Source organism: Curtobacterium sp. MCBD17_008 (genome assembly GCF_003234475.1).
Taxonomy (GTDB): Bacteria; Actinomycetota; Actinomycetes; order Actinomycetales; family Microbacteriaceae; genus Curtobacterium.
In genome coordinates, this window is record NZ_QKTK01000004.1 from 56,401 (window position 1) to 169,115 (window position 112,715).

Here is a 112,715-nt window from a genome sequence, read left to right on the forward strand (position 1 = left end):
AGCGGGAGGTCCAGCGATGCAGACGGGTGCGCATCAGAGACGATATCCAGGTCCTGGTACGCCTGCTCGTCGCCGAAGAACGCGTAGAGGCCCGGTCGCGCTGGCACGTACATCGGCGCATCGGTGATGCTCCAGCGGGTACTGGTGCTGGTCAGCGCTGCAGCGGCATCCGCGGCGAAGCCTGAGAGGCTACCTGCGCTGGTCACTGAACCTACGCAGCCTTCTCGTCGGGCGCTTCAGCCTGGTCGGACTTGTCCTTGAGCACGATCTCCTGCGTCTCGTAGTGTCCGAGGCCGCCGCTCGTGTCGACGGTCACGACGACCTCGACGACGACCTTGGTCCCCGTCTCGTAGTAGTGGTCGTTCACGTTGTCGAGGAGAGCCAGGCCGGGCGCTTCCCCCTCACCGTTCAGAACTGCCCAGGGGAAATCGCTTTTATGTGTGTAGCCCTCGAGGTACAGCTCTGCGTCGGCGCGACCGACGAAGATGCCGTCCCGCGGCGGCTCGGCCCGCTCGAAGACGAACTCCGTCAGCTGGTCGATCACGGTGATCTGGGCGGTTTCCATCCAGGGCAGTTCGAACTCGACGAAGTCCGGCATGCCGTAATCACCGCCAGCAACGACCGTCTCCTCGATCGGGACGTTGACCAGCTCGAAGAGCGAGTCCGTGGCGACACGGACGCGGGCTGCGTGCTCTGCATGGTCGGCGTGCTCGTCTGCGGCCTCACGAGCTGCGAAGGTCGTCTGCGCGATTTCCACCCTGTCTTGCGCGATGCTTCGCGCATCGAGATCGTCGAGAAGGTCCTGATGGAGCGACTTCAGCCCCTCTGCGAGGAAGCCGTGATCGTTCGTGACGAAGATCAGCTTCTCGTCCTCGGGCATGTCCTCGAGCACGGCCAGCGTCGTCTCCCAGATCACGGCGTCTCGGAAACCCGTCGACCAAGAATCGCTGCCCACCTCGAGGAACGGGCGTCGGGCCGCGAGGTCACGCGCGACGAGGCTCTCGGTGACGTCGGAAGGCACAGGCGCGACCTCGACACCGTCGGATGCGACGAGCGCGTCGAAGCTCGCGTCGATCTGACCCTGCATGTCGTTGAGGTTCTTCCCGAGCGCTGTGGCCATAACGTCGACGTCGACCGGATTGCCTCGCATGTCCTCGATCGTGGCATCGAGCTCCTTGCGGTGCTTCTTCAACCACGCAGATTGCTGCCGTCGCAGTTCATCGATGACGACCTTCGGAAACACGACTCTGTATCGGCCCGCTGCAGCGGCGGCGAGGAGATCCGTTCCGGGGTTGTTTCGCATCCAGGGGTCCCGGTGCACCGCGTTGGTATCGATCAGGACGACGGTCATGGGTTCATAATGCCTGATCACGTTCATGCGCCGCACGATTGCCGCAGGGATACGGCACCGGCGACGCTTCAATTGCGATAGTCGGGCCGATCGGTCAGCAGTTGGTCGTGCCGTCCGCACCGTTGCTGGTGCGGCAGCCGCCCCAACCGGAGCCAATCATGCCGCCGCCACCGCCGGGGGTTCCGGTCGAGCCCTTCGCCCCACCGGAGGACGACGAGCCATCGGACGAGTCCGAGCTGTAGCTAAATCCGCAGCTGTGCGACGACGACGAGCCGCTCGCCTACGAGCTGGCACTCTGGCGCGCAGCGGCAGCAGCCTGTGCTGCAGCGGCCTGCCGCGCAGCCTCGGCCGCAGCGGCTACCTCCTCCTCAGCCTTCTTCTTCGCGGCAGCCGCGGCCTCGGCCTTCTTCTGCGCGTCGATGCGGGCGTTCTCTCGCAGTGGCTCCGTCGGTCGACCGAGCCACTCGCAGCTCTGCGGGTACTCCTCTGGATCCGAAAAGCTTGCGGTTACTCTTGCGGTTACTTCACCGAGAGGAACGACGATGCCCTGATGAGAGGTGGTTTCTCACCAGGGCATTTGTCGGGCTGACAGGATTTGAACCTGCGACCCCTTGATTCCGAGGGGTTCGAGCCCCGGTCCTGACCGAGCGCCGTCAAAAGACCCCAGCCTCAAGCCCCCGGTCCCGACCCAGCGCCCCAAATGCCCCAGCCTCGTGTCTGCGAGCGCGCAGCGGCGCTGGCGACCTTCGGTCACATCGCGCAGTACCGGTGCAGTCGAGGAGTGGCGCGCTTCAGAGAATGCACCAGATGTGCACCAGAGCCACTCCCCGGAAAGAAGAAAACCCCCGCGTGAACGGGGGTTTTCTGCGGCGGTACCGGTGGGATTTGAACTCAAAGGTCGCCGTTGATGGCGTCATGACGAATCGGTGACAGCCCGAGTTGCCGGGTCTCACCGGCTTGATCTGATCACGAGCCGCTGTTCCATCGACCCCGCGTTGTGGGCAACGCGTGGGCACCCCCGCCGGTCGTTGCCGTGACGCCGCGACACGCCTACGTCTCAAGGGAACACGACCTCCCCAACTACACCAAGATGAGCGCATGTCGAGCTTCACGTCAACGAGCCTCCCCGAAGCAGTCAGCAAACTGCTTCGCCTCAACCACTACCGGGTTGAAGGGCCAGTGCAGATCCACGGGTCCGAGATCGACCTAGTCGCGACCTCGCTCACCGACCCGTTCGCCGCGAAGCTCTACATCGAGGTCACCGTCGAGTATGTCAACACAGCCAAGCTCGGCAAGGATCTGACAAAACTAGTGATGATTTCTCAGGTCGACCCCACCGCGCGGACACTCATTGTCAGTTCCACCGGCTTCACGGTGAATGTTCGCGAGCGGGCTGAGGCAGCTAACGTGATGACGCGCACGTACGACGAGCTGTTCAAGATGTTTGAAAAATTTGAGCCATACGTTGACCAGTTCCTTGGTGACGGGCACGTCGCCAAGGAACTCCAGGAGCTGAGCGAGCGGTATCAGCCTCCGCACTTGGACGACTCGCACGGGCGTGACGCGGCACTTGGATGGCTAGACGGATGGCTCGATCAAAGTTCCGGCAGCGAGTCGTGGCTCATCATCGTCGGTGAATACGGAACTGGTAAAACCGCGCTCACTCGAATAGTCCAGCAACGATGGCTCGAAGCCTACAAATCGGACCCCGAACGCCCAATCCCACTTCGTATCGAACTTGGCAACTTCACCAGGCAATTCGATGCACAGGGGCTACTCCACCACTTCCTCGACCACAACGGGCTGAGCCACCTTTCCATCGACTTCCTGTGGTCACTAATTCGATCTGGTCGAGTCGTACTAATCCTCGATGGCTACGACGAAATGGCTCAATACCTCAACCAGCGCGAGCGACGCGAGTGCCTGAAGACGCTTGCCGAATTGACATCAGACGGAGCACGAGGCCTACTCACCAGTAGACCCAACTACTTCTCGGAGAACGAAGAATTCGCGTTGTTCGATCACCTCTACCGAGGCCTCGAACTTCGATCGGGCTACCTCGAACAGGAAGCAGAAGACCTTCGGGTCCGGGAAGCGCAAATAGACTCATTCATTGAGCGCAGCCTTCTCGATCGCTACGAACGCAGCCTGCAGGACTTGACACCGACGCAGACTCAGGAACTCGTCCGCGAGATTCTCCGCGATCAACCTCATGTCGCTGACACCGTTCTTTCCATCCTCGACCGCGTGTTCCGGTCCACCGAAGAGGGGGCAAGCCTGGCCCTCTCTGGCAAGCCGGTGATTATTAGCTACCTCGTGGAAGTCGCGACATCTCTGCAGGATGACAACACCAAAGCAACGAAAGACCTCGGGCACATGTCCGAGTGGGAGGTTTACACGCTCGTCCTTGACAAGCTCGCATTGCGCGACTTAGAGCAGGTGGGGCTTGTGAGCGTTCCGGACAGACGTCGGTTCCTGCAGGAGCTGGCCCTGTGGCTCACGCGGACAGGGAGTACCTATTGTGGCGAGGACGAATTTCGCGCGCTCGTCGCTGAAACGTTCTCGCACACTCTTCGGCGTAATCAGTCTGACCAGCGTGCCAGCGAGGCTGAGCAGTTGTTCGAGGACCTGCGAAGGTCTGGAAGCTTGAGCCGTGATACAGCCCGTTCACGAGGTTGGCGCTTCTCGCATAATTCTCTGCGCGAATTCTTGGTGGCAGAACGACTGCTTGATGACCTAAAGAAGAAGCGCCCGTTGGTTGCGACGGTACCAATCTCTGATGCCATGCGGGCGTTTGTAGCATCTCGGAAAGCGGACGAGATCGCCGAGCTTCGAGATGCCCTGACCGATTCCTGGGCAAGCCGACAGGGCGACGAGCAACCCGGCGCATACTTCACCCTTTTGTTTGACGCGCTCAATAAGAATCAGCGTCCATCGAGTGACCCCAGTTGGCATGCACTGAAAGAGATAGCCGGAGACCAGCCTGCCGCCAACTCGACACAGCTTTCATTTGTAGCCCTTTCTACGGAAAGAAACCCCGCGCAGCTCGAAGGCGCGAATTTCTCCTCAGCGGAACTTTCCAGGGTTTCCTTCGATTTTGCAGGCCTTCGCAATGCTACGTTCAACCAAGCCCTACTCGACGGCGTGACTTTCCGCTCTGCCGACCTAGCCGGAGCCTCATTCAAGGAAGCCCTGCTCTTCGAGGTGTCATTCGCCGACACGGACCTCCTCGGCGTAGATTTCCTCGGCGTTGACGATTCGATCTCGCTTCTCGTGGAGGACCCGTCTGAGGATGGTGCGCGGCAGCGCCTTAGCGGCAATCAGGCCCTGGGTTACCTCCGCCACCTAGGAGCGCGTACAGCAGATATTGATCCCATCCTGGTGTGGATCAATCACCCAAAATTCGCGATTGTGGAAAAGATCGCAAGCAAGCTTCTGGAAGATTCCCAACGACAGCGACGTGGGTTGGTACAACGTGGCGTTGCCGCGATCGACACCCGATTCGCACGTCGGTTCGTTGAGTTCCTTGAGCGAGAACAATTTGTCCGCTCACCCGGCGGGAGGAGCGAAATACTCGAGGTAACGCAGGCTGGGCGTAACGCACTCGGCCCGATCGCGACGCGATCCAGCCTGGACCTGCGCTTCGTTGCGTTCCTTGAGGCGGAATTGAGCTAGCCCAATTCAAGCCCGATGCGCCCCTAGTCGAGCGCTACAGGCCGCTGAGAGAGGCCATCGCCGAACTCGATTGGGCGAGCGCGTATGCGCGCCTCGAGGACGCCGACATGAACACCATCCGAGCGGCATCCGACGGCTACATTCGAGGCGATGGGGCTCTGTTCTGATGGCGTCGATCAGCTCCTACAAGTCCGGGAAGGGTGAGCAGCGATACCGGGTTAGGTATCGCAAGCCGGACCACACGCAAACCGACAAGCGGGGCTTCCGGACCCGACGAGAGGCGGAGCGATGGCTTGCCGAGAACGAGGTGGCGAAGGCAAGAGGCGAGTACCTGGATCCTCGCGACTCGCGCGTTACCGTTGCACAGCTCGCAGACGCCTGGCTGGCTAACCAACCGCATCTCAAGCCATCCTCACGCCGTCCGATCGAGATCGCCTGGCGGTTGCACGTCGCGCCCTTCTGGGGAGGAGTATCGCTGACTGCGATTCGCCACAGCGACGTGCAAGCATGGATTACCCGCCTCAGCCTTGGGGAGTCCACCGGGCGGCCGCTCGGTGCCACGTCGGTGATCCGTGCGCACGGCGTCCTCGCCTCCATCCTCGACAGCGCGGTGAAAGATCGGCGTATCCACTCAAACCCCGCCCGCGGGATCCGACTGCCTAGGAAGGTTCCGAAGGCTCGCGCCTATCTCAGCCATCAGCAGGTGGAGGCGCTCGCCGCCGAGAGCGGCGCGCACGATCTGCTCGTGCGGTTCCTCGCCTATACGGGACTGCGCTGGGGCGAGGCGACTGCTCTCCGAGTCCAGGATCTCCACCTCCTGCGTCGTCGCGTCCTGGTGAGGTCCAACGCCGTGAACGTGGGAGGCGTCATCATCCCCGGCACCCCGAAGTCTTGAGACGCGCACGGTTCCGATCGCACGCTTCTTCTGCGAGTCGCTGGCGCGGGCTTGCGGAGGCCGTGCGCGGGACGCCCTCGTCTTCGGTAACGGTCGGGACTACCTGCGCCAGCCGGACTCCCGACGCGGCTGGTTCAAGGCCGCTCGGGCTCGCGTCGTCGCCGTCGATCCCGACTTCCCGTCGCTCACCCTTCATGACCTCCGACACACCGCCGCTTCACTAAGCGTCGCGACCGGGACGAACGTCAAAGTCATCCAGCGGATGCTGGGCCACGCGTCAGCTGCGATGACGCTCGACACCTATGCCGATCTGTTCGACAACGACCTTGACGTTGTCGCCGATGCGCTCGATCAGGCCAGATCCTCGGCGGTTGTGGGCGGAATGTGGGCAGACATGCCAGCCCTATGACGAAGGCCCCGCCCAGATCCGCACGCTGGTGCGGATCTGGCGGAGCCTTCTCGGGCGGTACCGGTGGGATTTGAACCCACGGTGGAGTCGCCCCCACACATGTTTTCGAGACATGCTCCTTAGGCCGCTCGGACACGGTACCGGGAGAGACTTTACACGATCCGGGAGGCCCGTGACGACACCCCACGCGCCTCCCCTCCACACACGCCCAGGTCCGCGGCCTCCTCCCCCAGAGCGCCACGACCGTGATCACGGACCGAGCCTCCGCGCGTACCGTCTCCGCCATGAGAACGCGCACCCTCGTCGCCCTGCTGTCCTCCGTCGTCGGCGCAGCCGTCGTCAGCGGAGCCGCCGGCATCGGCGCACGGGCGGGCATCCGCGGGCAACGGGCAGCGTCCCAGCGGATCGTCGACATGCTCCCCGTGCACGCCGACTGGTGGCGCGAACGCCTGCACCACGACGGCCAGCTCACCTACGTGGCGATCGGTGACTCCGCGGCGCAGGGGGTCGGCGCGACGGCTCCGGGTCGCGGGTACGTCGGCCTGCTCGCTCGTCGCATCCGACACCGTTCGCGGTTGACGGTGCGGGTCGTGAACCTCAGCGTGTCCGGTGCGACGACGTGGGGGGCGAAGCAGCACCAGCTCCCGAAGCTGCACCAGTTCACCCCGGACGTCTGCACGGTGTCCATCGGCGCCAACGACATCGCGGACTTCCACCCGGACAAGTTCGAGCGGAACATCCGGGCGATCTACGGAGCCGTGCCGTCGCACGCGATCGTCGGGGAACTCCCGTGCATGTTCGTGCCGGACCGGGAGCGCAAGGTCGCGGTCGCGAACGAGATCATCCACCGGGTCGCGGGTGAGCTCGGTCTGACCGTGGCACCGCTGCACGCGATCACGAAGCGTGTCGGCATCCGGCGCACCTTCTTCAACACGTACGGCGACCTGTTCCACCCGAACGACCGCGGGTACGAGATCTGGGCGAGCGCCTTCGAACCGGCGGTCGACGCACGGGTGGACACAGTGGCCGCCATCCGTCGGTACCTCTCCGCGCGGGAAGCCGAGGAGCTCGGGAGTCAGGCCGGGGACGTCGCGCACGCCCGTGCCGAGCAGGACACCGACGACGCCGCGGTGCTCGACACGGCGAACCGACCGAATCCACTCGACCGCCTGCGTCAGCGTGTCACCGGCTCGGTCCCGCTGCCGGGTCCGCACGCCAGCGGCGACCGCGATGAGGAGGGCTCCGACGACCGAGCCGACGAACCGACCGATGTCGGCCGAGCCGACCGGACCGATGTCGGCGGAGCCGACCGGACCGATGTCGGCGGAGCCGCCTAACCTCGTCCCATGGCCCGTCCCCAGTCCTCGTTCCGCTGCACGGAGTGCGGGTGGACCAGCATCAAGTGGGTCGGTCGCTGTGGCGAGTGCCAGTCGTGGGGGACGGTCGAGGACGCCTCGGCGGCGACCGCCAGCACCCGTGGGACGGCGTCGATCGCCGTCACCGGCAACCGCATCGCCCGGCCGATCACGGAGGCCCGCGGCGGTGCCGTGCAGCGCTGGCAGACCGGCATCGGCGAGTTCGACCGCGTGCTCGGCGGCGGGATCGTCCCCGGGGCCGCGGTCCTGCTGAGCGGCGAGCCCGGGGTCGGCAAGTCCACGCTCCTGCTCGAGGTCGCGTCCCGTGCGGCCTCGATGGGCAAACGCGTCCTCTACGTCAGTGCGGAGGAGTCCGTCGACCAGGTGCGCCTCCGCGCGGAACGCACCGGCGCCATGCACGACGAACTGTTCCTCGCGAGCGAGGTCGACCTCGGCGTCATCCTCGGCCAGATCGAACAGGTGCAGCCGGACCTGCTCATCGCCGACTCGGTGCAAACGATCTCGTCAGCGTCCGTCGACGGCATCGCCGGTGGGACGTCGCAGGTGCGCGAGGTGGCCTCCACGCTCATCCGGGTGGCGAAGCAGGCGGCGCTCCCGGTCCTCATCGTGGGTCACGTCACGAAGGACGGCACGATCGCCGGACCCCGTCTGCTCGAACACCTCGTCGACGTGGTGTGCCAGTTCGAGGGCGACCGCCAGACCGCACTCCGGTTCGTCCGGGCTTTGAAGAACCGGTTCGGACCGACGGACGAGGTCGGCTGCTTCGACATGGCGGGCGACGGCATCCACGAGGTACCCGACCCGAGCGGCCTCTTCATGTCCCGCAACGGCGCCCCGGTGTCCGGCACGTGCATCACGGTGGCGATGGAGGGACGGCGGGCGCTGCCGGTCGAGATCCAGGCCCTCGTGGTCCCCAGTTCGGCACCGCAGCCGCGTCGCGTGGTGAACGGGGTGGACGCATCGCGCGTGGCCATGCTCCTCGCGGTGCTCGAACGACGAGCCGGCATCAAGCTCTCGGACGCCGACGTCTACGTCTCGACCGTCGGCGGCATGAAGCTCACCGAGCCCGGCGCCGACCTCGCCATCGTGTTGGCGCTCGCGAGTGCGGCCCGTGACCGCCCGTACCCGCACACGCTCGCTGCCGTGGGCGAGATCAGCCTCGCCGGCGAGATCCGGACGGCGACCGGCGCGAAACAGCGCGTGGCGGAGGCGGGACGACTCGGCTTCACGACGGTCCTCGGAGCCGACGCGGAACACCTCCGGGAAGCCCTGCGGGTCGCGTTCTCGATGACGAAGTCCCCGCGGGAACGCGAGCTCGACGCCGCCTTCTGACCGCGCGAGAGGACCGACGCCGTCACGGTCGCTGGTCGCCGACGACCACCTCGCCGGTGTCCGTTCCGGTGTTCACGTCGTCCTCGATCCCGGTGCCCGCGACGGCGGAGGCGAACCCACGCCGGTCCCGCGTCGCCCACACGCCGATGACCGCTGCCACGGCGAGCGCGAACGCGATCAACCCGGAGAACGGCAGCCCGCTGGCGGTGAGCGCCGACCACCCGCCGGAGCCGAGCGCCCACCGCACCAGCCGAGCCGCGCCTCCCGGGACGGGCACCGGCCGGAGCCGCACGACGTGCTCACCGAAGGTCCGCCCCGACACCAGGACGATGACGAGCTGCAGCGCGGGGGCGGTGACGGCGGCGACGATGCCGAGACCGACGGCGAGCGGCCCGCCGTCCGGCACCCCGAGCAGCGCGAGGCCGACCGAGGTGACCGACGTGAGCAGGCCCGTCGTGAACCAGATGGCCAGGACGTCGGCGAGGATGCCGAAGAACCGCCGGCCGGCCGTGACCGGTCGCGGCACCCGGGCCTCCTCCGTCGTCCGCGCCGATCCGGCGAGCAAGCCGACGACCGGTGCGAAGAGCGTGCCGAGCAGGGCCCCCGCGGTGTTCGCGATGAGGTCGTCGACGTCGAACAAACGGTAGGCGCACGGGTACAGGAACCAGTCGCCGGTGAGCTGCGTGAACTCGATGAGCAGCGACAGCACGAAGCCCGCGGCACCGCCGACGAGGAGGCCCGCGACGAGTCGGCGGCGGAGCACCGCGTGCCGGACGAGCGCACCGAGCGGGACGAACAGCAGCACATTGAGGAGCACCTGCGCCACGGCGGGGTTGCCGAGCACCGACCGCGGGCCGGTGATGCCGCCCTCGCGGACGATGTCGCCCACGAAGGTGAACGGCTGCAGCTGCGGCCGGGCAGCGGCACGGCAGACGGCGGCGACGTCGTCGGGCAGCGGGAGGAGTGTGTAGGTCACGAGCGCGAGCGCGTAGACGAGCGTCCCGAACGCGAGCAGGCCGCGTCGGACGCCGAGCTTCCCGTGTCGCCGGTACTCACGCGCGGCCCACGGGACCAACCCGGCGACGGCGAGCACGGCGCCGAGGGCGAAGGCGATGACGCCGGGCACGATCGATCCCATGGACCGACGCTATCCGGAGGGACCCGGTCCGGTACGGGACCGGTCGTTACGCGCGCAGTGCCGCGAGCAGGTCGGCGGGTTCGGCCTGCATGGTGTGCGGACCGGCGATGTCGAAGAACACGCCTTCGAGGGAGTCGAGGTGCGCGGCCAGGAACTCCTCGAGCCGCTCGGCGTCGTAGACCATGACCTGCCGGAGCTTCTCCCCCGGCACCATCGCGGTGTAGGCGTCCGCCGACGAGAACAGCAGCAGGATGCGCTTGTCCGACCCTTCCCGGCCGAACACCCGGACCTGCATGTCCTTCTTCCCGGTGACGAGCCGCGGGACGATCACGATGTCGTTGCGCAGGGCGTACGCCACCGCGGCGACGTCCTGCTTCGCGAGGGCCTCCTCGAGCTGTTCGCTCCGGAAGCGCTGTTCCTTCTGTGCCATCGCCCCTAGTCAAGCAGCCGGACGCTGCACGCGGGGTATCCGCTCAGGAGGCGCGTCCCGCCTGGACGGCATGCGTGCGGCACCGGAGGTCGGCTGTGAAGGCATCGGTCTCGGGGGCGAGCTCGTCGTCCGGCGCGGACTGCACCAGGACGCCGATCGCCGGCGCGAGCACGAAGCTCGACGTGGCCGCCATGCCGTAGTCGTCGACCGACGGCACGTCCACCCGGTCCGCGAGCCCGGACTGGGCGAGCGCCGTCGCGTAGTCGAGCACGGCGTACGCCGCCTCGTCGCTCGTCATGACCGAGGCGACCCCGTAGATGAGGTACTTCATGGCCCAGCCCTTCGTCGATGGCCGTGACGCTACGCGGGGAGTCCGAGGGCCAGCCTGCGATGATCCTGTAGGCGCACTCAGGCCGACCCTCGGAGTGAGAACTCAGCCAACGCCACTACCTTCGGACCAATCGCAATCGCGGGAACTCTCGTTGTACGGCCGAAGGGCTGTTCCTGATGGGGAAGCAGCTTCCATGCCGGCACCATCGCCCACCCTCTACCGACCGACCACCGCCCGGACCCCGGGAGCGCCGACACCGACGTCGACGTACAAGGACCTGCTCGAGCGCGTCCGCACCGAAGGCCTGCTGGAACGCCGTGTCGGCTTCTACTGGGCCGTCTTCAGTGTCCTGACCGTCCTCACCGCCGCGACCTTCGTCGTGTCCGCCATGCTCGGGGCCTCCTGGTTCCAGCTCATCCCGGCCGCGGTGCTCGGTGTCCTCTTCACGCAGTTCGCGTTCCTCTCGCACGAGGCCGCGCACCGACAGATCTTCGCCTCGCGCAAGTGGAACGACCACGCGGGCCGCTGGCTCGGCGTCTTCGTCGTCGGCCTGTCCTACTCGTGGTGGATGAACAAGCACAACCGCCACCACGGCAACCCGAACACCATCGGCAAGGACCCGGACATCGCGCCCGACGGCGTCGTGTTCATCGAGGAGGACGCCGTCGAGCGTCGCGGACTCCTCCGCCGCCTCGCGATGGTCCAGGGCTGGGCGTTCTTCCCGCTCCTGACCCTCGAGGGCGCCAACCTGCACTGGCTCTCGATCCGCGCCGTCGTCACCGGCAAGGCCGCGAAGGGCACCCCGCAGGAGCGCCGGTTCGAGGCCGTCCTGCTCCTCGCGCGCTTCGCCCTGCTGGCCTGGTTCGTGTTCGCCGTGATGCCGCTCGGCATCGGGTTCGCCTTCCTCGGCGTCCAGATGGCGGTCTTCGGCGTGATGATGGGCGGGTCGTTCGCACCCAACCACAAGGGCATGCCGGTCATCGCCGAGGGTGCCAAGATCGATTTCTTCTCGCGCCAGGTCCGGACTTCCCGTAACATCACTGGTGGCGTGTGGGTGGACCACCTGCTCGGTGGCCTCAACCACCAGGCGGAGCACCACCTGTTCCCGAGCATGGCGCGGCCCAACCTGCGTCGTGCGAAGGCCCTCGTGCGTGAGCACTGCGAACAGCACGGGGTCCCGTACACGGAGACCACGATCTTCCGCTCCTACGGGATCGTCGTCCGGTACCTCAACCGGGTCGGTCTCGCAGCGCGCGACCCGTTCACCTGCCCGATGGTCAGTGCCTACCGATTGCACTGAACCTCTGATCTCCGTCGCCCCGCTCGATGCCGGGTGCCGCACACAACTCGATGGCAACGTCGTCGAAACCCGCGGTGGTGGAATTCTCTCGCCGCGCACGTAAGAAAGTAAGGAACGCCGAAATGGCAACTGGAACTGTCAAGTGGTTCAACAACGAAAAGGGCTTCGGCTTCATTGCGCCGGACGACGGCAGCGCTGACGTCTTCGCCCACTTCTCCGCGATCGGTGGCAACGGCTACAAGTCGCTCGAGGAGAACCAGAAGGTCGAATTCGAGATCACCGAAGGCCGCAAGGGCCCGCAGGCGGAGAACATCACCGTCATCGGCTGACCTCGGTCATCGTGAGCGCCGGGTCGGAGGAGCAATCCTCCGGCCCGGCGCTTCGTCGTCCCACCGAAGTCCGGCGCTTCGTCGTCCCACCGACGCCCGGCGCCCATCAGCGGGCGACGACCGGCCGCCTCACTCCAGCACGAACTGCACCGACTCCGCCGACTCGATCTCCCCCACCGCGACCTGCAGGTGGTAGCTGGCCCCGCCCGCCGGCACGGCCGCCCGTGCGGCGTCGCACGTCGTGGCCGACGACCGGGTGCGGTCCCAGGTGATCGCCGGCGTCGTCAGCTCCTGACCCGGCTTGAGCGTGACGTCCTGGTTCGTCCCGCCGGTCTGGCAGTCCTTCGACGTCCAGTACTGCTCGGTGCCGGACGTGATGGTGAGCACCTGCTGCGCCGACCCGAGGTCCATGTGGCAGGAGTTCGACCCGGTGTTCTCGATGGTCATGGCGATCTGCGGGTCGTCGGTGGCCGCGTAGACGCGCTCGTCGACGACGGGCGTCAGCGTGATCTGGTCCTCGGCGCACGCCGCTCCGTCCTTCCGCGCCGGAGCGGACGACGCCGGAGCGGACGACGCCGCTACCGACGACGACGGAGCCGACGACGACGGGGCGGACGACGCTCCAGCGGCTGGCGTCACGCCCGCGCCGGGGGCGGCGGACGACGCGGACGGGGATGCGGTCGGTCCCGCGCCGGGAGCCCCGTTCCCCCGTCCGACGACGATGAGGACGACGACGACCACGACGAGCAGGACCACCCCGAGCACGAGGGCGCGGCGGCGCCAGTAGACCCCGGGGCGCTCGGGACCGACGGGGTGGCGGATCGACGACATGCGCACAGGGTAGACACCTGCACGGCACGTGTCGGGGACCCCCGCCGAGGCAGGGGTGGAGCCGTCAGAGGATCTTCAGCATGCGGGTGTTGCCGAGGGTGTTCGGCTTGACCCGGGCCAGGTCTAGGAACTCCGCGACCCCTTCGTCCGACGAGCGGACGAGTTCGGCGTACACCTCGGGCGGGACGACGGTCTCGCCGATCTCGAGGTACCCGTGCTTCGCGAAGAAGTCGACCTCGAAGGTCAGACAGAAGATCCGCGCGATGCCGAGCTCCCGGGCGTCGTGTTCGAGCGCTTCGAGCATGCGGTGGCCGACCCGCTTGTGGATCCAGTCCTGGTCGAGTGCGAGCGTGCGGACCTCGGCGATGTCGTCCCAGAACACCGCGAGGGCTCCGCAGCCGATCGGCACGCCGTCCGGCCCCTCGGCGATCCGGAACTGCTGGATCGAGCCGTACAGGACGACGTTCTCCTTGCCGAGCAGGATCCGCCGGTCGACGTACGGCGCGATGAGCCGCTGGATGTGCGGGACGTCGGACGCCAACGCGGGGCGCACCAGGATCCCGTGCTCGTCCCGTTCGGAGAACGCATGCCGTCCGTGCTCAGTCATCCGCCACAGCCTACGGCGCGGGCGACGATCGGGCGCGTCATCGGGGGACACACACCGGGACGGCCCACAGGCGCACCGGCCTACCGTCCCAGGTACACCAGTACGACGAGCAGGAGGAGCACCAATGCCCCAGATCATCGAGACCGTCGACGTCAACGTCCCCGTGCGTGCGGCCTACGACCAGTGGACCCGCTTCGAGGAGTTCCCCACGTTCCTGGACGAGGTCGAGAAGATCGTCCAGGTCGACGACACCACCACCGACTGGACCGTCAAGGTCGCCGGCCAGGAGCGTTCGTTCCGCGCCCTCATCACCGAGCAGCACCCGGACGAGCGTGTCGCCTGGACCGTCAAGGACGGCGAGACCGAGCACGCCGGTGTCGTCACCTTCCACAAGCTCTCGGACGCCGAGACCCGCGTCACCGTGCAGATCGACTGGGAGCCCTCGGGCATCCTCGAGAAGCTCGGCTCCGCGGTCGGCGTCGGCGGCCACGCCGTCAAGAAGGACCTGCAGAACTACAAGGAGCGCGTCGAGGCGGCCCCCACGGCCGACGGCTGGCGCGGTGACGTCCAGGCGTAGGACGCACCCGCAGCGCTGACAGGAGGCGCGGTACCGCTCGGTACCGCGCCTCCTGTCATGTCCGCTCTGCTCCCACACGGACGGGAGGCCCGGTACCAGCTGGTACCGGGCCTCCCGTCTGTGGCGTGCCTGGGCTGACTAGCCCTCGACCTCGCCGGTCGGCGCCTCGGGCGCCTTCTCGAGCGAGGGGGCGCCGGCGAGGACCTCTTCGCGACCCGGCTGACGCCCGGTCTCGAACTGGAACGCACCGTCCGCGAAGTCGACCTTCACGTGGTCACCAGCGGTGAGCTCACCCTGCAGGATGTGCTCGGACAGCTGGTCCTCGACCTCGTGCTGCATCGCGCGGCGCAGCGGTCGTGCACCGAGGGCGGGGTCGAACCCGACCTTGATGAGCTGCTCCTTGGCCGGGAGCGTGAGCTCGACGGTCATGTCGCGGTCGAGCAGACGGTCCGACAGGCGCTTCACGAACAGGTCCACGATCTGCAGCAGCTCGGACTGCGAGAGCTGCGGGAACACGATCGTGTCGTCGACGCGGTTCAGGAACTCGGGCTTGAAGTGCTTCTTGAGCTCCTCGTTCACCTTCGAGCGCATGCGGTCGTAGCCGACGGCCGAGTCACCCTCGACCTGGAAGCCCACCGGACCACCGGCGATGCCCTGCGAACCGAGGTTCGTGGTCATGATGATGACGGTGTTCTTGAAGTCGACCACGCGGCCCTGACCGTCGGTCAGACGACCCTCTTCGAGGACCTGCAGCAGCGAGTTGAAGATGTCCGGGTGGGCCTTCTCGATCTCGTCGAACAGGACCACGGAGAACGGCTTGCGGCGAACCTTCTCGGTGAGCTGGCCGCCCTCCTCGAACCCGACGAACCCGGGAGGGGCACCGAACAGGCGCGAGACGGTGTGCTTCTCGCCGAACTCCGACATGTCGAGGGAGATGAGCGCGCCCTCGTCGTCGAACAGGAACTCCGCGAGCGCCTTGGCGAGCTCGGTCTTCCCGACGCCCGTGGGGCCGGCGAAGATGAACGAGCCCGAGGGGCGGTTCGGGTCCTTCAGGCCGGCACGGGTGCGGCGGATGGTCTTGGAGAGTGCCGAGATGGCCTCCTCCTGACCGATGACGCGCTGGTGCAGTGCCTTCTCCATGAAGACGAGACGCGAGGTCTCCTCTTCGGTGAGCTTGAACACCGGGATGCCCGTGGCCTGCGCCAGGACCTCGGCGATGATGCCCTCGTCGACGGTGCCGGACGCGGCGACGTCACCCGCACGCCACTGCTTCTCGAGGCGGAGACGCTCGCCGAGGAGCTTCTTCTCCTCGTCGCGCAGGCTCGCGGCCTTCTCGAAGTCCTGCTCCTCGATGGCGGCTTCCTTCTGGCCGCGGACCGTCGAGATCTTCTCGTCGAACTCGCGGAGCTCCGGCGGTGCCGACAGGATCGACAGGCGCAGGCGGGCGCCGGCCTCGTCGATCAGGTCGATGGCCTTGTCCGGAAGGAAGCGGTCCTGCACGTAGCGGTCCGCCAGGTTCGCCGCGGAGACGATCGCCCCGTCGGTGATGGACACCTTGTGGAACGCCTCGTACTTGTCGCGGAGGCCCTTGAGGATGTTGATCGTGTGCGGCAGCGACGGCTCGTTGACCTGCACCGACTGGAAGCGACGCTCGAGTGCGGCGTCCTTCTCGAAGTGCTTGCGGTACTCGTCGAGCGTGGTGGCACCGATGGTCTGGAGCTCACCGCGGGCGAGGAGCGGCTTGAGGATCGACGCGGCGTCGATCGCGCCCTCGGCGGCACCGGCACCCACGAGGGTGTGGATCTCGTCGATGAAGACGATGATGTCGCCGCGGGTGCGGATCTCCTTCGTGACCTTCTTCAGGCGCTCCTCGAAGTCACCGCGGTAGCGGGACCCGGCGATGAGCGACCCGAGGTCGAGCGAGTAGAGCTGCTTGTCCTTCAGCGTCTCGGGCACGTCGCCCTTGACGATCGCCTGGGCGAGGCCCTCGACGACGGCGGTCTTGCCGACACCCGGCTCGCCGATCAGGACGGGGTTGTTCTTGGAGCGGCGGGAGAGGATCTGCATGACCCGCTCCATCTCCTTCTCGCGCCCGATGACCGGGTCGAGCTTGCCGTCGCGCGCGGCCTGGGTGAGGTTCCGACCGAACTGGTCGAGGACCTGCGAACCCTGCTGCTGGCCGTTCTGCTGCTGCTCGCCGCCGACGGCGACCGCTTCCTTGCCCTGGTAGCCGGACAGGAGCTGGATGACCTGCTGGCGGACCCGGTTCAGGTCGGCGCCGAGCTTGACGAGGACCTGGGCGGCGACACCCTCGCCCTCGCGGATGAGGCCGAGCAGGATGTGCTCGGTCCCGATGTAGTTGTGGCCGAGCTGCAGCGCCTCGCGCAGGGACAGCTCGAGGACCTTCTTGGCGCGCGGCGTGAACGGGATGTGCCCGGTCGGCTGCTGCTGGCCCTGCCCGATGATGTCCTGCACCTGCTCGCGCACGGCGTCGAGCGAGATACCGAGCGACTCCAGCGCCTTGGCGGCGACGCCCTCGCCCTCGTGGATGAGGCCGAGGAGGATGTGCTCCGTACCGATGTAGTTGTGGTTGAGCATCTTCGCTTCTTCTTGAGCGAGGACGACAACACGACGGGCCCGGTCGGTGAATCTCTCGAACATGTGCTCTCCCTTGGCCCCGCTGGGACGGGGGCCGACAGCCGGACTCGTGTGAGTCCGGTCACGTACATCGAGACTAACCAGCGCTCCCCGTCAGGGCTGCCCCTGTTCGCCGTGGGCGTGACCTCGGTGCGTGCGGCGCACCGGCCCTGCCGGGAGGCCCGCCCCGGCTCCCGCGGACGGGTCCCGCAGGCAGGCCCGCCCGACGATTCCGGACCGCCGCCGGGTACGATCCGCACCATGGAGCAGCCCGTCGTCGGCCTCGTCGTCCACCCGTCGAAGAACGTCCAGGAGTCCGTCGACATCCTGGACCGCTGGAACGCGTCCGGCGCGGGCCGGCTCATGGCGCGGAGCATCGACGCCGCTCGGCTCCGGAGCGACATCGACGTCGTGGACGACGACGAGTTCACCGACCGGGTCGACCTCGTCGTCGCGCTCGGTGGGGACGGCACGATGCTCGGCGCGATGCGGCTCGTCGCCCGTCGGCCCGTGCCGGTGCTCGGCGTGAACTACGGCAACGTCGGGTTCCTGGTGGAGATCGAGCCGCCCGAGCTCGAGGCCGCGCTCGAACGGCTCTCGGCCGGGCAGTACCAGCTCGAACCGCACCACGCCCTCGAGGCCCGGCTCTCCTGGGGTGGTGCCCGGACCGACTACCTGGCGTTCAACGACATCACGATCGTCCGCCGCCCCGGTGCCGGCCAGGTGTCGGCGGACCTCAGCGTCGGCGGGCTCATGTACGGGTACTACCGCGCAGACGCCGTCGTCGCGGCGACGCCCGCCGGGTCCACCGCCTACAACTACGCGGCGGGCGGCCCGGTCCTGTCCCCCGCACTGTCGGGCTCCGTCGTCACGCCGGTGGCCCCGATGGCGGGGATCGACCGCTCGGTGGTGCTCGCCGCCCGTGAGCGCTACCGGTTCGACATCGCCGAGGGCACCCGCAGCGCGGCGCTCGAGGTCGACGGGTTGGTCGTCGGCGAGGTCGCGACCGGCGCGCAGCTCGAGGTGCGGCTGCGCAAGGACGCCGGCAGCGTGGTGCGGCTCGACGCGGAACGGCACGGTCGGACCGGACGGCTCAAGCTCGGCCTCCTGGACCTGCCGCTGCGGCCGGACCAGCTCATCGAGCTCATCCCGCACGACCTGCGGCAGAAGCTGCGACGCGAGACCGAGGACTGACGCGGTCCGCGCCTCCCGGCCCGTCCCCGGCGCGTCCCCGTCGCGCGTCCCGGGGACGACGGAAGGCCCGTCCGGTTCGCACCGGACGGGCCTCATCCCATCACCCCACGGATCGTCTTCCCACGGACCGACCCGGATCCCCTGGCCGGCCCGTACGGGCCGACCGGAGTCTGCTGACCTACTCGGTCAGGTACAGCTGCATGTCCTGCGAGACCGCCTTGGCGAACAGGCGCAGCTTGGCGCGCGACTCGACACGGCTCACGGCCTGACGGGTCGTGTGCACGATCTTCGAGATCTCGTCGAGCGTCATCGGCTTGTCGTCGTCCAGGCCGTAGCGCATGCGGATGACGTTGGCCTCGTCGCTCGGCAGCTCGGCGACGATGGAGCGGATGTCGCGGTGCAGGAGCGTCGTCTCGGTGAGCTCGTTCGGGCTCGCGGCGTCCTCGTCCTCGATGAAGTCACCGAGTTCGCTGTCGTCGGAGTCGCCGACGACGGTGTGGATCGAGACCGGCTCGTGCGAGCGGCCCTTGAGGTCGACGAGTTCCTCGACGCTCATGCTCAGTTCGGCGGCGACCTCGTCGGGCATCGGCGCGCGGCCGAGGTCGACGGTCAGGTCGCGCTCGGTGCGCGAGATCTTGTTGATCAGCTCGACCGTGTGCACCGGGATGCGGATCGTGCGTGCCTTGTCGGCGAGACCACGCGAGATCGCCTGGCGGATCCACCAGGTGGCGTAGGTCGAGAACTTGTAGCCCTGCGTGAAGTCGAACTTCTCGACCGCACGGACCAGCCCGAGGTTGCCCTCCTGGATGACGTCCATGAACGGCAGGCCGCGCTGCGAGTAGCGCTTCGCGATGCTCACGACCAGGCGGAGGTTCGAGGTGATCATCCGCTCCTTGGCGCGCTCACCGTCGCGGACGAGCCAGCGCAGCTCACGCTCGAGGGACTTCTCGAGGCCCGGCTCGTTGTGCAGCTTCTCCTCGGCGAACAGGCCGACCTCGATGCGGCGGGCGATGTCCGCCTCTTCCTCGGCGGTGAGGAGGGCGAGCCGGCCGATGTGACGGAGGTAGTCGCCGACCTGGTCGACGGATGCGCCGCGGACGCCGGCGAGCTGCTCGTCGGCCTCGACCTCGGCGACGGTGTCGAGGGTGGTGACCTCGGCGGAGGTGGTCTTGGTCGCTGCCTTCTTGGTGCGGCGCGAGGTGGTGCTGGGTGCGGCCGTTGCGATCGCCATGGTGACTCTCCCTGCCTGTGACGGATGGTCCTTCGTGGGCTGAGACCGAGTTTGGCGGTCAGGGGCTGTACCCCACAAACCCGCTGGATCGATTCCCAGGGATCTCCGTGGTTCACGACCGGGGGACAACCGGGCGGTACTCCGCCCCTGCCCTGCGTGCTCGCCGTCGATCCCCGCCAGGACGCGGATCGGCGCGGAATCACACGGGTGCAACTCCCGCTGAGCGTCGAGGGGGACACCTGTACCCCGGGGTGCAACGCCATCCGGACAACGGGAACGGGGTACGTCGTGCCGGATCGGGGGATCCGGTCGACGTACCCCGAAGAGGATGTCGCGGTGGTGTCACCAGGACGGTTCGAGCCACCCGTCCCTGGCCTTCGAGACCTCGTGGTCGGCGTCGCGGTCGAACTCGTCGTACTCGCTCTCGATGTCGCCGACGAGGCTGCGGGCTGTGGAGGGCTGCAGGATGGACATGCCGACGATGCTCACACGGCACGGCGACGACGGCGTGAACGACGGGTGACCGGCAGGACACCGGACGGTGCCGCGCGGACGGTGCAGCGGGAGAGCGGTCCGGACCCGTCGGCGCCGGCCGGGTCGCCCGGCGCTCGCCCGGCTACTCGGCGCCGGCCCGGGTCGCCCGGCTACTCGCCGCTGGTCGGGGCCGTGGTGGTGCCGCGCTCGCGCTCGAAGCGGGCGCGCTCCTCCGCCTCGATCTTCGCGTAGGCGGTGCGCTCGGTGCGGTCGGCGCGGATGATCGCGCGCATGATGAACCAGAAGATGAGCCCGAGCAGGACGGTCGGGGTCAGGGCGAAGACGATCCCACTCACGAGTCCATTCGGCACGCGTTCATGGTACCCCGCCCGGTCGGGAGGCCCGGCCCGCGTCCGACGCAGACCGGGCCTCCTCCGCGGGGTCGGGCCTACTTCACCAGTGGGAAGAGGATGGTCTCGCGGATGCCGAGGCCGGTGACGGCCATGAGCAGCCGGTCGACGCCCATGCCCATGCCACCCGACGGCGGCATCGCGTGCTCGAGCGCACGGAGGAACTCCTCGTCGACGCGCATCGCCTCCGGGTCACCGCCCGCGGCCAGTCGGGCCTGCTCGACGAAGCGCTCCCGCTGCACGACCGGGTCGACGAGCTCGGAGTAGGCCGTCGCGAGTTCGAACCCGCGGACGTAGAGGTCCCACTTCTCGACGACGCCCGCACGGGTCCGGTGCTGTCGGGTCAGCGGCGAGGTGTCGACCGGGAAGTTCATCACGAAGGTCGGCGCGTACAGCGCGTCCGAGTTGAAGTGCTCCCAGAGCTCCTCGACGTACTTGCCGTGGGTGGCGTGCGCGACCTCGACGCCCTCGGCCTCGGCGAGCGCCTGCAGCTCGGACAGCGGGGTCTCCGGGGTGATCTCCCGACCGGCGGCTTCGGACAGCGAGCCGTACATGTCCATGCGCGCCCACTCGCCACCGAGGTCGTACTCGGTGCCGTCGGGCAGCGTCACGACGAGCGGTCCGCCGGTGACGGCACGAGCGGCGTTCTGCACGAGCTCCTGGGTCAGGTCGGCCATCTGCTCGTAGTCGCCGTACGCCTGGTACGCCTCGACCATCGCGAACTCGGGCGAGTGCGACGAGTCGGCGCCCTCGTTCCGGAAGTTGCGGTTGATCTCGAACACCCGGTCGATGCCGCCGACGACCGCACGCTTGAGGAACAGCTCGGGCGCGATGCGCAGGTACAGCTCGGTGTCGAAGGCGTTCGAGTGCGTGACGAAGGGTCGGGCCGAGGCGCCGCCGTGCTGGGTCTGCAGCATCGGGGTCTCGACCTCGAGGTACTCGTGCGACGTGAAGGTCTGGCGGAGCGACGACATCACGGCGGCGCGGGCCCGCACGGTCTTCCGCGCGTCCTCGCGCACGATGAGGTCGAGGTACCGCTGTCGGACCCGGGTCTCCTCGTTCAGCTCGTTGTGCAGGTTCGGCAGCGGCAGGATCGCCTTCGCCGCGATCGCCCACTCGTCGACCATGATGCTCAGCTCGCCACGACGCGAGGAGATGACGCGGCCGTGCACGAACACGTGGTCCCCGAGGTCGACGAACTCCTTCCAGCGGGCCAGCGACTCGTCGCCGACCTCGGCCAGGGAGACCATCGCCTGGATGCGGGAGCCGTCACCCGCCTGCAGTGTGGCGAAGCAGAGCTTGCCGGTGTTCCGGGAGAACACGACGCGCCCGGCGACGCCGACCACGTCCTGGGTCTCCTCGCCGGTCTCCAGGTGCGCGTACTGCTCGCGGACGGCCGGGATCGTCGTCGTGATCGGCAGCTCGGCCGGGTAGGCGTCGACTCCGGACGCCAGGAGTCGTGCGCGCTTGTCGAGTCGGACCTGACGCTGCTCACTCGTCTCCTGCTCGGCCAGTGCGGCGGCGTCAGCGACCGCGGTGTCGGCCGCGGTGTCGGTGCGTGCGGGGGCGGTCTCGTCGGTCATGCTGGTGCGGCTCCGGAGGTCGTGGGGGATCGCGTCGATGCTACCCGTCCGGCTGCACTCCCCCCGCCGTCCCTCAGAGCGTCGACTGCCCGTCGGCCGCGGTCAGCGCGTTGTCGACGGCCGATCGCACGAGCGCGCCGAGCACCCGCCCGGGGTGCTCCACGCCGATGCCCGCCAGCGCACCGACGGACTGGTCGATGATCGCCGTCGAGAAGCTCACCGCCGCGCGCACCCCGTCGGCGTACGCGGGCCGGTCCCGCTCGGCGACGACGAACGGCTCGGCACCCATCTCCACGACGAGGGCCTGCGCGATGGGGAGCACCGGCGCCGGCGCGGTCACGGCGCAGTACGCGTCCCGGAGCCGGGCGAGGTCCACGCTGGTCCCGGTGAACGCCATCGCGGGGTGGATCGCGAGCGGGATCGCCCCGGCGCGCATCGCCGGGGCGAGGACGTCGACCCCGTGGTCCGGGCTGGTGTGCACCACGAGCTGACCCGGCTGCCAGATGCCCGCGTCCGCCAGGCCCTGCACGAGCGACGGGAGCTGGTCGTCCGGCACGGCGAGGAGCACGAGTTCGCTGCGCTCGACGAGCTCCGGCGTGCCGAGCACCGGCGCCCCGGGGAGCATCGCCTCGGCGCGGTCGCGTCCGGCTTCGGAGACGGCGGTGATGCCGACGACGGCGTGCTCGGCGTTCGCCAGGGCGGCTCCGAGCACGGGGCCGACCCGTCCGGCGCCGATGATGCCGACACCGAGACGCCCGGCCCTCATCGCAGGGCTCCCGGCCACGGGACGGTGTGCCAGCCGGGAGGCCCGTCCTGCGTCAGCCACGCGGGTGCCGGTCGGCCGTCGGCCTGGCCCCCGCCGTCCGGCTCGGTCACGTGCGGCCCGGGCGCGTGCGATGCGGCCACCTGGGGACCGTGCGCCGACGTGTCGGCGGCGGGGTGGGCCTCCTGGCCGTCGCGCCAGCGGTGCGAAGTGTCGGCGGCCGCCGCCTCGACCGCGCGCTCGGTCGTGCCGGACCAGAGCCGCTGCGCGTCACCGGCATCGAGCGCGCCGACGCGGGCGGACACCGGACCGGAGACCGTGTGCACGTGCACCGATGCGACGCGCAGCGCGCGCTCGAGCGGTCCCTGCGTCACCTTGACGCTCTGCACGCGCGGCAGCGGGACCACGACGAGCGAGCGCCAGACGGCACCGAGCCGGAGCAGCACGGCTCCGGGCACGAAGCGGTAGCCGTTGCGCGACGCGGAGAACGGGCGCAGCCACCGGCCGCGACGGGGCGAGTGGACGAAACCGCCCTGGTCGCCCGTCGTCGTGAGGCTGTCGTCGACGACACCCACGGCTTCGGCCGACCCCTCGCGCAACCGCTCCATCGACGCCGCCGGTCCGACGACCGCCGCGCCGACGAGCTCCGGCAGGATGATCTCGAGCACCTGACGGACGTCGGCCGCGGTGCCGACGGGCAGCACGATCGACGAGGCCTGCTGGTTCGTCGTCGCGCCGTTGCCGGCGTTCGTCGCCCGGTTGATGCGGATGTCCCACCAGCCGAAGGGGCGCCAGAGCAGCGGCTGGGCGACGCTCACGGCGTGGATGCGGCCGGGCGGCAGCGTCTCGTTCGAGGTGGAGAACAGCCCGAAGCCGATCCGGATGCCGTCCCGGGTCTCCGCGATCGTGTACCGGAGCGACTTCGAGAACTTGCGGACGTAGTAGCCGCCCGCGCCGATGACCGCCGGGAACAGCGACACGAGCAGGAAGTACTGCCCGGTCAGGCTGATGCTCACGATGATCGCCACGACGAGCAGCAGGATGACGACCGTCGTGCCGGAGAGCAGCATCGACGCGATGAGCCGTCCGGGGTGCACCCGCACGACCCGGGTCGCGTGCACGGCCTCGGGGTCGAGCTCGGGCGCCAGGAACTCCCCCACGCGCCCGTACGCGCCGCCGGCGGCAGCGGCAGCGGCCCGCGGGTCGCGTGCCGGGTCCTTCGCGCCCGAGGCGAGGACGAGGATGCGCTGCCGGAGGTCGTCCGCGGCCTTCGCCCCCAGGTACGCGAGCTGCACGTTGGCGTCGTTGCCGGCCTGCGCGACCTCGAGCTTGGCGGTGCCGAACAGCCGCGGGATGAGCGGCCGCGAGATGTTGATGCCCTGGATGCGGTCGAGCCGGGCCTTGCGGTGCGTGCGGAACACGACGCCCGAGCGAACCTCGACGATCTCGCCCGTGACACGGAACTCGTGCATGCGCCAGGACAGGTGGAACAGCCCGATGAGCACGAGCAACAGGACCGCGATCCCGAGCAGCACCCAGCCGACCACGCCGTGTTCGTAGACGTAGCGGACAGGGTCCCCGTTCTCCTGCGGGCCGCCCTCGCCCGGGATGAACACCTCGACGATCTGGTCGCGCAGGTTGTTGAGGACGTAGCCGAGGATGACGACCAGGAAGATGCCGCCCTTGAGCAGCGGGGTCAGCGGGTGCAGGCGGTGCCACTCGCCGTCGGTGAGGGGGGCAGCCGCTGCCGCGTCGCCCTTGCGGGGCGGCGCGGGCATCGGGGCCTCGGGTCGGAACGTCACGACGGCCTACAGCCCCGCGCGACGGGACTCGGCGAGTTCGACGAGGCGGTCGCGCAGCTCGTCGGCCTGACTCGCGGGGATGCCCGGGATCCGGATGTTCGACGAGGCCGCCGCGGTGACGAACTTCAGCTCGCTCATCCCGAGCGCCCGGTCGAGCGGGCCCCGGTTCACGTCGACGAGCTGCAGCCGACCGTAAGGCACGGCCGTGAAGCGCTGCCACATCAGCCCGCGACGCAGCACCAGGTCGTCCTCGCGCAGCGCGTACCCGATGGACCGGATGCGGCGCGGGGTGAGGACGGCGGTGACGAGCGTGACGACGGCGACGACGGCGCCGAGGACGAACCAGACGAGGCCCGCCGTGCCGCCCGTGCCGCCGCTCGCGACGCCGAGGAGCACGAGCCCCGCCGTGACGACACCGCCGACCAGGACGGTCCCGACGAGGTCGGTCCAGACCAGCTTCGCGGAGACCCGGGTCCACGTGACGTCGTGCAGACCCAGTCCGGTCTCGTCGAGGCGTTCGAGCGGCATCGGGGTCTCCTGGTCTGCGGGGATCGGTCCTCGTCGACCGGCAGCACCGGTCAGGCCGTGGTGGCGCCCCGCCCGTCGTGGTCGTCCTCGTCCGGGGGCGGCGCGATGCACATCCGCTCGGCGACGAGGGCGCACACGGTGAGCACGATCCCGCCGCCGAACGCCACCGCGTTCGGCAGGGTCGAGCCTAGCGAAGGCAGGACCGACCGGGTCAGGAGGTACACGAGCAGTCCGAGGGCGAACGCGCCGAACAGCGCACCGCAGATGCTCGAGGCCTTCGCGAGGAACACCACGCGGGTCGCGTACATCGGGTCGACCCGTCGCTCGGCGCGGCCCCGGGTCTGCCGACGGATCGGCGCGGCCATGAACAGCAGCGCGATGCCGATGAACGCGAGCGTCAGGCCGAGGGGCACCGACATGAGGAGCGTCGGGGACTGCCGTGCGGTCAGGGCGGTGTCGAGGGCGAACCCGGCGACCGCGGCGACGATCGCGACGCTGACCAGCGTCGAGGCCCGCGTCGGCTTCACGAGGCGGCTCCCGCCGCCGGCGCGATCGCGTCGAACAGCCGCGGCTCGTCGACCCGCTCGGTGTCGTCGCCGAGGGCTGCGAGCAGCGCCACGACGGGTCCGCGCCCGGGCAGGACGGCGTCCGGGTCGGCGTCCGCCCACGGCGCGAGGACGAACGCGCGCTCGTGCGCCCGGGGGTGCGGCACGGTGAGCGTCGCGGTGTCGATGTGCCGGTCGTCGACGGCGATGACGTCGAGGTCGAGCGTCCGGTCGCCCCACCGGACCGTGCGCGTCCGGCCGTGCTCGTCCTCGATGCCGTGCAGGGCGTCGAGGAGCTCGTCCGGCTCGAGGTCGGTGTCGACGACCACGACCGCGTTCCGGTAGCGGGGCTTCGCCGCGTCCGGACCGTCGAGGGTCACGGCGACGGACTCGACCTCGGAACTCGACGCGATCGGACGGACCCCGGGCAGCGCGGCGATCGCTCGCGCGGCGGCACGGAGGGTGCTCCCCCGGTCGCCGAGGTTGGCGCCGAGCGCGATGACGACGCGCGTCATTCCTCTTCCTCGGTCCCGTCGGCAGCGCTCGTGCGCTCCCGACGGATCGTAATGGACACGTCCGTGAAGGGCACCGTGATCGGAGCCTGCGGCTTGTGCACGGTGACCTCGGTCGCCAGGGCCGCCCGGTGCGTCAGGACGGCCGCGGCGATGCGCTCGGCCAGGGTCTCGATGAGGTCGACCGGGTCGCGTTCGATCTCGGCGACGACCTGCTCGGCGAGCACCCCGTAGTGCACGGTCTCGGCGAGGTCGTCCGAGTCGGCGGCCGCGGTGGCGTCGACCTCGACCGCGACGTCGACGACGAAGTCCTGCCCGTCGGCGCGTTCGTGCTCGAAGACCCCGTGGTTGCCGCGTGCGCGGACCCCGACGAGGCGGATGGTGTCCCTCATGATCGAGCTGCCCTCCAGGCGTCCCAGACGTCGAGTACGGCGCGGGTCGGCGCCGGGTCGTGCACGCGGACGCCCCATGCGCCGCGTTCGGCCGCGAGCAGGCTGATCGCCGCCGTGGCCAGGTCGCGCTCGGCCGGTGGCGCCCCGGCCGGACTGCCCACGCCGTCGAGGAACCGCTTCCGCGACGCGGCGACGAGCACCGGGAGCCCGATCGAGGCGAAGCGGTCGTAACCCGCCAGGATCTCCCAGTTGTGCCGCCCCTGCTTGGCGAAGCCGAGACCCGGGTCGATGACGACCTGCTCCTGGCGGACGCCGAGGACGATGAGCTCCGCGACGCGCATCTCCACCTCGCGCCGCACCTCCTCGACCGCGTGCGTGTACTCGGCGTTCCGGTGCATCCGGTCGCTGTGGCCGCGCCAGTGCATGACGACGTAGCCGACGCCGGAGTCCGCGACGACGTGGACCATGTCCGGGTCGGCGAGTCCGCCCGAGACGTCGTTGACGATGACGGCACCGAGGTCGACCGCCCGTTCAGCGGTGCTGGCGTTCATGGTGTCGACGCTCACCGCGACGCCCTCGGCGACGAGCTGCTGCACGACCGGCAGTACACGCTGCTGTTCGACCTCGGCAGGGACCCGCTCGGCCCCGGGCCGGGTGGACTCACCGCCGACGTCGACGATGTCGGCACCGGTCGCGACGAGGGTCCGGGCGTGCTCCAGCGCCGCGTCGACGGCCAGGTGCAGGCCGCCGTCGCTGAACGAGTCGGGCGTCACGTTGAGGATGCCCATCACACGGGTGGCGTCCCCGGTGGAGCGGTCGCGGCGACGGCCGGTCACGACCTCCGGCACCGGGGAGGGTGCTCGGAGGTCGATCGCGACCGTCGCCGGTCCTGCTGCTGCTTCGCGCGCTCGACTCACCTCGGCGAGCCGACGCGACCGTCTCGTCGGCAGGTCCGTCATGCCGGCCTACGCGGGGGCGATACCGGGGTTGCCGAACGGGCGGTGGCGACGGGGCTTCGAGGCGTCGATGCCGACGGGCTCCTCGGCCGTCGCGGCGGCCTTGCCCGGGACCTCGATCGCGGGCAGGTCGCTCACCGGGCGCTTGTCGCTCGAGAGCCACTGCGGGCGCTCGGGCAGCTTGCGGACGTCCTTGAAGATCTCCACGAGCTCCGGCGCGTCGAGCGTCTCCTTCTCGAGGAGTTCGCCGGCGAGGCGGTCGAGGATGTCCCGGTTGGCGTTGAGCACCTGGTAGGCCTCGTCGTGCGCGGCCTCGAGCAGGGCGCGGGTCTCCGCGTCGACGGTCTCGGCGATGTTCTCCGAGTAGTCGCGACCGGTGCCACCGCTCATGTCGCGGCCGACGAACGGCTCGGTCGACCCGGCGCCGAGCTTGACGGACCCGACGGCACGGCTCATGCCGTACTCGGTGACCATCTTGCGCGCGGTGCCCGTGGCCTTCTCGATGTCGTTCGACGCGCCCGTGGTCGGGTCGTGGAAGACGATCTCCTCGGCGACGCGACCACCCATGGCGTAGGTGAGCTGGTCGAGCAGTTCGTTGCGCGTGACCGAGTACTTGTCCTCGAGCGGCAGGACCATCGTGTAGCCGAGTGCCCGGCCGCGCGGCAGGATCGTGATCTTCGTGACCGGGTCGGTGTGACGCATCGCGGCGGCCGCGAGGGCGTGTCCACCCTCGTGGTACGCCGTGATGAGGCGCTCCTGGTCGGACATGATGCGCGTGCGGCGCTGCGGCCCGGCCATGACGCGGTCGACGGCCTCGTCGAGGGCGCGGTTGTCGATGAGCTGCGCGTTCGACCGTGCGGTGAGCAGCGCGGCCTCGTTCAGGACGTTCGCCAGGTCGGCGCCGGTGAAGCCCGGCGTCTTGCGGGCGAGCAACTCGAGGTCGACGCTCGCGGCGAGCGGCTTGCCCTTCGCGTGCACCTCGAGGATCTGCTTGCGGCCCTGCAGGCCCGGCGCATCCACGCCGATCTGCCGGTCGAAGCGACCGGGGCGGAGGAGCGCGGGGTCGAGCACGTCGGGGCGGTTCGTCGCCGCGATGAGGATGACGTTCGTCTTGCCGTCGAAGCCGTCCATCTCGACGAGGAGCTGGTTCAGCGTCTGCTCGCGCTCGTCGTTGCCGCCGCCGATGCCGGCGCCGCGGTGACGACCGACGGCGTCGATCTCGTCGATGAAGACGATGGCGGGCGAGTTCTGCTTGGCCTGGTCGAACAGGTCACGGACACGGCTCGCACCGACACCGACGAACATCTCGACGAAGTCCGAACCGGAGATCGAGTAGAACGGCACGCCGGCCTCTCCCGCGACGGCGCGGGCGAGGAGGGTCTTGCCGGTACCGGGAGGGCCGTACAGCAGCACGCCCTTCGGGATCTTCGCGCCGACGGCCTGGAACTTCGCCGGCTCCTTGAGGAACTCCTTGATCTCGTGGAGTTCCTCGATCGCCTCGTCGGAGCCCGCGACGTCGGCGAAGGACACCTGCGGGTTCTCCTTGTTGTTCATCTTGGCCTTGGACTTGCCGAACTGCATGACCTTCGAGCCACCCCCCTGGGCGCTCGAGAGCAGGAACCAGAACAGCGCGCCGATGAGCAGGAACGGCAGCAGCGTCAGCAGGAGCGACACGAGGACGTTCGACTGCTGGACGTGGTCGTTGTAGCCCTTCGGCAGGTCGGCCTGCGAGACCGCCTCGACGACCTCGGGCCCGCGGGGCGTCGAGTAGTAGAACTGCTCGGTGCCGCCCTCGCCGCGGAGGGTCAGGTCGACGCGCTGCTCCGTGGAGTTGATGACGGCCGCCGAGACCTTGCCGTCCGAGAGCTGCTCGAGGCCCTTCTGCGTGGAGATCTCCTGGGTGCCGGACTGGGCGATGAACGTCCATCCGATGAAGATCCCCACGAGCGCGACCAGTATCCAGATGTACGGCCCGCGGAGGATGCGCTTGAAGTCCATGTGATCCGGGCCCGACGGCCCGACACCTTTCTCTGCCTGAAGTGCGTGCGAGTCAGCATACGGCGGTGACTCTGTGGCGAGAATGGGTGTCCTCTGCGGGCGAACTCCCGCTCGCCTGTCAGGAGTAGACGTGCGGCGCGAGGACGCCGATGCCGCGCAGGTTGCGGTAGCGCTCGTCGTAGTCGAGACCGAACCCGACGACGAAGGCGTCCGGGATCTCGAACCCGGCGTACTTCACGTCGACCTCGACCTTGGCGGCCTCGGGCTTGCGGAGCAGCGCGACGATCTCGACGCTCGCGGCCCCGCGGGACTCGAGGTTCTGCTTGAGCCAGGACAGCGTCAGGCCGGAGTCGATGATGTCCTCGACGATGATGACGTCGCGGTCGTGCAGGTCGGTGTCGAGGTCCTTGAGGATCCGCACCACACCGGACGACTTCGTGCCGGAGCCGTAGGAGGACACGGCCATCCAGTCCATCCGCGCCTGCATCTTGAGGTGGCGGGAGAAGTCGGCCATGACCATGACCGCGCCCTTCAGCACGCCGACGAGCAGCGGGTCGCGCCCGGCGTAGTCACGGTCCACCGCTGCGGCGAGCTCGGCGATCTTGTCGTCGATCTGCTCGGGGGTGAAGAGCACTTCGGAGAGGTCTGCCTGCACGTCGGAGAGTTCCACCACACCACCCTAACCGCCCGGATGGGGCTCCCTGGCGGCGAAGGACACCCGCTCACCGGACCGGGTGGCCCGGACGCCGGGGAGGTCGATCGGCCCCTGCCCGCGCCAGTCGGTCACGAGCCGGCACACCTCGAGCGTCTGCGTCCGGGACAGCGTCACCCCGAACTCGCCCTCCACCGCGAGCCGGACCAGCCGCTGCCGGAGCGCCGGGGGGTTCGCGGCCAGCTCGGGGACGGACAGCGAGATCCCCGCCTCGGAGTGCTCGGCGAGGTCCTCGGCCATCTCCTCGGCGAAGTGGTCGAGCGCCGCGGCGTCTTCGCGGAGCTGGTCGGCCGTGCGCGCCAAGGCCTCCGGGACGCCGGCCCCGAGCTCGCGTTCGAGCACGGGCATCAGCGCGGTCCGCACCCGCACGCGGGCGTACGTCGGGTCGGTGTTCTGCGGGTCGTCCCACGGCACCAGGCCGGACGCAGCGCAGGCCTGCCGGGTCACGTGCCGCCGGACCCCGAGGAGCGGACGTCCGTACGTGGGCCCCGCGGCGCGGGCGGTCAACGGCTCCATCCCGGACAGGCTGTCCGGTCCGCTGCCGCGCAGCAGGCCGAGCAGCACCGTCTCGGCCTGGTCGTCGAGCGTGTGCCCGAGGAGCACGAGGGGTGACCCGGTGGCGGCCGCGACCTCGGTGAGGGCCGCGTGGCGGGCCTCGCGGGCGGCGCCCTCCGGACCGCCGTCGGAGCCGACGGTGACCCGGCGGACCGTCACCGGGTCGAGTCCCAGCTCGGCGGCCTGCCGGGAGGCCCGTCCCGCCACCGCCTCGGACCCCGCCTGGAGCGCGTGGTCGACGACGACGGCACCGGCACGGAGGTCCTGCTTCGGCGCCTCGAACGCGGTGGCGGCCGCGAGCGCGAGCGAGTCCGGGCCGCCGCTCAGGGCGACGAGCACGAGGTCGCCCGACGCCACGGTGCCGTCGGCCCGGGCGCGTTCGAGCAGGGACCGGACGGACCGCCGGATCTCGGCGACCGCGGGGTCCAGCCGGGGGCGCGGAGTGTTCACCCGGTAACGTTAGCCGGGCCGTCCCGACGGCCGACAGACCACCACCGGAAGAACCAAGGAGTGCACATGGCCGCGTACGACGTCGTCGTCGAGATCCCCAAGGGCAGCCGCAACAAGTACGAGGTCGACCACGAGACCGGGCGCGTGTACCTGGACCGCGTGCTCTTCACCTCGTTCGTCTACCCGACGGACTACGGCTTCTTCGAGAAGACCCTGGCCGACGACGGCGACCCCGTGGACGCGCTGCTCCTCCTCGAGTTCCCGACCTTCCCCGGTGTGGGCGTCAAGGTCCGCCCGGTCGGCGTCTTCAAGATGAGCGACGAGGCCGGCAAGGACGAGAAGGTCCTCGTCGTCCCCGCGAAGGACCCGCGCTGGGCGCACATCCAGGACATCGCGGACGTCCCGGAGCAGACCAAGGCCGAGATCGCGCACTTCTTCGAGCGCTACAAGGACCTCGAGCCGAACAAGTGGGTCAAGGCCGAGGGCTGGGGCGACGCCGCCGAGGCCGAGGCCATCGTGCAGGCCGGCCAGGCCGCGTACGTGCCGACCGGTCACTGACGCACCGCTGAGGCCGGGCCTCCCCGCCCCGCAACGCACGACGCGCCCCGTTCCGAGAGGGCGCGTCGTCCGTTGTGGGGCGCGTTGCGTGCGCCGTGCGCCGAGGCGGGTCGCGTCAGACAGCGCCGGAGGGCCGGGCCACGTAGGGCAGCAGGTCGCCCGGCAGCCAGATCGGCCGCTCGACCACACCGACCCGGGGGTTCGCGGCCTCGACCATCATGCCGCCGCCCGTGTAGATCGAGTCGTGGTACCCGCCGGAAGCCGTGCCGGTGTGCGAGTAGAACAGGATGTCACCGGGCTGACGCTGCGACAGCGGCACGAGTCGGCCGATCGAGCCGAAGTAGTTGTACTGCCAGACCACGTTGTGGCCACCGGTCGCGATGCCCTGCGAGTTGTAGGCCATCATCACGAGGCCCGAGCAGTCCCACGAGTTCGGCCCGGCGCCGCCGATGAGGTACGGCTTGCCGAGCTGCGCACGGGCGTACGCGATCGCGCCGGCGGCCTTCGACGGGCTGCTCACGGGCTTGGGTGCCGGAGCCGGCGCAGGAGCGGGGGCGGGCTTCGGCGCCGCCGGCTGCGGGGCCGGTGCGACGGGCCTCGGGGCTGCGGGCTTCGGAGCTGCCGGCTTCGGGGCTGCGGGCTTCGGTGCTGCCGGTGCCGGGACGGACGGGTTCGCCGGGTTCCTCGACGGCGTCGACCCCGTGGCGTTCCCCCCACCGGCGGCCGCACCGTCGGCACCGGTGTCCGCCGCGGGACGGGCAGCACCGGACCGGGACGGCCGTGCCGCCGCCCGCTTCGCCTGCGCCGCGAGCTCGATCTCCGCTTGCTCGGCCTGCTTCGCCGACCAGTACGCCTGCTCGGTCGCGACCGTCGTGCCCTTGAGGAAGGCGAGCTGCTCGAGCACCTCGTCCTGTGCCTCCTGGCCAGCCTGCAGCGCCGACTGCGCGTCGGCGGCGACGTCGTTCGCGGCGTCGAAGGCGTCCTTCGTGGCGTCCGTGGCGTCCGTGAGGGCCTTCGTCGCCTGACGCTGCTGCGCCGCGAGGGAGTCGACCGTGCGGCGGTCGGCCTGTGCTCGCTCGAGCACGGTGGCCGATCGCTCCGACAGGTGTGACATCGTGCCGACCTGGTAGAGCAGGTCGTCGACGTCACGCGAGTCGACGAGCATCGAGGTCGACAGGTCACCGCCACCCGACCGGGACAGCTCGACGACGAGCGCCGCGACCTGACCGGCCGACTCGTCCGCCGCGGCCTTCGCCCGCTCCGACTCCGCGGCGAGGCCGTCGAGGGTGTCCTTCGCCTGCTGCTGCCGGGAGGCCGCCAGCGCGTACGTCTGCCCGGCCTCCTGCACGGTCGCACCGGTGCGGTCCACCCGGTCCTGCAGCGTCGCCATCCGGGCGGTGAGCGCGTCGACGGTGCGCTGCTGCTCCGCCTGGTCGTCCTTCGCTGCCTGCACGTCCTTCCACGACGGAGCGGACGGTGCGGCCTGGGCGGGGACGGCGACCGCGACGGACAGCCCGAGGCTGAGCATCGAGACGGTGGCGATCCCGCAGACCAGGGAACGTGCAGGCTTCTTCATCGGGTCAGTGCCTCCTGGCAGTGCTCGTGCTCATACCGAGATCCCCCGCGCTGCCATGAAGGGGACGGGGTCGACGGCTGCGCCGTTCACCCGGGTCTCGAAGTGCAGGTGGCAGCCGGTCGACCAGCCGGTCGAGCCGACCTGGGCGATCTGCTGGCCGGCGGTGACGTGCTGCCCGGAGGAGACCATGATCCCGCCGTCGACGATGTGCCCGTAGGCCGTCGAGATGCCGCCGCCGTTGTCGAGGATGACCTCGTTGCCGTACCCGCCGCCGTTCCCCGCGAAGGTCACCGTGCCGGATGCCGCTGCGTAGATGGGCGAGTAGCAGGCTGGGGCCAGGTCGACGCCCGCGTGCAGTGTGTAGACGTGCGTGTACGGGTCGACGCGCAGGCCGTACGGGCTCGACTGGTAGCCGGCGGCGGGCCGGACCCACCCGGACGAGCCCGCGGGGACGTTCCCGGTCGCGGGTGCGGGCACTCCGGCGGTCGCGGCCGGCGGCAGCGCCTTCGCCGCTTCGGCAGCCGCCGCGGCGCGGGCCGCCGCGAGGCGGGCCTGCCGCGCCTTCTCGGCGCGGACGCCCTTCTCGTACTGGGCCCGCGTCGTCTCGGTCTTCGACGTCAGGGCGGCGAGCTGGGCCTCCAGGCGGTCCTGGTTCGCCTGCTGGGCGGCGACCGCGGCCTGCGCCTGGTCGGCCGCGTCCTGCGCAGCGCGCATCTTCGCCTGGGCCTCGTCGGCGAGGTCACCGAGGGCGTCCTCGGCGACCTTCGACTTGTCGGCCAGTGCCTGCGCGGTGCCGCGGTCCTGGCTCGCCTCGGAGTAGATGCCGTCGGCCTGTTCGGTGAGCTTCGACATGGCGCCGAGTTCGTACAGCAGGTCACCGGAGGCCGAGGGCTTCGTGAGGAGGTCCGTGGTGACGTCCTCGGCGTTCGAGCGGCCGAGCTGCGCGGCGAGCTGTCCCGCCTGCGCCTCGGACGCGGAAGCGACCTTGGCCGCCTCGTCCGCCTGGGCCTGGAGTTTCCGCTGCTCGAGCGCCTTGCGGTCGTACTCCGTCTGGGCGTCCTGGTAGGCCGTCCCGGCAGCAGCGGCGGCCTTCTCCTTGGCGGCGGACGCGGACTCGAGCTGGGCGATGAGGCCCTTGATCTCGGAGACCTTCTCGGACTGTGCGGCCTGCGACTGCTTGGCGGCCTGCACGTCGTCCCAGCTCGGGTAGCTCGCGGCGGAAGCGGCGCCGCTCGGCACGAGTGCCACGAGGGCTCCGGCCGCGAGGACGACGGACACCCCGGCGGCGACGAAGCGGCGGCGGGGGCGAGCGGGCGATGAGGATGTCGTCATGGTCTCGATCTCGTAACGGTGCGGTGCGGCGTGCGTCACACTGTCAACAAACGCAACAGTAACAACACGACCGAGCCCGGGGACACCCCCGTGGAGGGGTGGAGCGGCCGCTGTCGATGGTTCCACCGCGGCGGGCGTCACCGTGGGACACCGCTCGGCTCGCTTGCTGAAGGTCCATCGAGGTGCACGTCCTGAGCGGTGCGGAAGTCAGCACGCTCGGACGTGCGGGAACACCCGCGACACGCCGAAGGACGGCGTCGGACGGGCTCGATTTGGCAAGAGGGCCGACCGTCCGTATGCTTGTCCATCGGTAGCGCGATGCACTGCTTGCGGCCCCATCGTTTAGTGGCCTAGGACACCGCCCTTTCACGGCGGCAGCACGGGTTCGAATCCCGTTGGGGTCACTCCTCATCGGGGGACAGCAAGCAGAACAGAATGAGACCGAGCAAGATCAGCAGCACAAGTAATTCCACATGGCCCTGTAGCGCAGTTGGTTAGCGTGCCGCCCTGTCACGGCGGAGGTCGCGGGTTCAAGTCCCGTCAGGGTCGCCACGGCTGGGTAGCTCAGTTGGTAGAGCGTTCGACTGAAAATCGAAAGGTCCGCGGATCGACGCCGCGTCCAGCCACGGTGGAGAGCCCCTCACGAGAGTGAGGGGCTCTTTTGCGTTGGCGGGCGTCGTCCCGGTTCGCGGTCGCGGTCGCGGTTCGGATCGTCCCCGCACAACAGGACGCGGCTCGAACCGCGGGGATCCACGGTTCGAGCCGCTCTCTGTTGTGCGGCGTCGGCCAGGAGGCTCCTCCCGGCCGGACAGCGCGGCCTACGCCTCGCGGGTCTTCGGGCTGCTGTCGTTCGTCTTCGCCGGGTCGCGCTCGACGACACCACCGAGGGCGTCGTCGATGCGGCTCATCAGCTCGGCCGGGATCTGCACCCCGGCAGCGCCGGCGTTGTCGTGCACCTGCTCCGGTCGCGAAGCGCCGATGATCGCCGACGCCACGTTCTCGTTCTGCAGGACCCACGCCACGGCGAGCTGCGCCATCGAGAGACCCAGTTCGTCGGCGATCGGCTTGAGCTCCTGCACGGCCGAGAGGACCTCGTCGTTCATGAAGCGCTCGATCATCTTCGCGCCGCCCTTGTCGTCGGTGGCGCGCGAGCCCTCGGGCAGCGGCTGCCCGGGCTGGTACTTGCCCGTCAGGACGCCCTGCGCGATCGGCGACCAGACGATCTGCGAGATGCCGAGCTCCTTCGAGGTGGGGACGACCTCCTCCTCGATGACCCGCCACAGCGCGGAGTACTGCGGCTGGTTCGAGATGAGCTGGAACCCGAGGTCCTTCGCCAGTGCGGCACCGGCACGGAGCTGGTCGGCCGTCCACTCGGAGACGCCGACGTACAGGACCTTGCCCTGGCGCACGATGTCGGCGAACGCCTGCATCGTCTCCTCGAGCGGCGTCTCGTGGTCGAAGCGGTGCGCCTGGTACAGGTCGACGTAGTCGGTCTGCAGGCGGCCGAGGGAGCCGTCGATCGACTCGAGGATGTGCTTGCGCGACAGCCCGGTGTCATTGTGGCCCTTGGGACCGGTCGGCCCGAAGACCTTCGTGGCGATCTCGAGCGACTGGCGGCGCTCGCCCTTCAGCGCTTCACCGAGGACGGTCTCGGCCCCGGTGTTCGCGTAGACGTCCGCGGTGTCGAACGTCGAGATGCCGACCTCGAGGGCGGCCTTGACGCAGGCGATCGCCGCGTCGTTCTCGACCTGGGAGGCGTGGGTGAGCCAGTTGCCGTACGTGATCTCGGAGACCTTGAGGCCCGAGTTGCCGAGGTAGCGGTACTCCATGTGCTGTCACTCCTGTCGTGGCCGCGTCGGTGCGGCACGCCCGTGACGGTAGTCCTCGGCCGTACCGGCCACCCCAGCCCGGAACGACGGAACCCCGGCGATGTGGCCGTGGCCAGTGATCGTTCCGGGGTCTTCGATGGGAAGGCTAGCGGCCGTCCGACTCGTCGTTCAAGTCGAGAGCATCGCCATCACAGGGGGACATCGGACGATGCTGGCGGAGGTTGTCGGCGTGCAGCGGGTCCTCGAGGTTCCGAGGCTCTCGGTTCACGCACTCCCACAATCCGTCGATGTGCTCGTGAAGCGACTCTGAGATCCGCGCCCACAGCGGATCGAGGACGAAGTCGATGCCAGCACGACGGGCGTGCTTCGCCGCGGGGACGAAGTCGCTGTCGCCGGCGATCATGATGATCTGGTTCACGTGTCCGTTCGCCGCCAACGTCGCGATGTCGAGACCAAGGCGCATGTCGACGCCCTTCTGCGTGATGTCGAGCGAAAAGTCTTTCTCGTCGAGATCCGCAACCGAGATGGCACCAGAGAGGAGTTTCTTGAGCTTCTCGGCCCGCAGCTGGTACCCGGACTGCGTCTCGAGCAGCTCGCCACGTCGTAGTGCGACCTTGCGCCGCTTGACGAGCGCCTTGTGGAAGTCGACCATCCAATCGTGATCCGGCGTTTTCGCGAGGTTGACGCTCGCACGGGTCAGCGGATGGAACACGACCTTCTCGGACGGCGGGCAGTCGTAGTAGAAGATGCGGTACAGCCGCGACTTCGCCTTGCGCGTGTGCCTGCGGCAGTACTCGAGCAGTTCGTCGGCACGCTGCTCGGGGTCTTTGTGGCCGAACAGCCGAGCTGCCCGACGCCGTAGAAGCCGCCGTCGACCAAGATCGCGGTGACCTGCTCTGCCCGCACCGGGACCGGTACGGAGTCGACGTTCCCCGTCACCGGCGTGAGTGTCTCCTTACGGCCTCGACCGATCGCCATGCTCGTCCCTCCCCACAGAGAAAGACCCTTGTCATCGGCCTGCCCACGATCGGTCGGGCGGTCAACGGCAAGGGTCGTTGAGAACCACGGTACTAGCGCTCGGAGCCCTGCACCACTTGATGCCGGCTCAGGTGCAGGAGGGTCGCCGTGACGCTCCCCGCGGTCCTCGACGCCCGCCCCAGCCCCTGAGGTGCAGGATCACAAGGGACGCGGTGCGCGGATGCACCGCCGGGAGCAAGGGAGCATCCATGACCGGACCCAGCGTGCTGTTCATGGGCGGGAGCGGCGTCATCAGCGCCGCCTGCGTCCGCGAGGCGGTGGACCAGGGCTTCGACGTCAGCGTGCTCAACCGGGGCACGACGGAGAAGCGGGCGCTCCCGGACGCGGTGACGCGCCTCCAGGCCGACGTGTCGGACCGCGACGCCGTCGCGGCGGCGCTCGGCGACCGCACGTTCGACGTCGTGGCGGACTTCGTGGCGTTCACGCCTGACCAGGTGCAGGCCGACATCGACCTGTTCGCCGGGAAGACCAGGCAGTACGTCTTCATCAGCTCGGCCTCGGCGTACCAGACCCCGCCGACGCACCTGCCGGTGACGGAGTCGACGCCGCTGAAGAACCCGTACTGGCAGTACTCGCGGGACAAGATCGCGTGCGAGGACCTGCTCGTCGCGGCCTACCGGCAGGACGACTTCCCGATGACGATCATCCGGCCGTCGCACACCTACGACGAGACGCTGCTGCCGTTCGACGGCGGGTGGACGGTCGTGGACCGGATGCGCCGCGGCAAGCCGGTCATCGTGCCGGGCGACGGGACCTCGCTATGGACGCTCACGCACGTGCGGGACTTCGCGGTCGCGTTCGTCGGGGTGCTCGACCGGGCCGAGGCGATCGGCGAGGCGTTCCACATCACCGGCCAGGAGTCGCCGACGTGGGACCGTATCCACCAGGAGGTCGCAGCCGCGGCGGGAGCGCCCGAGCCGACGATCGTGCACGTCCCCTCGGACGCGATCATGGCCGCCGACTCCGACTGGGGTGCCGGGGTCGTCGGCGACAAGGCGAACAGCATGGTCTTCGACAACAGCAAGGTGCGGACGCTCGTGCCGGGCTGGGCGGCGCGGACGACGTTCCGCGAGGGTGCCCGCGAGCTGGTCGCCTGGTACGACGCCCACCCGGAGGCGCAGGTCGTCGACGAGGAGAAGGACGCACTCATGGACCGCCTGGCCGAGGCGTACGCGCCGGGCCGCGTCTAGCGAGCGCCGTCGGACGGGAGGCGCGGAGCGGACTGGCACCGCGCCTCCCGTCCAGTGCGGAACGGGGCGCGCACTGGCGGGGCGCAACAGGAACCGGCTCGAACCGCGGACGTCCGTGGTTCGAGCCGGTTCCTGTTGTGCGGGTGCGGCTCGCGCCGGCCAGCCGGCCGGCCGCCGCTCAGGCGCCGCGCGGGGCGCGGGCGCGGAGGACCGCGCCGAGGGCCTGCATCGCGGTGCCGATCTCCTCGTCCGTGACGACGAGCGGCGGGGCGAAGCGGATCGTCGAGCCGTGCGTGTCCTTCACGAGCACCCCGCGGTCCGCGAGGTCCGCCGCGACCTCCTTGCCGGTGCCGAGCGCGGGGTCGATGTCGATCCCGGCCCACAGTCCGGCGACCCGGTGTGCGACGACGCCCTCGTCCATGAGCTCGTCGAGGTACCCGCGGAGCACCGGTTCGCCGTCGAGCGCCCGCTGCTGGAAGGTGCCCTCGGCGAGCATCGCCACGACCTCGGTGCCGACGGCCGCGGCGAGCGGGTTGCCACCGAAGGTCGACCCGTGCTCCCCGGGGCGCAGGACCCCGAGCACGTCCGCGCGCCCGACCACGGCCGAGACCGGGACGATCCCCCCACCGAGCGCCTTGCCGAGCGTGACGAGGTCCGGGGTCACGCCGACGCGCTGGACGGCGAGGGTGTGCCCGGTGCGGCCGAGCCCGGACTGGATCTCGTCGGCGACGAACAGCGCACCGAACTCGTCGCAGACCGCGCGGACCGCGGGCAGGTAGTCCGCCGGCGGGATCACCACGCCGCCCTCGCCCTGGATCGGCTCGAGCAGCACGGCCACGACGGTGTCGTCCATCGCGTCCCGGAGCGCCGACGCGTCGCCGTACGGGACGGTCCGGAAGCCCGGCGTGTACGGACCGAAGTCGTCCCGCGCCGAGGGGTCGTCGGAGAACGAGATGATCGTCGTGGTGCGGCCGTGGAAGTTCCCGCTCGCGACGACGACCGTGGCCTGCCCCTGCGGGACGCCCTTGACACGGTAACCCCAGGCTCGAGCGACCTTGACAGCGGACTCCACCGCTTCGGCGCCGGTGTTCATCGGCAGCATCATCTCGGTGCCGGTGAGCGCGGTGAGCCCCTCGGCGAAGGGTCCGAGCCGGTCGGTGACGAACGCGCGGCTGGTCAGGGTCACGCGGTCGAGCTGGTCGCGTGCGGCGGTCAGGAGGCGCGGGTTCCCGTGCCCGAAGTTCACCGCCGAGTACGCCGCGAGCCCGTCGAGGTACGTCCGGCCGTCGACGTCGGTGACGGTCGCCCCGGAAGCGGACGCGATGACGACCGGCAGCGGACTGTAGTTGTGGGCGAGGGTGCGGTCCTCCACGGCGAGCGCGGCGGCCGTGTTCGCCCCGAGCGCGCCGGCCATCAGGACCGCGCCACCGAGGTGCCGGTGCCGACGGGGTGCAGGTCGAGCGTGCAGCACTTCACGCCGCCGCCACCGAGGAGCAGCTCGGACAGGTCGACGCCGATCGGGTTGTAGCCCTTCTCACGGAGCTGCGAGGCGAACGTGGTGGCCCGGGAGGCGATCACGACGTTGTACCCGTCGGAGTACGAGTTGAGGCCGAGGATCGCGGCGTCTTCCTCGGTGGCGATGATCGCGTCCGGGAAGCGCTCGCGCAGGATGGCGAGGGACGGCTCGTCGAAGGCGCTCTCGAGGTACGCGATGTTCGACTTCCCCTCGGCGTCGGGCACCGGGTCGAGCGCCGCGATGGCGGTGTCCAGGTGGTAGAAGCTCGGGTTGATGAGCGTCAGGGTGACGACCTCGCGGCCGTACACCCGCGCGAGCTCCTCGTGGGAGGTGCTGTCCGAACGGAACCCGGTGCCGGCGTAGATGGTGTCGCCGATGAGGAGGAAGTCGCCCTCGCCCTCGTTCGTCTCCTCGGGCTCGGCGACGGTCAGGCCCGCCTGGCGGAACCAGTCCATGTACGCCGGGCCCTCGGGCTGGCGCTCCGGGTACTGGAACTTCGCGCCGTACGCGACACCGTCGAGCACGAAGCCGCCGTTGGCCGCGTAGACCATGTCCGGCAGGCCCTCGACGGGCTCGATCTGGTGGATCTCGAAGCCGAGCTGCTCGTAGACGTCGACGAGGGACTGCCACTGCTCGACGGCCTTCGAGGTGTCGGTCGGCTCCTCCGGGTGCATCCAGGGGTTGATCCGGTAGCTGACCGTGTAGTGGGTCGGCTTGCACATGAGGATGGTGCGCTTGGTGGCCGTGCGCTGCGGAACGGCGGTGGGCTGGGGTGCGGTGTTCGACACGAGGTCCTCCAGGACCGGGGCCCGAGCCTGCCAGGAACCACCACGGTGAGAGCTCCGACGAGACGCAGGCTCACTCGCCGGAGGCGGACCAGGTCGACGCCTGCCCTGAGTCTGGCACAGGAGGGAGGTCCGGCACAGCACCGACGCCGCGCTCGGGGCGCACGATTCCTGCGTCGGACGTGCTGGTCTCGCAAGGAGCCCGCGTAGGATCGGGACAATGGATTCGCTCGACCACCGCATCCTCGACCAGCTCCGGGAGAACGCCCGCGCGGGCTACGGCGAGATCGGTTCGGTCGTCGGGCTCTCCGCCTCCGCCGTGAAGCGTCGCGTCGACCGACTCGTGGCAGACGGGGTCATCCAGGGCTTCACGATCAAGGTCGACCCCGCGGTGGACGACCGCGGCACCGAGGCCTGGGTCGAGCTGTACTGCCGCGGCACGGTCTCGCCCGACGAACTCCGCACGCTGCTCGACGCCGTGCCCGAGGTCGTCGACGCCGGCACCGTCACCGGCAGCGCCGACGCCGTGGTGCACATGCGGTCGCGGGATCTCCCGGCGCTCGAGGAAGCCCTCGACCGGGTCCGCCTCGCGCCCCAGGTCGACCACACCCGTTCGGCGATCGTGCTGTCGAAGCTCGTCAGCCGCGGCTCCGACTGACCCCGGTGCGGAGCTTCGCGACCATGGGACGGACGACGACAGCCGGGAGGCACGGCACGCCTCCCGGCTCGACCACCGCCCGGCGGATGGTCACCGCTGCGGCCGCCGCGTACGTGGTCAACTGCCTGTGGGGCACCGCCGTGGCGGTGCGCCTCATCCGCACCCGGAAGCTGCGGGTCGTCCACCACGGCCTGTTCGTCGTCACCGCGGCGCTGACCGGTGCCGCCGCGACGACGCCGGTGTGGACGCGGTCGCGGGCCGGCCTGTTCCTGCTGCCCGCGCTCGTGCCGCTGGCGCTCGCTCCACGGACCGACCCCCGCAGCGGAGCACACTGGAAGACCGCGGTCGCCGCGGCACCGTCCTACCTGGGGGCGGTCCTCCTGCGGCGCTGACCGCCCCAGCCGACCCAGTCCGAAGGACAGCAGTGGAACTCATCGAGGCCATCCGGCGCCGTCGCACCACCAACGGGGCGTTCCTGCCCGACCCGGTGTCCGAGGAGCACCAGCGACTGCTGGTCGAACTCGCAGGTCGCGCGCCCTCGCAGCTGAACAGCCAGCCGTGGCGGTTCGTCCTGGTCGAGGAGCGCGAGACGATCGACCGGATCGCCGACATCAGCGGCCGGACGATGACGAAGACCATGTCCGAGGGGACGTTCTTCGAGCGGTACAAGCCGTACTTCCGGTTCTCGCAGGCGGAGATGGACGAGCGCCGCTCCGGCATGCTCTTCGACAAGCTCCCCGCGCCGCTGCGCCCGTTCACGAGCCAGGTGTTCACCAAGCGCGGGCAGTTCCTCATGAACGCGCTCCGGGTGCCGCAGACCCTCGGCGAGGAGAACCGGAAGCTCGTGGCCGGCTCGCCGCTGCTCCTCGGGGTGATGCTCGACCGGGACGAGTACCGGAAGGAGGCCCGCAACGCCTTCTACTCGGTGTTCAGCATGGGCGCTGCGATGGAGAACATCTGGCTCGCCACGACCGAGCTCGGTCTCGGCATCCAGTTCGTCTCGTTCCCGATGGAGATCGAGGAGTCGTGGAACGAGGTGGAGCAGCTGCTCGAGGTGCCACCGGAGCTCGAACTGATGGCCGTCTACCGGATCGGGTACACCCCGCCGGAGCGTCGCCGGCCGGCGATCGACTGGGTGTCGAACGAGCGGAAGCGGCCCTCGCAGTACGTGTTCCGCGGCACGTGTGCGACGCCGCAGGAGGGCTGGGACGACGTCTCGGCCGTCGGACACCTCGACCCCGAGGCGACGGACGGGGGCACGCGGTGACGGCGACCGTGCCTGCCGGTGGTGGTCCGGTCCTCCCGGGCGGGCCCGTCGAGCCGGTCTCGGCGACCGCGCCCGCGCTGCCGGGGCGCCCGTGGATCGAGCAGGCCTGGCGCGACGTCGTCTTCGTGCACTGGCGGGTGAACGTGTCCGCGGTCGCACCGCTCCTGCCGGCCGGGACCCGACCGGACACCATGGCTCCCGACGGCTCCGACGACGGGGCGACGACGTGGGTGGGGCTCATCGCGTTCAGCTTCGAGGACACCCGGTTCCCGCCGCTCGGACCGCTCGGCCGGACCGGCGGCCTCGGCGACTTCCTCGAGGTCAACGTCCGCGTCTACACAAGGGACGACACCGGACGGCGCGGCGTCGTGTTCCTGTCGCTCGACGCGGGGAAGCTGCTGCCCGCTGCCGCCGCCCGGGTCGTCACGGGGACGCCGTACCACTGGGCGCGGACCGGCCGACGGCAGGACGGCGACCGGACGGCGTACGCGGTGCACCGCCACGGGACGCACCTGCGGTCCCGTCTGGAGGTCGAGGTCGGCGATCCGATCGCCGAGCCGACCCCGCTCGAGTCGTTCCTCACCGCACGGTGGGGCATGCACGTCGGGCGGGCCGGTCGGACCGCGTGGTGGCCGAACGAGCACGACGCGTGGGTGCTGCACCGGGCGACGCTCCGCGGGCTGCGCGACGACCTGGTCCGCGCCGCCGGCCTGCCCGCCGCGCTCACCGAGCTCGAGCCGGACTCGGTGCTGTACTCCCCCGGCGTCGTGACGCGGTTCGCGGGGCCGCGCGCCTGACCGATCGCGAGCGCGTCGGCGGGCCGGGGATCGGGGGACACCGGCTGACACACGGGTCGCAGCGTCCGGTAGAAGGGACGCATGACACGAGTGGCTGTGGTGACCGGTGGATCGGCTGGACTGGGACGGGCCACGGTCCGGGAGCTCGCGGCACGCGGCTGGGACGTCGCCGTGCTCGCCCGTGGTGAGGACGGCGTGCGCGCGGCCGTCGCGGAGGTCGAGGCGGCCGGGCGGCGTGGACTCGCGCTCGTGGCCGACGTCGCCGACCGCCAGGCCGTCGAGGACGCCGCCGACCGCGTCGAGGCGGAGCTCGGTCCGATCGACCTCTGGGTGAACGGCGTCATGGTCGGGGTGTTCGGCAGGTTCCTCGACACCGCGCCGGAGGACTTCGAGCGCGCGACGCAGGTCGACTACCTCGGGTTCGTGAACGGCACGCGTGCGGCACTGACGCGCATGGTGCCGCGCGACTCCGGGCACGTCATCCAGGTCGGTTCGGCCCTGGGCTCGCGGGGCATCCCCCTGCAGGGCGCCTACTGCGGGTCGAAGCACGCGATCGTCGGGTTCACCGAGTCGGTCGTCTCCGAGCTGATCGAGCAGGGCAGCAAGGTGCAGATCAGCCGGGTGGACATGCCGGCCCTCAACACGATCCAGTTCGGGTGGGTGCAGTCCTCGCTCCCGCATCACGCACAGCCGGTCGCACCGATCTACCAGCCCGAGGTCGGTGCCCGCGCCATCGCGGTCACCGCCGAACGCCCCCGTCGTCGCACCTGGGTCGGGGAGTCCACGGTCTACACGATCCTGGCCAACCGGATCAGCGGACGCTTCGCGGACTGGTACGCGGCGAAGACGCTCGTCAGCGGGCAGCAGATCCCGGACAAGGACGGCGAGGAGATCGGCGTCAACCTGTACGAGCCGGTACCCGGTGACCACGGGGCGCACGGGGCCTTCGACGAGCAGTCGCACGACTGGTCACCGCAGACCTGGTGGGTCGAGCACCGCCGACTCGGCAACGGGATCCTCGGAGCGGCGCTCGGCGTCGCCGGGGTTGCCCTCGCCACCGCGGCAGGACGCCGCCGATGAGCCGCCGGACCAGCACCACCGGGGTGGACCGCGCCGCCGTCGTCGAGGTCCTCCGCGCCGGCATCGGTGTCGCGCACCTGCTCGGGGCACGGCGGGCGCTCGGACGCCCCGCGGTCCTCGGACGGGTCCTCGGCGTCCGGCAGCTCTCACAGTCGACGATCACGGGACGTGCCGGGACTCCGGAGGCCCACACGCTCGGCGCCGTCGTGGACGCCGTGCACGGGCTCACGATGGTCCCGCTCGCGCTGTTCGACCGGCAGTCCCGACGCTTCGCGGTCCGGCAGGTGTGGATCGCCACGCTGCTGACGGTGCTGGAGGTCGCCCTCGTGGGGACCGGGCGCCGCCGCTGATCGTCGGTACGTCGGCGCGACTGGTATACATCACACCCATGTGATGTTCATGGCCGCACGTCATCATCCAGGAGTCCGTACACCACTCCAGGAAGGTGCACCATGAACATCCGCCCAGTCCTCGTCGGCTCGGCTGCCGTGCTCGGCACGTGTCTGCTCGCCCCCGCGGTCCTCGCCGCCCCGGCGAACGCCGCTCCGCTCGCGCCGACCGTGCGCACCGCCGCTGCGGCCGCCGCGTCCTCCGTCGTCACCGAGGTCGTCCAGGAGCAGCACGCCTCCGGCGCGAAGCGATGGGTGCGCCTCGCCGTCAGCGTCTCCGCGCGGGCCACAGTCCTGCTCCGCGACGCCTCTGGCGATGCCCTCCAGGCCGAGTCGGCGACGCCGCAGCACGACGCCGTCTTCCGGCTCGAACCCACGGGAGCGGACACGGCCCGGTACACGATCGTCGCGAACGGCACGGAACGGCCCGTCGACGTGGACTTCCACGGTCTCGGTCTGAGTGCACCCGTCGACCAGACCGACGAGCGCGGCCTCGAGCGCCTCCGCCGGGCGATCGTCGCTGGCGACACCGAGCACGGGATCCGGTACCGCGCGGTGCCGGGAGCGGAGGTCGAGGTCTCCGCGAACGGTCGGACCGAGACCGCCGTGGCCGGCGCCGACGGCATCGCCACCGTCCACGTCCACTTCGTCCGCGGTGAGAACGAGGTCTCGGTGCGTCAGACCCTCGGGAACGCGTCCTCGGACGTGGACGTGGACCACTACCGCTTCGACGGCGACGAGGCCGGCGGTGGTGACGGCGGCGGCCACCCGGGACCCGGCGAGGGCTCCGGCGACGGCGGCGGGCACCCCGGCCCCGGTGAGGGCGACGGCGGCGGGCACCCCGGCCCCGGTGAGGGCGACGGCGGCGGGCACCCCGGCCCCGGTGAGGGCGACGGCGGCGACGACGGGTCGACCGTCCCGTCCGACGACGCGTTCTCCGTCGACGTCGACCGTGCCCACCCCCTGCAGCCCGTCGACGGGAAGGTGACCGTCAGTGGGACCGCCACCCGTGGTGAGGTGACCGTGACGGACACCGAGGGCGTGCCGCTGGGGACCGCGCCGGTGCAGGACGGGCGGTGGCGCGTCGACGTGCCCGCGACGGAGTCCGGCGTGCTCGTCCTGCGCTTCGACCTGCGACCGGAGCGCGGCGGCCCGGTCAGCGACAGTGTGCGGCAGGCCTTCGTCGTCGCGCCACAGCCGAGCACCCCCTTCACCTTCGAGCAGGCGGCGGAGTACCAGCGCCACGACGGGCTGGTGCACTTCGAGGGCACCGCGCCGGAGGGCCGCCTGGTCGCCTTCCGTCTGCGCGAGAAGATCGGTGAGACCCGCGCGTCCGGCGGTCGCTGGTCGGTCGACGTCCCGCTCGCTGCGGGGCACCACGGTGTGCGGTTCCTGTTCGTCCCGGACGGCTCCGGGTCCACGGAGGAGAAGACCGCGCTCGTGCACGTCGTCGACTGAGGACGGGGACGCCGACGCGACGGAGCCCCGCCGGCCAGGTGGTCGGCGGGGCTCCGTCGTGCGCGGGGGCCGGGGCTACTCGACCTCGGACGCCGGGTCCTCGGCCTCGACACCGGTCTCGTCGAGACGGTCACGGAGGTGGTCGGCCATCACGCCGGCGCCCTCGTCGCCGTGGTCGTGCTGGACCTGCTCCACGAGGCCGTGCAGCTTGTCGTCGTTCGTCGCGTCGTTCGCACCGTCCATGATCGGCTCGGTCTGGACGCCGTTGTCACGCTCTCCTGCAGTCATGGTCGCGACGTTACGCCGCTCCGGCAGTGCCCTCACGGGGATGCCCCAGGTCCACGCGGTCAGAGCCGGAGGCGGGCGAACTCCGGGTCGACGTCGCCGTGACGGTGGGCCGTGACGATGACCGTCTGCTCGCGGAGGTAGTGCGCCATCTCGACGACACCGGCCTCGACGACGGGCGCGTCGTGGATGGCGGTGTCGATGCCGGCGCCGAGCGCTTCCTCGACCGCGAGGGGGTCCCCGCCGAGCAGCCGGATCCGGGAGCCCGGCCCGGCGAACGCGGTGTGCGGCCGGGGTTCGAAGCCCTGGGACAGCACGATGTCGATCGCGTCCTGCGGTTCGTCGGTGCCACCTGACCAGTCCTCGCGGAAGAGGGCACCGGACGCCGCCCGGGCGAGGAACTCCTCGTTCGTCTCCACCAGGTGGTCGACCACGTCGAGCGGCGACCGACGTCCGACGAACAGCTGGGTCAGCGGGCCGGGCAGCGCGCGGGCGGTGCTGAGCAGGACGTGCGCACGGGCGGCGGTCGCGGCGGCGAGGGTCCGGACGAGTTCACCCGTCCCGACGCCCTCGGACTGCCGGACGACCACGGACTGCGGGCGGTACCGGAGCACGTTCCGCTCGACGCGGAGGTCGGCGGTGTCGCGGGACCGGCCGAACCGTGTCTGCCGGGCCTCCGCGTCGCTCGTCGCACCGGCTCGGACCAGGTCGAACTCCTCGAACGACAGCCCGCTGCGGGCGGCCTCGATGAGCGCGGTGACCCGCGGCGGCAGGCCGTGCAGCTGGATGCTCTTGTGGACCGTGCGCGGGACGGGTGCCCAGTGACCGAGCACGGCGACGGACTCCGGTCCCCCGCGTGCGGCACCCGCACCGACCGCGGCACGCCCCCATCCCCCGGCCGGCTGTCGTCCGACGACCGGGTCCGTGGTCGGCCGGTTCACCACGAGGGAACCAGCGGCCACGCGGTCCGTCCACGCCGCGACCTCGTCGACGTCGAGCGTGTGCAGGGCCTCCACCAGGCCGTGTTCGGCGCCGTTCTGGATCGCGATCGCCTCGTCGAGGGTCTCGACGTGCACCACACCGAGCACGGGGACGGCCGCGGCGGTCTGCGCGAAAGCGCTGCCGGGACGGACGCCGACGCGGACGCCCGGCGACCAGAGCCGACCGGACTCGTCGAGGACGGTGGGCTCGACGAGCCACGACTCCCCCGGCGCGAGTTCGGTCAGCGCGGCGCGGGCGGCGCCGGTCGGTTCGACGAGGAGCGGTCCCACCTGTGCGGCGGGGTCCGTCGGCCAGGCGACCCGGAGCGCGCGGGTGGCGTCGGCGAGCTGACGACGGAAACGGTCGTCCTCGCCGACGGACCCGACCAGGACGACGAGCGACACCGCGCGGGCCGCCTGGCCGGACTGACCGAACGCCGAGGCGACCACGTCGCGCACCGCCTGGTCGACGTCCGCCGCCGGGGTCACCACGGCCGCGTTGACCGCTCCGGTGTCCGCGATCAGCGGGAGGCCCGCCCGCCACCAGCGGAAGGACCGGGCGGTGTCGGAGGAGCCGGTGAGCAGCACCCGGTCGACCGCGGGGTGGGCGACGAGGTCACGGCCGAGTTCGTCGACGTCGAGGTCGACGAGCTGCAGGAGCGAGTGCGGGACCCCGGCGTCCCAGAGCACGTCGGCGAGCACGGCGCCGGACCGCTTGGCGAGGGGGGACGGCTTCAGCACGACACCGCTGCCGGCCGCGAGCGCCGAGAGCACCCCGTCGGCGGGCGTCGCGACCGGGGAGTTCCACGGCGGGACGACCACGGTCAGACGCGGTGGGACGAAGACGGCGCCGGCGACGTCGGTCAGGTGCCGGGCACGGTCGGCGGCGTGGTGCGCGGCGTCGACCGCTGCGCTGACCTGCCGGTCGGCGTCGGTGAGGGTCATCGCGGTCTCGGCGACCACGACCTCGACCAGGGCTGCGCGACGGACCTCGAGCTGGTGGGCGACGAGGTCGAGCAGCTCGGCACGGTCCTGGGGATCCTGCCGCCCCCAGTTCACGCCCGCCTGGGCGGTCCGGGCGATGGTCCGTTCGAGTCGCTGACGGTCGGTGACCCGGGCACCGCGGATCGTCGCGGTGCCGAGCTGCGACCGGGGCACCCGACGGAGCAGGTCGGCCGCCCACTCCCGGTTCGCGGCGACGGTGGGGTCGGTGTCCGCTGCGGGTGGGTGCACGACGGTGATCGCGGGAGGACCGAGGGGCGCACGGCGGTCCTGCATGCGGAGGGTCGTCGGCGCCGGGTCGTCGAGCGCGGCGACGGCGGTGGTGAAGCGCTCGCGTTCCCGTGCGGCCACGGCGTCATCCGTGCCGATCGAGAACGCCGTCGAGGTCGCACCCTCGCGGAGCCGTCGGGCGAGGTACGGGATCGCGGCGTCGAACTCGTCGGGCTGCACGACCGGGGTGCTGACGATGACGGTCCCGAGGTCGGCCCGGACGGCGTCGAGGGCGGTGCCCGCCGTCCCGAGGAGCACCTCGACCTCGAGTGCGTCGCCCACCCCGCGGCGGTCGGCGAGCACCCGCGCGGCGGCGATCGCGAACAGGTCGTGTCCGGCGAGCGTCACCCGGACCGCGTCGGTGTGCTCGGGCGTCAGCGCCGCGTCGAGCAGGCGGAGGAGGGCGGTGTCCGTCGCCTGGCGCGTCGCGTACGTGGCCAGGGGACGGTCGTGGACGAGCGCGTCGGCCAGGCCGGACGCACCGCGTGCACCGGCGACGAGCCGGACCCGGACCGGTGCCCCACCACGGTGGCGCCGCGCCGTCGCCCACTCGGTCAACGAGGCGAGCACCCCGGCGCTGTCGGGGAGGTCGGCCGGCAGGGTGATCCCGGCGGTGGTGTGGGCGAACTCGTCCATGTCGAGCAGCTCGCGGAAGACCGCCGCGGTCAGGTCGAGGTCGCGCGGGTCACCGGTCCGGAACGTGATCATGCTGTCGCCCGCGACGGCGGCGCGGACCACCGGGACGAGCCGTTCGACGGCCTGCTCGGTGGCGGTGTCGAGCGCCCACGGCGACGACGGCGGCAGGACCTCGGACACCGCGAAGGACACGGCCGGCACGTCGGGACGACCGAGCAGGTCGGTGATCCAGCGGAGGCGGCGAGCACTCTCGTCCGGGCCGAGCACGGCCGGGCCGAGCGGGACGACGTCGAGGCGGCTGCCGGTCCCGGCGACCTTGGCGAGCGCCGACCCGAGCCGCGCGGGTGGCGCGTCGACCACCAGGTGCCCGGCGAGTCGTCGCAGCACACGTCGCGCGGACGGGATGACGGCCCACGGTGCCATGGTCGCGAACCCGCCGCCGACCGTGACCGCTCCGCGGAGGTACCAGGCGAGGAAGTCGGGGACGTCCCGGCTGGCCTTCTCGAGGTTCCGCGCCGCGACCTTCGGGTCGTCAGGGCGGATCACCTTGTCGATGAACCCGCGGGCGAAGTCGAGACCGCGGTCGTCGCGCAGGACCTCGGCGAGTCGGGCCGCCCCGGCGTCGGGCCTCGCGCCCCGGGAGGCGTCCAGCCACCGCCCGACGAGGGCGAGCGCGTCGTCGGTGCAGTCCTGGAGGCGTGCGGGCGGCATGCTCTCGATCGTAGGCCGCTCCCCCGACGTCTCCTCGGAGGCCGCCGTGTGCCGCCCAGGAGTCAGCCGGACGGATGATCCTCGGCCCCGACCGCCGCCGCCGTGGATACGCTGGCCGGATGGTGGAGCACGGCGTCGACGGCCACGACTGGGCCACGTGGGACGCGTTCCACGACGTCTGGCGCGGGCTCGACCGGGCGCTGGACCTGGCCGTGCAGCGCGGTGCGGGCATCTCCGTGCCCGAGTTCGAGATCCTCATCGGGCTGCACCGCGACCCCGAGCACCGACTGCGGGTCCGCGACGTGGCCGCCGGCATCGGGTGGGAGAAGTCGCGCGTCAGCCACCAGGTCACGCGCATGGTCGCCAGGGGACTCGTCGAGCGCGCCGACTGCCCGTCGGACGGCCGCGGCAGCTGGGTGGTCATGACCCCGGACGGCCGCCGGGCCGTCCTCGCCGGCATCCGCGCACACACCGCCGCCCTCGAGCAGCTGTTCTGGAGGCCCGTGGCGGCGGATGCGGAGACCCTCCGGTCGGTCTCGCACCGCGTCCTCGACGCGCTCGGTCCGGTCGACACCGACACCGACACCGAGCGCGGCTCGGACCCGGGAGACACCTGACCGTGCCCGGGACGGGCGTGGGAGGATGCCTCCGATCGACCTCGTGGGGGAGCAGATGGACACCGACGGTTCGCCGTCCGCGCGCGCGGCACTCGTGGCGGCGTTGGACATCGTCGACGCGGCCCCGACCGAGCGCCTCGAACGCATCGTCCGCATCGCGCGCGACCTCTTCGCCGTGCCGATGTCGTACGTGAACCTGCTCGACGACGCGCTCCTGCACACGCTGACGCCGAACGTCCCGGGCGAGGCCACGACCGTGCCGCTCGAGTGGTCGTTCTGCCAGGTCACCGTGCAGCGGGCCGGGCCGACCGTCGTGCCCGACACCGCCGCCGACCCACGCACCGCCGACCTGCCGGGCGTCACGAGCCGGGGCATCCGCTTCTACGCCGGTGTCCCCCTCACCATGCCGGGCGACGTCGCCATCGGGACCCTGTGCTTGATGGACGTCGAGCCGCGGGAGTTCAGCCCCCAGGACGAAGCGGCCCTCATCGACCTCGGCCACTGGACCGAGCGAGCCCTGGCCATGGGCCTCCAGCACGATCGACTGCTCGAAGTCGTCGAAGCCCTCGCTCCGCAGCCCCTGGACGTGCCGGGCTACCGTCTCGCCGGCATCAGCGTGCCGTACGGCGACCTCAGCGGGGACGTACACGACTGGACCGCGGGCGACGACGCCGTGACGTTCACCCTCGCCGACATCATGGGCAAGGAGCAGCCCGCGGCACTGCTCGCCGCCGGGCTCCGCGCAGCACTCCGGCAGCACGAGGACCTCTTGCCCGTCGCAGCCGTCGCCGCGATCGAGCCGCGGATCAGCGAGGACCTCAGCCGCGCCTCGGCCTTCGCGACGCTGTTCCACGCGCGCCTGACGCCGAGCACCGGCCGTCTGGACTTCGTCGACGCCGGACACGGCCTCGTGCTGCACCTGCGATCCGACGGCACGTCGGAGATCCGCCGGTCGCGGGACCTCCCGCTCGGCCTGCACCCGGGCGGCATCCCCTTCCGGGCCGGAGCGCTCGTCCTCGAGCCCGGGGACACGCTCGTCGTCACGAGTGACGGTGCGCTCGACCTGGGCGACGGGACCATCGACACGCTGACCGACATCGGACGGACCCTGCGGCGCGCGCCGGACACCGCCGCGTTCCTCCAGACCGTGCGCCTCCGCGCCGCGGAGCACGCCGAGGACGACGTGACCGTGGCGGTGCTGGCGCGCGACGCCGACGGCTGAGCGCGAGCAGGGCGACGCGGACGGAAGGCGGTGTCGGTACCTGCCCACAGGTACCGACACCGTTGGCTCGTGCGCCTGACCCGAACAGGAACATCGAACTGCGGACGAGCCTGCCGGGTACCACCGACATCGGTGGTGTGCCGACGCGTCAGCGGGCTCCGCCTGCGAGCAGCACCGCGACCGACGCCGCCACCGCGTCGGCACCGGCGTGGTCGTCCGCCGTGATCGTCACGACCGCGCCCGCGGCCTCGTCGAACAGCTGCAGCTGCCCGTTCGCCCCGTGCATCCGCCACAGCCGGCCCGGGCCGTCCCACCCGGCGAGCGCGTACCGCTCGTACGCCGGGCTCCGACCGGCGGCGACCCAGTCACCGTGCATCGCCGCGACCCACTCCGGCGCGACGAGCTGCCGGTCCGCGACCCTGCCGCGGTCCCGGACGAGCCGGCCCAGGCGTGCGACCTCCGCCGTCCGGAGCAGGAGCCCGCCTCCGCCCGCGATGTGGCCGTTCGGGCAGCGCTCCCACTCCGCCTCGTCGATGCCGAGCGGGGTGAGCAGCCGGTCCTGCACGAAGCGGCCGACGTCGCCGACCCGGGCCTCGAGGACCCGCATGGCCGTGTAGGTGCTGGCGTTCGAGTACTGGAACACCCGCCCGCGGGAGGGTCGGCCGAGGAACTCGCGGGCCAGGTCCGGCCAGTCGGTCAGCAGCGTCGGCGACCACGGCAGGTCGACGCCGCTCGTCATGGTCAGCAGGTGGCGCAGGGTGACCGCGTCGGTACCCGCTCCGAAGTCCACGTCGGTTAGGGACGCCGACACCGGCGCGTCCGGGTCGATCGCCCCGTCAGCGACGGCGATGCCGGTCGCGAGGACGCAGACGCCCTTGGCGATGGACTGCACGTCCTCCCGCACGTCGGGCGTCCAGCGGTGTTCGGCGGCGTCGTCGCCCACGAGCACGTGCAGACCGTGCGCTCGGAAGCCGGTCCGGGCGACCTCGGCCACGACGGCGTCGCGAACGGTCTCGGCGCGTGTCATCCGGCCATCCTCGCGCCTCGGCGGCCGGGAGACGAGTTCGCGGGCAGCCGCCAGTAGTCTGTGCGCTCGGACAGTGTTCGGGAAGCGACGAGGAGACCACCACATGTCAGTCGGACTGCTCGCCGTCGTGGACGACATCCTCAGCGCGGCCCTCAAGGCCAGCGCGAAGACCGCGGGTGTCGTGATCGACGACGCCGCCGTCACCCCGCAGTACGTGCAGGGCCTCCAGCCGGCCCGGGAACTCCCGGTGGTCGGACGGATCGCCCTCGGCAGCCTGTTCAACAAGTTCGTCATCATCATCCCGCTGGCGCTCCTGCTGTCGGCGTTCGCGCCGTGGGTGCTGCCGTGGCTGCTCGTCATCGGCGGCACGTACCTGTGCTTCGAGGGCGCCGAGAAGGTCACCGAGTGGTTCGGCGTCCACCACGAGGCCAGCAGCGACACCACGGTCTCCGAACCGAAGCTCGTGTTCGGGGCCATCCGCACCGACCTCATCCTGAGCACCGAGATCATGCTCATCGGCCTGGCGAGCCTGGACCCGGACCTCGGCTTCTGGCCGACGCTCGGCGCCCTGGCGGTCATCGGTCTCGGCATGACCCTGATCGTCTACGGCGCCGTCGCGCTCCTGGTCAAGGTCGACGACATCGGCCTGCAGATGATGAAGAACCCGTCTCGCGGCACCCGGCGCACGGGCGCCCGCATCGTCAGCGCGATGCCCGCGGTCTTCCGGTTCATCAGCATCGTCGGGACCGTGGCGATGCTCTGGGTCGGTGGGCACCTGGTCATCGCCAACATGGCGGAGACGTTCTGGGCGGGGCCGTACGAGCTGCTGCACCACGTCGAGCACGCGGTCGAAGGCGCCGGACCCGTCATCACGTGGATCGTCGACACCGCGATCTCGGCCGTCGCGGGCCTCGTGCTCGGCATGGTCGTCGTCGGGATCGTGCTCGGGATCGGCCGGCTGCGGGGGCGCACGCACTGACGCTGCGCCGTCCGGATGCCGACGGATCATCCACGCAACGAGCCCGCACAGCGGTGGACGTGGGTGCCACGTCCGGACGGCGTTACGCTTCCGCCACCCCAACCCGCGTGGCCCCGTCTCCGCCCGGGTGACAGCGACGTCACCCGGATGTCGACGGGTGCTGCACATCTGCAAGGAAGCAGGTCCCGGTGAACCCCTTCGCCCCAGCGCCCCTCGGACGGGCCCGAACCAGCAGACGCGCCATCGGCGCGACGGTGGCCGTGAGCGCAGCGGTGCTCGGCGTCGTCGCCACGACGCAGACGGCCGTCGCCGCACCGCACAGCCACGCTCCGGCAGGCGACCTCGGCCCGAACGTGCTCGTCTTCTCCCCGGACATGCCGCAGGCGGACATCCAGGCGAAGGTCGACGCCGTCTACGACCAGCAGGTCGACAACGAGATGGGGACGTCCCGGTACGCGCTGCTGTTCGAGCCCGGCACCTACGGCTCGGCCATGAACCCGCTCGACATCCGCGTCGGGTACTACACGGAGGTCGACGGCCTCGGGCAGGACCCGAGCGGCGTCACCATCAACGGCGGGGTCACCGCGACGGGCCGCAACGGCAGCGGCTCACTCGACACGTTCTGGCGGTCGGTGTCGAACCTGACCGTCCACGTCGTGCCGACCGCTGACGCATGCCACACGGGGAGCGAGATGTGGGCGGTGTCGCAGGCCGCGCCGATGCGCCGGGTGGACGTGAAGGACCACACGACGTTCATGCCGTACTGCGAGGACCCGAACTACGCCAGCGGCGGGTTCGTCGCCGACTCGAAGCTCGAGGGCGGCGCGCTCAACGGGTCGCAGCAGCAGTTCTACGTGCGCAACACCGACCTCGGTGCCGGATGGTCGAACGGGGTCTGGAACCAGGTGTTCTCCGGCGACCTCAACGCCCCGGCACAGTCCTTCCCGGTGCCGCCGTACACGACACTGACGGCGACGCCGGTCTCCCGCGAGAAGCCGTACCTGTACGTCGACGGCCGCGGCGCCTACCGCGTGTTCGTGCCGCGCGCCGTGACCGACTCGGTCGGCCCGAGCTGGGCGAACGGGCACACGCCCGGCCGGTCGTTGCCCCTCAGCGACTTCTTCGTCGCACACCCCTCGGACTCGGTCGCGAAGATCAACGCCGCCCTCGCGAAGGGGAAGAACCTGCTCGTCACGCCGGGCGTCTACGACGTCGCGAAGAGCATCTCCGTGAAACGCGCCGACACCGTCGTGCTCGGACTCGGCCTGGCCACCCTCACCGCGCAGCACGGCGCGGTCCCGATGGTCGTCGGCGACGTGCGGGGCGTCGACATCGCCGGGCTCACCTTCGACGCCGGCACCGTCAACTCGCCGACGCTGCTCAGGATCGGCAGCGGCCACCACAAGGGCGACCGGCACCGGTCCACCGCCGGCAGCGCAGCCGACCCGACCGCCCTGCAGGACGTCTTCTTCCGCATCGGCGGCCCGCACGTCGGCAAGGCGACGACGAGCCTCGAGGTCAACAGCGACCACACGATCCTCGACGACATCTGGGCATGGCGGGCCGACCACGGGGTCGCCGGCTCGGTCGGCTGGACCGTCAACACCGCGGACACCGGGGTCGTCGTGAACGGCGACGACGTGACCGCGACCGGCCTCTTCGTCGAGCACTACCAGAAGTACAACGTGATCTGGAACGGGGAGCGCGGTCGCACCGTCTTCTTCCAGAACGAGCTGCCCTACGACGCACCGGACCAGGCGTCGTGGCGACACCAGAAGACCGATGGATGGGCGGCGTACAAGGTGTCCGACCACGTCCGGACGCACGAAGCATGGGGCCTCGGGAGCTACATCTTCACGAACGTGGACCCGACGCTCCACGCGACGCAGTCCTTCGAGGTCCCGGACCGACCGGGCGTGGTCATGCACGACCTCACGACGGTCGCGCTCAACGCGGATGCGGGGACGATCGACCACGTCATCAACGGCCGGGGTTCCGCCGCGACGGGAGCCGTGTCCGGGCAGCCACAGACCGTGACGCGCTACTCGAACGGGGCCGTCGAGTAGGGGCCGCACTGTCCGCCCCGGCGCCTCAGGGCGGAGCGGCGACCGTGCGGTCGCACGGACGGAACAGGCCGTCCCGCTGGGATGCGGGACGGCCTGTTTCGATCCGGTGCACCATCTCCGGAGTCGCACGTGTGACGTGCTGGTGCGCGCACCCGGCCGGAGCCGGGGCGCGGTGTCGCTCGACTAGTTCGAGCGGCCGTTGCCGTCGCGGCGGTCGTCGTCGTCGTGCTCCGGCTTGCGGACGCCGGCCTTCGCGATGCCACGGCTGAGGATGTATGCCATCGTCACGAGCGCGACGTAGAGCCAGGCCTGGTCGGCGCCGAAGCCGGTGTGGCCCTCGTCCGCGTTGTCGACGACGGCGGACGCGATGAGGATCGCGAGCGAGACGACGATCCACGCGTAGAACTCCGTGGTCTTCAGGGCGGACTTGGTCTCGTTCCAGGTGCGGCGCACGACGTTGTCGTGGCGCGCGGTGTTCCCTGTCGTGTTCGACATGGTGTCTCCTTCGTGTTCAGTGCCACCGGGCGTCCGGTGGCCGCGTGATCTCGACACTCCTCCAACCGCGCTGATTACTCACCCAGTTTCGTACTTCGCAGAATACGCACTCTGCTTGCTTCCGCCGCTGAGGAGGAGCAGCATCATCGAGAGCCGAAGGACGAGGTCCGATCTGATGCCGAACGAGGACACCGCACGCAACGCCCACCGTTCCGGAGCAGAGGAGCCCCGCAGCGCGGCGGGAGCGGCCGCCATCGAAGCCCTGCAGGCACTGAGTGACAGCGTGCACGACGCCGACGAGCAGGCCCTGCGGGCGTTGCAGATGCGTCCCGTCGACGCGGTGGCCCTGCTGCACCTGGTGGAGGCCGGGCGCACGGAGCGATTCCTCAGCCCTACGGAACTGGCGGCGAAACTCCGCCTGACCACGGCCGGCGTCACGAAGCTGGTGGACCGGTTGAGCGGCGCTGACCGGGTCGAGCGACGACCGAACCCGCGCGACCGTCGCAGTGTCGTGCTGGTGCCGACCGAGAGCGCGACCGCCGACCTCACCCGGGCGTACGGGCACATCCACACGCCGTTGATCACCGTCATCGACGAGCTCTCCGACGACGAGGCCGCCGTGGTCACCCGGTTCGCCTCCCGCTTCGCGGACGCGATCCGCCGGGCCGGCGAGCGCGACGACGCGAGATCCGACGGCTGAACCGCTCCGCCGGGTGTCGACTCGTGGGCGCCGCCCGCTGACGGCGCTGACCGACGCGGTCGGGGCCATCCCAGGAGTCGCGGGGACGCGGTCGGGCTGCTGCAGGCGTCGCGGAGACGCACTGCAGCAGCCCGGACCTCACCGTGTCACGCGTCGCCGCACAGCGGGAGGCCGACGAGTGGCCTCCCGCTGCTGGTCACGAGGAGTGACGACGGCGGCGGAGCGCGATCGTGGCCACTCCCGCCGTCAGCAGGAGCGCCGCTGCGATCAGCGCCGACCGGACGGACGCACCCGTGAAGGCCAGGGCCTGCCCGCCGGTCCCGCCGGTCCCGCTGGTCCCGCTGGTTCCGCTGGTACCGGCCGGGCTGGACCCGTCGGGCGAGAGCGCGCCGGGCGCTGCCTCGTTGCCGCCGCCCTGCCCGGGCGCGCCGTCGTCCTGACCGGCGTCCCCGCCTCCCGGAGCCCCGCCGCCGACCGGCGGATCGACCCGCTCGGTGGTGACGACGGCTGCCGAGACGTCGGCACCGAGTCCGGAACGGTCCGTGAAGTGGACGGCCGTGACGGACCGGTCGGCACCCGTGGTGCGCTGCTCGTTGAGGACGAGCGTGCCCGCGCCTCCCGGCACCGCGATCCGGGTGTCCGCTGCGACCGGACCGGCCGGGATCGTCGTGCCGGCGATCCGACCGCCGCCGGTGGTCACCGTGGTGGCCGTCCCGCTGACCGTGACCTGCACGTCGCGCAGCTCACCCGCAAGGCGGGTGCCGGGGAAGAGCACGACCCGGTCGAGTCGCACCGCACCGCGGTCCTGTGCGGACCGCACGGAGGCCCCGGTCACCCGGAGCTGCCCGGCACCACCGTCGCCCACCACGTCCGCGCGGGCCGTGACCGGACCACCGGAGGCAGCCGGTGCCGCGAGGGGTTGCGCGCCGACGTCACTGGCTCCCGTGCTCCGGAGCCCGTAGGCGTACCAACGTCCGGGTGCCGGGTCGTCGGTGCCGGGAGCCGGTGCGGGCGCCCCGTCGCCGTTGCCGTCGCCGTCGCCGGGGTCACCTCCGGCCGTCGGGGCGATGGTGACCTGGCCGAGTCGGACCTCCGGGTACGTGCCGGTCAGGTCCTCGTAGTGCAGGGCGGTGAGCGTGACGGTGCCGTCGGCGTTCTCGACCCGCTCCCCGACGTGCACGCGGACCCGCTCGTCCCCGTCCCCGTCGAGGCCGGTGTACAGATCGGTGGCGGTGTTGATCCAGACGCCGTTGACGAACACGGCGTTCGCCTCGTCGTCGAACGTGACGTCCATCGTGCCGTCCGCCGTGACCTCGGCGTGCAGCCCGTTCACCTTGAGGGCGGGCCACCGGTACTCGGCGACGGGGTCGTCGCCCTCGCCCGGGACCTGTTCGTAGTGTCCGACCGAGAGGGTGGCGGTGTCGCCCCCCGCCCCGATCGCCGCCGTCACGTCCGTGGCCCGGGCGGGGTAGCCGTCCACGGCTCCGATCCGCTCAGCCGACCGTCGGTCGCCGGCTGCGGTCACCCGCGGTTGCGGGCTGACCAGGGTGCTGCCGTCCGCGGCCGTGACACCGACGCCCCACGCCTCGGTGACCCGCGGGTCGGGAGCGGGACTCGCGGCGGGTGCCGGGAGGGTGACGATCCCGAGTGCGACCTCCGGGTGGGTGCCGGTGAGGTCCGTGTAGCGCAGGGCGGTGAGGGTCGTGCTGCCGTCGGGGTCGACGACGCGCTCCCCGAAGCGCACCTGCACCCGCTCCTCCCCCTCGGCGTCGACCCCGGTGTACAGGTCGGTGGCGGTGTTGATCCAGACGCCGTTGACGAAGACCGCGCTCGACTCGTCGTCGAACCCGACCGTCATCGTGCCCTCGGGCGTGACGTGTGCGTGCAGGCCGTACACGCGCAGCGCCGGCCAGCGGTACGCGGCGACGGGGTCGGTCGCGGCGTCGGGGACCTGCTCGAACGAGTCGATGCCGATGTCCGAGGTGCCCTCGGCCGTCGTCGTGACGGTGACACCGCGGCCTGTGGACGGGGATCCGTCGGCCGCTGCGACCCGCTCCGCGGTGCGGGTACCGGTCCCGGTCAGTGCCGGCTGGCCGTCGACGAGGACGGTGCCGTCCGCGGCGGTGACGCTGACCCCGGAGACAGACCGGGCACGTGCCGCGTCGTCCGGGTCAGCGGCCGGCGGAGCGCTCGGTTCCGGTGACGGGGCGGGTGTCGGAGCAGGCGCCGGTTCCGGTGACGGGGCAGGTGTCGGCGTCGGCGTCGGCGTCGGCCAGCTGGTCGCCGGTGCGCAGGACACGAAGCCGGCCCGGACGCGCGAGATCTCGGAGGCACCCGAGTCGCCGTCGATCCGCAGACCGACGGTCGTCGCCGTCCCGTCCGCGCTGGTCGTGGTCGTCCCCACCAGGACCCGCGTCGGGCCGTACCGGGAGTCCGGCAGGTCGGTGCTCCACCCGGGTCGGGCGGTCGCCTCCGCGGTGACGTCGGTGCCACCGATCGACAGGCTGCCGAGGGTGACGACCGGATCGGCACCCGGGGTGCAGGCGACCCGGAGGTCCCGGAAGGTCACCGCCGGGCGGTCACGGAGCGTGAACGTCCCCGACTCGATCGTCGACACGGCGCCGTCCGGTCCTGCCGTCGTCCGCAGCCCGGTCGTCTGGGTCGTGTTGAGCTTCAGGACGTCCGTCGTCCCGTCGGCACGGGCCTCCACGGCTTCGCCGGAACGCCACTCGACGGCGGGCGTCGGACGGGTGAGCGTGCCGCCGTCGATGTCGACGACCTCGACACCGGACGCCTTCGCGAACGGTGCCCCGTCGGCGGCGAGCGCCGGGGCGGCGAGCGCCGGGGTGGCGATCCCGAGTCCGAGGAGCATCGTCGCGGCGAGCGCGACGGCGGCCTTCGTGCTGGTCCTGCTGCTGGTGCTGGTGCGTGCGGTCATCGGTCACTCTCCTTGCCGAAGCCCTCGATGAAGGCGCGTCCGTCGGGCACACCGACGCCGGTCACGTCGTCCCAGCCGGGGGCGGACTGCAGGCTCTGCGGCTTCGTGTCCCAGACGAAGACGGTCTCCGGCCAGAGGGCTCCGGCGTCGGGGCCCTTCGGTGACCAGGTGGCCGCCGACGCGGGCGTGACGTCACGGATCGCGTCGGTGCCGAGCAGGTCGTACAGCGCCGGGGTGGCGAGCCCGACCTCGACTCCGGTCGCGGCCTTCGCGAGCGCGACCATCGAGGCGACCATCGGCGTCGCGAGGCTCGTCCCGCCGTGTGTGGCGTACTCGACGCGGCCGTTGTGCGGGCCGTGGACGACGAACCCGGTGTTCGGGTCGCCGATCGAGGCGACGTCCGGGACGAGGCGCCCCGTCCCCGGCTCGTCGAGCAGCTGACGCTGCCACGTCGGACGGTCGTACACGTCGGACTCCCCACCGCCGGCGCCGTACGCGAAGCCGGGCGGGATCAGGGCACCGTTGCGGGCGAACCGGGTCTCGGTCTCCCACCCGGCCTCGACCGCGACGGACCCGTCGGCGGCCAGACCGGTGCTCGTCGCGCCGACGGCGGTGATGTACGGGCTCGAGGCCGGGGACGTCACGTCGGCACCTTCGTCGTGGTCGCCGAAGTCGCTGTGGTCGCCGTCGTTGCCCGAGGACGCGAAGACGGAGATGCCCCGTGACGCCGCCTCGACGAGCACCCGGTTCAGGAGCGCACGGTCGTCCGCGGTGTCGAGGTCCTCGGTCGACCCGAAGGACAGGCTGATGACGTCGGCCTGGTCGTCCTCGACGACGTCGAGGATCCGTGTGAACAGCGCTGTGGTGCTGCAGTCGTCGGCACCCCAGTAGGCGACGGAGGCATCGGGCGCCATCGCGTGGACCGCCTGCACGTCCAGGTGCTGCTCCTCGGTCCAGCTCTGCGGGCCGCCGCACCGGTCGACGTCGGGCGAGGCCGGTGCGTGGTGCTGGTACTGCCCGGTGCGGAACGGCTGGGCGCCGGCCGCGCGGAAGTACGTGTTCGTGTTCGCTTCCACGTCCGGGTCGTCGTACGCGGCGACGATCGCGATCCGTGCACCCTCGCCGGTGTACTCCGCCGGGACGTGGTGGATCGCGCGGAGCTGCTGCGGCTGGTACCCGCACAGGGCGTTCGAGCGGTGGGTGACGTCCACCGAGGCGGGCCACGCATCGGTCACCCGCTCACTCCAGTAGGCGGCGCACTGGCCGTCGTCCGCCAGGACCGGAGGCCGGGCGTCCGTCTCGCCCGGACCGGGAGTCGGATCGTCGGTCGGACCGGCGACGGTCGGTCGCATCCCGTCGGCGTCGACGACACCGGCCACGCCGACGACGGCGTCGAGCGCACGCGGCACCGAGAGGGCACGGTCCGGTGCGACCGCGGTCGCGCCGGCGGTGGTCCACGAGGCGAAGGACGTCCCGAACGCGTCGCCGACGCGGTCGGCCGGACCGGAGACCGGCAGGACCGCGACCGACTCGCGCAGGTCGTCGACCTGGAGGCCCGCCCCGCGCAGCCACGCGGCCACGTCCGGCGCGGCGTCGGTGCGCGCGGGATCGAGGAGGACTGAGAAGTCCAGGGTGTCGGTGGTCACCGGGGCACCACGCTCGGCGTGGGCGACCCAGGTCGGGACGGAGTCGGAGAGGGTGCGCGTGTCCGCGGCTGGTGGTGCGGGGCGCGCGAGGAGCGCGCCGGGGACGAGCACGGCGAGCGCGAGCGCACCGATGACGAGACGGGTCTGCATGGGGGTCCTGGTCAGGTGGGAGACGGGAGCGCAGCGCGGCGCGCTGCTCCCGGAACCTTACAGGCAAATGAGAATCGTTATCGCTACTGCGAGAGCTCGCGGTCCAGGCGGTCGAGGAGCGCTTCGAGCGAGACTTCGAACTCCTCGTCGCCGCGGTCCTCGCTGAGCAGGGCACGCAGCCGCTGCACCTCCGGGGCGATGTCGAGGGACAGGTTCCCGTCGCCCTCCGGGACGGCGGCGCCGCCCTCGTCGAGCGGCTCCTCGGCGGGTCCTGCCTCGGCTCCCCTGACCACGGACTGCAGGAGGAGCTGGCCGAGCAGGAAACTGCTGAACGCGCGGTAGGCGTTGACGGCCTGCGCGTCGGAGAACCCGTTCCCCGTGAGGGCCCGGAGGAACGTGTCGACGACCTCGATGCTCCGGAGCGGCGGACGCAGCCAGGGTGCGGCGGGATGGCGGGTGGCGACGAGGGGGAACGCCTTGGGGTGGTCCGTCGCGATCCGGCGGACCGCGTGCGCGACCGTCTGGAGGAACGCCTGCCAGTGCGTGCCCTCGGCCTCCTCGAGGTGGGAGACGAGGTCGCTCATCAGGGAGGCGACGATGCCCTCGAGCAGGTCCTCCTTCCCGTGCACGTACCGGTAGAGGGACATGGCCTCGACGCCGAGCTCCTGCGCGAGGGAGCGCATCGACAACCCCTGCGTGCCCGACCGGTCGATCTGCCCGAGCGCGGTCGCGACGATGAGGTCCCGGCTCAGCCCGGGTGCGGTCGTCCTGTCGCGTGCCGCCATGGCGGATCTCCCTCGCTGTGGGTGGCGTCCGGCCCCGACTGCGTCCTCGTGATGCGACGCCGCCGTACCTGAGACCATACGCGCGCTTACGTCGTAAGCTCCGACGCGGGCTTACGCCGTAAGTCCGCCGAGGTGATCCCGCACCTCCATCTCGGACGCACTCCTCATCGGATCCGGTGACCACGCCGGGGAACAGGAGCACCACCATGATCGACAGCAACAGCATCAACGACCTCATCGGCGCCGACGTCTACGGCAGCGGCGAGGCGAAGATCGGCACCGTCGGACAGGTCTACGTCGACAACGACACGCAGGCCCCGACCTGGGTGACGATCCGCACGGGGCTCTTCGGCTCGTCCGAGACCTTCGCCCCGCTGACGGACGCCAACTTCGACGCCGGCATCGTCCGCGTCGCGTACGAGAAGGCGTTCGTCAAGGACGCACCGCGCGTCGAGGCGGATGGTGCCCTCAGCGACGAGGAGGAGCAGGCGCTCTACTCGTACTACGGCATGACCGACACCACCGTGGCGGACGAGCAGCCCCTGTACGACCAGGATGCCGACCGTGGTGTGAACACCCACGGCACCCAGGGCCACGACACGTCCGGCCCGACGACCGACGACGCCATGACCCGCTCCGAGGAGCGTCTGCGCGTCGGTACCGAGCAGGTCCAGGCCGGCCGTGCTCGTCTGCGCAAGCACGTCGTCACCGAGCAGGTCACCAAGACCGTCCCGGTCAGCCACGAGGAGGTCACCCTCTCCCGCGAGCCGATCACCGACGCGAACGCCGCCGACGCCCTCGCCGGCCCGGAGCTCAGCGAGGAGGAGCACGAGGTCGTCCTCTCCGAGGAGCGCGTCGTGACCGCCAAGGAGACCGTCCCCGTCGAACGCGTCCGCCTCGGCACGGAGACCGTCACCGAGCAGCAGACCGTCGACGAGGAGGTCGCCCACGAGGAGATCGAACTCGACGACAGCGAGGTCCGCAGCGCCACCGGGACCACCGACCGCGACCTCCGCTCCTGAGCACCACCGGCGGCGGCCCCTCCGTCGCCGGGACTGAGCCCGCTCACACCTGTCGGCCCCGATCATGACGAGCGGGGCCGACAGGCGTACCCGCCCCTCCCGTTCCCTCACCGGAGCACCGCACGGCCCAACGGAGCAGAGCATGAACCGAGACCAGCAGCACGTGTCCGACGCCGACGACCACGTCGAGGTGGTCCGCAGTGAGGAGCGCCTCGCCGTCACCACCGAGCGTCACGCCACGGAACGCGTCCGACTCGAGCGGTACATCGTCACCGAGCAGCGCACCGTCACGGTCGACGTCAGCCGTGAGGAGATCCGTCTGACCCGCGAGCCGATCACCGGCGGGACGCGCCTGCCGGCCGGCGCCGGCGACACCGTCCGCGAACCGATCGTGGTCGTCCTGCACGAGGAGCAGCTCGTCGTGACCAAGACCGTCGTGCCGGTCGAGCGCGTCACACTCACCACGCACACCGTCACGCAGGACGTGGTCGTCGACGAGACCCTCCGGCACGAGGTCGTCGACGTCGACGAGGTGCGCGAGTCGATGGCCTGAGCAGCCGACCCGAGTGCACCGGGCCTCCTGGCCGTCATCGCGACGGACGGGAGGCTCGTCTCGTTCCCGGCAGGACCGCGTGCTCCACAGGGGTCGGTTGCGCGTTCTGCACAGAACGCGCAAACAGTTGCGCGTTGTGTGCAATCCTGGAGACACCGAGCACGTCAGCGCCCGGGAACGAAACGATGGAGTTGCGTATGTCCGTTCCGATCAAGGCCGGGATCGAAAAGGTCCCCGGCGGCATGATGCTCGTCCCGCTCCTCGTGGGTGCCGTCCTCGCGACGGTCGCCCCGGGCACCGCGGACTTCTTCGGGTCCTTCACCGGGGGACTCCTCACCGGGAGCACGCCGATCCTGGCCGTCTTCTACGTCTGCATGGGCGCGAGCATCGACCTGCGCGCGACGCCGTACATCCTCAAGAAGGGCGGGGCGCTCTTCGGCTCGAAGGTGCTGCTCGCCGTCGTCATCGGCGTGGTCGCCGGGCAGTTCATGTCCGAGCTGCCCATCCAGGGCGGCTTCCTCACCGGCCTGTCCGTCCTGGCCCTCGTCGCCGCGTTCAGCGACACGAACGGCGGCCTCTACATGGCGCTCATGGGCCAGTACGGCAAGCCGAAGGACGTCGCCGCGTACTCGATCATGACGATCGAGTCCGGCCCCTTCCTCACGATGCTCATCCTCGGGGTCGCCGGACTGTCCGCGTTCCCGTGGCAGGCCCTCGTCGGTGCACTCATCCCCCTGGTGCTCGGCATGGTCCTCGGCTCGCTCGACCCGGCGATGCGGAAGTTCCTCTCCTCCGCGGCACCGGTCCTCATCTTCTTCTTCGGCCTGGCGCTCGGCTTCGGCATCAGCCTGCAGACCGTCCTCAGCGCGGGACTGCTCGGTGTCCTGCTCGGCCTGGTCGTGCTCTTCCTCGGCGGCAGCGTCCTGTTCCTCGCCGACCGCCTCACCGGTGGCACCGGCCTCGGCGGCCTCGCCGCGTCCTCCACCGCGGGCAACGCCGCCGCGGTGCCGATGCTCGTCGCCGCCGCCAACCCGGCCTACAAGGAGGCAGCGGGTCCCGCCACCGTGCTGGTGTCCGCCGCCATCGTGGTGACCTCGATCGGGACCCCGCTCGTCGTCGCCTGGTACGCACGGCGGATCGCGGCGAAGAAGGGCGGCACGGACACGACGCCCGCGAACGCCGCTCCCGTGGAGAGCGCGGGGAACGGAGCCGCCACGTGAGCGGGACGCACGCGACCCTGACGATCGTCGCCGACGACCTGACCGGGGCTGCCGACGCCGCCGGCGGCTACGGATCGGCGCGCACCAGCGCCGTCGTCCTCGGCCCCGACGTGCCGTGGCCCGCCGCGGACGTCCTCGCCGTGGACACCGAGAGCCGGTACCTGCCCGAGCAGGAGGCCGCGGATCTGGTCGGGTCGGTCGTCCGCCGCTCGGTCGCCCTCGGCCGACCGGTCTTCAAGAAGATCGACTCGCTCCTCCGCGGGAACGTCGGCGCCGAACTCGCCGCAGCCCTCACCGCGATCTCCGGCACTGAACGCGGCCTGGCCGTCGTCGCCCCCGCCTTCCCCGGCACCGGCCGCACGACCGTCGGCGGGGTCGTCCACGTGGACGGCGTCCCGAACACGGACGGCGACCACGCCGGCGACGTCGTCGCCTCGCTCGCCGCCGCGGGCCTCCAGGCCGGGAGGCTCACCCCCGGTCCGGCGGACAGCCCCGCGGTCCTCGCCGGTCGCCTCGACCGTCTCCGCGCCGACGGCGCCGACGCGGTGGTCGTCGACGCGGTCACCGACGCCGATCTCGAGCAGATCGCCCGGGCCTCCCGGCTGGTCGCGGGTCCGGTCCTGGCGACCGGGTCCGGCGGACTCGCCGCGCACATGGTGCCGACCGACGGCGCGACCGCGATGTCGGCTCCCCCGCTGCCGGCCGTCGACCGCGTGCTCGTCGTCGTCGGGAGCTACTCCGGCCCCGCCCGGTCCCAGATCGACGAACTCGTGCGCCGCGGCGCCGAGCACGTCGAGTTGCGGCACCGCGACGACGGCGAGCAGGCTGCGACGGACCAGATCTCCAGCGCTCCCGGCGACGTCATCCTGACGCCCGACCTGGGCATCCCGGTCGACAAGGGGAACGCCCTCGACGTCGCCGCGGCACTCGCGACGACCGTCACGCGGAGTGCGCACCGCTTCGACGCCCTCGTCCTGACCGGCGGGGAGACCGCGCGGGCCGTCCTCGACGCGCTCGGCATCGACAGCGTCCGCGTGCACGGGACCGTCGAACCCGGCGTCGTCCTGAGCAGCCACCCCGACCACCGCCCGATCCTCGTGACGAAGGCGGGTGCGTTCGGCGACGCCGGCACCCTCGCCCGCACGGTCCGGGCCCTCCGACAGCTGAACACCGAAGAGTGAGGAACACAATGAAGCCGATCATCGCGATCACGATGGGTGACGCCGCCGGCGTCGGACCCGAGATCATCGCCAAGGCGATGGCCGACCAGGCGACCCGGTCGCTGGCGACGATGTTCGTCATCGGCGACCTCCGCCGTCTGCAGCTCGCCATGGACGTCGTCTCGAGCACGCTGACCCTCAACCGGATCGGTGACCCGTCCGAGGTGACCGAGGACCCGACCACCATCGACGTCCTCGACATCCCGTGCATCCCCGAGGACCTGGCCTGGGGCGAACTCTCCGCCGAGGCCGGACACGGCGCCTTCCTGTTCATCGAGAAGGCCGTCGAGCTCGCGATGGCCGGCACGATCGACGCCATCTGCACCGGTCCGCTCAACAAGGCCGCGCTGCACATGGGCGGGCACCAGTACCCCGGCCACACCGAGATGCTCGCCGAACTCGCGGGGATCGACGAGGTCTCGATGATGCTCACCGCGCCGAACATGCGCGTCATCCACGTCACCACGCACCTGGGCCTCGTCGACGCCGTCGCCGCCATCGACGGCGACCGGGTCTACCGCACCATCGCGCGCGGCAACGACCTGCTCGTCCGCTCCGGCAACGAGCGTCCGCGCATCGCCGTCGCCGCGATCAACCCGCACGGTGGCGAGAACGGCCTGTTCGGCAACGACGAGGAGGCCCAGAAGATCCAGCCCGGCGTCGACCGAGCACGTGCCGAGGGCCTCGACGTCATCGGTCCGCTGCCCGCCGACACCCTCTTCATGCTCGCCAGTCGCGGCGACTACGACCTGGTCGTCGCCCAGTACCATGACCAGGGCCACATCCCGGTGAAGGTGCTCGGGCTGAAGAACGGTGTGAACGTCACCGTCGGCCTGCCGTTCGTCCGGACCTCGGTCGACCACGGAACGGCGTTCGACATCGCCGGGAAGGACATCGTGGACCACGAACCGCTGCTCGAAGCGCTCCGTCAGGCCGCCGACCTGTCCCCGGAGCGCGAAGGCTGACGTGAACGCCCGCGACCGTCGGCGCGAGATCAGCCGCCTGCTGCAGGAGAAGCCCGTCACCGTCGACGAGCTCGCAGCGGTGTTCTCGGTCTCCGCGTCGACGATCCGGCGGGACCTCGACACGATGACGCGGGACGGCACCATCGTCCGGACGTACGGCGGTGCGCAGACCATCGGCGGGGCGGAGCGGAGTCTGCGGGAGCGTGAGGCGATCGCCGTCGAGCAGAAGGCAGCGATCGGCCGGCTCGCGAGCACGTTCGTGGAGGACGGGGCCGTCGCCGTGCTCGACGCCGGGACCACCGTGGGGGCGCTCGCGCGGAACCTCGTCCACCGCGAGGGCATCACCGTCGTGACGACCGGACTGACGACCACCAACGCACTCGAGCACAGCACGGGAGTCGAGCTCATCGTCGTGGGCGGGCGGCTGCGGCACATCAGCTCGGGGTTCGTCGGGCCCTTCGCCGAGCGGGTGATGGCGGATGTGTCGGCCGACGTCGCGTTCCTCGGGGCCGACGGGGTCTCCGCGGAGTTCGGGCTCGGCGAGGAGACGCCGGAGCAGGCGTCGTTGAAGCGCGTGATGGTCGAGCGGGCGCGCGAGCTGTACGTGCTGGCGGACTCGACGAAGCTCGGGGTGGCCTCGGCCCACTGGTGGACGCGGATCGAGCGGCCGTGGGTGCTCGTCACGGACGACGGGGCGACGGAGGAGCAACTGGCGGCGTTCCGGGGGGCGGAGTCGGTGACGCTGCACGTGGCGGCGACCGGTCACCTCGCCTGAGGACGGGCGCTCATCGCACCGGTTCGCCTGCGCACCGCCGGACACCGGCGCACCTTCCGTGGAAGGGTCGAGCCATGCTGCACCACCAGACCGTCGTCATCGCCGGCTGCGGCGACCTCGGCACCGAGGCCGCCCTCCGCTTCGCCGACCTCGGGTACCGCGTCGTCGGACTCCGTCGTCGCGCGGAGCTCCTGCCCGCACCGATCGAGGGCCGGAGCACCGACCTGCGCCAGGACGTGCCCGAGATCGACGCCGACACCGCGATCGTGGTCGTCGCCCTGGCCGCGGGCAGCCGGGACCCGGACGAGTACCGGGCGACCTACGTCGACGGCCTCCGGAACGTGCTGGACGGCATCGACCGGTCGGGAGCGAGCCCGCGGATCGTCGTCGTGTCCTCGACCGCGGTCTACGACGTGTCGGACGGCAGCGTCGTCACCGAGGAGACCCCGGCGACCGGCGGGACGCCCACGGCGCAGGTCCTCGTGGAGGCCGAAGCGCTCCTCCGAGAGCGAGCGCCGCGTGCGGTGCTCCTCCGACTCTCCGGGATCTACGGGCCCGGGCGGGAGCGGCTCATCGACCAGGTGCGATCCGGCGCGGCCCGACTCGCGCCGAGCCCGGGGGCGTCTCCCCACACGAACCGCATCCACCGCGACGACGCCGCGGCCGCGATCGTGCACCTCGCGACACTCGACGACCCGGCGCCGACCTACCTGGGCACCGACGACCAGCCAGTCCGACTCGACGACGTGCTCCGGTTCCTCGCCGACGAACTGGCGGTGCCGGCACCGGGGTCGGGTCCGGCGTCCGACCGGCAGGCGGGAGGCGACAAGCGGCTGTCGAACGCGCTCCTGCGGTCGACCGGCTTCACGTTCCGCTACCCGACCTTCCGCGAGGGCTACCGCGCGGTGCTCGCCGGCGAGGGTGCACGGCACAGCTGACCGCGGGACGCTGCTGCTCCTCCGAGCCATGCCCGCGCGGCTGGCCGTCGGGAGCTACTCATGGGCGGAGCGTCAGTACATGCCGGACACGCGATGTCTCGGACACGTGGCTGTGGACCGCTGGAGCGATGCCATTGAGGATGTTCAACATCTCCCGGTGTACCTGAGCGGGGTCCGGGCTCCCCGACCGCGTCGCTATGGGTTCGTGATGCGCGATCCGGTTGCGGAGCGTGTTCACCGACTCGATCGTGTGGTCGACGTGGGAGCGTTGCGTACCCTTCGGGAAGGCGTGGTGCAGGTACGGCACCCAGACGGTCTTCTCCATCGCGTTGGTCGTCAGCTGCCGCCAGAACCCGAGGGTCAACTCCGCGATCACCTTCCCGGGGGTCGCGCTTCCGAAACCACAGCGAGCGATGGCGGCATCGACTGCTTTCCGGTTGAGGGCGTTGACGTCCGAGCCCCGTTTGATCCCCTTGACGTTCCTCGTGCGCCAGATCGGGACGATCGCAGGCGATTCCGCATCGAGGAGCCAGTGCGTGTTCGTTCGCCAGCGCGCCGAGATGGCCGTGTCGTAGGCGTTCCGCAGTGCCACTTCGAAGTGGGCGATGTCGTGCATGAGCGCTTGCCCCGCCTGGACGTTCCATTCGTACAGGCGAAGGGCCCGGCTTCGGTCGCCGTCGGCGTCTGCCACGTACCGCGCGAACCGCGCGGCGCCGAGCCAGTCGTCCACCCAGGAGTCCGACACTTCCCCAACTTCCCCGCAGAAAAAAGCAGAGCCCCGGCGACATGGTCGAAACCAGCGGTCCACACGGGGCTTACGAGCACCAGAGTAGCGGAGCCTCGATCGGGCGGCAACGGCGACGGATGTTCAGTGCCCGCGGTGGTCCTGGATCGTCATCCGCGGCCCGAACGCCGGCTTCCGGAACCCCGACCCCGAGATGAGCCGCACGACCCGTTCGCGGTGCCCCCGCCACGGTTCCAGCAGTTCGAGCATCCCGTCGTCGTCGACCGGCCCTCCGGTGAGTGCCCATCCGACGAGGGCGGGCACGTGGTAGTCCCCGACGCTCGGCGAGTCCGGGTCCCCGTGCGACCGCTGCGCCGTCTCGGCAGCGGTCCACGGTCCGACGCCGGGGATGGACTGCAGCCGACTCGCGACGAGCTCCCCGCCGCGGCCGAGCGCCAGCGTCCGTTCGAGTGCGGGCGCGACCTTCACGACGCGCATCACCGTCGCCGAGCGCCCGGGCTCGATGCCGGCCTTGTGCCACTCCCAACTCGGGATGCGCGCCCAGGTGTCGGCGTCCGGCGGGACGACCATGCCCTCGGGAGCCGGGCCGGGTGCGGGCGTGCCGAAGCGTCGGACGAGGTACCGCCACGCACGCCAGGCCTGCCGCGAGGTCACCTTCTGCTCCATGATCGCGGGCACGAGCATCGCGACGACCGTGTTCGTCCGGAGGAGCCGTAACCCCGGCTGGCGGTGTCGCGCCTGTTCCAGGAACGCATGCGCGGACACGTCGAGTTCGGACCAGTCGTCACCGCGTCCGACGAGGTCGGGTCCGTGCGACACGGCCCACGCGGCTCCGGCACCCCACGCGCTGATCGCGACGGCGTCGCCGACGGCCCGGACGAGGACGGATGCCGGCCCCTCCGGGGTGCGCAACGCGAGCCACACGTCGGACCCGACCACCCGGTGCGCCGGATCGCCGGAGCCGCGCGACAGGGGCCGCAGCGTCGCGATCACGTCCACCGGGCCTCCCGGCCGGTAGACGGTGTCGACACGGCGTAGGTCGACGAGCGGGTCGCGGTCCTGCTCGTCGTCGCCGGTCGACGCCGCAGCGGATCGGACGGAAGCCATGCAGGGATCGTAAGCGTCGGCACGGACACCGGCGACCGCGGCCGACGCTCCCACGGCGGTTGTCCACGACCTCGGGTCACAGCATGGCGATACCGGAGTCGCGTCGGCCATGATGAGGGGGTCCACCGAACCCGACATCGGAAGTCCTCTCCATGCGCATCGGCATCCTCACCTCCGGCGGCGACTGCCCCGGTCTCAACGCGGTCATCCGGGCCATCGTGCTCAAGGGCATCGCGATCCACGGCCACGAGTTCGTCGGCTTCCGGGACGGCTGGCGGGGCGTGGTCGAGGGTGACATCGTGCCGCTCGGCCGCAAGGACATCCAGGGCATCGCGAAGCAGGGCGGGACGATCCTCGGCACGAGCCGGACGAACCCGTTCGAGGGCCCGAAGGGCGGCGTCGAGAACATCACCGCGACGCTCGAGCGGCACGGCATCGACGCCATCGTCGCCATCGGTGGCGAGGGCACACTGGCCGCCGCGAAGCGCCTCACCGACGCCGGGCTCAAGATCGTCGGCGTCCCCAAGACGGTCGACAACGACCTCGGTGCCACGGACTACACGTTCGGCTTCGACACCGCGGTGGCGATCGCGACCGAGGCGATGGACCGCCTCCGCACCACGGGTGAGTCCCACTCGCGCTGCATGGTCGCGGAGGTCATGGGTCGGCACGTCGGCTGGATCGCCCTCCACTCGGGCATGGCGGCGGGCGCGCACGCGATCCTCATCCCCGAGCAGAAGACCTCCCTCGCGCAGATCGCGGAGTGGGTCCAGGCCGCCTACGACCGCGGGCGTGCACCGCTCGTCGTGGTCGCCGAGGGGTTCGTCCCCGACCACGAGGACACCGCCCACACCGAGCGCGGCCTCGACGCCTTCGGCCGACCGCGCCTGGGCGGCATCGGCGAGCGCCTCGCCCCGCTCATCGAGGAGATGACGGGCATCGAGACCCGCGCCACGACGCTCGGGCACATCCAGCGCGGCGGCACCCCGACGGCCTACGACCGGGTGCTCTCGACCCGGCTCGGCCTGGCGGCGATCGACGCCGTCGTCGAGGAGCGCTGGGGCCGGATGGTCGCCCTGAAGGGCACCGAGATCGTGCACGTCTCCTTCGAGGACGCGCTCGGCGAGCTGAAGACCGTGCCGCAGGACCGGTACGACGAAGCCGCCATCATGTTCGGCTGACGCCGGGCGCCGGGACCTCGATCAGTCCTCGGCCACCCGGGTCGCACAACACGCCGCCGGCCGTTCGCCGAGGTCGTACGACATGCCGTTCGCTCCGGAGACGAGCGGCATGTCGTGCGACCTGGAGCGTGTCGCCCACCCGCGGCGGCTGCGCCCGCGCCCGCGCCCGACCGGGAGGCCCGGGGTAGCGTCGCGCGCATGACCCGCGCCGTCCTCGTGTCCCGTTCCGCCGCCCCCATCGTCACCGACGTCGACCTGCCCGCCCCCGGCGACCGGGAGGCCCTGGTCACCGTCACGAGGTCGAGCGTCAACTACAAGGACGGCCTGGCCGTCGCCGGCGACCCCGGCGTCGTGCGGACCGACCCGCTCGTGCCCGGCATCGACGTGGTCGGCACCGTGGCCGCGGTCGGACCGAACGTGCAGGACGTGGCGGTCGGCGAGCGCGTGGTCCTGACCGGCGCGGGCGCGGGCGAGACCCGGCACGGCGGCTGGGCGGAGCAGTGCGTCGTCCCGGTGGACGCGCTGGTCTCCCTGCCCGACGGCATCGACGACGACCTGGCGGCAGCGATCGGCACGGCCGGGTTCACCGCGATGCTCAGCGTCCTGGTGCTCGAGCGCGGAGTCGCCCCCGAGGACGGGCCGGTCCTGGTGACCGGAGCCTCGGGCGGGGTCGGCACGGTGGCGATCGCCCTGCTCGCGGCCCGCGGGTACCGGGTGGCCGCGTCGACCGGTCGGCCGGAGAACGGCGACGCGCTCCGGGCCCTCGGCGCGGCGGACGTCATCGACCGCGCGACGATCGCCGAGCCGGGGAAGCCGATGCAGCGCGCGGTGTGGGCCGGCGCGGTCGACAGTGTCGGTGGTGCGACCCTCGCGAACGTCCTCGCGGCGACGCAGTACGGCGGCTCGGTCACGGCGTGCGGGTTGGCGCAGGACACCTCCCTGCCGACGACGGTGCTGCCGTTCATCCTGCGCGGGGTGTCCCTGCTCGGCATCGACTCGGTCGCGGCGCCGCTCGACCTGCGGCAGCGGGCCTGGGCACGGCTCGCGACGGACCTCGACCCGGCGCTGCTCCGGGCGGTGACCCGCACGGTCGGCCTCGCCGAGGCGATCGAGGTCGGCGCGGAGGTCGTCGCCGGACGGGTGCACGGGCGGACGGTGGTCGACGTCACGCGGTGATCCGGGCCTCCCGGCCGGCGGTGCCGACGGGGCTGCACCGGTCAGCACCCGGGCGGGCACGGGCGGCGGCGGCCCCCGCTCCTGCGCCCGCTCCTTAGCAAGCGTTTGCACAATGTCACGTTAGGATTTGAGTACCGAACACCTTCATTGAGGAGACCCGGATGCCGGTACCCAAGTCGACCGTCGAGAACTCGCCCCGGAAGCTCCTCCGCGACGTCGTCCTCGAGAAGATGCTCGCCGCGATCCAGGACGGCACCCTGCAGGCCGGGGAACGCCTCAACGACGACGAGCTGGTCGCCTGGCTCGGTGTGAGCCGCACCCCCATCCGCGAGGCGATCGCGAAGCTGGTCGACTACGGCCTGGTCGAGATGGAGGCGAACCGCTACACGCGCGTCGCCTCCCCCACCCGCGAGCAGTACGACGACGCCTTCCAGGTGCTGTTCGGCATCGGTGAGCTCGCCGCCCGCTGGTCGTTCCCCCGCTTCGAGGACGCCGACGTCAAGGCGTTCGGCAAGATCCTCGACGACATGCGCGCGCACGCCGAGGCCGAGGACCGCGCCCTGAACGACGACATCGACAAGGCGATCGCGTTCATGGTCGCCAAGTCGGGCAACGAGCTCCTCGTGAAGACGAGCGAGTCGCTGCTGAACCGCGCGAAGTTCGTCCGCATCGGTGAGCCCGAGTTCGTGTTCTGGGACGTCGCGGACGCGCTCGACGGCTTCCGTGCCGCCGCGAAGGGCCGTGACGGTGAGGCCGGCGGCGCGCTCGTGCGCGGGCTCGGTCGCGCGATGGCCGAGCACCTCGCCACGGCACGGGCGGCGAAGGCCGCAGAGGCCTGATCCGGCGAGCGGTCGGCCCCGCCGCCCACATGTGGCGGGGCCGACCTGCGTCCTGCGTCGTACGTCCTGCGCGAGGATGGAGACGTGACCGACGTCCTGCTCCGCGCCACCGCCCTCCGTGTCACCCGCAGCGGACGCGACCTGCTGCACGACGTGGACCTCACCGTCCGCAGCGGGGAGCACTGGGCACTGCTCGGCTCGAACGGCGCCGGCAAATCGACCCTGCTCGCGGTGCTCGGCGCCACCGGACACCCGACCGCCGGCCACGTCGAGGTGCTCGGTCGACAGCTCGGACGTGTCGACGTCCGTGAGCTCCGTGAGCACATCGGGCACGTCGACCCTCGGCACCGGATGCTGTCGCCGCTGACCGTCCTCGAGACCGTGCTGACCGGGCGCACCGGGACGACCGACCTCATGACGCGGTGGGAGCCGACGGCCGACGACCTCGTCCGTGCCGAGCAGCTCGTCGCCGACGTCGGACTCACCGCGCGCCGCGACGCCCGCTGGCCGGTGCTGTCGCAGGGCGAACGGGGACGTGCGCTCATCGCCCGGGCGCTGCTGTCCGACCCGCGGCTGCTGCTGCTCGACGAACCCGCGACCGGACTCGACGTCGCCGCACGGGAGCACCTGCTCGAGACCGTCGACGCCCTGCGTGTCCGGCAACCGGAACTCGGCAGCGTGATGGTCACCCACCACCTGGAGGACCTGCCGGCCTCGACCTCGCACGCGATGCTCCTCCGCGACGGGGGCGTCGTGGCGCAGGGGCCGGCGGACGAGGTCATCACCTCGGCGCTGGTGTCGGCCGCGTTCGATTTCCCGCTGGCGGTCGAGCGCAGCGGTGGGCGCTGGCACGCACGACGGGCCGACTGAGGCGGGCGGGCCTCCCGGCCGGCGCGGACCGGTCGCGCGACCGCGGTCGTCGCGTGGCCACGAGACGCCCCCGTCAGTGACGGACGCCGCCTTCGTCGCAGCACGCCGTCGAACGGGGCGGCGCCTCGGGCACTCGGCGGTGTGACGGGCAGACGCCTCCGTCACGGGCAGACGGCGGCGTCTCGCGCACCTCGCGGACGGGCCGACGGGAGGCGCGGCCCCTCCGGACCGCGCCTCCCGTCCGTCGTCGGCCGGCTACTCGGTCGCGGCAGCGGCCGCCTTCGCGGCAGCCGGCAGCGCGTCGAGGATCCGCGACACCGCGCGCTCGTCGTGCGCGGCGGTGAGGAACCACGCCTCGTACACGCTCGGCGGCAGGGTCACGCCGGAGTCGAGCATGCTGTGGAAGAACGCCGCGTACCGGAAGGCCTCCTGCGCGCGGACGTCGTCGTAGTCCCGCGGCGGGGTGTCCAGGAACGCGAACGAGAACAGGTTCCCGGCGTGCTGGACGGTGTGTGCGACGCCCTCGGCCGCGAGCGCCTCGCTCGTGGCCCGGGAGACGACGTCCGCCGTCCGGTCGAGGTGCGCGTAGACGTCGGCGGTCGCGGCCCGGAGCGTGGCGATGCCCGCGGCCACCGCGAGCGGGTTCCCGGACAGCGTGCCCGCCTGGTACACGGGGCCGAGCGGGGCGAGGAAGTCCATGACCTCGCGACGCCCGCCGAGTGCGGCGAGGGGCATGCCGCCGCCGATGACCTTGCCGTAGGTGACGAGGTCGGGCTTCCATCCCGTCCCCTCGGGCACGGTGCCGTCCGCTTCGAGCCCCCACCAGCCGGCCGGGCCGACACGGAAGCCGGTCAGGACCTCGTCGACGATGAGCAGCGCGCCGTGCGACTGCGTGATCTGTGCCAGGGCCCGGTTGAACCCGCGCTCCGGGGCGAGGACGCCCATGTTCGCGGGGGCGCCCTCGACGATCACGGCCGCGATGCGCTCCGAGTGCTCGTCGAAGGCGCGACGGACGGCGTCAAGGTCGTTGTACGGCAGCACCAGCGTCTGCGCGGCGGTCTCGGCGGTGATGCCCGCGCTGCCGGGCAGTGCGAGCGTGGCGACGCCCGAACCGGCCTCGGCCAGGAGCGAGTCCGAGTGGCCGTGGTAGTGCCCGGCGAACTTCACGAGCAGGTCCCGGCCGGTGTAGCCGCGGGCCAGGCGGATCGCCGTCATGGTCGCCTCGGTGCCCGTGGACACCATGCGGATCTTCTCGATCGGCCCGTCGCCGTCCACCTGCACGCGCTGCTTCACGAGCTCCGCGAGTTCGGTCTCCCCGGGCGTGGAGGCACCGAACGACAGACCCCGGGCCGCCGCCTGCTGCACGGCCTCGACCGTGCCGGGGTGCGCGTGGCCGAGGATCGCCGGGCCCCACGAGGCGACGAGGTCGACGTACTCGCGACCCTCGGCGTCCGTGACGGTGGCGCCCTTCGCGGACACCAGGAAGCGGGGTGTCCCGCCGACCGAGCCGTAGGCACGCACCGGCGAGTTCACGCCGCCGGGGATGCTGTCCTTCGCGCGGCCGAACAGGTCGTCATTGGTGGTCATTCGGGTGCCTTCCCGGTCGGTGCGATGCCGGCGACGTCCGCCGAGCTGCCGGAGGTGCGCAGGCCGGCCTCCTCGTTGAGCTTGCGGGCCATGTCGACCGCGAAGTAGGTGAGGATCGCGTCGGCGCCGGCGCGCTTGATGCCGATGAGGGCCTCCATCGCGGCGGCGTCCCGGTCGATCCACCCGTTCTGGGCGGCAGCGGTGATCATCGCGTACTCGCCGGAGATCTGGTACGCCCAGACCGGCACCGGTGAGGTGTCGGCCGTGCGGGCGAGGACGTCGAGGTAGCTCATCGCGGGCTTCACCATGACGATGTCGGCGCCCTCCTCGATGTCCTGCTCGACCTCGCGGAGGCCCTCCCGCCCGTTGCCGGAGTCGAGCTGGTACGTGCGGCGGTCACCCTGCAGGGTGCTCGCGACGGCCTCCCGGAAGGGCCCGTAGAAGGCCGAGGCGTACTTGGCCGCGTAGGCGAGCAGCGCGGTGCCGGAGTGCCCGGAGACGTCGAGCGCGTCCCGGGCGGCGGCGATCTGGCCGTCCATCATGCCGCTCAGGCAGACGAGCTCGGCGCCGGCCTCGGCCTGGGCGACCGCCATGTCCCGGTAGCGGAGCAGCGTCGCGTCGTTGTCGACCGAGCCGTCCGCCGCGAGGACACCGCAGTGCCCGTGGTCGGTGAACTCGTCGAGGCACAGGTCGGACTGTACGACGAGGGCGTCCCCGACCTCTTCCTTCGCCACACGGATCGCGACGTTGAGGATGCCGTCCGGATCGGTCGCGCCGGAGCCGACCGCGTCCTTGTGCTGCGGGACGCCGAACAGGTTGACGCCACCGATGCCGACCGACGCGGCCTCGTTCAGTGCACGGCGGAACGAGTCGAGGGAGTGCTGCTGCACCCCGGGCATGCTCGAGATGTCGATCGCGTCGGTGGCGCCTTCGCGGATGAACATCGGCAGCACGAGCTCGGCGGGGTGGAGCCGGGTCTCGGCGACGAGACGACGCATCGCGGGGGTGGCGCGGAGACGTCGGGGGCGGACCTGGGGGAAGCGGCCGGTCACGGGTGGCCTTCCTGTTCGGGGGTGGATGGGTCGAGGGCCTCGACGACGGCGTCGAGGAGGGCTTCTGCGGACCGTTCGGCGGCGACGACGTCCACCGGCAGGCCGGCGGCGTGGGCCTCGTCGGCGGTGCCGGGGCCGATGCAGGCGATCCGGGTGCGGGGGTCGAGGGGGGTGAGACGACGAGCGACTTCGCGGGCGATGCTGCCGCTCGTCACGAGGACGACGTCCGGCGCGGGGTCGCCCGGGATCGGCGCGTCACCGGTCCCGACCGTACGGTACGCGACCACCTCTGACACGTCGATGCCCCTGGCCCGCAGGCCGTCGACGAGGGTGGGTGCGGCCAGGTCGGAGCGCGGGTGGAGGACGAGTCGGGCGTCCGCCGGGAGCGCCCGCACGAGTCCGGCCGCCGAGTGGTCGTCCGGCACGAGGTCGACGGTCCACCCGACGGCGCGGGCCGCGCGGGCGGTCGCCTCGCCGACGGCGGCGACGCGGACCCCGGCCGGGAGGCCCGGCAGGCGTTCCGCGAGCACCCGCACGGTGGTCGCGCTGGTCACCACGAGCCAGTCGTCGCCCGCTCGCTCGGCGCCCTCGCCGTCGAGGTGCGACGACTCGCCGTGTGCGGGTCGTCGAGGTTCCACGATGTCGGAACCCGACGCCTCGAGGTTCCGGAATTCCGGAACCGGGGCGGGGCGGCCGGCCGCGAGCCGGGCGACCATCCGGTCGAGGGGACCGGCGTCGAGCGGCGGCGCGTCGGTGACGAGCGGGACGATGCGCGGGTCGAGCCCGCGCGCAGCAGCTGCCGCGGCGACCCGTTCTCCCCATGAGCCACCGCGCGGGACGACGACCACGGGCCGGGGCCCGGTCCTGTCGTCCCGCGTGGTGTCCGTGGTGATCGTCGCCCTACTCGGTCGTGGTGGCGGACGTGTCGGACGGCCCCTCGGTACCGGGGGTGTCGAGGCCGGGGCCGACGGTGTGCCCGGCGTCGTGCTCGGCCGAGACCGACCCGGCGGAGCTCGACAGGTCGGCCAGCTCGGCGGCGCCGTTCTCGAGCAGCTCGGCGGCGACCCGGTCGGCGACGGACAGGGCCTCGTCGAGGCGGTCCTGCGCCGACCCGTCGAGCACGGCCGCGTGCGACGCGGTCCGGTACTCGGAGCCATCGGGGCGGTAGACCGTCGCCGAGACGAGGAGCATCTCGGCGTCGACGACCGCGGTCGCGCCGATCGGGGCGGAGCAGCCAGCCTCGAGCTTGGCGAGCACCTCGCGCTCGGCGGTCACCGTCAGGCGGGTCGGGGCGTGCTCGATCTTCCGCAGCGCGGCGAGCAGGTTGCGGTCGTCCTCGTCCGTGCGGATCTCGACCGCGAGCGCACCCTGACCGGGAGCACTCGGCCAGAACCCGAGGTCGAGCAGCTCGGTCGCGGCATCGAGCCGTCCGATGCGTCCGAGCCCGGCGGCCGCGAGCACGACGGCGTCCAGGTCGTCCTCCACACGGGCGAGCCGCGTGTCGATGTTGCCGCGGATGTCGATGACGTCCAGGTCCGGCCGGTCCGCCTTGAGCTGCGCGACACGGCGGGGCGACCCCGTGCCGACCTTCGCGCCCTCGGGCAGGGTCTCGACCGTCGCACCGTTCCGCGCCACGAGGACGTCACGCGCGTCGGCACGCTTCGGCACGGCGCCGATCGTCAGGCCCGGGTACGGCGCGGTCGGCAGGTCCTTCAGCGAGTGCACGAGCACGTCCACCTCGCCCGCCACGAGCGCCTCCCGCAGCGCGGACGCGAAGACGCCGGTACCGCCGAGGGACGCCAGGGAGGCCCGGTTCGTGTCGCCCTCGCTCGTCACGGTGACGAGTTCCACCGGACGGCCGGCGGCCTTCGCCAGGCGGTCGGCGACGTCCTGCGACTGGGCGACCGCCAGTCGGCTGGCACGGGTGCCGAGCCGGATCGGGGCCGGGCCGTCGGTCGCCGGGGTGCTGGGGTGGTCCGCGGTCGCCTCGGTCACGGAGCGACGCCGGCGGCTGCGGGCTTGAACCCCGCTCGCACGTTCTCGCAGCACCCCGGACGGCACACGTCGTACCAGGGGCCGATGTCGGTCATGTGCGGACGCTCGGCGGTCGGCGTGCCGTTGACCCGCTCGAGCACGAGGTCGACGAGACCGGCCACGTAGGCCGGGTCGACGCCGGGGGTCTGCGTGCGGAGCGACCAGAAGCCGAGCTCGCCGGCGGTCTCGGTGGCTTCCTCGTCGAGGTCCCACATGACCTCCATGTGGTCGCTCACGAAGCCGAGCGGGACGATGAGCACGGCGCGGGTGGGGCCGCCCTTGAGCTCCTCGTTCATGTAGTCGTTGATGTCGGGCTCGAGCCACGGCTGCGTCGGGGGACCCGAGCGCGACTGGTAGACGAGCTTCCAGGCGGGCTTCGACGTGCCCTGCAGGTGCGCGTGCTCGGGCTGCTCGAGCAGTTCCGCCCACGCCTGGTCGAGGACGACCTGCCCGACGGCGAGGTGCTGCGCCTCGTACGCACCGTGCTCGTCGAAGCCCCGGTAGTCGGGGCCGGAGCGGGCGGCGTCGGTCGACGGGATCGAGTGCGTGGAGAACAGCACCTGGAGCTCCGTCGCGACGTCGAGGCCGTCGTTCTCGGCGATCGCGCGGGCCAGTCCGTCGCGGACCCCGTCGATGAACGGCCGGACGAAGCCGGGGTGGTCGAAGAACTGCCGGACCTTGTCGATCTGGATCGTGTCGATCAGACCGGTCTCGTCGAGCACGCGGGCGTAGTCCTCGCGGTACTGACGGCAGCTCGAGAACGACGAGTACGCGCTCGTGGCGATCGCGATGAGCTTGTTGTAGCCCTTGTCGGCCGCCTCGGTGAACGCCTCTTCGAGGTAGGGCTCCCAGTTGCGGTTGCCCCAGAGGACGGGCATGTCGATGCCCCGCGAGGCGAGCTCGGCCTCGAGCGCGGCCTTGAGCGCACGGTTCTGGGCGTTGATCGGGCTGACGCCGCCGAAGTGGCGGTAGTGGTGCGCCACCTCCTCCAGACGCTCGTCCGGGATGCCGCGACCGCGCGTGACGTTGCGGAGGAACGGGATGACGTCGTCCTGACCCTCGGGCCCACCGAAGCCGGCGAGCAGGATCGCGTCGTACGCGGTCGGCACCTCGACGTGCTCCGGGCCGGACGCGGCCGCTTCGGTGGCGGCGAGGACGGGCTTGCCGTTCGTGATCATGCTGGTGTCGGTCATGACAGCACCTCCGGGAGTTCGGCGGTCGTCACGCGACGACCCGTGTAGAAGGGCACTTCCTCGCGGACGTGCATGCGGGCCTCGGTGTAGCGGAGGTCGCGCATGAGGTCGACGAGGTCGACCAGGTCCGGGCTCTCGAGCGGCAGGATCCACTCGTAGTCACCGAGGGCGAAGGACGCGATGGTGTTCGTCAGGACGCGGCGGTACTTCGCGCCGGCGATGCCGTGGTCGCGCAGCATCTTCGAACGCTCTTCCTCGGGCAGCAGGTACCACTCGTACGAGCGCACGAAGGGGTACACCGTGATCCACGGCTCCGGGTCCTTGCCGCGCAGGAAGGCCGGGGTGTGCCGCTTGTTGAACTCGGCTTCCCGGTGCATGGCCATGGCGTGCCAGACGGGCTCGGCCTCGGCGAAGAGGGCCGTGCGGCGGATCTCGCGGAGGACCGCCTGGATCGCCTGTGCGTCGTCGCCGTGCAGCCAGATCATGACGTCCGCGTCGGCCCGGAAGCCGGAGACGTCGTAGAAGCCGCGGATGGTGACGCCGCGCTCGGCAGCCGCGGAGACGACCCCGTCGAGTTCCGCGACCGCATCCGCACCGCCGGGTCGGACGGCGCCGACCGGGCGGCGGAAGACCGCCCAGAGGGCGTAGGCCGTGAGCAGGTTCGGGTCGATCCCGGAAGCCGGGTCCGTCTCGTGCGCTGTGCTGGCCGCTGGTGCTGCGGGGGTTGCTGGGGTGGGCACGTCAGTGCTCATGGGTCGGTCGTCCTCCACGTTCGCCGGGGGTGTGTTTCGCCGGCCCCCTTCGCCGAGCGGGTGTCCGGGACGATCGTCCACTGCGGCTCGCGAAGGCTCGCCGCGTGTGGATCACCGCCGTCGGAGCACCGCTACGACGATACCCCCGACCACTGCCACTCCCGCTGCGAGCCCGGCCAGGTACGGCACCGGGTTCGCGTCGACGCCACGCTTGACCTTCGACGCGGCGATGCCGAGCTGCTTCGGCACGTTCAGCTTGTCCTCGATCGCGTCGAGGGTGTCGAAGAGCTGGGCACGGGTCGCAGCGACGCGGTCGGCGATCTTCGACTGGTCGTCGTGCTGGGGGTCGGTCACTGGTCCTCCGAGGGAGTCGTGGGGATGACGGGCGTCAGAACCGGCCGTCGACGTCCGGCTTCCGTGACGCACGGAGCGTCTCGGGGGTGGGCTTCCGCCCGAGGCCCTTCACCGCGTTGACGTCGTTCTTGACGCTCGCGATGGTGCGCTTCGGCGTGACCGGCAGGCCCTTCTTGAGCCGCTTCCACCCGATGAACCCGAGGATCGCCGCGACGATCAGCATGAGGACGGCGAGCAGCAGCGCGGCGAGCCACGCGGGCATCACCGTGGCGAGGCCCATCACCGCTGCGGTGAGGAGCACGCCGATCGCGTACAGCACGATCACCAGCGCGGCGACGAGGATGCCAGCGGCGACCGCGAAGACCTTCGCCTTGCCGATCATCTCGGCCTTGAGGAGGGCGATCTCCCCCTTGACCAGGTCCTTGACGAGGTCGGGGACGTCCTTCACGAGGCCGAACAGCGACCGCGACTTCCGGTCGCGTGTGTCGGTCATGAGATCTGCGAGCCCTTGCCGGACGACGCCTTCGAGCTCACCTTGCGGACGACCTTCTTGGTCTGCTCACCGATGAAGTCGGCGACGTCGGGCGTGCGGTCGGACACGAAGTCCTCGACCTGGTTCACGCTCTTCTGGACGCCGTTGCTGTTCCAGATCTTGCCGCTGACGGTCTTGATCTGCTCGTACCGCGCCCGTCCGGCTCGCGATCCCAGGACGTACCCGAGTGCTGCGCCGGCGACGAACAGGAGCTTTCCTCGCATGAGCGATTCCTCCGTTGGGTCAGTGTGCTGTGAAGGCACCGTGCGTGGTCATGCACCGATCGGCATGTGTCCGACGGTTCCCCCAACAGTAGCCCTCGGAGGGTCAGCGGTCCGCTCAGGAATCCAGGATGCGCTCAGCAGCCGCCCGGGCAGCGGTGACGATGCCGGACAGCCCTCGCCCAGAGGACGCCTCACCGATCCCGACCACGCCCTCCGCCAGCCCGGCGGCCTCGGCGTCCGGTCCGTGCCAGCGGACGCGGGCCGCGCCGACGACGTGCTCCGGACGGACGGGCAGGCCGAGCAGCGCGGTCGCGTCCGTCGTCGCCCGTGCGCTCACCGCATCGGCGGGGTCGACCGGGAGGCTCGTGGCCACCTCGTCCGCGTCCGTCGCGCCGGCAGCGCCGGTCGCCTGGTCCGCGCCTGCCGGGGGCAGGGCGTAGCTGAGCCGCAGCACGTGCCTCCCGGCCGCCCGCTCCGCCAGCCAGGGCCACTTGACCGTCGCGTGCGTGAGCGCCTTCGCGGCGACACCGGTCGCTGCCGGGTGCACGAGCATCCCGGTGCCACGCGGAGCCGCGTCCAGCTCGGGCCGGTCCACGACCAGGGTGACGAGCTCGATGCCGGACCGACGCGGAGCCGCCGTCCGGGCCGGGTCGGCGACCGTCGCGAGGACGTGGTCCGCCGCCAGCCGCTCGGTCGTGCCGTCCGCCGACACGGTCTCGACCGCCGCTCGTCCGACGGAGGTGGCCCGCGTGTGCAGCCGCACGTCGACGCGGTACGTGTCGAGGTCGGCGACGAGCTCGTCGACGAGCCGCGCGATGCCGCCTCGGAGCCCCTGCACGGCGGACCCGGCGACGGCACGCTTCCGGAGGGCGAGCACCGCACGGGCCAACGACCCCTCGCGCTGCAGGGCGGCACGGAGCCCGGGCGCCACGCGGTCCGGGTCGAGGTCGTCGGGGTGCGTCGAGTGCACGCCGGCCACGACCGGGACGACCAGGTCGTCGAGGACCTTCGCGCCCATCCGGCTCCGGACCATCGCGCCGAGCGACGTCGCCCGTGCGCCGACCGGCGAGGGCAGCAGCGCGTCCATCTGTGCGCGGAGGGCGCCGGCACCACCGACGACCGCGATGACGTCCGCGGCCATCGGGGTGCCCGGGATCCCGAGCAGGCCGGTCGACGGGATCGGCGCGGTCCGCCCGTCGCGGGTCATCAGCCACGCACCGCTCGGGTCCGGGGAGACGATGTCGTTGCCGAGACCGAGCTCGACCGCGAGCGAGGACACGGCATCCGTCCGGGTCGCGAACGAGTCCGCCGCCATGTCCAGGTCGAGGCCCGCGACCGTGTGCCGTCGGATCATCCCGCCGAGCACGCCCGAGGCCTCGAGCAGCACGACGTGGGCGCCGCCCTTCGCCAGGTCACGCGCGGCGACGAGCCCGGCGACCCCGCCGCCGACCACGACGACGTCGGTCACGACGCGGCCCGGTCGGTCCCGTCGGTCCCGACGTCGGTGCCGTCGCCCAGTGCGTGCACGAGCTCGACGACGCGGGTCAGCACGGTCGGGTCGGTCTCGGGCGGGACGCCGTGGCCGAGGTTCACGACGTGCGCACGGGCAACGCCTCCGCGGCGGACGACGTCACGGACGTGCGCCTCGAGGACCGGCCACGGGGCCGAGAGCATCGCCGGGTCGATGTTGCCCTGCACGGTCACGTCGCCGCCGACGCGCTGCACGGCCTCGTCGAGGGGCAGCCGCCAGTCCACGCCGACCGCGTCCACGGCACCGACGGAGCCGCCGACGGTCGCCATGTCGGCCAGGACCTCGCCGCTGCCGACGCCGAAGTGGATGCGCGGGACGCCGAGGTCGGTCACGTGGGACAGTGCCCGCGCCGAGTGCGGAGCGACGCGGGAGACGTAGTCCGCGCGGGACAGCGACCCGACCCACGAGTCGAAGAGCTGCGCGGCCGAGGCACCGGCGAGCACCTGGGCACGGAGGAACGCCCCCGACACGTCGGCGGCCCAGTCGAGCAGCCGTGCCCAGGTCTCCGGCTCGGCGTGCATCATCGTGCGGGCCCGGATGTGGTCCTTCGACGGGCCGCCCTCGACCAGGTACGCGGCCAGCGTGAAGGGCGCGCCCGCGAAGCCGATCAGCGGCGTGCTGCCGATCTCGGCGACCGTCCGGGCGACCGCCTCGGTGATCGGGGCCAGGGCCTCCGCCTCGAGCGGACGCAGGGCGTCCACGTCCGCCGCCGTCCGGACGGGCGACCCGAGGACCGGACCACGACCGGGGACGATCTCGACGTCCACGCCCGCGAGCTTGATCGGCACGACGATGTCGCTGAAGAAGATGCCGGCGTCGACCCCGTGCCGACGGACCGGCTGCAGGGTGATCTCGGACGCGAGGGCCGGGTCGAGACACGCGTCGAGCATCGCCGTCCCGACGCGGAGCTCCCGGTACTCCGGCAACGACCGGCCGGCCTGCCGCATGAACCACACCGGCAGCGTCTCCGGCCGGTCCCCACGGAGGGCACGGACGAGCCGCGAGCCCGTGGTGCGGCCGTCGGCGAGCGGATGGGTGGTCGGGAGCGCGTCGGTCACCGGATGATTCTCGCACCGCGAACAGGACGGCTCCCCGACCCGGTGCTCGGGGCACCGGGGTTACCATTGAACACGTGCTCATCTGTCTCACGGCGTCGCATCGCAACGCCAGCTTCGACCTCCTGGAGCGTCTGAGCATCGGAGCACCCGCGGCCGCCAGCCACCTCGTCACGGACTCGGACGTCCTCGACGGCGCCGTGGTCCTCGCCACGTGCAACCGGTTCGAGGCCTACCTCGACATCGCCGGCGACGACGACGCAGCCGTCCGCGCCACCGTCGAGGCCGTCTCGGCAGCGAGCGAGCTGCAGGCCGACGAGGTCCTCGACGCCGTGCAGGTGCTCGGCGGCGGAGACGTCGTGCAGCACCTCTTCGCCGTGTCGAGCGGGCTCGAGTCCGTCGTCGTCGGCGAGACCGAGATCTCCGGACAGGTCCGCCGGGCCCTCGAGGACGCGCGCCGGAACGGCACCACCACCTCGGACCTCGAACGGCTCTTCCAGGAGGCCGCGCACACCTCCCGCGGCGTCAAGACCCGCACCCGGATCGGCGCCGCCGGCCGGTCGCTCGTCCGCCTCGGGCTCGAGCTCGCGTCCTCGCGGATCACCGACTGGGCCGCGACGCGCGTGCTCCTGGTCGGGACCGGCAGCTACGCCGCCACCACCATCGCCGCCCTCCGCGACCGCGGGGCCCAGCACATCCAGGTCTTCTCGCCGTCCGGCCGGGCGCCGTGGTTCGCCGCCAAGCACGACCTCGTCGCCGCCACCGACCTGCGCACCGCGATCGGCACGAGCGACGTCGTCATCACCTGCACGTCGAGCGAGGTCCCGGTCGTCGAGGCGTGCGACCTCGACGACGGGGCCCGCCGCATCGTGATCGACCTCGGCCTCCCCCGCAACGTGCACCCGGACGCCGCCGACGTCGAGGGCGTCGAACTGCTCGACCTCGAGACGATCAGCATCCACGCCCCGATCGCCGAGCTGAACGCCGAGACCGAAGCACGCGCGATCGTCGACGACGCCGTGTCCCGTTTCCGCGCCCAGGCCCTCGAGCAGTCGACCACCCCCGCCCTCGTCGCCCTCCGCAAGCACGTGTTCGACATCCTGGACGACGAGATCGACCGCGTGAAGCGGCGCGGCGACACCACCCCCGAGTCCGCCGAGCAGACCGAGCGAGCACTCCGGCACCTGGTCGGCGTGCTCCTGCACCGCCCCTCGGTCCGGGCCCGCGAACTCGGCCGTGCCGGTCGGGGCGACGACTTCACCGGCGCGCTCGACGCACTCTTCGGGGTGCGCCCCGAGCCCGTCGCGGACGTGCCGTCCGCCGTCGTGCCCCTCGCCGACCGGGCCGCGCGTGTGCGCGACGACGAGGCGGACGCGAGCTGACCGGCTCGGGCGATCCGGGCCTCCCGGCCGCCGCCCCGCTGCTGCGGGTCAGCGCCCTCCTGCTCGTCCGCGACCGTCGCGTGCTCATGGTGCGCGCCCGCGGGCGCGACGTCCTCTACCTGCCCGGCGGCAAGGTCGAGCCCGGCGAGAGCAGCGTGGACGCCGCGGTCCGCGAGGCGTTCGAGGAGACCGGGCTGCGGCTCACGCCCGCGGACGTCGACGAGTTCGCGACCGTGACCGAGCCGGCGCACGGGCAGGCACCGGGGACGATCGTCGCGATGACGCTGTTCCTGGCCCGGCCGGGAGGCGCGCTCGACACCGCCACGCCCCTCGCCTCCGCAGAGGTCGACGAGGTGGAGTGGGTCACCTCCGCGGACGCCGGGCGGTGCCCGCCCGCCGGGGTCGAGACGCTGCGCCTGCTCACGCAGGCCGACCTCGTCGACTGAGGTCGGCCCGCCTCGCCGCTACTGGTCGCGGTCGGTGTACTCGCCGGCCGTCTCCGGGCCGCCGGGCTCGACGTCGCCGGGGATGTCCGACTCGACGTACTCGCCGCGCTCACCCTCGGACTCCGGACGCCGTTCGCCGGGGATGTCGCTCGACACGAACTCACCGACCGGTTCGTCATCGGCGACGCGGTGCTCGCCGGGGATCTCGCTGTCCACGAACTCGCCGGCGCGCTCGTCCACGCCGTCCGCGCGGTCCTCGTCGCCGCGTGCTGCCTCGTGCTTGCCTGCTGCCATGGGTCTGTCCTTCCGTCCGGCACGTCGTCGTCGACGTGCACGCTGCCGATCCTGCCCGATGTCGCTGTGCGGCGGTGCGCTCCTGGGAGGACGTGCGCCACGGGAGTGCCCTGCGCCAGGATGACCAGGTGAGCACCATCCGCACCGTCACCGTCACCGGCCCCGAGGACCTCGAAGGCGGCTGGTTCGTCGTCGACGGCGAGGTCGAGCGGCTCGAGGACGTCGAGTGGGAGCGTCCCGGACGCGGCCAGCCGGAACTGCCCGAGGGCCAGCGGAAGGCCCTCCGCGCTGGCGACCATCGGTTCACGGTCGGGCAGACGGTCGAACTCGCGGACGGCGCCGCGCTCGACGAGGGCTTCCGCGACTCCGTCCGGTCGCTGTGGCGCCGGCTCATCATCGTCGTGACCAGCCCTGCCGTCTTCGGGCTCGTGCACCTCGTGCCCACGCCGCTCGAACCCGACTCCATGCCCGAGCGGGTGCTCTTCGCCGTGGTGAGCATCCCCGTCGTGTGCGGCATCGTCGGGGTGTGGCACGGCCTGACGCGCAAGGCCGACGGCCGGGTCACACGGGCGATGGCCGGGGCGAAGATGCGTGAGGCCCACGACCGGCAGCGGGGTGTGGGCGCGGCCTGAGTGCGGCCGGTCGGGGTCAGCGCTGGGCGCGGCCGGTCCGGGTCAGCGCTCGGCGCGGCCGGTCCGAGGTCAGCGCTCGGCGCGGCCGGTCCGAGGTCAGCGCTCGGCGCGGCCGGTCCGGGGTCAGCGCTCGGCGCGGCCGGTTCGGGGTCAGCGCTCGGCGGGGGCGTGCACGACCTCGAGCACCTCGGTCCCCATGGTGCGCAGGGCGTCGACGACCGCGAGGCGGCGCTGCAGCGAGTCGTCCTCGAACCGGATCGTGACCGCGTAGCAGACCGACGACGCCGGCCCACGGAGGACCCCGGCCTCCGCGCGGACGCCGGGTCCGGAACCGGTGACGGCGACGGACTGCAGGCCGTGGTCGGGGGCCCGGTGCGCGAGCGGGTCGAGCCCGAAGGACCCCGCGACGAGCGACAGGTCGGCGGCGAGCGACAACCAGCCGAGCACCCGGTTCGACACCGCCTCGTCGACGACCTCACCGAGCGCGAGGCCCCGGAACAGCCAGCTCAGTTCACCCGCGGCGGCGACGGACACGTCGGGGGCGTCGTCGGGTCCGCGCCGGTCTCGCACCCGGTCGATCAGGGCCGTCCGTTCGATGCCGAGCGACTCCGCGCGGGACCGCACGGCGTCCATCCCGACCGTGGTGAGCAGCGCGTTCGTCGCCCAGGCGTCGGCGGTGGCGCCGACCAGGGTCGCCAGGTCCGACACCTGCATGGTCGGTTCCTGCAGGAACTGCCACAGGCCCGCGCCGGTCGCGGTGTCGCGGGCCATCCGCTGGAGGCGGTCACCGTGCAGGCGACCGTCCTCGAGTTGCGCGGCGACCTCGATGAGGAGCAGCACCCGTCCGAGGCTCGCCACCGGTTGCACGAGGCGGTCGTCGATCGCGAGCAGCGCCCGACCGGTGAACGTGTCGATGATCGACGCGCTCACCCCGGCGCCGTCGACGGCGATCGCGCCGAGCGCTTCGGTCGTCGCCGTGAAGCGCTCGTCCGCACCTCCCCGGTGCTTGCCGCGGCTGCGACCGCCACCACCGGCGCGGCCACCGCCGGACCGAGCAGCACCCCCGCTTCCTGCGGTGGAGCCATCGTCGGAGGGGCGTCCCGGGCGGCGCCGGCGCGACGAGTTCGGCGCGTCCGGCTCCACCATCACCAGATGGCGACGCGCTCGGCCGGAGCCAGGTACATCGCGTCACTGTCGGAGACGGCGAAGGTGTCGTAGAACACGTCGATGTTGCGCACGATCTGGTTGCAGCGGAACTCGTTCGGCGAGTGCGGGTCGATGCTGAGCAGGCGTGCGGCCTCCTCGGGGCGGATCGCCATACGCCAGGCCTGCGCCCAGCTCAGGAAGAACCGCTCGGCACCCGTCAGGCCGTCGATCACGGGGGGCTCGGCGCCGTCCAGCGAGATCAGGTACGCCTTCCACGCGATCGATAGGCCGCCGAGGTCGCCGATGTTCTCACCGATCGTGAGGGCGCCGTTGACGTGGCCATCCGGCACCTCGGTCGGGACGAGGGCGTCGTACTGCGCGATGAGGGCCTTCGTGCGCTCCTCGAACGCCTGGCGGTCGGCCTCGGTCCACCAGTTCTGCAGGCGACCGTCGCCGTCGTACTGCGAGCCCTGGTCGTCGAAGCCGTGGCCGATCTCGTGCCCGATGACGGCGCCGATCGCGCCGTAGTTCGCGGCGGCGTCGCGGGTCGCCTCGAAGAACGGGAACTGCAGGATCGCCGCGGGGAAGACGATCTCATTGAAGCCCGGGTTGTAGTACGCGTTGATCGTCTGCGGGGTCATGAACCACTCGTCGCGGTCGATCGGCTTCCCGATCTTGCCGAGCTCGCGGTCGACCTGGAACGACGCGATCGCGCGGACGTTGGCGAGCAGGTCGTCCGCCCGGATGGGCAGGGCGCTGTAGTCGCGCCACTTCACGGGGTAGCCGATCTTCGGCGTGAACTTCTCGAGCTTGTCCAGCGCGCGGGCGCGGGTCTCGTCGGTCATCCACTCGAGCCCGGTGATGCTCTGCCGGTAGGCCTCGACCAGGTTCGCGACGAGGTCGTCCATCGTCGCCTTGGAGGTCTCGTCGAAGTGCTCCTCGACGTAGATCCGTCCGACGGCTTCACCCATCGCACCCTCGACCAGGGAGACTCCGCGCTTCCAGCGGTCACGCTGCTTCGGCGCACCCGTCAGTGCCGTGCCGTAGAACGAGAAGCTGGTCGCGGAGAACGCGCTGGTCAGGTACGGGGCGGAGGCCCGGATCACCTGCCAGCAGAGCCAGTCCTTCCAGACGGGCAGCGGCTGCTCGCGGAAGAGCTGTGCGAGGCCGGTGATGAACGAGGGCTGCCGGACCACGACCGTGTCGAACGCACCCGCCGGTGCGGCGATGGCGTCCCACCAGATGCGGAGGTCCACGCCTTCGGCGAGCGCCGAGACCTCGTCCCACGGCATCTTGTTGTAGGTCTTCTGGCTGTCGCGGGTGGCGACATTGTCCCAGTGTGCCGACGCGATGGCCGTCTCGAGGGCGATCACGTGCTCGGTGCGGTGGCCGCTCTCGTCGTAGCCGGCCAGCGGGAACATCGACCCGACGAACTCGCGGTACTTCTCACGGATGTCGGCGAACCGGTCCTCGCGGTAGTACGACTCGTCGGGCAGACCGAGGCCGGACTGCTCGAGGAAGACGATGTAGGCGTCCGGGTCGCCCGGGTCGTTGTCGACGAAGAGCTGGATGAAGCTCGGCAGCCCGAGCCGCTCGAAGCGACCGACCATGCGGAGCACGTCGTTCTTGTCCTCGATCGCGGCGATGTCGGCCAGGAGCGGCTCGATCGGCCCGGAGCCCGCGGACTCGAGGGCGACCTCGTCCGTGAAGGACGTGAACAGGTCGCCCACCTTCCGCTGCTCGGTGCCCGGCTCAGCCGTCTGCGCGCGCTCGATGATCGTCCGGACGGCGGCCTCGGCCTCTTCCGCGAGGACCGTGAAGGACCCGTAGCGGGCCTTGTCGTCCGGGATCGGGGTGTCGGCGATCCACCTGCCGTTGACGTGCCGGTAGAGGTCGTCCTGCGGTCGCACCGACTCGTCGAGTTCGTCGGTGCGGATTCCGGTGGTGCCTGCGACGTCGGTCATGGGTTCCACGATAGCCACCGGTCCCTCCTCCGCCACCCGGTGCTCGCTCACCGACCTGTCCACGTCGTCAGCCCCTCACCGACGGGGAGTCGTACGCCGGCGCACGACCCCGGCGAGCGGGAGGGTGCCGGCTCCGAGCACGAGCAGGACGAGGGACGCGACGGCCGGGTGCACGACGTCCGCACCGGTGTAGGCGAGTCGTCCGGCAGCGGCAGCACGCGTGCCCGCGGTCCGGAGGCGGGCCGCGGCCGGATGACGGGCCTCCTCCCCGCTGGTGACGCCGCCTCCCGTCGGAGTGCCACCGGCGCTCCCGGCGCTCCCGGCGCCCGGACCGGGGCGTCCCGGTGCGCCGGGGAGCACGAGCCGCAGGGCGCCCTGCTCGACGTCCTGCACGCGCTGCTGTGCGACGACGGCAGCGGCGGGCAGGGCGTCGCGCGGGACGACGAGTTCCCACGACCGACCGATCGTGGTGCGGAGCGGTTCGCCGTTCGTGGCGGTGAGGGTCTTCCCGGCCTCGTCCTCGAGCGTCACCGTGCCGCCGACCTCTCCCGTGCCGCTGAACCGGAGGCGGCCGTCGCCGAGTCGCTCGACCGTGCCGGTGAGCGCGGACGGGATCGTGACGTGCGCGTCCGTCCGACCGATCTCGTCCCCTCCGTCGGAGGCGATGACCGAGACCACGTCCAGACGGACGTCGTCGGGGATCGGGAGCTCCGCCCGCCACGACGTGTCGTCCCCGACGTGGACGACCACGGGCTCGCCGTCCGCTCCCGTGACCGGACCCCGGCGGTCCGCGAAGGTCACCGTGCTGCCGGCGGGAGCACGCCCGTCCAGGACGAGGTGCTCCGTCTGCCGGGAAGCCGTCGCGTGCTCGACGGTCGGGGTGCCCGAGAGCTCGTAGACGTCGTCGACCCCGCCGTTCAGGGTGCCGTCGAAGTACTGGCCGACCTCCACGTGGTGGCGACCGAACGCGAGACCACGCAGCACGACGTGCCAGGTGCCGTCGTCGGCGACGTCGGTCTCGGCGCGCTCCGTCCCGCGGTCCCGGACGACGAGGTGCGCTCCGGGATGGCCCAACCCGTCGAGCGTGATGGTCCGTCCGATGCCGTTGATGGTCGCGGTCATGTCCGGGGGCAGCAGCACGAGCATCCGGACCGGGATGTCGATCGACTGCCCGGACACCTGGGACGTGGCCCGGATGACGTGCTCGCCCGGATGCACCCGGACCCGCGCCGTCCAGCGACCGTCCGCGTCCCCTTCGGTCCAGACGGGCTCGACGACGTCCCCGGCGACCTGGACGCTCTCGCCTGTCGGGACGGTGCCGGTGACGGTGACGACGCCGGTGCCGTGTGCGATCGACCGCACCCCGGCGGTGAAGTCGACGGGGGCAGGCGGGTCGGACGCCGGCGACCGCGAGGTCTCCGTCGCGTGCCGGTCGACACCCGCGGCCAGGGCGGGGTCGGCGACGAGCACGGGCGCGGCCGTCAGTGCGCCGACCGCGAGTGCGGCGAGGACGGGGACAAGGACGTGGCTGGTGGTTCGCATGGTGCTCCTCGTGGTGTCCCACACACCATATCCAGCATTCCGGCCGTCCGTCGCGGTTCTCCACAGGGCGGGTTGCGGACCCACGGACGCCCGTGCGCCCGCTACGGTCATCGCATGGGACTCCCTTGGAAGCTGCACGGCGACGGCCGCACCGTGTCCGCCTCGGCGATCGTGGCGCCGGACGAACGACTCACCTGGGGCCGGACGGTCGGCCTCGGCGTGCAACACGTGGTCGCCATGTTCGGCGCCACCTTCCTCGTGCCGCTCATCACCGGCTTCCCCCCGTCGACGACCCTGCTGTTCAGCGGCATCGGCACGATCCTGTTCCTGCTCATCACCGGCAACCGGCTCCCGAGCTACCTCGGCTCGTCGTTCGCGTTCCTCGCGCCGATCGGGGCCGCGACGAAGATCGGCGGCATCCCGCTCGCACTGTCCGGGATCATCGTCGTCGGGGCGCTGCTCGCGGTGGTCGGACTGATCGTGCACCTGGCCGGCGCCGGGTGGATCGACCGTCTCATGCCACCGGTGGTCTCCGGCGCCATCGTCGCGCTGATCGGGTTCAACCTCGCGCCGGCCGCCCGCGACAACTTCGTGGAGGCGCCCGTGATCGCCGCGGTCACGCTCGCCGCGATCGTCCTCTGCACCGTGCTGTTCAAGGGGCTCGTCGGTCGCCTGTCGATCGTCGTCGGTGTCGTCGTGGGCTACCTCGTCGCACTCGTCGCGGGCGAGGTGGACCTCGGTGCCGTGCAGGACGCCGCCTGGGTCGGACTGCCGACCTTCACGGCCCCGGCCTTCGACCTGTCCCAGACCGCCGTCTACCTCGGCTTCCTGCCCGTCGTGCTCGCCCTGGTCGCCGAGAACGTCGGCCACGTGAAGGGCGTCGGCCAGCTGACCGGACGTGACCTCACTCCGCTGACCGGGCGCGCGTTGCTCGCCGACGGGGTCTCGACCGTGCTCGCCGGCGTCGGCGGCGGTTCGGCCACGACGACCTACGGCGAGAACATCGGCGTCATGGCGGCGACGCGGGTGTTCTCCACCGCGGCGTACTGGGTCGCGGCGATCGCGGCCGTGCTGCTCGGGCTGTCGCCGAAGATCGGTGCGGTCATCTCGACGGTGCCGGCCGGCGTGCTCGGTGGCGCCACCACCGCGCTGTACGGACTCATCGGCGTGATCGGCATCCGCATCTGGGTCGAGAACCGGGTCGACTTCGCCAAGCCGAAGAACCAGCTCACCGCTGGCATCGCGCTCATCATGGGCATCGCCGACTTCACGTTCTCGTTCGGCGGCGCGACCTTCGGCGGGATCATCATCGGCACCATCGCCGCGATCGTCGTCTACCACCTCATGGACCTGGTGGGCCGGGCCCGGGGCACCGATCCGGTCACCCCGGACGCGACCGACGCCGACCGGGCCGCGACGGGTGGCGTCCCCGTCGAGCCGCGGGTCGACGGGCGCCGGAAGGGCTGACCGGCCCCGGTGGTCGTCCGCTCGTTCCGGCCGATCACCTGCGAGAACGGTCGAGCGGAGGTCCCGCCGGCTGGTGTTCCGCCGGCGACTCCTGACGAAGGAGCACGCTCCAGCCCGGGCCCGGAACGACCGCGACGCTACCCGCGGAGCCCGAACACCTGCAGGAGTTCCGGGAGCAGGAGGAGTATCGGCAGGACACTGAGGACGGTGAGCACCGCGCCGACGACGACGCCGGTGACTGCCAGCCCCCGGCCGTTCTCACCGGTCCTCCTGATCTGCGACAGACCGATGATCCCGACGACGATCCCGCCGACGGGAACGACGAAGCCCAGCACGAGCGCGACGATCGCGAGCACGTTCGTCGGGGCCGCGGCTACCACGGCTGGCTTGTTGAGTTGCGACACAGGAGCCGTCCTTCGTTCTCAGCGGGAGCTTACCGAGGCTGCAGCGCGCATCGCGGCGAACAGTGCAGCATCCGAGGGCCCAGACCCGATGTGGATACGATCGTGCGCGCAACCCCGGTCCGTCCGAGGCTGAACGGTGTCGCGGTGGTGCGGGTGGACGATCCGCATGGTCGAGGGGAAGAGCGTCGTGGTGCGTCAGAAGAAGAACCAGTCCCCGACGCCAGGAGCGCCTCCGCGTCGACACGTCAGCCGGATGGTCGCCGCCGGTCTCGCGATCGCGGTGTCGGCAGTGGCCCTGGTCGGGATCGATGCGACCGCAGCACCGGCGGAGAGCGCAACGCTCGACGCTCCTGGGGTGCACACCGTCGCCATCGGTTCCAACACCTCGGCAGTGACGGTCACCAAGGTCACCGCGACCAACACCGTCACCTCCACCGGCACGGCCGTGCGGACCACCCTGACGGTCGAGAACACCAGCTCGGTGCGGAAGCCGGCTGCCCACGCCTGGCTCTACCTGTCCGCCGGCAGCAAGAAGTACACGCTCGGCCACGTGACCGTGAAGCCGCTCGCCGCGGGCGCGAGCACCACGGTCCGCGCGATCCACAGGTCACCCCTCCGCGCGAAAGCCGGCAAGTACAGGGTCCTCGGCTGCACCGGGGTCTACTCCGTACAGCGATGCCGCACGTCTGCCACGACCGTCACGAGCAGACCCGCGTCCCGCGCACGTCCCGAACCGGGTGTGATGCTCGACGTCGCTCGCGCCTACTACCCGGTGGCGCTGATCAAGCGGTACGTCGACCTGCTGGCCGACAACGGCGGCCGTTTCCTGCACCTGCACCTCACCGACGACCAGAACGTCGGGATCGAGAGCGCCGTCCTCGGCCAGACCCCCGCGAACGCCGATCTCCACCACGGCGTCTACACGAGCCGAGTGACCGGTCGTCCGTTCCTGAGCGCCGGACAGGCGCGGAAGATCGCGGCGTACTCGGCCCGGCGGGGCATCGCGATCGTGCCCGAGGTCGACACTCCCGGCCACATGGCAGCCGCGTTCGCCCTGCTCGAGGCGCGACACGGCAAGGAGTGGGTCGATCGCATCCGTTCGGGCGAGAGTGAGCTCGACACATCCGCGCCCGCCAGTCTCACGCTCGCGACCGAGCTCGCAGCGGAGGTGACGCGGACGTTCCCGTCCAGCCGCACCGTGCACATCGGTGGTGACGAATGGGGCGGTGGCGTCACTGCCGCTGACCGCGTCGGGTGGTTGAACGCCATGGCGGCCGCTCTCGGCGATCGTGAGGTCTGGGCCTGGAACGACGGCATCGACCGGGCTGCGGTGAAGCGACTGGATCCGCGCATCCACGTCACGTACTGGAGCTTCGACGGCGACACCGAGGACCCTGCGGAGCGCCGCGAACGCCGACAGCGGCGAGCGGGTGCCACCGACCTGTACGCCGCGGGGATCGAGTTGCTCAACTACAACTCGTACTACCTCTACGAGGTGCCGAGCGACCTCGACGAGGCCGACAGCGAGTACATGGCCACCGATCTCCGCGAGAACTGGTCACTGCGGACGTGGGACGGCGAATCGGGTGCGCTCCTCGCTGCTCCCATGGCGGGCGCGGCGGTCGCGATCTGGGGAGAGGACCTCGAGGACTCGCCCTCCGATGACCTCCTGCGCTGGAGTACGCCGCACGTGCGCGCCATGATCGACGAGGCGACCTCGTGATCGCTCTCACCACCCGACGCCCGAGCGGCACCGGGTCACATCACGGACGGAGCGCATCGTGGATCGGGTGATCGCCTGGAGCACCGTCGCCGTCGTCACGACCGTCACCGTGCTGTTCCTGACCCTGCTGCAGGTGACCAGCTGCGCCGACGCCGCCCCAGGCGAAGGGACGAGCTCCTGCACGACCGAGCCGATCATCGGAGTCGCAGGCTCATGGATCGCTGGCTGTGCCGGTGCGGCAGTGGTCGCTCTCTCCATCTGGCAGATCGTCCGAGCCCGACGGTCGGCGGAGCAGGACGAGGACTGACGACCGTCGGGGGACGATGCCGTCCGGCAGGACTGCGCGAACACAGGCGGCCCGATGAGCAGGTGTCAGCTGCGCCCCGAGGTCACCCGCCCGACCGGACCGACGGCAGGATGTCCTCGTGCCCTCCCCGACCGACACCGACGCCCGCCACGTGCGTCGCACCGTCGACCGCGACATCGTCCGCCTCGCCCTGCCCGCACTCGGCGCGCTCGTCGTCGAACCGCTCTTCCTGCTGACCGACACCGCACTCGTCGGGCACCTGGGCGCGGCACCACTCGCCGCCGTCGGGGTGGCGAGCGCGGTCCTGCAGACGGTGACGGGCCTCCTGGTCTTCCTCGCCTACGCCACCACGCCGGCCGTGGCCCGGGCGCTCGGCTCCGGTGACCGCCGCGGCGCCGTGCACGCCGGCATCGACGGGATGTGGCTGGCGCTCGCGCTGGGGGTGGTGCTCGCGCTCGTCGGCTGGCCGCTCGCCGGGCCGCTCGTCGACCTGTTCGGGGCGACGCCCGGGGTCTCCGCGGCCGCCACGGCGTACCTCACCGTCTCGCTGATCGGGTTGCCCGGCATCCTGGTCGTCACGGCCTCGACCGGGCTGTTCCGCGGACTGCAGGACACCCGCACCCCCCTCGTCGTCGCGAGCGTCGGCTTCGTCGCGAACGGTCTGCTCAACGCGCTCCTCATCTACGGGTTCGGCTGGGGTGTCGAGGGGTCGGCCGCGGGCACGGTCGTCGTGCAGTGGGCGATGGCCGCCGTGTACGTCGGCATCGCCGTCCGCGCCGCCCGGGCATCGGGCGCACCGCTCCGGCCCGGCGCCTCCGGGGTCGTACGCGCGCTGCGGTCCGGCGCGTGGTTGTTCCTCCGGACTGCGTCGTTGCGGGTCGCGATGCTCGCGACGATCGCCACCGCGGCCGGCCTCGGCACGATCGGTCTCGCGACGACCCAGATCGGGCTGACGGTGTTCAGCACGCTCGCGTTCGCACTCGACGCGCTCGCGATCGCCGGACAGGCGCTGGTCGGGCACGCCCTCGGGGCGCGGGACGCCGGGCGCGTCCGCCTGGTGACCGGGAGGCTCGTGGTGCTCGGGATCCTCGGCGGCGTCCTGCTCGGGGTGCTGACCGCCGCTGCCAGCGGCGTGCTCGGGCCGGTCTTCTCCGACTCCGCCGACGTCCGGGCGGCCCTCCCCCTCGTGCTCGTCCTCATCGCGGTCGGGCTGCCGGTCGCCGGCTACGTGTTCGTGCTCGACGGGGTGCTCATCGGTGCGGGTGACGCCCGCTACCTGGCGCTCGCGGGCGTCGTGAACCTGGTCGTGTACCTGCCGCTGCTGTGGTGGCTCGGGGACGGGCTGGCGGCGCTGTGGGCGGTGTTCTCGTTCGGGTACATCGGCGTGCGGGCGGTGACGCTCGGGGTCCGGGCGCACCGACCGGGGTGGATCGCGGCGGCTCTGGCACGGTGACGACGCGGTCCGCCGGCTGCGGGCCGACCGGTCGACACGCCGGTGCCCGCGAGGTCGGGACTCTCAGTCCCGCTCGATGGCTGCGAGCCCCTCCCAGAGGTGTGCGATCGACGCGGCGCCGTCGAGCAGCATCCCGACGTCGATGCTCTCGTCGCTCGAGTGCCAGTGGTCCTCGGGCAGGCCGGTGCCGATGAAGAGGACCGGTGCGTCGAAGGTGCGGCCGAGGAGCTCCGCCGGACCGCCGCCCGCGTTCCCCATGCGTCCGGCGGTCCCACCACCGTGCCCTCGTTCCATGGCGCGGACGAGTGCCTCCAGTGCCGGCCCGTCCGGGGTCACGTAGGGGTCCTGGCCGGACTCCTCCGGGATGGTCAGCTCGTACTCGACCCCGTCGGGCATCGTCGATCCGACGAAGCGGCGGAGTTGGTCGGCGACGGCCGCGACGTGCTGTCCGGGGACGGTGCGGATGCTGATCTCCGCCGTTGCCTCGCGGGGGATCACCGCCCGGGGGAACCCGGTCGGGTCGCCCGCGAGCAGGGTCAGCACCTCGATGGCCGGTCGTGCCCAGAGACGTTCCTCGACCGTGTGACCGGACTCACCGGTGACGCTCCGGGTCTCGGTGCGCTCGAGCCACACGTCGGTGTCGAACGACAGGTCGCCGAGCTGCTCCCGGCGCTCGTCGGTGAGTTCCTCCACGTCGTCGTAGAAACCGGGCAGCGCGATGCGTCCGTCGTCGTCGTGCAACGCGGCCAGCACGGTGACGAGTGCGTGGACCGGGTTCGGTGTGGGTCCTGACGCGGCTCCGCTGTGCACGTCGCGCAGGGGCCCGGTCACGGTCAGGGTCGCACCGGTCATCCCACGCATCGAGGTCACCACCGCCGGGTCCCCGTCCTTCCACTGCAGGGTGTCCGAGAAGACGACGACGTCGCACGACAGGCGCTCGTGTTCCTGGTCGAGCAGCGACGCGAAGTGCGTCGATCCGAGTTCCTCCTCGCCCTCGACGACGTACTTCAGGTTCACCGCCGGACCGGCGTCGCCCCGTCCGGCGAGGTGCGCGCGGAGACCCCAGAGGTGCGCGATCACCTGTCCCTTCGCGTCGGAGGCACCCCGCCCGTACAACCGCCCGTCGCGCAGCACCGGCTGGAACGGCTCCGTCTCGGCCCACTCCTCCGGCTTGGCGTGCCGGACGTCGTGGTGGCTGTAGACCAGGACCGTCGGCTTCGCCGGATCGACGATCCACTCGCCGACCACGGTGGGTGACGGGCCCGCCCAGAGGATGTCCGTGGTGAGCCCGACCTCGCGCATGGCCGCTGCGAGCCACCGGGCGGATCGCTCCACGTCGATGGAGCGCTCGGGCTGGGACGCCACCGACGGGATCCGCACCCAGTGCTCGAGCTGGCCGAGCACCTCCTCGCGGTTGTCGGCCAGGAAGCGACCGACACCCGAGGGGTCGGACGGTCCGGGCAGGGGCAGGGAGGGCGTGGAGTCCATGGTGTTCAGTCCTGACGTCGAGGGTGTTCCTCGCACACGGTCCCCCCGTCAGGGGCCGAGGCGTCACAGACGGCTCGCACGGCGGACATGGGCCACCGAACGCGGGAACGGGGAGGGGACACGGTGTCGGACGCCTTGGCTGAGGGCATGCGGACCATCGGCGTCGAAGAAGAACTGCTCCTCGTGGACGGGACCACCGGAGCGCCGGTCCCGATCGCGGACCTGGTGCTCGAACGTGCCCGGGCGGAGCGGCTGCCGCTCGACGGCGCGGAGTTCGCCGGTGAGATGCAGCTGGAGATGCTCGAGGTGATCACACGTCCCCACTCGACGCTGGCGACGCTCGGCCGACAGGTCCTCGACAACCGTGCCCTCGCGATGCGACTCGCCGGCGAGCACGGTGCCCTCGCGGCGCCGCTCGCCAGCTCGCCGCTGCCCACCGTCCCCCACCTGCGTTCCTCCGACCGGTACGAACGGATGGTGCAGCGGTTCGGCGCGGTGCCCCGGCACAGTCTCACCTGCGGACTGCACGTCCACGTGGCCGTCGAGTCCGACCACGAGGGCGTCGCGGTCCTCGACCGCATCCGGACCTGGCTGCCGATCCTCATCGCCCTGACCGCGAACTCGCCGTTCCACGCCGGTGAGGACACCGGTCACGCGAGCTTCCGGTCGGTGACGTGGAACCAGTGGCCGACCGCCGGACCAGCGGAACGGTACGAGACGGTGGCCGGGTACCGGGGGGTCACCGCCGCGATCAACGGGACCGGAGCCCTCCTCGACCCCGCGATGCTCTACTTCGACGCCCGACTGTCCCGCAACCACCCGACCGTCGAGGTGCGGGTGACGGACGTACCGCTCGACCCGACGATGACGGTCGCCGTGGCCGGGCTCGTGCGGGCGCTCGTCGACACCGCGGTCGACGAGTGGCACGCCGGGAAGCCGCCTGCCGCCACGCCTGCCTGCATCATCCGGCTCGCGAACTGGCGTGCCGCGATCGAGGGACTCGACGGCCACCTCGTCGAACCGCTCACCAACCGGCCGCTCCCCGCGCACGAGGTCGTCCTGATGCTGCTCGAGCACCTCCGACCCGCCCTGACGGCGAACGGTGACGACCAGCTCGTCGAGCACGCCGTCCACCAGGCCTTCGTCTCGGGCAACGGGGCGACCCGGCAGCGCGCCGTCCATGCCACGTCCGGGGACCTCGGGCAGGTCGCCGTCCGAGCCGCAGGCGCGGAGCCGACCCCGTCGACCCTCCCGGAGACCGCCGTGCGGACCCCACGGTGACGACCGCAGCGTGCGTCGTCCGGGAGCCGCGACCGCTCGCGTCCCGTCCCGTCATGCCCGGAGCAGGTCCGAGCCGGATCCCGCGGGTTCCGCCCTGGAGGCCGCTCCGCAGTCCGGATCACGCGGCACGTCCACCAGTGCCCCTGTGCAACCGCGGACATGACGGCGAGAGTGGCCCCACTGCCGCCGGATCGTCGACGCAGCCACCGATCGACGGAGGATCCCCATGACGCAGACGACGACACCGCCGGCCCTCGGCGAGGAACCCGACGAACTCCTCGGACGTCGTCCGCTGCGCACCGGCATCCGTGCCGTCAACTGGCACACGTCGACGGACCACAAGACGATCGGCAACCTGTACCTGGTGACGGCGTTCGGCTACTTCTGCGTCGCCGGGCTGATGGCCGTGGTCATGCGCACCGAGCTCGCAACACCCGGACTCGACGTCATCGACACCCGTGAGCAGTACAACCAGCTCATGACCATGCACGGCACGGTCATGCTGCTGCTGTTCGCGACACCACTGTTCGCGGGCTTCGCGAACGCGATCATGCCGCTGCAGATCGGCGCACCGGACGTCGCCTTCCCCCGACTCAACGCCCTGTCCTACTGGATGTACGCGTTCGGCAGCGCCATCGCGATGGGCGGCTTCCTCACACCGGCGGGCTCGGCGTCCTTCGGCTGGACGGCGTACGCGCCGTTGTCCGACACCACCTTCGAGCCCGGACTCGGCAGCACCCTCTGGGTCGCCGGCCTGAGCATGACCGGGTTCAGCACCATCCTCGGTGCGGTGAACTTCATCACGACGGCCATCACGATGCGCGCTCCCGGCATGACGATGTTCCGGATGCCGATCTTCACGTGGAACGTGCTCATCACGTCGATCCTCGTGCTGATGGCGTTCCCCGTGCTCGCAGCGGCGTTGTTCGGGCTCCTCCTCGACCGCGCCTTCGACGCGCAGATCTACAACCCGGCCAACGGCGGCCCGTTGCTCTGGCAGCACCTCTTCTGGTTCTTCGGCCACCCCGAGGTCTACGTCATCGCACTGCCGTTCTTCGGCATCGTCTCCGAGGTCTTCCCGGTCTTCAGCCGCAAGCCGATCTTCGGGTACAAGACCCTCGTCTACGCCACGATCTCGATCGCCGGACTGTCCGTCACGGTCTGGGCGCACCACATGTTCGCCACCGGAAGCGTGCTGCTGCCGTGGTTCTCGCTCCTCACCATGCTCATCGCGGTCCCGACCGGCGTGAAGATCTTCAACTGGGTCGGCACCATGTGGCGCGGCTCGGTGACGTTCGAGACCCCGATCCTCTGGGCGATCGGGTTCCTCGTCACGTTCACCTTCGGCGGCCTGACCGGGGTCATCCTCGCGTCACCGCCACTCGACTTCCACGTCCACGACAGCTACTTCGTGGTCGCGCACTTCCACTACGTCGTCTTCGGCACGGTCGTGTTCGCGATGTTCTCCGGCTTCTACTTCTGGTGGCCGAAGCTGACCGGCAAGATGCTCGGCGAGCGCCTGGGCAAGATCCACTTCTGGATGCTGTTCATCGGGTTCCACATGACCTTCCTCATCCAGCACTGGTTGGGCGTGATCGGCATGCCGCGCCGGTACGCGAGCTACCTGCCGAGCGACGGGTTCACCTGGTTGCACCAGGTCTCGACGGTCGGGGCGTTCCTCACCGCCGCCTCGATGCTGCCGTTCTTCCTCAACATCGTGCAGACGATGCGCCACGGCCAGCGAGTGCGCGTCAACGACCCGTGGGGCTACGGCCGCTCGCTCGAGTGGGCCACCTCCTGCCCGCCGCCTCGGCACAACTTCACCGCGGTCCCTCGTATCCGCTCGGAGTCCCCGGCCTTCGACCTCAACCACCCCGAGGCAGGCGTCCCCGTCGGCGTCGGCCCGGCGATGGACGCCCCGGACGCAGCCACGCACGACCAGGCGAGCGGCAGGACCCGGAACGCGTCGGGCACGGGTCAGCAGTTCTGACCACGGATCCCACTCCGCTCCCTCCGGGACCGCCGCGCTGTGCGGGCGGTGGTCCCGCTACGGCGCCGTCTCGTCGCCAGGTGCGGTGGCGGCGAGTGCCGTCGTGCGGCGTGGCGGACCGGGCTTGGGACGGAGGTCCGTCACGTCGCCGTCCTCGCGCGTGACGACCAGCCCCCGGGAACTCGAAGCGGAAGCGGCGAGTTCCCGCAACCACCGCTCGTTGATCGCCGGGACACGACTGCCGTCGAACTTGAAGTGCACGAGGACGTTCGGGTGCAGCCAGATCGAACTCCGCCCAGACCCCACGTCCGCGGCGTCCTTCCACGACATCAGGAACGCCTCGCCCCGACGCAGCTTGTTGACGATGACGATCTGGAGATGGGTGAGCGTGCGGTCGTCCACGACGACGACCAGACTGTCGTAGCTGATGGATCCCATGCCGACCTCGCCAGGCCACCGGGTGATGACGGGAGCCGCCGCTGCTCGAACCACCCGGTAGCTGGGAATGGCTCCTGGGCCGTGTTGCTTGGATGGCCGGTAGCCGCAGCCTACTCGGGCACGGTCGACAGACGGGAACCCCTTGCGCCGGATCACGATGACCGTCGACGGCACGTCGCACGCGCTCGCGCAGGGCCAGGACCTGCACGCGCTGGAAGCAGCCGTGGTGGCGGCGGATCGTGCCGGCGCCGACGTCGTGACGGTGACCCTCTACGGGAACCGGGCACTCGACGTGGTCGTGACCCCCGGGGTGGCGATTGCGTTCGAGGTCGAGGACGTCCCCGACGAGGACCGCGACGACGGCGACCTCGACAACCCGTTCGACGTCCCGGACTTCGAGGCGTTCGACGGGTAGTCGCGGTGACCCGCGGCGCGGGCGGAAGCACGCGCACGGCCGCGGGCCGCTCGCCCATCCGCCCACCGACGGACCGGACGCGGTCCACGCCGTCAGTCGCGCGGTCGCCCGCTCGGCGGTCCCGTCGTGTCGCCGATCCGCAGCTCGGACCGGAACGACGCCGGCTCGGGCGACTCCCCCTCGAGCATGGCGAGTGCGGCGCGGGCTGCCGCTTCGCCCTTCGGCACGAACGGCTGCACGAGCGTCGTCAACTGCCGGATCGGGGAGCGGTAGAGCAGGCTGTCGTCCACGTGGATGCCGTCGAAGCCCACGACGCTGACGTCCTCGGGGACGCGGAGTCCGGCGTCGAGCGCGGCCGAGATCACCCCGACCGCGAGCAGGTCGCTCTGTGCGACGACCGCGGTGGGGGGCTCGAGGCCGGGGGTGAAGAGCGCCGCTCCGGCGATGCGGCCCTCCTCGACCGAGCTGCCCGCCGACGCGATCGCCGGTGCGTCCGGGTAGACGTCCCGGACGCCGCGGAGTCGCTCGGTCGTGGTGAACGCGGACGATGCGCGCTCCCGCTCGGCGCTGACGGGACCGCGCTCCCGGGCGCTGTCGAGGGGCAGGGTCACGACGGTGACCTGCCGGTGACCGAGGTCGTGGAGGAACGCGGCAGCCCGTCGGGACGCGTCGCGGTTGTCGAGGTGCACGGGGACGGCGCCCTCGATGGCGTCCGCCTCGATCGCGACGACGGGGATCGAGCGTCGCCGGAGGACGGCGACCGCCGGGTCGATCCGGACGTTGCACCCGATGAGGATGACGGCGTCCATCGGGGCGTCGACGAGCGGTGCCATACCGCGCTCGTCGTCGAGCGGGCTCCGGACGAGGAGCAGCGACACCCCCGCGGCTCCGGCGACCTCGGCGATGCCGTCCAGGGTGAGGACGTTCACGGGGTCGCGGAACGCGTCGCTCAGACGGTCGTCGAGCACGACGCCGATCACGCCGGACCGCCCACGCCGGAGGGAGCGGGCGCGTGGGTCTGGTCCGTCGTAGCCGAGCTCGGCGGCGACGGCGAGGATGCGCTGGCGGGTGTCCTCGGACACCGGGCCGGTACCGCTGAAGGCGAGGGAGGCGGTGGACGGCGCAACGCCGGCCGCACGGGCGACGGCGGCGAGCGTCGGGCGCGTGGGGCGACCGGACCGGGAGGCCCGGGGTGCGCCCGCAGCGTCGGGTCTCCGGGCAGCGTCGGCCGTGGGGGCGTCGTCCGGACCGTCGGTGCGGTCCACGCCCGGGCGGGGGCCCGACGCGCCGGGGTCACTTGCCGTGTCGTCCATCGCTCGTTAGCGTAACGGCTACCCCTCCTCGAATCGATTCGATCGGACAGTTCCATGACGACGGCCGGCACCCGCCCCGCTCCGACGACCCGCGCCTGGCGCAACGCGGTGTTCGTGGTGTTCACCCTGTCCGGGCTCGACATCGCGACCTGGCTCGGACGCGTGCCGAGCGTGCGGGACTCCCTGGACGCCTCGACCTTCACGATGGGCCTGCTCGTCCTCGGCATGTCGGTCGGGTCGATCGCCGGCCTGACCTTCGCCGGCCACATCGTCGCGAGGCTCGGTGCCCGTCGCGGTGTCCTCGTGGCCGCCGCGTGCCTGGCGCTCGGCATGGTGGCCGCGGGCATCGCCGTCACGATGGACTGGGGCTTCGCCGCGATCTGGATCTGCCTCATCGCGTTCGGGTTCGGCAACGGCCTGTGCGACGTGTCGATGAACGTGTCCGGAGCGACCGCCGAGCGACTCGGCGGCCGGACGATCATGCCGCTGTTCCACGCGGCGTTCAGCGTCGGGACGCTCGCCGGCGCGGGCATCGGCGCCCTCGCCGAGCGCTTCGAGGTCCCGGTCGCGCTGCACTTCGTGGTCGTCGGCGTCCTCACGAGCCTGGCGATGCTCGTCGCCATCCGCTGGTTCGGCGAGGACCGGCACGTCGAGCCCGAGCCGACCGACACCAGCCCGGTGGCACTGCCGGTCTCGCGGTGGGCGATCTGGAAGCAGCCGTCGACCCTCCTCATCGGGGTCGTCGTGCTCGGCATGGCCCTGGCCGAGGGCTCCGCGAACGACTGGCTGCCCCTCGCGATGATCGACGGCCACGGCCTGGCGAACGACGGCGGCTCGGCCGTGCTCGCCGTCTTCCTCGCCGCGATGACCGTCGGCCGCGTCGCCGGCAGCCCGCTCATCGACCGGTTCGGACGGGTCCCGGTGCTCCGGGCGAGCGCGGTGGTCGCGGTCGTCGGCCTCGGCATGCTCATCTTCGTGCCGAACGTCCCGATCGCGATCGTCGGTGTCGTGCTCTGGGGGCTCGGTGCCTCGCTCGGGTTCCCGATGGGGATGTCGGCCGCCGCGGACGACCCCCGCACCGCGGCCGCCAAGGTCAGCGCCGTCGCGACGATCGGCTACGTGGCGTTCCTCGCCGGACCGCCGATCATCGGGTTCGCCGGCGAGCACGTCGGCCTCCTCAACGGGCTCCTCATCGTGTTCGTGTTCATCATCGCGGCCGGCCTCGCGTCCGGTGCCGCGCGGGAGCGGACCGCGACCACCCGCCCGGGCGACGGACGGACCGGCGGCGACCCCGGCCTCCCGGCCGGCGCGGCTGGCGGGGCCGACCGGACCGACACGGCTGACCGGCGACGCTGAGCCGCCGGCACCGCCTGCCTCCGCCCGGAGCAGCGAGCAGCGAGCAGCGAGCAGCGAGCAGCGAGCACAGGGGCCGGTGGGCGACCCGCCGGGCCGCCTGCGATCCCCGTTAGGCTTCCCGGGTGCGTCTCGTCATCGCCCGCTGCTCCGTCGACTACGCCGGTCGCCTGTCGGCCCACCTGCCCCTCGCGACCCGGCTCCTCATGCTGAAGGCCGACGGCTCGCTCCTCGTCCACTCGGACGGCGGCAGCTACAAGCCGCTCAACTGGATGAGCCCGCCGTGTTCGATCGCGATCGCGGAACCCGACGAGGACCAGGCGTCCGCGGGCATCACGCAGGTGTGGACGGTCACACAGAAGAAGACGCAGGACCGCCTCATCGTCAGCATCCACGAGGTGGTCGCCGACGAGTCGCACGACCTCGGCGTCGACCCCGGTCTGGTCAAGGACGGGGTGGAGGCGCACCTGCAGCAGCTCCTCGCCGAGCAGATCGAGCTCCTCGGTGACGGCCACACGCTGGTCCGCCGCGAGTACATGACCGCCATCGGTCCGGTCGACATCCTGGCGCGGGACGACGCGGGCGCGAGCGTCGCGGTCGAGATGAAGCGGAACGCCAACATCGACGCCGTCGAGCAGCTCACCCGCTACCTCGAGCTCATGAACCGTGACCCGCACCTGCGGCCGGTGCAGGGCGTCCTGGCGGCACAGTCGTTCGCCCCCCAGGCCCGCACCCTGGCCGAGGACCGCGGCATCCGTTGCCTCGTCCTCGACTACGACGAGATGCGCGGCATCGAGGGCGGGCACGCGCGCCTCTTCTGAGCGCGCCGGCGCCGCGACACGGTTCCGCGAGCGCGGGCCGGGAGGCCAGACCCATCCCCGGCGCGCGGCTCACCCCGCCGCAGGGTGGCTCCGGCGGCGCGGCTAGGCTGGGCGGGACATGACAAGCAGCCCGGAGCGCCCCTTCACCGCCGTCCTGTTCGACCTCGACGGCACCATCAGCGACTCGGCGCCGGGCATCATCGAGAGCCTGACGCACACGTTCCGACAGGTCGGCGTCCCCGTGCCCGACCAGGACACCCTCATGTCGTTCGTGGGGCCGCCGATCCTCGACACCTTCCGCATCGCGATGGGCATGGACGACGAGCTCACCGAGCGCACCCTCGCCGTGTACCGCGAGCACTACTTCTCGCACGGAGCACTCGACTCCCGCATGTACCCGGGCATCGACGTCGTCCTGCACACCCTGCACGAGGCCGGCGTGCCGATCTCGACCGCGACGAGCAAGCCCGAGACCCCGGCGACCTACATCCTCGAGCACTACGGCCTGACCGGGGACATCGACGTCATCACCGGGGCGAGCGACGACGAGGTGCGCTCCGCCAAGGCCGACGTGGTCGAGGAGGCCCTGCGCCGGCTCCACGCGCGTGGGTTCGACATCAGCCGTCCGGTGCTCGTCGGGGACCGCCTGCACGACGTCGAGGGGGCGGCGGCGCACGGCGTCCCGACCGTCTTCGCCGAGTGGGGGTACGGCTCCCCCGCCGAGGCCGCGGGCACCGTCGCGCAGGCGGCGACCCCGCTCGACCTGCTGCCGATCCTGCTGCCGAGCACGTGAGCGGCGGCGGCGAGACCACCGGCGCGGCAGCTCGCCGTGCCGGACTCCGCGGGGCCGCGTGGCTGCTGCCCGCCGCGATCGTCCTCGTCGCGCTGAACTTCCGCGGCCCGATCGTCGCGCCGGCGCCGGTCATCGGGGACATCCGGGTCGACCTGGGCATGACCGCGACGGTCGCCGGGCTCCTCACCACGATCCCGGTGCTCTGCTTCGCCCTCGCGACGCCGTTCGCCAGCTGGGTCATCGCCCGGTTCACCGCGGAGCGCGCCGTGTCGTTGTCGCTGCTCATCGTGCTCGTCGGCACCGTCCTCCGGTCGGTCCCGCACGAGGCCGCGCTGCTCGTCGGCACCGCGGTGATCGGCATCGGCATCACGATCGGCAACGTGGTGATCCCGGTCGTCATCCGGCGGGACACCTCACCGGAACGGGTCGGCCTGGTCACGGGCGTGTACACGTCCGCGCTCAACGTCGGGTCGATGACGACCTCGCTCGGCACGGCACCGATCGCAGCCGTCTGGGGCTGGCCGGTCGCGATCGCGATCTGGGCCGTGCTCGCGGTCGTCGCCGGTGCCGCGTGGACGTACACGGTCGGGGCGGGTGCCGCATGGCGTGGTGCCGACCGCGACTCCGGACCGGTGCCGGCGACCGGACCGATCGACCAGGTCCTGGACACCGGCGCGGTCCGCACGGTCCCGGCGGCCCCCGTCGTGGCGACCCTGCCGCACCCCGCCAAGCGCTGGGTGACGTGGGGGCTCATGCTCGCGTTCGGTGGGCAGGCGTTCTCGTACTACGCGCTGACCGCCTGGATCCCGACGCTGCTGCACGACGAGATCGGCTTCGACACCGCGTCGTCCGGGGCGAGCTCCTCGGTGTTCCAGATCCTGGCGGTCGTCGGGGCGCTCGGGGTGCCGGTGCTCGCCAGCCGGTTCCGGCCGCGCGCCATCATCGCCCTCGTCGCGTTCTTCTGGCTCGCGATGCCCCTCGGCCTGCTCGTCGCCCCACAGCTCTGGTTGCTGTGGTCGGTGCTCGGCGGCGCTGCCCAGGGCGGCGGCATCACGATCATCTTCATCGTCATCGTGCGGCTCGTGTCGAACGACGACGACGCCCGCCGGCTGTCCGCGTTCGTGCAGGGCGGCGGGTACCTGATCGGGTCGGCGGGGCCGCTCGTGGCCGGGGCCCTGCACGGGGCGACCGGCGGCTGGACGGCACCGCTGCTGACCGTCCTCGTGGCGGTGCTGCTCCTCGGCGTCGTCGGGTCCCTGTCCGCACGGAAGGTGCGCTGAACCTCCCGCACCGCGCATCGCCTCCCGCACCGCGCACCGCGCACCGGGAGCGGGCCGCGACCGGCGCGGTCAGGCGCTCCGGGCCTCCAGGACCTGGCGGAGCGACATCGGCGCCTGCCCGGTGACGCGCTCGACGTCCCCGGACACCTTCGCCAGCGCGCCCTCGCCGATCGCCGTGTAGGTGCTCACCCACGCGTCGGCCTGCCACGGCTCCGGGTCCCAGCGCTGCCGGGAGGCGTAGGCCTCCTCCACCGTCTCGCGGTGGTAGCTCACCGGCCGTCCCCGGACCGCGCTGACGGTCGCGGCCGCCTGCTCGAGCGTGATCGCCGCGGGTCCGGTGAGGTCGTACGTGCGGTCCATGTGCCGTTCCGGCGCACGGAGGACCGCGGTCGCCACACGTGCCACGTCGGCCCGCGCCACGGCGGCCATCGCCCCGTCGCCCGCCGGGCCCCGGATGACCCCGTCCTCGCCGACGAGGTCCTCGACGAAGTCCAGGTAGAACGAGTCGCGCAGGAACGTGTGCGCCATCGAGGTGTCGCGCACCGCCTGCTCGGTCCACCAGTGGTCGCGGCCCAGCGTGAAGGTCGCGTCGGGGGCCGCGCCCTGGAAGGACGTGTAGACGACGTGCTGCACGCCGGCACTGGCCGCTGCGCGCACGACGGTGCGGTGCTGGTCGAGCCGGTCACGGGCCTCCGCGCCGGACACCAGGAACAGGACGTCGACGCCCTCGAGGGCGGCGCGGGCCGCGTCGCCGTCGGCGTACGTCGCGACGGCGACCTCGGCCCCGGGCAGCCGTGGGGCCCGGGAGGCGTCGCGGACGACCATGCGGAACGGCACCTCGTCCGCGGCGAGCGCGCGGGCGACGGCGCCGCCGATGTTGCCGGTGGCCCCGGTGATGGCGATGGTCACGTCGTGCTCCTGTCGGTCGGTGCTGCTGTCGTCGGTGGGTCCGGTCAGGTCCGGACCAGGACGGAGGCCCGGTGCAGGTCCGCCGTCACCCGCTCGGCGTTCGCGCCGTCGACCTCCACCGCCCACCGTCGGGCGGCCTCGTGGTCGCGGCCGTGCCGCATGTGTCGGCCGACCAGTCGGTCGATCCGCACGGAGTCGTCGACGACGCAGGCCCAGGTCTCGGTGAACAGGTCGGGCAGCTCCCGCCACGGGGCGGTCTGGTCGAGCAGGTAGTTGCCCTCGGAGACCACGAGCACGGTCTCCGGCGGGACGGCGATGCTGCCGGCCACGGGCTCGTCGACGCGACGGTCGAAGTCGGGAGCCCAGACCGTGCCGTCGGTCCCTCCGATCGCGGTCAGCCGCCGGACGAGTGCGACGTACCCGGCGGCGTCGAACGTGTCGACCGCGCCCTTGCGTCCGCGCCGGCCGAGGGTGTCGAGGGCCGCGTTCGCGAGGTGGAACCCGTCCATCGGCACCTGCACGGCGACGCCCGGACCGAGCCGCGTCACGACCTCGGTGACGACCCGTCGGGCGAGCGTGGACTTGCCCGCCCCGGGAGCGCCGGCGATGCCGACGACGCTGCGGCCGCCCGCCTCGGCGAGCGCCACCGCACGCGCCACGGCCTGGTCGACGGACAGGGTCTCCTGGGTGCGCACGGGTCCATCCTCGTGCATCGAGTGCCCGGACGGAGGGCGATCCCGCCGACGCGTCCGCTCGCCGTCGCCGGGCGCCGTGCCCCACGAACGGGCGCGTTCCCCCCGCGGCGGACGGCCGGTAGCGTTCGTCACCTATGGCGCAGACGACATCCGGCCCGGCCGTCGCACAGGTCACCGCTCCCGACCGTGCGGCGCCGCTGGCCGTGCGGTCCTCGGCCAGGACGACCCCGCTGACGAACCAGGCGGTCATCGCCGCGGTGTCCGTGGTCGCCGCGGTCTGCAGCGTGCTGCTCCCCTGGCTCACGGTGACGAACGCGCCGAGCATGTGGGCCGGGACGGGACTCGCGCTCCTCGGGCTGGCGTTCACCGGACTGCTCGTGGCGCGACCCGGGCTCGCACGGTTCGAGCTGCTCGTCCCCGCGCTCGACTTCATCGCGATCGGCCTGCTGCGCTTCGGGACCGGCGACGCCCGGTCGCCCTTCCTCGCGGCCGTGCTCCTCCCGCTGATCTGGATCGCCGCCCGACCGGGTCGGCAGCACGTCGTCTACCCGCTGATCGGCACCGCGGTGACGTTCCTCCTGCCGACGGTCGTCGGTCAGGCGGAACTCGGCGCCAGCGAGGTCGTGCGCCTGGTGGTCGTCCTGGTGGTCTTCGTCGGGGTCGCCGGCGTCACGAACGAGCTCGCCCGACAGGCCGTGGTCCGGCTGCAGGCGATGCAGGACCTGCGACAACAGGCGGAGGCGGAGATCAGCCAGGCCGCCCTCGTGCAGCGCTCCCTGCTGCCCGTCACCGCCGTGGACATCCCGGCCGTGCTGACGGTCCGGGCCGTGTGCCTCCCGACACGCTCGGTCGGCGGCGACTTCTACGACTGGTTCCCGATCACGGACGGCGCCGCCTTCACGCTCGGGGACGTGATGGGCAAGGGCGTCGGAGCGGGCATGATCGCCGC

Annotated in this window: 107 protein-coding genes, 4 tRNA genes and 1 pseudogene (2 of these 112 only partly in view); 53 read left to right on the forward strand and 59 right to left on the reverse strand. The window is 71.4% G+C overall.

Translation table 11 applies throughout. The features are described 5' to 3' along the window. Positions 1–206 carry the 5' end (the start) of a GIY-YIG nuclease family protein gene (locus DEI95_RS05440; RefSeq protein WP_146243604.1) on the reverse strand. The gene continues 430 nt to the left of window position 1, outside the view, so only the first 206 of its 636 coding nucleotides appear in the window; the start codon lies at positions 204–206; its stop codon lies beyond the left edge, outside the window. Between the two features lie 5 nt (positions 207–211). After that, entirely contained in the window at positions 212–1,351 is a 1,140-nt protein-coding gene (locus tag DEI95_RS05445) for a PIN domain-containing protein (protein WP_181436204.1), read from the reverse strand. A gap of 1,098 nt (positions 1,352–2,449) precedes the next feature. On the opposite strand from DEI95_RS05445, the gene DEI95_RS05450 reads away from it, so the two are divergent. From DEI95_RS05450 to DEI95_RS16925, 4 genes and pseudogenes are all read left to right on the forward strand, one after another. Then, positions 2,450–5,026, forward strand: coding sequence for an NACHT domain-containing NTPase (locus DEI95_RS05450; RefSeq protein WP_111059634.1), 2,577 nt, complete (start codon positions 2,450–2,452; stop codon positions 5,024–5,026). A gap of 166 nt (positions 5,027–5,192) precedes the next feature. Then, complete coding sequence (locus DEI95_RS16915; RefSeq protein ID WP_258367474.1) at positions 5,193–5,921, forward strand: site-specific integrase; 729 nt, start codon at positions 5,193–5,195, stop codon at positions 5,919–5,921. Between the two features lie 40 nt (positions 5,922–5,961). Beyond that, positions 5,962–6,180: pseudogene (locus DEI95_RS16920) on the forward strand (site-specific integrase); the annotation flags it as partial. A 27-nt stretch (positions 6,181–6,207) separates the two neighbouring features. Then, positions 6,208–6,330, forward strand: coding sequence for a hypothetical protein (locus tag DEI95_RS16925; RefSeq protein WP_258367475.1), 123 nt, complete (start codon positions 6,208–6,210; stop codon positions 6,328–6,330). Positions 6,331–6,385: 55 nt separating this feature from the next. Here the strand turns inward: DEI95_RS16925 and DEI95_RS05460 are convergent. Beyond that, a tRNA-Ser gene (locus DEI95_RS05460) sits at positions 6,386–6,472 on the reverse strand. A 142-nt stretch (positions 6,473–6,614) separates the two neighbouring features. Here DEI95_RS05460 and DEI95_RS05465 point away from each other — a divergent pair. Together DEI95_RS05465 and radA are read left to right on the forward strand one after the other, a co-directional pair. After that, complete coding sequence (locus tag DEI95_RS05465; RefSeq protein ID WP_146243605.1) at positions 6,615–7,667, forward strand: SGNH/GDSL hydrolase family protein; 1,053 nt, start codon at positions 6,615–6,617, stop codon at positions 7,665–7,667. A gap of 9 nt (positions 7,668–7,676) precedes the next feature. Then, positions 7,677–9,038 carry a DNA repair protein RadA gene (gene radA / locus DEI95_RS05470; protein ID WP_111059636.1) on the forward strand — a complete coding sequence of 454 codons (1,362 nt, stop codon included), beginning with the start codon at positions 7,677–7,679 and terminating at the stop codon, positions 9,036–9,038. A gap of 22 nt (positions 9,039–9,060) precedes the next feature. On the opposite strand, the gene DEI95_RS05475 is transcribed toward radA, so the two are convergent. The 3 genes from DEI95_RS05475 to DEI95_RS05485 are packed head-to-tail and all read right to left on the reverse strand — an operon-like array spanning position 9,061 to position 10,937. Beyond that, the gene (locus tag DEI95_RS05475) at positions 9,061–10,176 is read right to left on the reverse strand and encodes a VanZ family protein (RefSeq protein ID WP_111059637.1); all 1,116 of its coding nucleotides are present in this window, start codon (positions 10,174–10,176) and stop codon (positions 9,061–9,063) included. Between the two features lie 46 nt (positions 10,177–10,222). Beyond that, positions 10,223–10,606, reverse strand: a complete 384-nt coding sequence (locus DEI95_RS05480; protein ID WP_110858042.1) for an SseB family protein — start codon at positions 10,604–10,606, stop codon at positions 10,223–10,225. Between the two features lie 43 nt (positions 10,607–10,649). After that, complete coding sequence (locus DEI95_RS05485; protein ID WP_110825657.1) at positions 10,650–10,937, reverse strand: hypothetical protein; 288 nt, start codon at positions 10,935–10,937, stop codon at positions 10,650–10,652. A 193-nt stretch (positions 10,938–11,130) separates the two neighbouring features. Here DEI95_RS05485 and DEI95_RS05490 point away from each other — a divergent pair, with 193 nt between their 5' ends. Together DEI95_RS05490 and DEI95_RS05495 are read left to right on the forward strand one after the other, a co-directional pair. Continuing rightward, positions 11,131–12,237: an acyl-CoA desaturase gene (locus DEI95_RS05490; RefSeq protein WP_110889515.1), complete on the forward strand. Its 1,107-nt coding sequence runs from the start codon at positions 11,131–11,133 to the stop codon at positions 12,235–12,237. A gap of 122 nt (positions 12,238–12,359) precedes the next feature. Continuing rightward, on the forward strand, positions 12,360–12,566 hold the full coding sequence (locus DEI95_RS05495; RefSeq protein ID WP_065963953.1) for a cold-shock protein: 207 nt from the start codon (positions 12,360–12,362) through the stop codon (positions 12,564–12,566). Between the two features lie 129 nt (positions 12,567–12,695). Here DEI95_RS05495 and DEI95_RS05500 read toward each other — a convergent pair whose 3' ends face one another. Both DEI95_RS05500 and DEI95_RS05505 read right to left on the reverse strand, forming a co-directional pair. Continuing rightward, entirely contained in the window at positions 12,696–13,397 is a 702-nt protein-coding gene (locus DEI95_RS05500) for a hypothetical protein (protein WP_111059638.1), read from the reverse strand. A gap of 64 nt (positions 13,398–13,461) precedes the next feature. Further along, on the reverse strand, positions 13,462–14,004 hold the full coding sequence (locus tag DEI95_RS05505) for an amino-acid N-acetyltransferase (RefSeq protein WP_181419499.1): 543 nt from the start codon (positions 14,002–14,004) through the stop codon (positions 13,462–13,464). Between the two features lie 124 nt (positions 14,005–14,128). On the opposite strand from DEI95_RS05505, the gene DEI95_RS05510 reads away from it, so the two are divergent. Then, entirely contained in the window at positions 14,129–14,581 is a 453-nt protein-coding gene (locus DEI95_RS05510; RefSeq protein ID WP_110825660.1) for an SRPBCC family protein, read from the forward strand. A 138-nt stretch (positions 14,582–14,719) separates the two neighbouring features. Here DEI95_RS05510 and DEI95_RS05515 read toward each other — a convergent pair whose 3' ends face one another. Continuing rightward, positions 14,720–17,242 (reverse strand): ATP-dependent Clp protease ATP-binding subunit, encoded by a 2,523-nt coding sequence (locus DEI95_RS05515; RefSeq protein WP_110825661.1) that lies wholly within the window; start codon positions 17,240–17,242, stop codon positions 14,720–14,722. A gap of 237 nt (positions 17,243–17,479) precedes the next feature. Here DEI95_RS05515 and DEI95_RS05520 point away from each other — a divergent pair, with 237 nt between their 5' ends. Further along, positions 17,480–18,412 carry an NAD(+)/NADH kinase gene (locus DEI95_RS05520; RefSeq protein WP_110825662.1) on the forward strand — a complete coding sequence of 311 codons (933 nt, stop codon included), beginning with the start codon at positions 17,480–17,482 and terminating at the stop codon, positions 18,410–18,412. Positions 18,413–18,590: 178 nt separating this feature from the next. Here the strand turns inward: DEI95_RS05520 and DEI95_RS05525 are convergent, their stop codons facing one another. From DEI95_RS05525 to tilS, 14 genes are all read right to left on the reverse strand, one after another. Continuing rightward, entirely contained in the window at positions 18,591–19,643 is a 1,053-nt protein-coding gene (locus DEI95_RS05525; protein ID WP_110825663.1) for a sigma-70 family RNA polymerase sigma factor, read from the reverse strand. A 342-nt stretch (positions 19,644–19,985) separates the two neighbouring features. Next, positions 19,986–20,117 (reverse strand): hypothetical protein, encoded by a 132-nt coding sequence (locus DEI95_RS16930; RefSeq protein ID WP_258367478.1) that lies wholly within the window; start codon positions 20,115–20,117, stop codon positions 19,986–19,988. Between the two features lie 170 nt (positions 20,118–20,287). Then, the gene (locus tag DEI95_RS05530) at positions 20,288–20,488 is read right to left on the reverse strand and encodes a hypothetical protein (protein ID WP_111059639.1); all 201 of its coding nucleotides are present in this window, start codon (positions 20,486–20,488) and stop codon (positions 20,288–20,290) included. Positions 20,489–20,565: 77 nt separating this feature from the next. Next, positions 20,566–22,110: a lysine--tRNA ligase gene (lysS, locus tag DEI95_RS05535; RefSeq protein ID WP_181436205.1), complete on the reverse strand. Its 1,545-nt coding sequence runs from the start codon at positions 22,108–22,110 to the stop codon at positions 20,566–20,568. Between the two features lie 73 nt (positions 22,111–22,183). Beyond that, entirely contained in the window at positions 22,184–22,876 is a 693-nt protein-coding gene (locus DEI95_RS05540; RefSeq protein WP_110825805.1) for a Rossmann-like and DUF2520 domain-containing protein, read from the reverse strand. Next, on the reverse strand, positions 22,873–24,675 hold the full coding sequence (locus tag DEI95_RS05545; protein WP_111059640.1) for a PH domain-containing protein: 1,803 nt from the start codon (positions 24,673–24,675) through the stop codon (positions 22,873–22,875). The genes DEI95_RS05540 and DEI95_RS05545 overlap by 4 nt, the downstream gene beginning before the upstream one ends. 6 nt (positions 24,676–24,681) lie before the next feature. Next, a complete protein-coding gene (locus DEI95_RS05550) occupies positions 24,682–25,203 on the reverse strand; it encodes a PH domain-containing protein (protein WP_110825666.1) in 522 nt (173 codons plus the stop codon). A gap of 50 nt (positions 25,204–25,253) precedes the next feature. Further along, entirely contained in the window at positions 25,254–25,730 is a 477-nt protein-coding gene (locus DEI95_RS05555) for a DUF3180 domain-containing protein (RefSeq protein ID WP_146232834.1), read from the reverse strand. Beyond that, positions 25,727–26,263 carry a 2-amino-4-hydroxy-6-hydroxymethyldihydropteridine diphosphokinase gene (gene folK / locus DEI95_RS05560; protein WP_111059641.1) on the reverse strand — a complete coding sequence of 179 codons (537 nt, stop codon included), beginning with the start codon at positions 26,261–26,263 and terminating at the stop codon, positions 25,727–25,729. Before folK ends, DEI95_RS05555 begins: the two co-directional genes overlap by 4 nt. Continuing rightward, positions 26,260–26,652, reverse strand: a complete 393-nt coding sequence (folB, locus tag DEI95_RS05565) for a dihydroneopterin aldolase (protein WP_110889509.1) — start codon at positions 26,650–26,652, stop codon at positions 26,260–26,262. The genes folK and folB overlap by 4 nt, the downstream gene beginning before the upstream one ends. Next, the gene (folP, locus tag DEI95_RS05570) at positions 26,649–27,611 is read right to left on the reverse strand and encodes a dihydropteroate synthase (protein WP_181420312.1); all 963 of its coding nucleotides are present in this window, start codon (positions 27,609–27,611) and stop codon (positions 26,649–26,651) included. Before folP ends, folB begins: the two co-directional genes overlap by 4 nt. A 6-nt stretch (positions 27,612–27,617) precedes the next feature. Then, positions 27,618–29,606: an ATP-dependent zinc metalloprotease FtsH gene (ftsH, locus tag DEI95_RS05575; RefSeq protein ID WP_110825670.1), complete on the reverse strand. Its 1,989-nt coding sequence runs from the start codon at positions 29,604–29,606 to the stop codon at positions 27,618–27,620. A 118-nt stretch (positions 29,607–29,724) separates the two neighbouring features. Continuing rightward, positions 29,725–30,276 (reverse strand): hypoxanthine phosphoribosyltransferase, encoded by a 552-nt coding sequence (gene hpt / locus DEI95_RS05580; RefSeq protein WP_110889508.1) that lies wholly within the window; start codon positions 30,274–30,276, stop codon positions 29,725–29,727. A gap of 9 nt (positions 30,277–30,285) precedes the next feature. Next, a complete protein-coding gene (gene tilS / locus DEI95_RS05585; protein ID WP_111059642.1) occupies positions 30,286–31,323 on the reverse strand; it encodes a tRNA lysidine(34) synthetase TilS in 1,038 nt (345 codons plus the stop codon). Between the two features lie 66 nt (positions 31,324–31,389). Here tilS and DEI95_RS05590 point away from each other — a divergent pair, with 66 nt between their 5' ends. Further along, on the forward strand, positions 31,390–31,881 hold the full coding sequence (locus tag DEI95_RS05590) for an inorganic diphosphatase (RefSeq protein ID WP_110825673.1): 492 nt from the start codon (positions 31,390–31,392) through the stop codon (positions 31,879–31,881). Between the two features lie 115 nt (positions 31,882–31,996). On the opposite strand, the gene DEI95_RS05595 is transcribed toward DEI95_RS05590, so the two are convergent. Together DEI95_RS05595 and DEI95_RS05600 are read right to left on the reverse strand one after the other, a co-directional pair. Beyond that, positions 31,997–33,457 carry an NlpC/P60 family protein gene (locus DEI95_RS05595; RefSeq protein WP_111059643.1) on the reverse strand — a complete coding sequence of 487 codons (1,461 nt, stop codon included), beginning with the start codon at positions 33,455–33,457 and terminating at the stop codon, positions 31,997–31,999. A 30-nt stretch (positions 33,458–33,487) separates the two neighbouring features. Continuing rightward, positions 33,488–34,789 (reverse strand): M23 family metallopeptidase, encoded by a 1,302-nt coding sequence (locus tag DEI95_RS05600; RefSeq protein ID WP_146243606.1) that lies wholly within the window; start codon positions 34,787–34,789, stop codon positions 33,488–33,490. 331 nt (positions 34,790–35,120) lie between these two features. Between DEI95_RS05600 and DEI95_RS05605 the strand changes: the two genes are divergently transcribed. The 3 genes from DEI95_RS05605 (at position 35,121) to DEI95_RS05615 (ending at position 35,415) form a co-directional block, all read left to right on the forward strand. Further along, a tRNA-Glu gene (locus tag DEI95_RS05605) sits at positions 35,121–35,193 on the forward strand. Positions 35,194–35,264: 71 nt separating this feature from the next. Then, positions 35,265–35,341, forward strand: a tRNA-Asp gene (locus DEI95_RS05610). Between the two features lies 1 nt (position 35,342). Further along, positions 35,343–35,415, forward strand: a tRNA-Phe gene (locus DEI95_RS05615). Positions 35,416–35,607: 192 nt separating this feature from the next. Here DEI95_RS05615 and DEI95_RS05620 read toward each other — a convergent pair. Both DEI95_RS05620 and DEI95_RS05625 read right to left on the reverse strand, forming a co-directional pair. Continuing rightward, a complete protein-coding gene (locus tag DEI95_RS05620) occupies positions 35,608–36,618 on the reverse strand; it encodes an aldo/keto reductase family protein (RefSeq protein WP_110889504.1) in 1,011 nt (336 codons plus the stop codon). A 145-nt stretch (positions 36,619–36,763) separates the two neighbouring features. Next, positions 36,764–37,330 (reverse strand): NYN domain-containing protein, encoded by a 567-nt coding sequence (locus DEI95_RS05625; RefSeq protein ID WP_258367479.1) that lies wholly within the window; start codon positions 37,328–37,330, stop codon positions 36,764–36,766. A 514-nt stretch (positions 37,331–37,844) separates the two neighbouring features. Here DEI95_RS05625 and DEI95_RS05630 point away from each other — a divergent pair. Further along, positions 37,845–38,846 (forward strand): SDR family oxidoreductase, encoded by a 1,002-nt coding sequence (locus DEI95_RS05630; RefSeq protein ID WP_111059645.1) that lies wholly within the window; start codon positions 37,845–37,847, stop codon positions 38,844–38,846. 178 nt (positions 38,847–39,024) lie between these two features. On the opposite strand, the gene rocD is transcribed toward DEI95_RS05630, so the two are convergent. Continuing rightward, positions 39,025–40,260: an ornithine--oxo-acid transaminase gene (gene rocD, locus DEI95_RS05635; protein WP_111059715.1), complete on the reverse strand. Its 1,236-nt coding sequence runs from the start codon at positions 40,258–40,260 to the stop codon at positions 39,025–39,027. After that, positions 40,260–41,150 carry a dimethylargininase gene (gene ddaH, locus DEI95_RS05640; RefSeq protein ID WP_220036625.1) on the reverse strand — a complete coding sequence of 297 codons (891 nt, stop codon included), beginning with the start codon at positions 41,148–41,150 and terminating at the stop codon, positions 40,260–40,262. Before ddaH ends, rocD begins: the two co-directional genes overlap by 1 nt. A gap of 217 nt (positions 41,151–41,367) precedes the next feature. On the opposite strand from ddaH, the gene DEI95_RS05645 reads away from it, so the two are divergent. From DEI95_RS05645 to DEI95_RS05675, 7 genes are all read left to right on the forward strand, one after another. Continuing rightward, positions 41,368–41,805 carry an Lrp/AsnC family transcriptional regulator gene (locus DEI95_RS05645; protein ID WP_110825680.1) on the forward strand — a complete coding sequence of 146 codons (438 nt, stop codon included), beginning with the start codon at positions 41,368–41,370 and terminating at the stop codon, positions 41,803–41,805. Positions 41,806–41,828: 23 nt separating this feature from the next. Then, a complete protein-coding gene (locus DEI95_RS05650) occupies positions 41,829–42,197 on the forward strand; it encodes a hypothetical protein (protein WP_181436206.1) in 369 nt (122 codons plus the stop codon). Between the two features lie 32 nt (positions 42,198–42,229). Next, positions 42,230–43,072, forward strand: coding sequence for a nitroreductase family protein (locus tag DEI95_RS05655; RefSeq protein ID WP_110889500.1), 843 nt, complete (start codon positions 42,230–42,232; stop codon positions 43,070–43,072). Beyond that, positions 43,069–43,869 carry a YqjF family protein gene (locus tag DEI95_RS05660; RefSeq protein WP_258367482.1) on the forward strand — a complete coding sequence of 267 codons (801 nt, stop codon included), beginning with the start codon at positions 43,069–43,071 and terminating at the stop codon, positions 43,867–43,869. The genes DEI95_RS05655 and DEI95_RS05660 overlap by 4 nt, the downstream gene beginning before the upstream one ends. Positions 43,870–43,950: 81 nt before the next feature. Next, entirely contained in the window at positions 43,951–44,949 is a 999-nt protein-coding gene (locus tag DEI95_RS05665) for an SDR family oxidoreductase (RefSeq protein WP_111059647.1), read from the forward strand. Continuing rightward, positions 44,946–45,299: a hypothetical protein gene (locus DEI95_RS05670; protein WP_111059648.1), complete on the forward strand. Its 354-nt coding sequence runs from the start codon at positions 44,946–44,948 to the stop codon at positions 45,297–45,299. The genes DEI95_RS05665 and DEI95_RS05670 overlap by 4 nt, the downstream gene beginning before the upstream one ends. Positions 45,300–45,401: 102 nt before the next feature. Then, positions 45,402–46,796, forward strand: a complete 1,395-nt coding sequence (locus DEI95_RS05675) for a hypothetical protein (protein WP_111059649.1) — start codon at positions 45,402–45,404, stop codon at positions 46,794–46,796. A gap of 75 nt (positions 46,797–46,871) precedes the next feature. On the opposite strand, the gene DEI95_RS05680 is transcribed toward DEI95_RS05675, so the two are convergent. Together DEI95_RS05680 and DEI95_RS05685 are read right to left on the reverse strand one after the other, a co-directional pair. Further along, positions 46,872–47,084, reverse strand: a complete 213-nt coding sequence (locus DEI95_RS05680) for a hypothetical protein (protein WP_110825686.1) — start codon at positions 47,082–47,084, stop codon at positions 46,872–46,874. A 59-nt stretch (positions 47,085–47,143) separates the two neighbouring features. Continuing rightward, positions 47,144–50,680, reverse strand: a complete 3,537-nt coding sequence (locus tag DEI95_RS05685) for a proline dehydrogenase family protein (protein WP_111059650.1) — start codon at positions 50,678–50,680, stop codon at positions 47,144–47,146. Positions 50,681–50,799: 119 nt separating this feature from the next. Here DEI95_RS05685 and DEI95_RS05690 point away from each other — a divergent pair, with 119 nt between their 5' ends. Both DEI95_RS05690 and DEI95_RS05695 read left to right on the forward strand, forming a co-directional pair. Next, entirely contained in the window at positions 50,800–51,297 is a 498-nt protein-coding gene (locus DEI95_RS05690) for a MarR family winged helix-turn-helix transcriptional regulator (protein WP_181436207.1), read from the forward strand. Between the two features lie 25 nt (positions 51,298–51,322). After that, positions 51,323–52,519 carry a PP2C family protein-serine/threonine phosphatase gene (locus DEI95_RS05695; protein ID WP_181436208.1) on the forward strand — a complete coding sequence of 399 codons (1,197 nt, stop codon included), beginning with the start codon at positions 51,323–51,325 and terminating at the stop codon, positions 52,517–52,519. A 148-nt stretch (positions 52,520–52,667) separates the two neighbouring features. Here the strand turns inward: DEI95_RS05695 and DEI95_RS05700 are convergent, their stop codons facing one another. Continuing rightward, positions 52,668–53,546, reverse strand: a complete 879-nt coding sequence (locus DEI95_RS05700) for a serine hydrolase (RefSeq protein WP_111059653.1) — start codon at positions 53,544–53,546, stop codon at positions 52,668–52,670. A gap of 103 nt (positions 53,547–53,649) precedes the next feature. Here DEI95_RS05700 and DEI95_RS05705 point away from each other — a divergent pair, with 103 nt between their 5' ends. Together DEI95_RS05705 and DEI95_RS05710 are read left to right on the forward strand one after the other, a co-directional pair. Beyond that, positions 53,650–54,525 carry a DUF808 domain-containing protein gene (locus tag DEI95_RS05705; RefSeq protein ID WP_111059654.1) on the forward strand — a complete coding sequence of 292 codons (876 nt, stop codon included), beginning with the start codon at positions 53,650–53,652 and terminating at the stop codon, positions 54,523–54,525. 260 nt (positions 54,526–54,785) lie between these two features. Beyond that, positions 54,786–56,591 (forward strand): adenylyl cyclase, encoded by a 1,806-nt coding sequence (locus DEI95_RS05710; RefSeq protein ID WP_258367484.1) that lies wholly within the window; start codon positions 54,786–54,788, stop codon positions 56,589–56,591. Positions 56,592–56,774: 183 nt separating this feature from the next. Here the strand turns inward: DEI95_RS05710 and DEI95_RS05715 are convergent, their stop codons facing one another. Beyond that, complete coding sequence (locus DEI95_RS05715) at positions 56,775–57,086, reverse strand: hypothetical protein (protein ID WP_110858041.1); 312 nt, start codon at positions 57,084–57,086, stop codon at positions 56,775–56,777. A gap of 175 nt (positions 57,087–57,261) precedes the next feature. On the opposite strand from DEI95_RS05715, the gene DEI95_RS05720 reads away from it, so the two are divergent. Further along, a complete protein-coding gene (locus DEI95_RS05720) occupies positions 57,262–57,786 on the forward strand; it encodes a MarR family winged helix-turn-helix transcriptional regulator (RefSeq protein WP_181436209.1) in 525 nt (174 codons plus the stop codon). Positions 57,787–57,982: 196 nt separating this feature from the next. On the opposite strand, the gene DEI95_RS05725 is transcribed toward DEI95_RS05720, so the two are convergent. The 3 genes from DEI95_RS05725 to DEI95_RS05735 all read right to left on the reverse strand — a co-directional run bounded on the left by DEI95_RS05725 (position 57,983) and on the right by DEI95_RS05735 (position 63,305). Then, entirely contained in the window at positions 57,983–60,724 is a 2,742-nt protein-coding gene (locus tag DEI95_RS05725) for a hypothetical protein (RefSeq protein WP_111059657.1), read from the reverse strand. Further along, complete coding sequence (locus DEI95_RS05730) at positions 60,721–62,520, reverse strand: S8 family serine peptidase (RefSeq protein ID WP_111059658.1); 1,800 nt, start codon at positions 62,518–62,520, stop codon at positions 60,721–60,723. Before DEI95_RS05730 ends, DEI95_RS05725 begins: the two co-directional genes overlap by 4 nt. Before the next feature lie 83 nt (positions 62,521–62,603). Continuing rightward, a complete protein-coding gene (locus DEI95_RS05735; protein WP_111059659.1) occupies positions 62,604–63,305 on the reverse strand; it encodes a TetR/AcrR family transcriptional regulator C-terminal domain-containing protein in 702 nt (233 codons plus the stop codon). Between the two features lie 206 nt (positions 63,306–63,511). Between DEI95_RS05735 and DEI95_RS05740 the strand changes: the two genes are divergently transcribed. The 7 genes from DEI95_RS05740 (at position 63,512) to DEI95_RS05770 (ending at position 69,998) form a co-directional block, all read left to right on the forward strand. Then, the gene (locus DEI95_RS05740) at positions 63,512–64,327 is read left to right on the forward strand and encodes a DUF2382 domain-containing protein (RefSeq protein ID WP_111059660.1); all 816 of its coding nucleotides are present in this window, start codon (positions 63,512–63,514) and stop codon (positions 64,325–64,327) included. A gap of 142 nt (positions 64,328–64,469) precedes the next feature. Beyond that, positions 64,470–64,880: a YsnF/AvaK domain-containing protein gene (locus tag DEI95_RS05745; RefSeq protein WP_181420306.1), complete on the forward strand. Its 411-nt coding sequence runs from the start codon at positions 64,470–64,472 to the stop codon at positions 64,878–64,880. A gap of 197 nt (positions 64,881–65,077) precedes the next feature. Then, on the forward strand, positions 65,078–66,100 hold the full coding sequence (locus tag DEI95_RS05750; RefSeq protein WP_110825703.1) for a 2-keto-3-deoxygluconate permease: 1,023 nt from the start codon (positions 65,078–65,080) through the stop codon (positions 66,098–66,100). Further along, positions 66,097–67,281: a four-carbon acid sugar kinase family protein gene (locus DEI95_RS05755; RefSeq protein WP_181436210.1), complete on the forward strand. Its 1,185-nt coding sequence runs from the start codon at positions 66,097–66,099 to the stop codon at positions 67,279–67,281. Before DEI95_RS05750 ends, DEI95_RS05755 begins: the two co-directional genes overlap by 4 nt. 8 nt (positions 67,282–67,289) lie before the next feature. Beyond that, entirely contained in the window at positions 67,290–68,285 is a 996-nt protein-coding gene (gene pdxA / locus DEI95_RS05760; RefSeq protein WP_111059663.1) for a 4-hydroxythreonine-4-phosphate dehydrogenase PdxA, read from the forward strand. A gap of 1 nt (position 68,286) precedes the next feature. Further along, entirely contained in the window at positions 68,287–69,060 is a 774-nt protein-coding gene (locus tag DEI95_RS05765; protein ID WP_110825705.1) for a DeoR/GlpR family DNA-binding transcription regulator, read from the forward strand. Positions 69,061–69,134: 74 nt separating this feature from the next. Then, positions 69,135–69,998 carry an NAD-dependent epimerase/dehydratase family protein gene (locus tag DEI95_RS05770; RefSeq protein WP_110825706.1) on the forward strand — a complete coding sequence of 288 codons (864 nt, stop codon included), beginning with the start codon at positions 69,135–69,137 and terminating at the stop codon, positions 69,996–69,998. Between the two features lie 58 nt (positions 69,999–70,056). Here DEI95_RS05770 and DEI95_RS05775 read toward each other — a convergent pair whose 3' ends face one another. Together DEI95_RS05775 and DEI95_RS05780 are read right to left on the reverse strand one after the other, a co-directional pair. Then, positions 70,057–70,728: a hypothetical protein gene (locus tag DEI95_RS05775; RefSeq protein WP_258367485.1), complete on the reverse strand. Its 672-nt coding sequence runs from the start codon at positions 70,726–70,728 to the stop codon at positions 70,057–70,059. A gap of 138 nt (positions 70,729–70,866) precedes the next feature. After that, a complete protein-coding gene (locus DEI95_RS05780) occupies positions 70,867–71,850 on the reverse strand; it encodes a DNA-3-methyladenine glycosylase (protein WP_258367486.1) in 984 nt (327 codons plus the stop codon). Between the two features lie 152 nt (positions 71,851–72,002). Between DEI95_RS05780 and DEI95_RS05785 the strand changes: the two genes are divergently transcribed. The 4 genes from DEI95_RS05785 (at position 72,003) to DEI95_RS05800 (ending at position 75,916) form a co-directional block, all read left to right on the forward strand. Then, positions 72,003–73,031, forward strand: a complete 1,029-nt coding sequence (locus DEI95_RS05785) for a 6-phosphofructokinase (protein WP_110889469.1) — start codon at positions 72,003–72,005, stop codon at positions 73,029–73,031. Positions 73,032–73,229: 198 nt separating this feature from the next. Beyond that, positions 73,230–74,207, forward strand: coding sequence for an MDR family oxidoreductase (locus DEI95_RS05790; protein WP_111059665.1), 978 nt, complete (start codon positions 73,230–73,232; stop codon positions 74,205–74,207). A 161-nt stretch (positions 74,208–74,368) separates the two neighbouring features. Then, entirely contained in the window at positions 74,369–75,046 is a 678-nt protein-coding gene (locus DEI95_RS05795; RefSeq protein ID WP_110900815.1) for a GntR family transcriptional regulator, read from the forward strand. A gap of 84 nt (positions 75,047–75,130) precedes the next feature. Then, a complete protein-coding gene (locus DEI95_RS05800; protein ID WP_110825710.1) occupies positions 75,131–75,916 on the forward strand; it encodes an ABC transporter ATP-binding protein in 786 nt (261 codons plus the stop codon). A 255-nt stretch (positions 75,917–76,171) separates the two neighbouring features. On the opposite strand, the gene hemL is transcribed toward DEI95_RS05800, so the two are convergent. The 11 genes from hemL to hemE form a co-directional block, all read right to left on the reverse strand. Then, positions 76,172–77,503, reverse strand: a complete 1,332-nt coding sequence (gene hemL, locus DEI95_RS05805; protein ID WP_111059666.1) for a glutamate-1-semialdehyde 2,1-aminomutase — start codon at positions 77,501–77,503, stop codon at positions 76,172–76,174. Then, on the reverse strand, positions 77,500–78,555 hold the full coding sequence (gene hemB, locus DEI95_RS05810; RefSeq protein WP_258367488.1) for a porphobilinogen synthase: 1,056 nt from the start codon (positions 78,553–78,555) through the stop codon (positions 77,500–77,502). The genes hemL and hemB overlap by 4 nt, the downstream gene beginning before the upstream one ends. After that, on the reverse strand, positions 78,552–79,403 hold the full coding sequence (locus tag DEI95_RS05815; RefSeq protein WP_111059667.1) for a uroporphyrinogen-III synthase: 852 nt from the start codon (positions 79,401–79,403) through the stop codon (positions 78,552–78,554). Before DEI95_RS05815 ends, hemB begins: the two co-directional genes overlap by 4 nt. A 52-nt stretch (positions 79,404–79,455) precedes the next feature. After that, entirely contained in the window at positions 79,456–80,550 is a 1,095-nt protein-coding gene (hemC, locus tag DEI95_RS05820) for a hydroxymethylbilane synthase (protein WP_258367490.1), read from the reverse strand. Continuing rightward, entirely contained in the window at positions 80,547–81,782 is a 1,236-nt protein-coding gene (locus DEI95_RS05825; protein WP_181436211.1) for a ferrochelatase, read from the reverse strand. Before DEI95_RS05825 ends, hemC begins: the two co-directional genes overlap by 4 nt. Further along, positions 81,779–82,534 carry a hydrogen peroxide-dependent heme synthase gene (hemQ, locus tag DEI95_RS05830; protein ID WP_111059668.1) on the reverse strand — a complete coding sequence of 252 codons (756 nt, stop codon included), beginning with the start codon at positions 82,532–82,534 and terminating at the stop codon, positions 81,779–81,781. The genes DEI95_RS05825 and hemQ overlap by 4 nt, the downstream gene beginning before the upstream one ends. 111 nt (positions 82,535–82,645) lie before the next feature. Beyond that, positions 82,646–82,888 carry a DUF3618 domain-containing protein gene (locus DEI95_RS05835; RefSeq protein ID WP_181419485.1) on the reverse strand — a complete coding sequence of 81 codons (243 nt, stop codon included), beginning with the start codon at positions 82,886–82,888 and terminating at the stop codon, positions 82,646–82,648. A gap of 34 nt (positions 82,889–82,922) precedes the next feature. After that, the gene (locus tag DEI95_RS05840; protein WP_110825716.1) at positions 82,923–83,381 is read right to left on the reverse strand and encodes a phage holin family protein; all 459 of its coding nucleotides are present in this window, start codon (positions 83,379–83,381) and stop codon (positions 82,923–82,925) included. Next, entirely contained in the window at positions 83,378–83,644 is a 267-nt protein-coding gene (locus DEI95_RS05845) for a hypothetical protein (RefSeq protein WP_110825717.1), read from the reverse strand. The genes DEI95_RS05840 and DEI95_RS05845 overlap by 4 nt, the downstream gene beginning before the upstream one ends. A 115-nt stretch (positions 83,645–83,759) precedes the next feature. After that, complete coding sequence (locus DEI95_RS05850; protein WP_309146526.1) at positions 83,760–85,112, reverse strand: FAD-dependent oxidoreductase; 1,353 nt, start codon at positions 85,110–85,112, stop codon at positions 83,760–83,762. Beyond that, a complete protein-coding gene (hemE, locus tag DEI95_RS05855) occupies positions 85,109–86,233 on the reverse strand; it encodes a uroporphyrinogen decarboxylase (protein WP_111059669.1) in 1,125 nt (374 codons plus the stop codon). The genes DEI95_RS05850 and hemE overlap by 4 nt, the downstream gene beginning before the upstream one ends. A gap of 74 nt (positions 86,234–86,307) precedes the next feature. Between hemE and DEI95_RS05860 the strand changes: the two genes are divergently transcribed. Both DEI95_RS05860 and DEI95_RS05865 read left to right on the forward strand, forming a co-directional pair. Next, entirely contained in the window at positions 86,308–87,612 is a 1,305-nt protein-coding gene (locus DEI95_RS05860; RefSeq protein WP_110825720.1) for a glutamyl-tRNA reductase, read from the forward strand. Between the two features lie 41 nt (positions 87,613–87,653). After that, complete coding sequence (locus tag DEI95_RS05865; RefSeq protein ID WP_258367498.1) at positions 87,654–88,058, forward strand: NUDIX domain-containing protein; 405 nt, start codon at positions 87,654–87,656, stop codon at positions 88,056–88,058. An 18-nt stretch (positions 88,059–88,076) separates the two neighbouring features. Here the strand turns inward: DEI95_RS05865 and DEI95_RS05870 are convergent, their stop codons facing one another. Then, positions 88,077–88,352, reverse strand: a complete 276-nt coding sequence (locus DEI95_RS05870) for a hypothetical protein (RefSeq protein ID WP_110889459.1) — start codon at positions 88,350–88,352, stop codon at positions 88,077–88,079. 128 nt (positions 88,353–88,480) lie between these two features. Here DEI95_RS05870 and DEI95_RS05875 point away from each other — a divergent pair, with 128 nt between their 5' ends. Further along, complete coding sequence (locus DEI95_RS05875; RefSeq protein WP_111059670.1) at positions 88,481–88,984, forward strand: hypothetical protein; 504 nt, start codon at positions 88,481–88,483, stop codon at positions 88,982–88,984. Positions 88,985–89,134: 150 nt separating this feature from the next. Here DEI95_RS05875 and DEI95_RS05880 read toward each other — a convergent pair whose 3' ends face one another. The 3 genes from DEI95_RS05880 to DEI95_RS05890 form a co-directional block, all read right to left on the reverse strand. Beyond that, complete coding sequence (locus DEI95_RS05880; protein ID WP_111059671.1) at positions 89,135–90,130, reverse strand: serine hydrolase; 996 nt, start codon at positions 90,128–90,130, stop codon at positions 89,135–89,137. Further along, the gene (locus DEI95_RS05885) at positions 90,130–92,094 is read right to left on the reverse strand and encodes a M13 family metallopeptidase (protein WP_111059672.1); all 1,965 of its coding nucleotides are present in this window, start codon (positions 92,092–92,094) and stop codon (positions 90,130–90,132) included. Before DEI95_RS05885 ends, DEI95_RS05880 begins: the two co-directional genes overlap by 1 nt. Before the next feature lie 75 nt (positions 92,095–92,169). Then, on the reverse strand, positions 92,170–93,636 hold the full coding sequence (locus DEI95_RS05890; protein ID WP_111059673.1) for a hypothetical protein: 1,467 nt from the start codon (positions 93,634–93,636) through the stop codon (positions 92,170–92,172). A 114-nt stretch (positions 93,637–93,750) separates the two neighbouring features. Here DEI95_RS05890 and DEI95_RS05895 point away from each other — a divergent pair, with 114 nt between their 5' ends. Beyond that, positions 93,751–95,103 (forward strand): uracil-xanthine permease family protein, encoded by a 1,353-nt coding sequence (locus tag DEI95_RS05895; protein ID WP_110825726.1) that lies wholly within the window; start codon positions 93,751–93,753, stop codon positions 95,101–95,103. Positions 95,104–95,240: 137 nt separating this feature from the next. Here the strand turns inward: DEI95_RS05895 and DEI95_RS05900 are convergent, their stop codons facing one another. Continuing rightward, positions 95,241–95,507, reverse strand: a complete 267-nt coding sequence (locus tag DEI95_RS05900) for a DUF4190 domain-containing protein (protein WP_110825727.1) — start codon at positions 95,505–95,507, stop codon at positions 95,241–95,243. A 166-nt stretch (positions 95,508–95,673) separates the two neighbouring features. Here DEI95_RS05900 and DEI95_RS05905 point away from each other — a divergent pair, with 166 nt between their 5' ends. The 3 genes from DEI95_RS05905 (at position 95,674) to DEI95_RS05915 (ending at position 98,990) form a co-directional block, all read left to right on the forward strand. After that, positions 95,674–97,230 carry a family 20 glycosylhydrolase gene (locus DEI95_RS05905; protein WP_111059674.1) on the forward strand — a complete coding sequence of 519 codons (1,557 nt, stop codon included), beginning with the start codon at positions 95,674–95,676 and terminating at the stop codon, positions 97,228–97,230. A 67-nt stretch (positions 97,231–97,297) separates the two neighbouring features. Beyond that, the gene (locus tag DEI95_RS05910) at positions 97,298–97,537 is read left to right on the forward strand and encodes a hypothetical protein (RefSeq protein WP_111059675.1); all 240 of its coding nucleotides are present in this window, start codon (positions 97,298–97,300) and stop codon (positions 97,535–97,537) included. A 118-nt stretch (positions 97,538–97,655) separates the two neighbouring features. Next, on the forward strand, positions 97,656–98,990 hold the full coding sequence (locus tag DEI95_RS05915; RefSeq protein WP_258367492.1) for an MATE family efflux transporter: 1,335 nt from the start codon (positions 97,656–97,658) through the stop codon (positions 98,988–98,990). Positions 98,991–99,053: 63 nt separating this feature from the next. Here DEI95_RS05915 and DEI95_RS05920 read toward each other — a convergent pair whose 3' ends face one another. Continuing rightward, entirely contained in the window at positions 99,054–100,478 is a 1,425-nt protein-coding gene (locus DEI95_RS05920; RefSeq protein WP_110910752.1) for a M20/M25/M40 family metallo-hydrolase, read from the reverse strand. Between the two features lie 147 nt (positions 100,479–100,625). Between DEI95_RS05920 and DEI95_RS05925 the strand changes: the two genes are divergently transcribed. Further along, positions 100,626–101,759, forward strand: a complete 1,134-nt coding sequence (locus DEI95_RS05925) for a glutamate--cysteine ligase (protein WP_181422192.1) — start codon at positions 100,626–100,628, stop codon at positions 101,757–101,759. Positions 101,760–101,985: 226 nt separating this feature from the next. Beyond that, complete coding sequence (gene ctaD, locus DEI95_RS05930) at positions 101,986–103,749, forward strand: cytochrome c oxidase subunit I (protein WP_110825732.1); 1,764 nt, start codon at positions 101,986–101,988, stop codon at positions 103,747–103,749. 57 nt (positions 103,750–103,806) lie between these two features. Here the strand turns inward: ctaD and DEI95_RS05935 are convergent, their stop codons facing one another. Further along, positions 103,807–104,187, reverse strand: coding sequence for an ATP-dependent DNA ligase (locus DEI95_RS05935; RefSeq protein WP_181420301.1), 381 nt, complete (start codon positions 104,185–104,187; stop codon positions 103,807–103,809). A 142-nt stretch (positions 104,188–104,329) separates the two neighbouring features. Between DEI95_RS05935 and DEI95_RS05940 the strand changes: the two genes are divergently transcribed. After that, positions 104,330–104,602: a hypothetical protein gene (locus DEI95_RS05940; protein ID WP_110825733.1), complete on the forward strand. Its 273-nt coding sequence runs from the start codon at positions 104,330–104,332 to the stop codon at positions 104,600–104,602. A 92-nt stretch (positions 104,603–104,694) separates the two neighbouring features. On the opposite strand, the gene DEI95_RS05945 is transcribed toward DEI95_RS05940, so the two are convergent. Next, positions 104,695–105,915: a LacI family DNA-binding transcriptional regulator gene (locus tag DEI95_RS05945; RefSeq protein WP_111059676.1), complete on the reverse strand. Its 1,221-nt coding sequence runs from the start codon at positions 105,913–105,915 to the stop codon at positions 104,695–104,697. Positions 105,916–105,969: 54 nt separating this feature from the next. Here DEI95_RS05945 and DEI95_RS05950 point away from each other — a divergent pair, with 54 nt between their 5' ends. The 4 genes from DEI95_RS05950 (at position 105,970) to DEI95_RS05965 (ending at position 110,162) form a co-directional block, all read left to right on the forward strand. Continuing rightward, the gene (locus DEI95_RS05950; RefSeq protein WP_111059677.1) at positions 105,970–107,271 is read left to right on the forward strand and encodes an MFS transporter; all 1,302 of its coding nucleotides are present in this window, start codon (positions 105,970–105,972) and stop codon (positions 107,269–107,271) included. A gap of 122 nt (positions 107,272–107,393) precedes the next feature. Next, positions 107,394–108,089: an endonuclease NucS gene (nucS, locus tag DEI95_RS05955; RefSeq protein WP_111059678.1), complete on the forward strand. Its 696-nt coding sequence runs from the start codon at positions 107,394–107,396 to the stop codon at positions 108,087–108,089. Between the two features lie 118 nt (positions 108,090–108,207). Then, a complete protein-coding gene (locus DEI95_RS05960; protein ID WP_111059679.1) occupies positions 108,208–108,882 on the forward strand; it encodes an HAD hydrolase-like protein in 675 nt (224 codons plus the stop codon). Next, positions 108,879–110,162: a CynX/NimT family MFS transporter gene (locus DEI95_RS05965; RefSeq protein WP_111059680.1), complete on the forward strand. Its 1,284-nt coding sequence runs from the start codon at positions 108,879–108,881 to the stop codon at positions 110,160–110,162. Before DEI95_RS05960 ends, DEI95_RS05965 begins: the two co-directional genes overlap by 4 nt. 69 nt (positions 110,163–110,231) lie before the next feature. On the opposite strand, the gene DEI95_RS05970 is transcribed toward DEI95_RS05965, so the two are convergent. Continuing rightward, complete coding sequence (locus tag DEI95_RS05970; RefSeq protein ID WP_181436212.1) at positions 110,232–111,071, reverse strand: SDR family oxidoreductase; 840 nt, start codon at positions 111,069–111,071, stop codon at positions 110,232–110,234. Positions 111,072–111,115: 44 nt separating this feature from the next. After that, positions 111,116–111,766: a nucleoside/nucleotide kinase family protein gene (locus DEI95_RS05975; RefSeq protein ID WP_258367493.1), complete on the reverse strand. Its 651-nt coding sequence runs from the start codon at positions 111,764–111,766 to the stop codon at positions 111,116–111,118. Positions 111,767–111,900: 134 nt separating this feature from the next. On the opposite strand from DEI95_RS05975, the gene DEI95_RS05980 reads away from it, so the two are divergent. Then, a protein-coding gene (locus DEI95_RS05980) for a PP2C family protein-serine/threonine phosphatase (RefSeq protein WP_110825740.1) crosses the window boundary here: on the forward strand, positions 111,901–112,715 show its 5' portion. It continues 505 nt past the right edge of the window; only the first 815 of its 1,320 coding nucleotides appear in the window; it begins with the start codon at positions 111,901–111,903; the stop codon falls past the right edge of the window.

Coding starts and splice junctions, on each gene's coding strand:
- DEI95_RS05445 (WP_181436204.1), bottom strand. CDS start 1,351: ATGACCGTCGTCCTGATCGATACCAACGCGGTGCACCGGGACCCCTGG.
- DEI95_RS05450 (WP_111059634.1), top strand. CDS start 2,450: ATGTCGAGCTTCACGTCAACGAGCCTCCCCGAAGCAGTCAGCAAACTG.
- DEI95_RS16915 (WP_258367474.1), top strand. CDS start 5,193: ATGGCGTCGATCAGCTCCTACAAGTCCGGGAAGGGTGAGCAGCGATAC.
- DEI95_RS16925 (WP_258367475.1), top strand. CDS start 6,208: ATGACGCTCGACACCTATGCCGATCTGTTCGACAACGACCTTGACGTT.
- DEI95_RS05465 (WP_146243605.1), top strand. CDS start 6,615: ATGAGAACGCGCACCCTCGTCGCCCTGCTGTCCTCCGTCGTCGGCGCA.
- radA (WP_111059636.1), top strand. CDS start 7,677: ATGGCCCGTCCCCAGTCCTCGTTCCGCTGCACGGAGTGCGGGTGGACC.
- DEI95_RS05475 (WP_111059637.1), bottom strand. CDS start 10,176: ATGGGATCGATCGTGCCCGGCGTCATCGCCTTCGCCCTCGGCGCCGTG.
- DEI95_RS05480 (WP_110858042.1), bottom strand. CDS start 10,606: ATGGCACAGAAGGAACAGCGCTTCCGGAGCGAACAGCTCGAGGAGGCC.
- DEI95_RS05485 (WP_110825657.1), bottom strand. CDS start 10,937: ATGAAGTACCTCATCTACGGGGTCGCCTCGGTCATGACGAGCGACGAG.
- DEI95_RS05490 (WP_110889515.1), top strand. CDS start 11,131: ATGCCGGCACCATCGCCCACCCTCTACCGACCGACCACCGCCCGGACC.
- DEI95_RS05495 (WP_065963953.1), top strand. CDS start 12,360: ATGGCAACTGGAACTGTCAAGTGGTTCAACAACGAAAAGGGCTTCGGC.
- DEI95_RS05500 (WP_111059638.1), bottom strand. CDS start 13,397: ATGTCGTCGATCCGCCACCCCGTCGGTCCCGAGCGCCCCGGGGTCTAC.
- DEI95_RS05505 (WP_181419499.1), bottom strand. CDS start 14,004: ATGACTGAGCACGGACGGCATGCGTTCTCCGAACGGGACGAGCACGGG.
- DEI95_RS05510 (WP_110825660.1), top strand. CDS start 14,129: ATGCCCCAGATCATCGAGACCGTCGACGTCAACGTCCCCGTGCGTGCG.
- DEI95_RS05515 (WP_110825661.1), bottom strand. CDS start 17,242: ATGTTCGAGAGATTCACCGACCGGGCCCGTCGTGTTGTCGTCCTCGCT.
- DEI95_RS05520 (WP_110825662.1), top strand. CDS start 17,480: ATGGAGCAGCCCGTCGTCGGCCTCGTCGTCCACCCGTCGAAGAACGTC.
- DEI95_RS05525 (WP_110825663.1), bottom strand. CDS start 19,643: ATGGCGATCGCAACGGCCGCACCCAGCACCACCTCGCGCCGCACCAAG.
- DEI95_RS16930 (WP_258367478.1), bottom strand. CDS start 20,117: ATGTCCATCCTGCAGCCCTCCACAGCCCGCAGCCTCGTCGGCGACATC.
- lysS (WP_181436205.1), bottom strand. CDS start 22,110: ATGACCGACGAGACCGCCCCCGCACGCACCGACACCGCGGCCGACACC.
- DEI95_RS05540 (WP_110825805.1), bottom strand. CDS start 22,876: ATGAGGGCCGGGCGTCTCGGTGTCGGCATCATCGGCGCCGGACGGGTC.
- DEI95_RS05550 (WP_110825666.1), bottom strand. CDS start 25,203: ATGCCGCTCGAACGCCTCGACGAGACCGGACTGGGTCTGCACGACGTC.
- folK (WP_111059641.1), bottom strand. CDS start 26,263: ATGACGCGCGTCGTCATCGCGCTCGGCGCCAACCTCGGCGACCGGGGG.
- folB (WP_110889509.1), bottom strand. CDS start 26,652: ATGAGGGACACCATCCGCCTCGTCGGGGTCCGCGCACGCGGCAACCAC.
- folP (WP_181420312.1), bottom strand. CDS start 27,611: ATGACGGACCTGCCGACGAGACGGTCGCGTCGGCTCGCCGAGGTGAGT.
- ftsH (WP_110825670.1), bottom strand. CDS start 29,606: ATGGACTTCAAGCGCATCCTCCGCGGGCCGTACATCTGGATACTGGTC.
- DEI95_RS05590 (WP_110825673.1), top strand. CDS start 31,390: ATGGCCGCGTACGACGTCGTCGTCGAGATCCCCAAGGGCAGCCGCAAC.
- DEI95_RS05595 (WP_111059643.1), bottom strand. CDS start 33,457: ATGAAGAAGCCTGCACGTTCCCTGGTCTGCGGGATCGCCACCGTCTCG.
- DEI95_RS05600 (WP_146243606.1), bottom strand. CDS start 34,789: ATGACGACATCCTCATCGCCCGCTCGCCCCCGCCGCCGCTTCGTCGCC.
- DEI95_RS05620 (WP_110889504.1), bottom strand. CDS start 36,618: ATGGAGTACCGCTACCTCGGCAACTCGGGCCTCAAGGTCTCCGAGATC.
- DEI95_RS05630 (WP_111059645.1), top strand. CDS start 37,845: ATGACCGGACCCAGCGTGCTGTTCATGGGCGGGAGCGGCGTCATCAGC.
- rocD (WP_111059715.1), bottom strand. CDS start 40,260: ATGGCCGGCGCGCTCGGGGCGAACACGGCCGCCGCGCTCGCCGTGGAG.
- DEI95_RS05645 (WP_110825680.1), top strand. CDS start 41,368: ATGGATTCGCTCGACCACCGCATCCTCGACCAGCTCCGGGAGAACGCC.
- DEI95_RS05650 (WP_181436206.1), top strand. CDS start 41,829: ATGGGACGGACGACGACAGCCGGGAGGCACGGCACGCCTCCCGGCTCG.
- DEI95_RS05665 (WP_111059647.1), top strand. CDS start 43,951: ATGACACGAGTGGCTGTGGTGACCGGTGGATCGGCTGGACTGGGACGG.
- DEI95_RS05670 (WP_111059648.1), top strand. CDS start 44,946: ATGAGCCGCCGGACCAGCACCACCGGGGTGGACCGCGCCGCCGTCGTC.
- DEI95_RS05675 (WP_111059649.1), top strand. CDS start 45,402: ATGAACATCCGCCCAGTCCTCGTCGGCTCGGCTGCCGTGCTCGGCACG.
- DEI95_RS05680 (WP_110825686.1), bottom strand. CDS start 47,084: ATGACTGCAGGAGAGCGTGACAACGGCGTCCAGACCGAGCCGATCATG.
- DEI95_RS05685 (WP_111059650.1), bottom strand. CDS start 50,680: ATGCCGCCCGCACGCCTCCAGGACTGCACCGACGACGCGCTCGCCCTC.
- DEI95_RS05690 (WP_181436207.1), top strand. CDS start 50,800: ATGGTGGAGCACGGCGTCGACGGCCACGACTGGGCCACGTGGGACGCG.
- DEI95_RS05695 (WP_181436208.1), top strand. CDS start 51,323: ATGCCTCCGATCGACCTCGTGGGGGAGCAGATGGACACCGACGGTTCG.
- DEI95_RS05700 (WP_111059653.1), bottom strand. CDS start 53,546: ATGACACGCGCCGAGACCGTTCGCGACGCCGTCGTGGCCGAGGTCGCC.
- DEI95_RS05705 (WP_111059654.1), top strand. CDS start 53,650: ATGTCAGTCGGACTGCTCGCCGTCGTGGACGACATCCTCAGCGCGGCC.
- DEI95_RS05715 (WP_110858041.1), bottom strand. CDS start 57,086: ATGTCGAACACGACAGGGAACACCGCGCGCCACGACAACGTCGTGCGC.
- DEI95_RS05720 (WP_181436209.1), top strand. CDS start 57,262: ATGCCGAACGAGGACACCGCACGCAACGCCCACCGTTCCGGAGCAGAG.
- DEI95_RS05725 (WP_111059657.1), bottom strand. CDS start 60,724: ATGACCGCACGCACCAGCACCAGCAGCAGGACCAGCACGAAGGCCGCC.
- DEI95_RS05730 (WP_111059658.1), bottom strand. CDS start 62,520: ATGCAGACCCGTCTCGTCATCGGTGCGCTCGCGCTCGCCGTGCTCGTC.
- DEI95_RS05735 (WP_111059659.1), bottom strand. CDS start 63,305: ATGGCGGCACGCGACAGGACGACCGCACCCGGGCTGAGCCGGGACCTC.
- DEI95_RS05740 (WP_111059660.1), top strand. CDS start 63,512: ATGATCGACAGCAACAGCATCAACGACCTCATCGGCGCCGACGTCTAC.
- DEI95_RS05745 (WP_181420306.1), top strand. CDS start 64,470: ATGAACCGAGACCAGCAGCACGTGTCCGACGCCGACGACCACGTCGAG.
- DEI95_RS05750 (WP_110825703.1), top strand. CDS start 65,078: ATGTCCGTTCCGATCAAGGCCGGGATCGAAAAGGTCCCCGGCGGCATG.
- pdxA (WP_111059663.1), top strand. CDS start 67,290: ATGAAGCCGATCATCGCGATCACGATGGGTGACGCCGCCGGCGTCGGA.
- DEI95_RS05770 (WP_110825706.1), top strand. CDS start 69,135: ATGCTGCACCACCAGACCGTCGTCATCGCCGGCTGCGGCGACCTCGGC.
- DEI95_RS05780 (WP_258367486.1), bottom strand. CDS start 71,850: ATGGCTTCCGTCCGATCCGCTGCGGCGTCGACCGGCGACGACGAGCAG.
- DEI95_RS05785 (WP_110889469.1), top strand. CDS start 72,003: ATGCGCATCGGCATCCTCACCTCCGGCGGCGACTGCCCCGGTCTCAAC.
- DEI95_RS05790 (WP_111059665.1), top strand. CDS start 73,230: ATGACCCGCGCCGTCCTCGTGTCCCGTTCCGCCGCCCCCATCGTCACC.
- DEI95_RS05795 (WP_110900815.1), top strand. CDS start 74,369: ATGCCGGTACCCAAGTCGACCGTCGAGAACTCGCCCCGGAAGCTCCTC.
- hemL (WP_111059666.1), bottom strand. CDS start 77,503: ATGACCACCAATGACGACCTGTTCGGCCGCGCGAAGGACAGCATCCCC.
- DEI95_RS05825 (WP_181436211.1), bottom strand. CDS start 81,782: ATGACCGACACCAGCATGATCACGAACGGCAAGCCCGTCCTCGCCGCC.
- hemQ (WP_111059668.1), bottom strand. CDS start 82,534: ATGAGCACTGACGTGCCCACCCCAGCAACCCCCGCAGCACCAGCGGCC.
- DEI95_RS05840 (WP_110825716.1), bottom strand. CDS start 83,381: ATGACCGACACACGCGACCGGAAGTCGCGGTCGCTGTTCGGCCTCGTG.
- DEI95_RS05845 (WP_110825717.1), bottom strand. CDS start 83,644: ATGCGAGGAAAGCTCCTGTTCGTCGCCGGCGCAGCACTCGGGTACGTC.
- DEI95_RS05870 (WP_110889459.1), bottom strand. CDS start 88,352: ATGGCAGCAGGCAAGCACGAGGCAGCACGCGGCGACGAGGACCGCGCG.
- DEI95_RS05880 (WP_111059671.1), bottom strand. CDS start 90,130: ATGGTGGAGCCGGACGCGCCGAACTCGTCGCGCCGGCGCCGCCCGGGA.
- DEI95_RS05885 (WP_111059672.1), bottom strand. CDS start 92,094: ATGACCGACGTCGCAGGCACCACCGGAATCCGCACCGACGAACTCGAC.
- DEI95_RS05890 (WP_111059673.1), bottom strand. CDS start 93,636: ATGCGAACCACCAGCCACGTCCTTGTCCCCGTCCTCGCCGCACTCGCG.
- DEI95_RS05895 (WP_110825726.1), top strand. CDS start 93,751: ATGGGACTCCCTTGGAAGCTGCACGGCGACGGCCGCACCGTGTCCGCC.
- DEI95_RS05905 (WP_111059674.1), top strand. CDS start 95,674: ATGGTCGAGGGGAAGAGCGTCGTGGTGCGTCAGAAGAAGAACCAGTCC.
- DEI95_RS05920 (WP_110910752.1), bottom strand. CDS start 100,478: ATGGACTCCACGCCCTCCCTGCCCCTGCCCGGACCGTCCGACCCCTCG.
- DEI95_RS05925 (WP_181422192.1), top strand. CDS start 100,626: ATGCGGACCATCGGCGTCGAAGAAGAACTGCTCCTCGTGGACGGGACC.
- ctaD (WP_110825732.1), top strand. CDS start 101,986: ATGACGCAGACGACGACACCGCCGGCCCTCGGCGAGGAACCCGACGAA.
- DEI95_RS05935 (WP_181420301.1), bottom strand. CDS start 104,187: ATGGGATCCATCAGCTACGACAGTCTGGTCGTCGTCGTGGACGACCGC.
- DEI95_RS05945 (WP_111059676.1), bottom strand. CDS start 105,915: ATGGACGACACGGCAAGTGACCCCGGCGCGTCGGGCCCCCGCCCGGGC.
- DEI95_RS05950 (WP_111059677.1), top strand. CDS start 105,970: ATGACGACGGCCGGCACCCGCCCCGCTCCGACGACCCGCGCCTGGCGC.
- DEI95_RS05960 (WP_111059679.1), top strand. CDS start 108,208: ATGACAAGCAGCCCGGAGCGCCCCTTCACCGCCGTCCTGTTCGACCTC.